89 protein-coding genes, 6 tRNA genes and 2 rRNA genes (2 of these 97 cut by a window edge) are annotated in these 115,343 nt (G+C 27.2%); 72 read left to right on the plus strand and 25 right to left on the minus strand.

The genetic code is table 4. From position 1 onward, the window contains the following. Both AB5V95_RS00480 and AB5V95_RS00485 read left to right on the plus strand, forming a co-directional pair. Positions 1–675, plus strand: partial view of an AAA domain-containing protein gene (locus AB5V95_RS00480; RefSeq protein ID WP_369085958.1) — the end only. 3,492 nt of this gene lie to the left of the window's left edge; only the last 675 of its 4,167 coding nucleotides appear in the window; its start codon lies off the left edge, out of view; the stop codon is at positions 673–675. Beyond that, positions 675–1,718, plus strand: coding sequence for a hypothetical protein (locus AB5V95_RS00485; protein ID WP_369085959.1), 1,044 nt, complete (start codon positions 675–677; stop codon positions 1,716–1,718). The genes AB5V95_RS00480 and AB5V95_RS00485 overlap by 1 nt, the downstream gene beginning before the upstream one ends. Before the next feature lie 73 nt (positions 1,719–1,791). Here AB5V95_RS00485 and def read toward each other — a convergent pair whose 3' ends face one another. Next, complete coding sequence (gene def / locus AB5V95_RS00490; RefSeq protein ID WP_369085960.1) at positions 1,792–2,349, minus strand: peptide deformylase; 558 nt, start codon at positions 2,347–2,349, stop codon at positions 1,792–1,794. Between the two features lie 104 nt (positions 2,350–2,453). On the opposite strand from def, the gene AB5V95_RS00495 reads away from it, so the two are divergent. After that, positions 2,454–3,755, plus strand: coding sequence for a CNNM domain-containing protein (locus AB5V95_RS00495; protein WP_369085961.1), 1,302 nt, complete (start codon positions 2,454–2,456; stop codon positions 3,753–3,755). A 267-nt stretch (positions 3,756–4,022) separates the two neighbouring features. Here AB5V95_RS00495 and AB5V95_RS00500 read toward each other — a convergent pair whose 3' ends face one another. Continuing rightward, on the minus strand, positions 4,023–12,797 hold the full coding sequence (locus AB5V95_RS00500; RefSeq protein WP_369085962.1) for a hypothetical protein: 8,775 nt from the start codon (positions 12,795–12,797) through the stop codon (positions 4,023–4,025). A gap of 706 nt (positions 12,798–13,503) precedes the next feature. Here AB5V95_RS00500 and rpsF point away from each other — a divergent pair. The 30 genes from rpsF (at position 13,504) to AB5V95_RS00650 (ending at position 44,706) form a co-directional block, all read left to right on the plus strand. Then, positions 13,504–13,929: a 30S ribosomal protein S6 gene (gene rpsF, locus AB5V95_RS00505; protein WP_027122754.1), complete on the plus strand. Its 426-nt coding sequence runs from the start codon at positions 13,504–13,506 to the stop codon at positions 13,927–13,929. Positions 13,930–13,947: 18 nt separating this feature from the next. After that, positions 13,948–14,397, plus strand: a complete 450-nt coding sequence (locus AB5V95_RS00510; protein ID WP_027122753.1) for a single-stranded DNA-binding protein — start codon at positions 13,948–13,950, stop codon at positions 14,395–14,397. A 14-nt stretch (positions 14,398–14,411) separates the two neighbouring features. After that, the gene (gene rpsR, locus AB5V95_RS00515; RefSeq protein ID WP_027122752.1) at positions 14,412–14,729 is read left to right on the plus strand and encodes a 30S ribosomal protein S18; all 318 of its coding nucleotides are present in this window, start codon (positions 14,412–14,414) and stop codon (positions 14,727–14,729) included. 75 nt (positions 14,730–14,804) lie between these two features. Beyond that, positions 14,805–15,161 carry a hypothetical protein gene (locus AB5V95_RS00520; protein WP_027122751.1) on the plus strand — a complete coding sequence of 119 codons (357 nt, stop codon included), beginning with the start codon at positions 14,805–14,807 and terminating at the stop codon, positions 15,159–15,161. Then, entirely contained in the window at positions 15,148–15,543 is a 396-nt protein-coding gene (locus AB5V95_RS00525) for a hypothetical protein (RefSeq protein WP_027122750.1), read from the plus strand. Before AB5V95_RS00520 ends, AB5V95_RS00525 begins: the two co-directional genes overlap by 14 nt. 83 nt (positions 15,544–15,626) lie before the next feature. Then, positions 15,627–16,832: a replication-associated recombination protein A gene (locus tag AB5V95_RS00530; protein WP_369085963.1), complete on the plus strand. Its 1,206-nt coding sequence runs from the start codon at positions 15,627–15,629 to the stop codon at positions 16,830–16,832. 8 nt (positions 16,833–16,840) lie between these two features. Beyond that, on the plus strand, positions 16,841–17,782 hold the full coding sequence (gene pheS, locus AB5V95_RS00535) for a phenylalanine--tRNA ligase subunit alpha (protein ID WP_369085964.1): 942 nt from the start codon (positions 16,841–16,843) through the stop codon (positions 17,780–17,782). A 13-nt stretch (positions 17,783–17,795) separates the two neighbouring features. Then, positions 17,796–19,964, plus strand: a complete 2,169-nt coding sequence (locus AB5V95_RS00540) for a phenylalanine--tRNA ligase subunit beta (RefSeq protein WP_369085965.1) — start codon at positions 17,796–17,798, stop codon at positions 19,962–19,964. Between the two features lie 155 nt (positions 19,965–20,119). Further along, complete coding sequence (recA, locus tag AB5V95_RS00545) at positions 20,120–21,118, plus strand: recombinase RecA (RefSeq protein WP_369085966.1); 999 nt, start codon at positions 20,120–20,122, stop codon at positions 21,116–21,118. A gap of 69 nt (positions 21,119–21,187) precedes the next feature. Beyond that, entirely contained in the window at positions 21,188–21,994 is an 807-nt protein-coding gene (locus AB5V95_RS00550) for a TIGR00282 family metallophosphoesterase (RefSeq protein WP_027122745.1), read from the plus strand. 1 nt (position 21,995) lies between these two features. Next, on the plus strand, positions 21,996–22,460 hold the full coding sequence (locus tag AB5V95_RS00555; RefSeq protein ID WP_369085967.1) for a transcription antitermination factor NusB: 465 nt from the start codon (positions 21,996–21,998) through the stop codon (positions 22,458–22,460). Continuing rightward, positions 22,460–23,206 carry a TlyA family RNA methyltransferase gene (locus AB5V95_RS00560; protein WP_369085968.1) on the plus strand — a complete coding sequence of 249 codons (747 nt, stop codon included), beginning with the start codon at positions 22,460–22,462 and terminating at the stop codon, positions 23,204–23,206. The genes AB5V95_RS00555 and AB5V95_RS00560 overlap by 1 nt, the downstream gene beginning before the upstream one ends. Then, complete coding sequence (locus AB5V95_RS00565) at positions 23,193–24,362, plus strand: aminotransferase class V-fold PLP-dependent enzyme (RefSeq protein ID WP_369085969.1); 1,170 nt, start codon at positions 23,193–23,195, stop codon at positions 24,360–24,362. The genes AB5V95_RS00560 and AB5V95_RS00565 overlap by 14 nt, the downstream gene beginning before the upstream one ends. After that, positions 24,340–24,783 carry an iron-sulfur cluster assembly scaffold protein gene (locus AB5V95_RS00570; RefSeq protein ID WP_369085970.1) on the plus strand — a complete coding sequence of 148 codons (444 nt, stop codon included), beginning with the start codon at positions 24,340–24,342 and terminating at the stop codon, positions 24,781–24,783. Before AB5V95_RS00565 ends, AB5V95_RS00570 begins: the two co-directional genes overlap by 23 nt. After that, on the plus strand, positions 24,776–26,056 hold the full coding sequence (locus tag AB5V95_RS00575) for a DNA polymerase IV (RefSeq protein WP_369085971.1): 1,281 nt from the start codon (positions 24,776–24,778) through the stop codon (positions 26,054–26,056). The genes AB5V95_RS00570 and AB5V95_RS00575 overlap by 8 nt, the downstream gene beginning before the upstream one ends. Position 26,057: 1 nt before the next feature. Then, entirely contained in the window at positions 26,058–27,137 is a 1,080-nt protein-coding gene (locus tag AB5V95_RS00580) for a nicotinate-nucleotide adenylyltransferase (RefSeq protein WP_369085972.1), read from the plus strand. A 254-nt stretch (positions 27,138–27,391) separates the two neighbouring features. Continuing rightward, entirely contained in the window at positions 27,392–27,946 is a 555-nt protein-coding gene (infC, locus tag AB5V95_RS00585; RefSeq protein WP_027122738.1) for a translation initiation factor IF-3, read from the plus strand. A 1-nt stretch (position 27,947) separates the two neighbouring features. Continuing rightward, a complete protein-coding gene (gene rpmI / locus AB5V95_RS00590; RefSeq protein WP_027122737.1) occupies positions 27,948–28,136 on the plus strand; it encodes a 50S ribosomal protein L35 in 189 nt (62 codons plus the stop codon). A 29-nt stretch (positions 28,137–28,165) separates the two neighbouring features. Then, complete coding sequence (rplT, locus tag AB5V95_RS00595) at positions 28,166–28,525, plus strand: 50S ribosomal protein L20 (protein ID WP_027122736.1); 360 nt, start codon at positions 28,166–28,168, stop codon at positions 28,523–28,525. A gap of 138 nt (positions 28,526–28,663) precedes the next feature. Further along, entirely contained in the window at positions 28,664–29,776 is a 1,113-nt protein-coding gene (gene mnmA, locus AB5V95_RS00600; RefSeq protein ID WP_027122735.1) for a tRNA 2-thiouridine(34) synthase MnmA, read from the plus strand. Between the two features lie 9 nt (positions 29,777–29,785). Continuing rightward, a complete protein-coding gene (alaS, locus tag AB5V95_RS00605; protein ID WP_369085973.1) occupies positions 29,786–32,446 on the plus strand; it encodes an alanine--tRNA ligase in 2,661 nt (886 codons plus the stop codon). Then, a complete protein-coding gene (gene ruvX, locus AB5V95_RS00610; protein WP_027122733.1) occupies positions 32,439–32,867 on the plus strand; it encodes a Holliday junction resolvase RuvX in 429 nt (142 codons plus the stop codon). Before alaS ends, ruvX begins: the two co-directional genes overlap by 8 nt. Next, positions 32,867–33,190: a hypothetical protein gene (locus tag AB5V95_RS00615; protein ID WP_027122732.1), complete on the plus strand. Its 324-nt coding sequence runs from the start codon at positions 32,867–32,869 to the stop codon at positions 33,188–33,190. The genes ruvX and AB5V95_RS00615 overlap by 1 nt, the downstream gene beginning before the upstream one ends. Next, on the plus strand, positions 33,168–33,899 hold the full coding sequence (locus tag AB5V95_RS00620) for a BC85_0335 family putative methyltransferase (protein WP_369085974.1): 732 nt from the start codon (positions 33,168–33,170) through the stop codon (positions 33,897–33,899). The genes AB5V95_RS00615 and AB5V95_RS00620 overlap by 23 nt, the downstream gene beginning before the upstream one ends. 30 nt (positions 33,900–33,929) lie before the next feature. Beyond that, positions 33,930–34,403: a transcription elongation factor GreA gene (gene greA, locus AB5V95_RS00625; RefSeq protein WP_369085975.1), complete on the plus strand. Its 474-nt coding sequence runs from the start codon at positions 33,930–33,932 to the stop codon at positions 34,401–34,403. A 307-nt stretch (positions 34,404–34,710) separates the two neighbouring features. Continuing rightward, a 16S ribosomal RNA gene (locus AB5V95_RS00630) occupies positions 34,711–36,235 on the plus strand. 190 nt (positions 36,236–36,425) lie between these two features. Beyond that, positions 36,426–39,323, plus strand: a 23S ribosomal RNA gene (locus AB5V95_RS00635). Together the 16S and 23S rRNA genes form the textbook arrangement of a ribosomal RNA operon. A gap of 164 nt (positions 39,324–39,487) precedes the next feature. After that, on the plus strand, positions 39,488–40,690 hold the full coding sequence (locus tag AB5V95_RS00640; protein WP_369085976.1) for a restriction endonuclease subunit S: 1,203 nt from the start codon (positions 39,488–39,490) through the stop codon (positions 40,688–40,690). 16 nt (positions 40,691–40,706) lie between these two features. Next, on the plus strand, positions 40,707–43,937 hold the full coding sequence (locus AB5V95_RS00645) for an HsdR family type I site-specific deoxyribonuclease (protein ID WP_369085977.1): 3,231 nt from the start codon (positions 40,707–40,709) through the stop codon (positions 43,935–43,937). Positions 43,938–44,160: 223 nt separating this feature from the next. Continuing rightward, positions 44,161–44,706 carry a cytidine/deoxycytidylate deaminase family protein gene (locus AB5V95_RS00650; RefSeq protein ID WP_369085978.1) on the plus strand — a complete coding sequence of 182 codons (546 nt, stop codon included), beginning with the start codon at positions 44,161–44,163 and terminating at the stop codon, positions 44,704–44,706. Between the two features lie 94 nt (positions 44,707–44,800). Here AB5V95_RS00650 and AB5V95_RS00655 read toward each other — a convergent pair whose 3' ends face one another. From AB5V95_RS00655 to msrA, 3 genes are all read right to left on the minus strand, one after another. Continuing rightward, the gene (locus AB5V95_RS00655) at positions 44,801–45,664 is read right to left on the minus strand and encodes a hypothetical protein (protein ID WP_369085979.1); all 864 of its coding nucleotides are present in this window, start codon (positions 45,662–45,664) and stop codon (positions 44,801–44,803) included. Between the two features lie 180 nt (positions 45,665–45,844). Continuing rightward, positions 45,845–46,045, minus strand: coding sequence for a hypothetical protein (locus tag AB5V95_RS00660; RefSeq protein ID WP_369085980.1), 201 nt, complete (start codon positions 46,043–46,045; stop codon positions 45,845–45,847). 256 nt (positions 46,046–46,301) lie between these two features. Next, complete coding sequence (gene msrA / locus AB5V95_RS00665; protein ID WP_369086102.1) at positions 46,302–46,775, minus strand: peptide-methionine (S)-S-oxide reductase MsrA; 474 nt, start codon at positions 46,773–46,775, stop codon at positions 46,302–46,304. A 144-nt stretch (positions 46,776–46,919) separates the two neighbouring features. Between msrA and AB5V95_RS00670 the strand changes: the two genes are divergently transcribed. From AB5V95_RS00670 to AB5V95_RS00680, 3 genes are all read left to right on the plus strand, one after another. After that, the gene (locus tag AB5V95_RS00670; protein ID WP_369085981.1) at positions 46,920–47,447 is read left to right on the plus strand and encodes a hypothetical protein; all 528 of its coding nucleotides are present in this window, start codon (positions 46,920–46,922) and stop codon (positions 47,445–47,447) included. A 166-nt stretch (positions 47,448–47,613) separates the two neighbouring features. Then, the gene (locus tag AB5V95_RS00675; protein ID WP_369085982.1) at positions 47,614–47,961 is read left to right on the plus strand and encodes a hypothetical protein; all 348 of its coding nucleotides are present in this window, start codon (positions 47,614–47,616) and stop codon (positions 47,959–47,961) included. Then, complete coding sequence (locus tag AB5V95_RS00680; protein WP_369085983.1) at positions 47,906–48,313, plus strand: hypothetical protein; 408 nt, start codon at positions 47,906–47,908, stop codon at positions 48,311–48,313. The genes AB5V95_RS00675 and AB5V95_RS00680 overlap by 56 nt, the downstream gene beginning before the upstream one ends. Before the next feature lie 324 nt (positions 48,314–48,637). Here AB5V95_RS00680 and AB5V95_RS00685 read toward each other — a convergent pair whose 3' ends face one another. Beyond that, positions 48,638–50,272 (minus strand): M28 family metallopeptidase, encoded by a 1,635-nt coding sequence (locus tag AB5V95_RS00685; protein ID WP_369085984.1) that lies wholly within the window; start codon positions 50,270–50,272, stop codon positions 48,638–48,640. 182 nt (positions 50,273–50,454) lie between these two features. Between AB5V95_RS00685 and AB5V95_RS00690 the strand changes: the two genes are divergently transcribed. The 4 genes from AB5V95_RS00690 (at position 50,455) to recU (ending at position 54,211) form a co-directional block, all read left to right on the plus strand. Continuing rightward, positions 50,455–51,030 carry a hypothetical protein gene (locus AB5V95_RS00690; protein ID WP_369085985.1) on the plus strand — a complete coding sequence of 192 codons (576 nt, stop codon included), beginning with the start codon at positions 50,455–50,457 and terminating at the stop codon, positions 51,028–51,030. Continuing rightward, complete coding sequence (locus AB5V95_RS00695) at positions 51,023–52,858, plus strand: MAG3240 family lipoprotein (protein WP_369085986.1); 1,836 nt, start codon at positions 51,023–51,025, stop codon at positions 52,856–52,858. The genes AB5V95_RS00690 and AB5V95_RS00695 overlap by 8 nt, the downstream gene beginning before the upstream one ends. Next, complete coding sequence (locus AB5V95_RS00700; RefSeq protein WP_369085987.1) at positions 52,848–53,636, plus strand: hypothetical protein; 789 nt, start codon at positions 52,848–52,850, stop codon at positions 53,634–53,636. Before AB5V95_RS00695 ends, AB5V95_RS00700 begins: the two co-directional genes overlap by 11 nt. A 74-nt stretch (positions 53,637–53,710) precedes the next feature. Beyond that, entirely contained in the window at positions 53,711–54,211 is a 501-nt protein-coding gene (recU, locus tag AB5V95_RS00705; RefSeq protein WP_369085988.1) for a Holliday junction resolvase RecU, read from the plus strand. On the opposite strand, the gene AB5V95_RS00710 is transcribed toward recU, so the two are convergent. The 11 genes from AB5V95_RS00710 to AB5V95_RS00760 all read right to left on the minus strand — a co-directional run bounded on the left by AB5V95_RS00710 (position 54,212) and on the right by AB5V95_RS00760 (position 66,256). Then, on the minus strand, positions 54,212–54,499 hold the full coding sequence (locus tag AB5V95_RS00710; RefSeq protein WP_027122671.1) for an HU family DNA-binding protein: 288 nt from the start codon (positions 54,497–54,499) through the stop codon (positions 54,212–54,214). Positions 54,500–54,526: 27 nt separating this feature from the next. After that, positions 54,527–55,516, minus strand: coding sequence for an NAD(P)H-dependent glycerol-3-phosphate dehydrogenase (locus AB5V95_RS00715; protein WP_369085989.1), 990 nt, complete (start codon positions 55,514–55,516; stop codon positions 54,527–54,529). 2 nt (positions 55,517–55,518) lie between these two features. Further along, positions 55,519–56,841, minus strand: a complete 1,323-nt coding sequence (der, locus tag AB5V95_RS00720; protein ID WP_027122669.1) for a ribosome biogenesis GTPase Der — start codon at positions 56,839–56,841, stop codon at positions 55,519–55,521. Position 56,842: 1 nt separating this feature from the next. Then, a complete protein-coding gene (gene cmk, locus AB5V95_RS00725; RefSeq protein ID WP_369085990.1) occupies positions 56,843–57,898 on the minus strand; it encodes a (d)CMP kinase in 1,056 nt (351 codons plus the stop codon). A gap of 15 nt (positions 57,899–57,913) precedes the next feature. Further along, positions 57,914–58,885 carry a hypothetical protein gene (locus AB5V95_RS00730; protein ID WP_369085991.1) on the minus strand — a complete coding sequence of 324 codons (972 nt, stop codon included), beginning with the start codon at positions 58,883–58,885 and terminating at the stop codon, positions 57,914–57,916. Between the two features lie 79 nt (positions 58,886–58,964). Further along, entirely contained in the window at positions 58,965–60,809 is a 1,845-nt protein-coding gene (gene topA, locus AB5V95_RS00735) for a type I DNA topoisomerase (protein WP_369085992.1), read from the minus strand. Positions 60,810–60,874: 65 nt separating this feature from the next. Continuing rightward, a complete protein-coding gene (gene dnaJ / locus AB5V95_RS00740; RefSeq protein WP_369085993.1) occupies positions 60,875–61,987 on the minus strand; it encodes a molecular chaperone DnaJ in 1,113 nt (370 codons plus the stop codon). A 60-nt stretch (positions 61,988–62,047) separates the two neighbouring features. Continuing rightward, positions 62,048–62,755, minus strand: coding sequence for a peptide chain release factor N(5)-glutamine methyltransferase (prmC, locus tag AB5V95_RS00745; RefSeq protein WP_369085994.1), 708 nt, complete (start codon positions 62,753–62,755; stop codon positions 62,048–62,050). After that, a complete protein-coding gene (prfA, locus tag AB5V95_RS00750; RefSeq protein ID WP_369085995.1) occupies positions 62,755–63,834 on the minus strand; it encodes a peptide chain release factor 1 in 1,080 nt (359 codons plus the stop codon). Before prfA ends, prmC begins: the two co-directional genes overlap by 1 nt. Before the next feature lie 138 nt (positions 63,835–63,972). Further along, positions 63,973–64,560, minus strand: coding sequence for a hypothetical protein (locus tag AB5V95_RS00755; protein ID WP_369085996.1), 588 nt, complete (start codon positions 64,558–64,560; stop codon positions 63,973–63,975). A 1-nt stretch (position 64,561) separates the two neighbouring features. Beyond that, positions 64,562–66,256 (minus strand): DUF262 domain-containing protein, encoded by a 1,695-nt coding sequence (locus AB5V95_RS00760; protein ID WP_369085997.1) that lies wholly within the window; start codon positions 66,254–66,256, stop codon positions 64,562–64,564. Positions 66,257–66,837: 581 nt separating this feature from the next. Here AB5V95_RS00760 and AB5V95_RS00765 point away from each other — a divergent pair. The 8 genes from AB5V95_RS00765 (at position 66,838) to AB5V95_RS00800 (ending at position 80,737) form a co-directional block, all read left to right on the plus strand. Further along, a complete protein-coding gene (locus AB5V95_RS00765; protein ID WP_369085998.1) occupies positions 66,838–70,656 on the plus strand; it encodes an AAA domain-containing protein in 3,819 nt (1,272 codons plus the stop codon). Next, positions 70,646–72,661 carry a hypothetical protein gene (locus AB5V95_RS00770; RefSeq protein WP_369085999.1) on the plus strand — a complete coding sequence of 672 codons (2,016 nt, stop codon included), beginning with the start codon at positions 70,646–70,648 and terminating at the stop codon, positions 72,659–72,661. The genes AB5V95_RS00765 and AB5V95_RS00770 overlap by 11 nt, the downstream gene beginning before the upstream one ends. Next, a complete protein-coding gene (locus AB5V95_RS00775) occupies positions 72,661–73,626 on the plus strand; it encodes a hypothetical protein (RefSeq protein ID WP_369086000.1) in 966 nt (321 codons plus the stop codon). The genes AB5V95_RS00770 and AB5V95_RS00775 overlap by 1 nt, the downstream gene beginning before the upstream one ends. A gap of 2 nt (positions 73,627–73,628) precedes the next feature. Next, positions 73,629–75,623: an AAA family ATPase gene (locus AB5V95_RS00780; protein ID WP_369086001.1), complete on the plus strand. Its 1,995-nt coding sequence runs from the start codon at positions 73,629–73,631 to the stop codon at positions 75,621–75,623. A gap of 738 nt (positions 75,624–76,361) precedes the next feature. Further along, positions 76,362–77,465, plus strand: coding sequence for a helix-turn-helix transcriptional regulator (locus tag AB5V95_RS00785; RefSeq protein WP_051520264.1), 1,104 nt, complete (start codon positions 76,362–76,364; stop codon positions 77,463–77,465). Continuing rightward, on the plus strand, positions 77,458–78,300 hold the full coding sequence (locus tag AB5V95_RS00790; RefSeq protein ID WP_369086002.1) for an MAGa7180 family putative nuclease: 843 nt from the start codon (positions 77,458–77,460) through the stop codon (positions 78,298–78,300). Before AB5V95_RS00785 ends, AB5V95_RS00790 begins: the two co-directional genes overlap by 8 nt. Beyond that, the gene (locus AB5V95_RS00795) at positions 78,300–80,381 is read left to right on the plus strand and encodes a UU173 family protein (RefSeq protein WP_369086003.1); all 2,082 of its coding nucleotides are present in this window, start codon (positions 78,300–78,302) and stop codon (positions 80,379–80,381) included. The genes AB5V95_RS00790 and AB5V95_RS00795 overlap by 1 nt, the downstream gene beginning before the upstream one ends. 2 nt (positions 80,382–80,383) lie before the next feature. Continuing rightward, complete coding sequence (locus AB5V95_RS00800; protein ID WP_027122654.1) at positions 80,384–80,737, plus strand: hypothetical protein; 354 nt, start codon at positions 80,384–80,386, stop codon at positions 80,735–80,737. 38 nt (positions 80,738–80,775) lie between these two features. Here the strand turns inward: AB5V95_RS00800 and AB5V95_RS00805 are convergent, their stop codons facing one another. Beyond that, the gene (locus AB5V95_RS00805) at positions 80,776–82,767 is read right to left on the minus strand and encodes an MnuA family membrane nuclease (protein ID WP_369086004.1); all 1,992 of its coding nucleotides are present in this window, start codon (positions 82,765–82,767) and stop codon (positions 80,776–80,778) included. A 247-nt stretch (positions 82,768–83,014) separates the two neighbouring features. Between AB5V95_RS00805 and AB5V95_RS00810 the strand changes: the two genes are divergently transcribed. From AB5V95_RS00810 to AB5V95_RS00845, 8 genes are all read left to right on the plus strand, one after another. Continuing rightward, positions 83,015–85,078, plus strand: coding sequence for a hypothetical protein (locus tag AB5V95_RS00810; RefSeq protein ID WP_369086005.1), 2,064 nt, complete (start codon positions 83,015–83,017; stop codon positions 85,076–85,078). Between the two features lie 233 nt (positions 85,079–85,311). After that, entirely contained in the window at positions 85,312–86,787 is a 1,476-nt protein-coding gene (locus AB5V95_RS00815) for a putative cysteine peptidase (RefSeq protein WP_369086006.1), read from the plus strand. Next, a complete protein-coding gene (locus AB5V95_RS00820; protein WP_369086007.1) occupies positions 86,787–87,626 on the plus strand; it encodes a hypothetical protein in 840 nt (279 codons plus the stop codon). Before AB5V95_RS00815 ends, AB5V95_RS00820 begins: the two co-directional genes overlap by 1 nt. A gap of 220 nt (positions 87,627–87,846) precedes the next feature. After that, the gene (locus AB5V95_RS00825) at positions 87,847–87,993 is read left to right on the plus strand and encodes a hypothetical protein (RefSeq protein ID WP_369086008.1); all 147 of its coding nucleotides are present in this window, start codon (positions 87,847–87,849) and stop codon (positions 87,991–87,993) included. Continuing rightward, complete coding sequence (locus AB5V95_RS00830; RefSeq protein ID WP_369086009.1) at positions 87,993–88,832, plus strand: hypothetical protein; 840 nt, start codon at positions 87,993–87,995, stop codon at positions 88,830–88,832. The genes AB5V95_RS00825 and AB5V95_RS00830 overlap by 1 nt, the downstream gene beginning before the upstream one ends. 368 nt (positions 88,833–89,200) lie before the next feature. Continuing rightward, positions 89,201–90,043, plus strand: a complete 843-nt coding sequence (locus tag AB5V95_RS00835) for a hypothetical protein (RefSeq protein ID WP_369086010.1) — start codon at positions 89,201–89,203, stop codon at positions 90,041–90,043. Positions 90,044–90,262: 219 nt separating this feature from the next. Continuing rightward, complete coding sequence (locus AB5V95_RS00840) at positions 90,263–90,409, plus strand: hypothetical protein (RefSeq protein WP_369086011.1); 147 nt, start codon at positions 90,263–90,265, stop codon at positions 90,407–90,409. Further along, positions 90,409–91,248 carry a hypothetical protein gene (locus AB5V95_RS00845; RefSeq protein WP_369086012.1) on the plus strand — a complete coding sequence of 280 codons (840 nt, stop codon included), beginning with the start codon at positions 90,409–90,411 and terminating at the stop codon, positions 91,246–91,248. Before AB5V95_RS00840 ends, AB5V95_RS00845 begins: the two co-directional genes overlap by 1 nt. A gap of 160 nt (positions 91,249–91,408) precedes the next feature. Here the strand turns inward: AB5V95_RS00845 and AB5V95_RS00850 are convergent. The 3 genes from AB5V95_RS00850 to AB5V95_RS00860 all read right to left on the minus strand — a co-directional run bounded on the left by AB5V95_RS00850 (position 91,409) and on the right by AB5V95_RS00860 (position 91,642). Beyond that, a tRNA-Val gene (locus AB5V95_RS00850) sits at positions 91,409–91,484 on the minus strand. 3 nt (positions 91,485–91,487) lie between these two features. Continuing rightward, positions 91,488–91,563: transfer RNA gene (locus AB5V95_RS00855), tRNA-Glu, on the minus strand. 4 nt (positions 91,564–91,567) lie between these two features. Further along, positions 91,568–91,642: transfer RNA gene (locus tag AB5V95_RS00860), tRNA-Asn, on the minus strand. Positions 91,643–91,860: 218 nt separating this feature from the next. On the opposite strand from AB5V95_RS00860, the gene AB5V95_RS00865 reads away from it, so the two are divergent. Beyond that, the gene (locus tag AB5V95_RS00865; protein ID WP_369086013.1) at positions 91,861–92,292 is read left to right on the plus strand and encodes a leucine-rich repeat domain-containing protein; all 432 of its coding nucleotides are present in this window, start codon (positions 91,861–91,863) and stop codon (positions 92,290–92,292) included. A 606-nt stretch (positions 92,293–92,898) separates the two neighbouring features. On the opposite strand, the gene AB5V95_RS00870 is transcribed toward AB5V95_RS00865, so the two are convergent. Continuing rightward, positions 92,899–92,974, minus strand: a tRNA-Thr gene (locus tag AB5V95_RS00870). A 235-nt stretch (positions 92,975–93,209) separates the two neighbouring features. Between AB5V95_RS00870 and AB5V95_RS00875 the strand changes: the two genes are divergently transcribed. From AB5V95_RS00875 to AB5V95_RS00935, 13 genes are all read left to right on the plus strand, one after another. Beyond that, positions 93,210–93,650, plus strand: coding sequence for a division/cell wall cluster transcriptional repressor MraZ (locus tag AB5V95_RS00875; RefSeq protein WP_027122801.1), 441 nt, complete (start codon positions 93,210–93,212; stop codon positions 93,648–93,650). After that, positions 93,647–94,549: a 16S rRNA (cytosine(1402)-N(4))-methyltransferase RsmH gene (rsmH, locus tag AB5V95_RS00880; protein ID WP_369086103.1), complete on the plus strand. Its 903-nt coding sequence runs from the start codon at positions 93,647–93,649 to the stop codon at positions 94,547–94,549. The genes AB5V95_RS00875 and rsmH overlap by 4 nt, the downstream gene beginning before the upstream one ends. Positions 94,550–94,560: 11 nt before the next feature. Then, on the plus strand, positions 94,561–95,616 hold the full coding sequence (locus AB5V95_RS00885; RefSeq protein WP_369086014.1) for a hypothetical protein: 1,056 nt from the start codon (positions 94,561–94,563) through the stop codon (positions 95,614–95,616). A 19-nt stretch (positions 95,617–95,635) separates the two neighbouring features. Continuing rightward, a complete protein-coding gene (gene ftsZ / locus AB5V95_RS00890) occupies positions 95,636–96,790 on the plus strand; it encodes a cell division protein FtsZ (RefSeq protein WP_027122804.1) in 1,155 nt (384 codons plus the stop codon). Positions 96,791–97,006: 216 nt separating this feature from the next. Then, positions 97,007–97,675, plus strand: coding sequence for a 16S rRNA (uracil(1498)-N(3))-methyltransferase (locus AB5V95_RS00895; RefSeq protein WP_027122805.1), 669 nt, complete (start codon positions 97,007–97,009; stop codon positions 97,673–97,675). 83 nt (positions 97,676–97,758) lie between these two features. Then, positions 97,759–98,193, plus strand: coding sequence for a 50S ribosomal protein L13 (gene rplM / locus AB5V95_RS00900; RefSeq protein WP_027122806.1), 435 nt, complete (start codon positions 97,759–97,761; stop codon positions 98,191–98,193). Positions 98,194–98,195: 2 nt separating this feature from the next. Continuing rightward, positions 98,196–98,594, plus strand: coding sequence for a 30S ribosomal protein S9 (gene rpsI, locus AB5V95_RS00905; RefSeq protein ID WP_027122807.1), 399 nt, complete (start codon positions 98,196–98,198; stop codon positions 98,592–98,594). A gap of 42 nt (positions 98,595–98,636) precedes the next feature. Continuing rightward, positions 98,637–98,713 (plus strand) — tRNA-Ile (locus tag AB5V95_RS00910). A 199-nt stretch (positions 98,714–98,912) separates the two neighbouring features. Further along, positions 98,913–98,989: transfer RNA gene (locus AB5V95_RS00915), tRNA-Ile, on the plus strand. A gap of 52 nt (positions 98,990–99,041) precedes the next feature. After that, a complete protein-coding gene (locus AB5V95_RS00920) occupies positions 99,042–99,479 on the plus strand; it encodes a hypothetical protein (RefSeq protein WP_369086016.1) in 438 nt (145 codons plus the stop codon). Between the two features lie 87 nt (positions 99,480–99,566). Beyond that, the gene (gene rpsO / locus AB5V95_RS00925) at positions 99,567–99,833 is read left to right on the plus strand and encodes a 30S ribosomal protein S15 (RefSeq protein ID WP_027122809.1); all 267 of its coding nucleotides are present in this window, start codon (positions 99,567–99,569) and stop codon (positions 99,831–99,833) included. Between the two features lie 76 nt (positions 99,834–99,909). Further along, positions 99,910–101,133 (plus strand): nicotinamide mononucleotide transporter, encoded by a 1,224-nt coding sequence (locus AB5V95_RS00930; RefSeq protein ID WP_369086017.1) that lies wholly within the window; start codon positions 99,910–99,912, stop codon positions 101,131–101,133. Positions 101,134–101,379: 246 nt separating this feature from the next. Continuing rightward, complete coding sequence (locus AB5V95_RS00935) at positions 101,380–103,323, plus strand: hypothetical protein (RefSeq protein ID WP_369086018.1); 1,944 nt, start codon at positions 101,380–101,382, stop codon at positions 103,321–103,323. 195 nt (positions 103,324–103,518) lie between these two features. Here AB5V95_RS00935 and AB5V95_RS00940 read toward each other — a convergent pair whose 3' ends face one another. Continuing rightward, positions 103,519–105,711, minus strand: a complete 2,193-nt coding sequence (locus AB5V95_RS00940) for an MIP family Ig-specific serine endopeptidase (protein ID WP_369086019.1) — start codon at positions 105,709–105,711, stop codon at positions 103,519–103,521. Positions 105,712–105,922: 211 nt separating this feature from the next. Between AB5V95_RS00940 and AB5V95_RS00945 the strand changes: the two genes are divergently transcribed. Both AB5V95_RS00945 and msrB read left to right on the plus strand, forming a co-directional pair. Then, positions 105,923–108,664 (plus strand): hypothetical protein, encoded by a 2,742-nt coding sequence (locus tag AB5V95_RS00945; protein WP_369086020.1) that lies wholly within the window; start codon positions 105,923–105,925, stop codon positions 108,662–108,664. A 107-nt stretch (positions 108,665–108,771) separates the two neighbouring features. After that, a complete protein-coding gene (gene msrB / locus AB5V95_RS00950) occupies positions 108,772–109,212 on the plus strand; it encodes a peptide-methionine (R)-S-oxide reductase MsrB (RefSeq protein WP_369086021.1) in 441 nt (146 codons plus the stop codon). 118 nt (positions 109,213–109,330) lie between these two features. Here msrB and AB5V95_RS00955 read toward each other — a convergent pair whose 3' ends face one another. Both AB5V95_RS00955 and AB5V95_RS00960 read right to left on the minus strand, forming a co-directional pair. Then, positions 109,331–114,733, minus strand: a complete 5,403-nt coding sequence (locus tag AB5V95_RS00955) for an MGA_1079 family surface serine endopeptidase (protein ID WP_369086022.1) — start codon at positions 114,731–114,733, stop codon at positions 109,331–109,333. A gap of 111 nt (positions 114,734–114,844) precedes the next feature. Beyond that, positions 114,845–115,343: the final stretch of a transglutaminase domain-containing protein gene (locus AB5V95_RS00960; protein WP_369086023.1), read on the minus strand. 1,214 nt of this gene lie beyond the right edge of the window; 499 of the gene's 1,713 nt are visible here — the last part of the coding sequence; its start codon lies beyond the right edge, outside the window; it ends in the stop codon at positions 114,845–114,847.

Below are 115,343 nucleotides of genomic sequence, written 5' to 3' on the forward strand. Positions count from 1 at the left end.
GATATTGATAAAGATTTAGAACTTAACTTTGACGACGAGCCAGGAGATTTTAAAGCACTTGAAGATAATATTGATAATTACGAATTAGAAATTAATCCTCATGTTGATAATGATAACGAAATTCATGAACCAGAACTTGATTATAAAGCTGAAAAAGATATTATTGAAGAATCATATACTTATTCAGATGCTGATATTATGATTGAAGACATAATTTATAATGAATCTGAAAGTGAAGTTATAGAAGTTAATGAGTCAAACGATTTTAATGAAGAAATTGAAGAAAATAACATTGAAATTAATGTAGAAGAATTTGATGTTGATGAAAAAATATTGAATTATCAAGCAGAAAATAACGATGATATTATGTCGGATCCTCAATTACATTTTGAAGAAAGCCAAGAAGTTAAAGATGAAAATTCTGCTGAAATAAATGACTATGATCAAGTTGAATCTGAACAATTAAGCATTGATGATTTATTTGAAAATGATACAAATAGTAATGAATTTATTGGATTTTCAGAACTATTTGGTTCAACTGAAGAAAACGAAACTGGAGAAGATAATATTTCAAAATCAAAGAGTGCTAGCGAATTAATTGATGAGTTTTCTTTAACTAACACTTCTGAAACAACAACTGAGTTTGAAGTGTTTAATGGCGGAGAAGATGAATAATGAAAAATAAAAAAGAAGACAAAATAGATAGAGATGAAAGTTTGGATTATAATCCAAGTACAGATGTTTCTGTAGATGATCAATTAAAATTCAAAAAAACAGCGACTGATGTAACTAAAATCAAAAAAAGAAGAAGAATTGTATTTTGATCATTAGCTGGGGCTTCGGTTGCTGGTATCATTACACTTGCTGTAGTATTGCCAAAGAGCTTAGTCGAATTAAAATTATGAAGTAACTTCGCACCAACATTTATATCTAAAAATGCGCCCGTTGAAATTATTGATTGAAATAAAAATAAAGATCAAAAAATTACTGGTGAGCCGTATAGTTTAATGGCTAAATTATTAGAAAATCCGACATTAAATAACGATGTTTTGCAAACTTTAAACATTAAAGTTAATGATAAATATACAACTCAATTAGTTAATCCAATGTTGGATTTAATTAATAAAAACTCTTTACACTTTGATGTTATTTTAAAAAATAAAGAAAATGAAAAAGAAAAATTGGTTATTAGAAACTTCACCATTTATACAAGCGAAGAGATAACCAAATATAACGATGAAAAAATTAAACAATTTAATCAAAATAATAAAATTGACGATTTAGCTGTAAGAGAATGGCCATTTCATTTCTTTACTAATGTTGAATTTAAACCTTCTGGAGAAAATCAATTAATAATTCCAAAAATTAAAGAAATAATTAACAATGTTAATTCCTTAAACGAACAAGAATTTAATTATATTGACAAGGGTTTGATTTTAACTAAATATAACCAAATAGGCCATAATTACTTTTCACTTTTTGAATCAGAAGAGCAAAGCATATTTGTTCCGTTTAATTTTAATGGTGATATTGAGTTATTTAAAAATGAAGAAACTGGTCATTATTCACTTAAATTTAATGCTTTATTCTATTCATTGGCGAAAGAAAAAATAACAATTGGCAAAAGTAAATATGAATACGGGATTTATATTCCGTCTTCTATTCAAAAAGATTTTGAATCACCTATTATATTTAAAAAAGTCTCGCCTAGAAACTAATAATATCCACATGTTGGATATTATTTTTTATTTTAAAATTTAATAAAAAAAGCGAACATTGTTCGCTATTTGATTAGATGGTTGATGAATTTTTTTTCATATTTCAAGGATTATTTTTATCGATATGATCAATAAATAACTTTCCTTGTAAATGATCATATTCGTGTTGCATTACGATTGCAGGGTAACCCGAAACATCGTATGTTTTTCATTTCTTTTCATAATATGAATATGCTTTAACAACAACACGTGCATATCTGAATACATACCCTTCTTGACCTGGGTCTTTTTCATTAACACTTAAACAACCTTCACCTTCTTTAAGTGAGATTTTATGATCTGAATGACCTAACATTACTGGGTTAATTAAAGCATCTTTAAAAACATAATTACCTTTATCGTCTTGAATCATAATATAAAATATATTTTTTAATATACCATATTGAACGGCCGCAACCCCGACAGCTGGTCTAAACTTCGTCATTGCAGTTTGACTATCATCGACGTGAAAAATCATTTTCTCAATAAGTTGTGTATCTTCTTCTGTTAATGGAATTGGAACATCTTGTGATTTTTGCCTTAAAACTTTTTTGGGTAATTGTACTAATTTAACATCTTCGAATTTAAACATAGTTTATATTATATATTTTTACTCTAATTTTGTTTAGTATTTATAAAAAACAAAAAATAATAATATAATTGATATGTAAATTTATAATAAATGGAGAATATTAAATGGACGTATCGCTCATAAATCTATCTAATTCAGAAAATACTGCCACTTTAGAGCCTTCGGCTAAAACATGACAGTATATTGTTTACTCAGTATTGCTAATAATATTATTAATTTCTAGTGCTATATTTTCAGCATGCGAAACAGCTTATACAACCCTTTCAAGACCTAAGATTGAAATAATGTTAGAAAAGAAAGTTCGTGGAGCGAAATTAATTCAAAAACAACATCACTTTTTTAACCGTACACTAGGTACTATTTTAATTGCTAATAATTTAGTTAATATAGGTTCTTCAACTCTATTAGTCTATGTTTTATCGCTAGCTGCCTTGCCAACGGGAACGGCCACAATTATTTCTACTGTTGTTATGACACCTATAATTGTTTTATTGGCTGAAATAGTTCCTAAATTAGTTGCTAAAGCATATCCTGAAAAAACTGTAAAAAGCTTTTATTGATTTATTGAAATGTTATATTGAATATTTTTACCCTTTACTTATCCAATTTCAAAAATCGGCAAGAAAATTTATATTACGAATACTGAAGAAGAAATGAAAAACTTAATCAACATTGCCCAAGATGAAGGGGTTTTAGAAATCAATGAGTCAGCTATGGCGCAAAATGTTTTGGATTTAGATTCAACTAAGGTTTCACAACATTATATAAAATTGAAAAATGTTGATTATATTTCTTGAAAAGCAACAATGCTAGAAGCATTAGAAATGTTTAAGGAAACAAATTATTCAAGAATACCTGTTGAAAAAGACGGAGATTTAATTGGAATTTTACTTTTAAAAGATATTTTCTTTTTAAAACGTGGCAATATCATGAACTACGTTAAGACAGTTCCTAAAGTTTCAGCAAACTCAATATTATCTGTTGCTTTAGAAAAAATGCGTCAGGCTCGTGCTCAAATGGCTTTTGTTATTGAAAATAATAATAATGATACTCCTATAGGTATTATAACTATCGAGGATATTATTGAAGAAGTTGTCGGAGAAATCTATGACGAATATGATGACGACGAACAAATTTACGAAATTAGCTTAGAGCGTTCAGAAGCGAAAGGTACCGTATTAATGAAGGTCCTTTGAAAACAACTTGAACTAAGTGATTATTTTGATATCGAATTAGATGATGAAGAAAAGAACCTTACTTTATCTCAATGAATGGAGAAAAAAGTAAATCATTCATTAAGAAAAAATACTAAGTTTTCATTAAATGATAAAATTGATTTCAAAGTTTTAGAAACCAAGAGTAAAGATAAAAAATACGATTATTTTGAAATAGATTGAAGTAGATAAGTTATTTAAGTCGATAGTTTGGCAAGTTTGTGTAGATTTATTTCCTATCTACTTTTAGTTAAAAACTTGAGAATATTGATTACAGTACAAAAATAACCAAACTCAGAGAAAAAAAGCTAAAGTTGCCTCTTCTTTGTTTGGTTATTTTTAATTATTTATAGCGTTTCAATTTCTATTTTACTTGCAATATTACATAATAAAAATCTGGAAATTATTATCCAGATTTTTACTTTTTAAATTTTATATTTAATTGGTTTTAGATTGTTATTATGCACCTTGACCATTAATTTTTAATATTTCTTTATCAATTCATTTTATGTGTTCATCTAAATCATCTAATGTTTTAGATAAGTCATTCATCATTTGTTGATGAATTTCATATAGTTGATTTAGTTTTTCATGATTATCTTCAGTTATAGCTTGTTGTAATTGACTTCATTTTGCTCTAACTTCATTTAATTTATCTTCAAATGCTTGGCCATTATTTGTAGAAGAATTTTCTCTCTTAATATTGATTATTAAGTTTTTGATATCTTTTCACATATCTAAATGATCAGGATTAATAGTGTAATCAGGAGAAGATATTTCTGTTTTTAGAGATTGTATAGCGTTCTTTGCGCCATTTCACTTTTCATCATGGAAAGCATTAATGTAATTTGATCATCTTTCGATGTCTTTTCTAAATCTACGAACAACCCCTTTTGGATCGTTATTTGATTCGCTCATCACGTTATTGAAATCATTTACTAAATCAGTATTAACAGGTCTATTACCTATTTTAACCTTAAATGTTTTTATTTCATTAATTGCGTTTTTAACTGTGATTAAAAATTCTGAATAAACTTCTTTTTGGGCATTTGAAGAATATTTAAATGATTTAATTTTTCTAATTGAATATGATAATTCTGAATGTTTATTTTGAATTTCAATATTATTTCCTGAAATTTCATTATTTATTGGTTCACTAACAATATATCCGGTTTCACCACTATTCAACTGTTTTTCAATATTATTAAATGCAATGGTTAATGAATCAGGTATTGTATGAATAGCGTTGACGTCATTTGCTTTAAAGTGTTGCACACCTGATTCGGTAAGAACATAAGGCTTAACTTCTGTTCATGCAGTTACTTTAAGACCTGTAGAATCGCCAGATTTTTCTCTTGGGTCTATAGCGGATAATCAGCTAACTCTAATATATTTTGCTTCAATAGGTGTGAAAGAAGTTCTTATTCTTACTATTGACTCATTTTGTCAATTATTTTTATTCATACTTCCCGTATCTCCTCGAACTTGTGCATCTTGATCGAATGAATTGTTTCTATTGTTTTTTATTGCCGACGGGCTTGTCTTTAATTGTTTAATTGCACCAGTTCTTCTATCTATTGCGCTTTCATTAAATCAGTCATAATCATAAATATGACTTTGGTTTTGAACACTGTTTCATGAAATTCCATCATCAGAATAGGAAATACGAACTTCTCTTGGAACATGCCCATCATATCTTTCTTCATTTTGTTCTCCAAAACCACCAGAAAATCTAATATATAAATCCAATTTAGTGTATCAGGCAGATTCTTCGCCAGCACCATTGCTGTTTTTTTTGTAAATAACAAAATTGTTATCATTTTGTTCTTTATTATAAGAACTTCATAATTCAAATCTTGAAGTAGGACCATAATTATTGTCCACAAGATTATTAATATTATCGTTTGAACCCCGGCCTGTGTAGCCTAAACTTCATTCCGGTTTAACTCCTAATTGATTACTTCCTTGTAATTTAGTTGTCATTCCGTTATTAAAAGTAACTCTAGAACTTCTTGTTCCAAAAATTTTGAATTCTTTTATTTTTGTATCACCTTGATATAGATTATATGTAACTTCTCCTAAAGTACCGACAGTGGTGTTTTTATCAACAGCCGTTTCTACACCTGAAGATAATTTTTTATATGATTGGTTATCTTCTAGTTTTGGTAAAACATTATAAACATTTGTATCTACAGAAGCTCAGAATTTATTATCTGAAATCTCTTCGAAATTAGTTTTTAGTGTAAATTCAGAATTATTAAATTTTGCATTTTCTGGATTTTCATCAAATTCAAGCGCCATTCTTGCTTCATCAACCCTTGGTATTTCCGTGTTTTCTATAGCATTTATTATTTTTGTAATATCAGATTCATTAGAAAGTTCGGTTTGGTCTTTTAAATTAATGTTAGCAATGTTTTCCTTAGCTGTTCTGTATGTATCGTTTGCAGGAAGTTCTTCTAATTTTAATTTTAATGAATTAATTAGAGTTGTCATTTCGTTAAATTCATTATCTATTTGTGCTTTAAATGCATTAATTTCATCAACTTCATCAGCGTCTTCGCCCTTTTCGTTTAATTTAGCTGTTAAATCAGATCTAACTGTATTGTTTGCCGGTAATTTATTTGCTAAGTAATTTGAAATAGTTTCAATAGCACTATCTAAGTTAGTCTTTAATTGTTTTAATTCAGCTTCGATTGCTTCTAATTTACTTATTTCACTTAATTCTTCACCATTATTCTTACTAATATCTGAGCTAACTAATTTATTTACTTCAACACGTTTAGGGTTATTTGTTGGTAATGCTTCTAAAGCTGCTTGAATAAGTTCATATTTAGCAATAAAATTATTAACTTCTGTTGTAGCTACATCTCTAATTTTTTTATTAATTTCAGAAACTTCGTCATGGTCACTATTCATAGAATCTAAAAGATTTTGTAATTGAGCTCTAAGAGCATTTCTAGCTGGTAATTTGTTAATTTCGTCTTGAGCTTGTTTTTTAGCTTCTGCTAAGTCTTTATTTAATTCAACAAGTTCATCTTTTAATGCTTGGAATTCACTTCTTTCTTTTGGATGAGTTTTGCCATTAACATCTGTACCTTCGATTAATTGCTTAATTTCAGATTTTCTAGGGTTAGAATCTTTAAGATTTGCATTATTTAATTGGACATTAATTTCTTGTTTTAATGAATCAATAGCCGTTTTTTCTACTTCTAATTCATTTTTAATAGTTGTTATTTTATCCGTTGTATTAACCAATTCTCCGAAATAAGTATCAGCCATTGAATCTTGATGTTTAACTTTTACTGAATTGCCTTCAGGTAATGATTTGTGAACTTCTCTAGTAGAACTTAATAATTCGGTAATTTTTGTTTTTTCGGCAGTTATTTGTTCTTTTAAAGCAATTATTTCACTTTCTTCATTAACATCTTCTGCTAATTGATTTGTTGAAACATTTAATTTTGCAATTATTCCCATTGCCACTGAATTTTCTGCTTTTGCATTTGTTGGTAATTCTGAATCAATGAATTTTTTAACTTGGTCTATTGCATTTAATAATTTAGTTTTTTCCGATTCTGCACGACTAATTAAAGCATTAACTTTTTCTAAATTATTTATGTTTTCACTTGTTGCTGCTTCGCTAGCTATTCTTACTTTTTCAGCATTATTATTTGGAAGTTCATTTTGAAGTTGTTCTAATGAAGTTTTTGCAGCTTTTCAAGCGATTGCAATTTCTTCGGCATCGTTACCTGATTTTTGGATTTTTGCAACTTCGTTATTATCTGAGTCTTTTTGTTTTACTTTTTCTTTAATTGATTCGTAATCTGCGTGGCCAACAAGTTGTTCAATTTTTTCTAAAGCAGCATCAACTGCTTCTTTTATTAATCTCGCTTCTTCTTCGGCAACTCTTTTAATTTGTTCAATTTTTGAAATTGCATCAGCTTCTGAATTATTAATAGCTTCTAATTCTGTTAATTTTGAAGTTCTGATGTTGTTTCCTTGAGGAAGTGATTCAAGTTTTTCTCTCGCTTCTTTCTTTCTGTCTTCAAAGTTCTTGAATGCTTCAGCAGCATTTTTGATATCTTGAATATCACTTGCTGTTAAATCATCTCTTAAGTCTTCAGTATCTGGTTTTTGTAATAAACTTAGTAATTTTTGTTTTTCTTTACCATCTTGGATTGAATTAATAGCTTCTTTAGCTTGAGTATATGCTTCGTTTCTAGCTCTTTCTTGTTGTTCATTGCTTGATGATATTTCATTTTCAATTTCTTCAAGTTTATTTATTGTTCTGTCTGCATCATTAGAGCTATTCATTAAATTATTTACTTTATTAATTAAGGCTTGTCTTTGAGCAGGGTCTTGTATTTTATTTGCATCTGCTATTAATTTTTCCGCTTTAGCTTCTAATTCGTTTTCTAATGTAACTTTATTTAATAATTCTTTAAGTTCAGAAATATTTTTTGTTTTATCGTTAATAGCTTCTTGAAGTGCTTTTTTCTTATCTGAAAGTTCTTTGCCTTCTGTTTGTCCTAAAGCTTCAATAGCTTTGTTTCTTGCATTAGCAACAGCTGCATCGGCTTTATTTTTTAATTCATTTAGTTTTTCTTCTGTTTGATTTTGTTCGTCATTTAGAGCTTCATTCAATGAATCGTGTGAGTCTGCTTCATCACCATTTGCTTGTAAACCATTGGTTAAGTCTATAGCGGCTTTTGTTGCTTCTTTTAATTCATTAATTTTTTGATCTACTGAAGTAACGATACTTTCTAACGCTGCTAAATCAACAGTTCTATGAGTTTCGTCATCTGAAGGGGCCGCTTCGTCTTTTTTAGCAATTAATGTGTTTTTCAACTCGCTACCATCTTGTAATTTTGCTAAGGCATCATTTACAGCTTTTCTTTTATCTTCGATTTGCTTATCTTCTTTAGCTTTTTCTTTTTGTGCTTCTTCAAGAATTCTTTGAGCTTCTTCTATTGTTGTTGCTCTGTTTAATTCTTCTTGTAGTTTAGCTTTTGCTGCTGAATCTTTCAATCTTAATTTATTAATTTCAGCTTGCGCATCTGATTTTTTAGTTTCAAACGCTTTTTGAGTTTCAACTTTATTATCTAATTTATTAGCTTCTTCAGTCGCTGCTGCTGGATCTGTAATTTTATTGATTCTATCTAGTTCAGCTTCAAATTCAGATTTTTTAGCCGAGTCGTTAATTAGGGCTATTTTTTGTGCTAGTTGTTCTTTTTTAACTGTTAAACTTTCGGTAACTCTTTGCTCTTCGTTAAATGCTGCATCAATGTCAGTTGATAAACTTTCTAAAGCAGCTTTTACAGCTTCAGTATCTTTGTTTGGTTCATCATTTTCGTTTTTTAGGGCTTTATCTAAATTAGCTAATAATTCAGTTTTTTTGCTTTCTGTTTGAAGAGCATTTATTCTTTGTCTTAATTCATCTGCTTTGGCTTTGTTAGCAACTTCTTTATTTTTATAATCTAAAGCATTTGCTCTAATTGCATCAGCTTCTTCTTTTGTTGTTGCTTTGTCTAAAGCTGCTTTTAGTTCAGCTTTCTTAGCTTCGTTTTGGATTTCATCAATTAAATCAGATGCAGCTTTTCTAGTATCTGTAAATTCTTTTTTCTTTATGATTTCATCTTTTTTAGAAATAACTTCATCTGTGTCTGTTGCAGATTCTAGTTCTTGGGCTAATTTAGCTCTTTCTTCTTCAGAAATATTTGTAGCAGAATCTAATTCTTTTTTAGCTTTTTTCTTTTCTTCTTCTTTACTTTCTTCTGCTTGAGCTTCTTTTAATAAATCATTAAATGTTTTGAAGTTAGAAGTTTTATCTTTTTCAGCTTCAGCTATTTTATTTAATAGTTCTGTTTTCTTAGGATTTGTTTCATCTAATTTATTAGCTTCTTCTCTAGCTTCGGCCAATTTATTATTAATTAATTCTTCGGCTTTAGCTTTGATTGCATCTCTTTGTTGTTCGGTAGAAGCATTGACTAATTCAGAATTTAGTTTAGTCATTTCTTCTTCTGCGCCAACTAATCTATTGATTGATCCTTTTGCTTCGTTTAATGCAGTAATTAATTTTTCTTCAGCTTTTTTCTTAGCATCTTGAGCAGCTTTTTTAGCTTCGTCTATATTTTCGATCGTACCACTGTTAATATCGTTTATTAATTTTTGTTTTTCTTCTGAGTCATTTAATCTATTAACCACTGATAGAGCTTCATGTTTAACAGCTTGAAGTTCTAATTCTTTATTAATTTTTGCTTTTTGGCTATCAACTTGTTCAATAGCATTATCTTCTGAGGTGTTAATGTTGTCTAAAGAACTAATTAATTCATTTTTCTTAGATTCTGGAAGATTTGAGTTATTAATGCTATTTTTTAAATCTTCAATTCTTTTGTTAGCCAAACCTTTAGTTCCGATTTGATTTCCTAAAATTGATTGTGCTTGTTTTGAAAGTTCTTCAAGTTTTTTAGCAACTTCTGACGCTTTAGATTTTTTATTTTCATGTTCAATAATTTTATCTATTTTAGCTTTTTCGTCAGCGAATTCTTCAAGTGTTGAAGTTTCCTCGATATTAGATATCATATCTTGTTTTTGAGCATCAGATAAATTAGGGTTAGATTGAATCAAGTTTTTAATAACTTCTTTTTTATCTTTTAATAATGAAGCTTCTGAATTTTCGGCATTTTGTTTTTTAAGTTCTTCATCAATAGCTTTTTCAACTTCTTTTATATCTTTTGCATTTTGCTCTTTTAATACTTTTGTTAATGCATCTTCTTTTTCTTTTAGTGATTCTAAACTATTAATTGATTCAACTTTTTCTTTTTCAGCTGTTTTTTGTTCTGGAGTAAGGTTTGAAGATTCAATTCTAGAGTTAAGAATTTCTTTTTGTTTTTCAATTAACTTGTCTGAACCTTTTTCAGCAATAATAGCCTTTTCAGCTTCTTTTATAAGTTTATCTAATTCAGTTTGTTTTGAAGCTGTATCTAAATCATTATTATTTAAAACTTCTGAAAGTTTTTCTTTTAATTGATTTGATGTAGTTTCTGATAAACCTTCGATTAATTTATTAAGTTCAGAAGCTTTATTTTCTAATTTTTCTTCAGGTGTAACTACAGCATCTGATGCTTTTTGTTTTAATTCTGATGCTTTGTCTGAATTTGAAACTTTGTCTGCTAAATTATTTAAGTAATCTAAAATTTGTTTAGAATTATCATTCAATGTTTCTTCAACATTTTTTAAGGCTTGTGTTAGCTCTTCTTTTTTGTTAGGGTCTTTTACATCATTGATTAATGATTCTAATAATTGTTTTTCATTATTGTTACGAGATAATTGACCTTCCTCTTTAGAATCAAGAATTGCTTCTGCTTCATCAATTATTTTGTTAATTTGACTTAATAATAAATCTTGGTGATTGTTTAATTGATTTAATAATTCTTGCTTTATAGGGTTAGAATCATCTAATTTTGAAACAAGTTTTTCAGCTTTGGTTAGTGCATCTTTTTTATCTTCTGAATTCGCTTCATCTTTTGCTTCTGAAATTATTTTTTGAATTTCGTTATGATCAGAGTTTGAAATTGAGTTTAATTTTTCTTTCAATTCCGATTTTTTGGGTTCTTCAAGTGTATCGATTAATTTATTAGCTTCTGCTTTTGCTTCATTAAAGGCAATTTGTGCATTAACTCTATTTGAAATTTCTTTTAATGATTGTAATGCATTTGCTGCTTCGCGGTTTAAGCTTTCTAATTCTGCTTGAATTTTTTGTTTTTCATCAGCTGATAATGATGATTTATTAATTAGATCAGCAACAATTTCTTTTTTAATATCAAATGCTGATTTTGAAGGGTTTTCATTTTCAGATGTTAATTGGGTATCAATTTCATCTTCGATAGAATTTAATAATTCTGCAACTTGTTTTGAATTTTGTTTTTCTTTTTCTTGATTTAGTTGATCTTCAATTATTTCTTTATTTGTATTAAATTTTGCTAAAGTGTTAGCTGACTCTAAATCTGCTATCATTTTTTCTTTTTCAGATGGTAATAATGTTGATGCATTGATTTTTTCTTTTAATTGTTCTTTTTTAGCTTTTAATATTTCGCTTTCTGATAATGAAGTTTTTAAAGCTTCTTCAATTGCCTTTTCAACAGCCTTAATATCATTTTCTTTTTGGTTAGATAAAACTACTTCTGCCTTTGCTGAAGCTCTTTCAAATTCTTTTTCGCTATCGGTAGCTTTAATTTTTGCGATTTCTGATTTTTTTGCTTCTGTTGAAAGAGTAGAAGAATTTATTCTTTCTTCTAGCATTAGTTTTTTTGCTGCCAATAATTTATCTGCGCCATCTTCTTTTTTAATTTCTTCTTCAATCTTCTTTTGAATTTCAGATAATTTTCTCAAAGAAGCAACTGGGTTTTCACTAGAATTTTCAATAGCTTTATTTAACGAATCAATTAAGTTTTTTAATTCTGCGTTATCTGCTTGTAAATTGGACTTAGCGAATTCTTCTAATTCAGCCTTTTTAGCTAAAGCTTCTTCTTCAGGTGTTAAAATTGCTTTTGAAATTTGTTCTTTTAGAGATTTTTTTGTTGACTCATCTTTTACTAAATCTGCTAATTTGTTTAAGCCATTTTCTCTGTTTTTATATACAGATGTATCATCTTCTAAAGCGTCAAGTTTTTCTTTGAAAAGATCTGATTTTTCTTTATTGTTAACTTTAGTAATTAATAAGTTAATAAAGTTTTTTGTTTGTTTATTTTCAGAAACTCTTCTTGAACGATCAGCTTGGTATTCTTTTTCAGCTTCTTTTTCTATTTTATAAATTTCAACAATTTTAATATCACCTTTATTTAAGTCGTTTAACAACTTAGCTTTTAGTTTATTGTTAACTTCTAAACGGTTGATTGCTAAGCTTGCTTTTAATTTTGCTTCTCTGACTTTTTCAGGGTCTTCTTTACCGGCTTTTGCTTCTTCTATAGCAATTCTTGCTTCTGCACTAATTGCAATATAGTCTTCGTAAGTTTTTGCCTGTAATAATTTTTCTAATAAACCAGGTTTTTTATAAAAATTATCAGGAATTGCATTAACTAATTCTGTGGCTTCTTTTTTTGAAGCTTCAAACTTAGCTTTTTTGGTTAAAATAAGACCAGCCGCAGTTCCTCCGGCTGCTGCACCTAGTAATAAAAGGGCGGCCGTTGTAGCTATGGCTATCTTTTTATTTTTCTTCTTCTTATTATTATCTTTCATGGTTTCCTTCCTTTATAATAATTAAAAATTATATGAGTTTTTGGTAAATTTACATTATTTTTATAAAATAATGTTGGCACTCAATAAATTTTAAATCATGAAGCAAGAAATGCCACAGAGAAGTAAATAGCTAATTTAAGGAAAATTTTAAATTTAAAGTTGTTAAATTAAAAATAAAAATGAATATAAATATTGCCGTTTGCAATTAAAGTACAACCTATATTTTTATAATTACTCTATGTTAAATTTTATGAATATCGTATAGTATTTTTTTGTCATTTTCATAACGAAAAAAATGATAATTAGTTATGGTTAATACGATTTATTTTAATGTTTTTTAAGAATCGAAATTTATAATTTTTTATTTATTTTTTTTGTTACTTTCTTAGTCTAAAAAACATAAAAAGTTTATTAAAATTGAATATAAAATGCAAACTATTTATGAAATTTTTAATTTTATTAAATAATGTTATTTGTTGTTTAAAAATTTAAATAAAGAGACTTTAATCTTGATTCTAATGTATCGTTTTTTTAATAAATAAAATATCGTTCAACATCGCAAAAGACAATAATTCTTAAATATTTAATACTATATTATTATTATTTATATATAATATTATCGTTAAAATATTTTAAACATTTATATTTAACAAGGGTGAGACTCCTTGACCTAACATGGTCCAAATGTCCAGAAGGAGAAGAAATAATGTCAAATTATGAAATTATGATTCTAGTAAACCCTCAATCTACCGAAGAAGAAGTTAAATCATTACTTTTAACTGTGTTACCAGAAGACACAAAATTCGAAAGATTGGAAAGAACTGAATTAGCTTATCCAATTAAAAAACTTTCTCGTGCAACTTACTATCTAGTTTCTACAAAAGCTGCTCCTGAATTAATGTCAGAATTAACAAGAAAATTAAATATCGATAAAAGAATTTTAAGATCTTTAATTATTAACTTAGATTCTGAAAAAGGTTTAAAACCATCTAAAGCAAAAAGAAACCACAGAAGACCAGTAAACAGAGACAATAAAAAACCATTTGTAAGACCAAACAAAGAACAAAAAACAAATGACGAAGTTAAAAGCGAAAGAAAACCAAGAGCTAAAAAACCAGTTGACGCTGAATAATAAATTTGAGGAGGAATAATGAATAAAGTAATTTTAGTAGGTCGTTTAAGTAGCGCACCATATAAAGGCGAAACAGCTTCTAAAGTCGAATATTCAAGATTTACGATAGCAGTAGGAAGACAATACAACAGTATTAATGGGGAATCAGTTACTGATTTTATTCCATGTATTGCTTGAAGATTCCAGGCAGCTTTTGTAAATAAATATTTAGACAAAGGATCACATGTTTTGGTTGAAGGTTCATTTCAATCATCTCGTGTAATCGGCCAAGATGGCCCTACAAATGTTTACGTTGTAAACGTTGAAAGAGTTCAATCATTGGAATCAAGAGGCGTATCTGAAGAACGCAGAAAAAATTCTAGTTCAACAGAATATTCAATTCCTCAATCATCTGAAGAAAAAAATCAATCATTTGATAATGAAGAAGTTGCTAATATTTCAAGCGATGACCTTCAATTAGAATGATAATTTAAGGAGTTAATATGGCAAGAATTGTTCGTAAAAAACCTTTCATTCGTAAACGTCCATGTCAATTTTGTTTAAGTAAATCACCAGTTACATATGTTGATTACAAAAACGAAGAAGTTCTTTCAAAATTAGTTAACTTACAAGGAAAAATTTTATCATCACGTATTACCGGTACATGTGCTAAACACCAAAGAGCAGTTTCATTAGCTATTAAAAGAGCAAGATTTGTTGCTATTTTACCTTACTTAGGAACAGTAAAAAGAGAAAAGAAAGTACAAGAAGTTAAAGAAGAAGCTAAAAAAGTAGAATCAGTTCAATCAACAAATAACTAGAAAATCTGCAGATTATAACCCCATATTTGGGGTTTTTCTTTTTAATTTTTTTTAAAAATAAGTAAAATTTTAATCATGACTAGAAAATTTTCAAATTTATTAATTATTTCAACTATTGTTGCCTTGATTAGTTCAATAATGTTATTATCAATAGCAATTTTGTATGAACAAAATAAACCTTGAGAACTAAAAATATTGGCTTATGTATTTCTAGGATTTTATTTATTACATTTACTATTAGTAACTTTGATTTATATAAAAGTAAATGTTAGAAGCATATCTTTTGAATATTTTATCTTCGTACTTTTTGGCTTTTTAATTCCAATTGTTCAACTGTTTTATAACCTGATTTTAAAATTAAAAGGCATTGATTATTATCGAGATAATTATTCAACAACAAATATAAAAGGAAAAAAATATGAAAACAACTAAAAACTGATACAAAACACTTTTTATAATGCAACTAATTTTTTCTATATTAGGATTAATGGCTTTTGCTTTTTTTGTTTATGCTATAGTAATAAATGCTCAAGCTACTATAAAGTTTCAAAACACTAGTTATGATAAATTAAGTGAAGAAGAAAATGCATATATTAAAAAATACGGATTGATTTTTTTATCTGCCCTATCTTTATTTTTAATTTCATTAACTGCAAATATTGTTATTAACATTTTTGCTGGGATTGCAAATTATAAAAATAAAAAAATGAAACTGATGTTTTTATCACTTGCTGGCGCATTAGTATCTAGAGTTTTCTCACTAACTTCAGCGATTATTTCACTTAAATATTTAAAAAATTATGGCGAAATATAATAATTTATTTTAAGTGGCTTTTTGGCCACTTTTTCTTTAAAAAAATCGAGTTATTTATACTGTTTATTTTATAATTATTAAATATGAAAGCAAACCTCGCGAATTTAATTAGACCTAATAATCTTGATGACTTTGTCTGCGATAAAAATAAAAAGTTTTTATTCAAAAGTATTATCGATAATCATGATTTTAGATCATTTATATTTTATGGTAAACCAGGAACCGGGAAAACCACAATATCTTATATTTTGGCTTATGCATTAAATGCAACATTTGATTATTTTAATGCAGCGATAGATAAAAAAGAAGATTTAATGGTCAAATTAAAAAATAATGATATTTTGATTATTGATGAAATCCACCGTCTGAATAAGGATAAGCAAGACATTTTATTGCCCTATTTAGAAAATGACATGATTACAATTTATGCAACAACAACCGAAAATCCTTATTTCAAAATAAATCCAGCTTTGCGATCGCGATGTTCAATTATTGAAATAAACAAACCTTCTAATCATGATTTAGAAATAGTTTTGAGTAAAATTGTAAAAAAAGACAATATCGAAAATAAAATTAGCCAAGAAATTATTGAATATCTTGCAATTCAAGCTAATGGAGATTTCAGAAATGCAATTAATAATCTTGAATTGGTTATGCTTTTATATAAAAATAAAGATTTAACGCTTGAAGAAATTAAGACTGTTATTCCTTCACTGCAATTTGCATCAGATGAAAAGAATGATAATCATTATGATTATTTAAGTGCTTTTCACAAATCATTACGTGGTTCAGATTGTGATGCGGCTTTATATTGGGCCACCATAATAATAAAATCTGGCGACTTTGATGGCTTATTTAGAAGAATGATCTGTGCAACTTATGAAGATGTCGGGATTGCCAATCCCAACTTAGCTCAGCAAGTTATGTTAGCCATTGAAGCTTATGAAAGACTTGGCTTGCCTGAAGGGTATTTGCCAATTTCGAATGCAATTATTAATATTTGTTTAAGTCCAAAATCTAACTCAGCTTATCTAGCGATATCGAAAGCAAGAACATTAATTGAACAAGGTAAAATTTATGATGTTCCAATTCATTTAAAAGATGCACATTATGCGTCAGCATCTAAATTGGGTCATGGCATTGATTATAAATATCCTCATGATTATTTAAATCATTATGTTAAACAAAATTATTTACCCGAACAATTGCTTAATGAAAAAATCTATACTTCTCAAAATATAGGTTATGAAGCAAAGTTAAAAGAGTATTGAGAAAAAATTAAAAAATAGGAGTTTTTATGAAATTTGAATTAGAAAAAATAAATAGTATTGAAGATTTAAAATTAGTCAAAAATCAATTTAATAATTCAGAAGAATTACTGAATTTGATGCAATTACTAAAAAGTGCGCCAAAAGAAGAAAAAGCTGAATTAGGTAAAAAAATCCAATCACTTAAAGCTGAGGCTGAAGAGTTTTTTGAAGCTGCTAAGAAACGTTTGAATGATTTAGAAATTGCTAAAAAATTATCTGAAGATTTTGAAGATTATGCTTATCCAGTTGCTTTTGATGGTTCACTTCATCCGATTAATTTGGTTAGTCAAAGATTTAGAGAATGATTAATTTCAAACGGATATTTTGAAGAACAATTTAGCGAAATTGAAACTGATGAATATAATTTTGAAAGACTAAATATTCCTTCATCTCACCCAGCTAGAGATATGCAAGATTCGCTTTATTTAAATTCAAATGAATTGCTAAGAACACACAATACTGGTATTTCAGCTCGTATGCTTGAAAAGTATGCAAATCAAGAGTTTTCTCAATTTGCAATTGGAAAAGTTTATCGTAATGACGAAGAGGATCGTACACACACTCACCAGTTTACCCAGCTTGATTTAGTCAGTGTTGGAAATCATTCATTTGGAACTTTAATTTATACACTAACCGAGTTGCTTTCTTATGTCTTAGAAGAAAAAGTAAAGATACGTTTAAGACCTTCATATTTCCCATTTACCGAACCTAGCGTTGAAGTTGATGTATTTTTTAAAAACAAATGAATCGAAGTTTTGGGTGCGGGAATGTTGCATGAAAATGTTTTAAAAGCAGCAGGATATACTAATGATATGAATGCAATAGCTGCCGGGATTGGTATTGAAAGAATTGCCATGATTAAATATGGTATTGAAGATATTCGTGAACTTTATACAAATGATCAAAGATTTTTAAAACAATTTAATTAATTAGGAGGATAAAATGATTTTTTCATATAAACAACTATGCCGTATGGCTAATTTAAAAAATGTATCAGTTGAAGAAATGGTTAATGCTATTAATTCAATTGGTTTTGAAGTAGAAGAATATCATAAATTTGCCGATGTTGAAGGTATTAAATTCTGTCATGTTTTAAACGTTTATAAAAACCCAAATGCAGATAAATTAACAGTGTGTGATGTTGAATATGCCGATGGAACAAAATCGACTATTCAAACAAATGCAAAAAACATGCATGTGGATGATTATGTTATGGCATTTGTTCCTGGCTCAAGATCTAAAAAATTGGTTTTACAATCAAGAATGATGCAAGGAATTATTTCAGAAGGTATGTTTGTGGGTCTTCATGAAATAGGTATTGATGAAAGTATTGCTGCTGAAGATTCTTTTGATGGCATTTTTCAAGTTGGTAAGGTTGATCTAAATCTTGACCCTATTGAATATTTTGATTTAGATGATTATATAATTGATGTGTCAATATTATCTAATCGTGCTGATGCATCTTCATATTTAGTTTTTGCAAAAGAATTAGCAGCTTATTTTGATACAGAGGTAGCACCACTTCCTAAAGCAACACCAACATTGTCAAGTAATTTAAAAGTCGGTCATTTAAAAGATACACATTCGTTTAGTTTGATCGAAGCAAACAACACAGATTTGAAATTAACAATACAAGAAGAATTTTTATTATGAAAACACGGGATTAAAACATTTAGAAACGCAGTTGATATTACTAATTTAGTTTTAATCTACACTGGCGTTCCTTGCCACGTTTATGACAAAAATCAATTAAAATCAGAAGAGTTTACTGTTGAGTTTAGTTCAGACAAAGTAAATATTTTTGGTAATAAAGAAGTTCAACTTGATAAAAATTTAGTAGTTAAAAATGCTGATGAACCAGTTTCATTAGCGGCTACTATTGGACTTGAAAATTATCAGTATACAAACAATGCTAAGCAAGCTGTTTTTGAATTAGCTTCGTTTAATTTAAAAGAAGTAAGAAGAAGCGCTAAACAAATTAAATTTGATACAAATTCTTCAAGTCGTGCTAATAAAGAAATTTCAAATGGTGAAATTGTTATGGCCTATAACTTTTTAGCTCAACATCTAAAAGAATATTCTCCTCAAATTAACGCTCCGAAAGTTAATAAAAAAACTATTTTATTAGACACTCGTTACATCACTAAATTTGCTGGTTTTAATATAACCAAGACAAAGAGATATCAACAAGTATTAGAAAAATTAACAAAACTTGGATTTAAATTTAAATCTGATTATTCAGCGGTTTCGTTTCCGACATATCGTTATGATTTAAAAAATATGCAGGATTTTGTTGAAGAAGTATTTAGATTTTATGGATACGATAATTTTCCATCAAAACAACCAAAGATTACAAGATTAAATTTAAATAAAAGCATTGAAGATAAATTCAATAATATTTTTAAAGATAAAGGTTATATCAATGTTAGAACCTACACATTAATTAAACCAGAAGATAATATCTTTAATCCATTTGAATTTTTAGAAACTTTTAATGCTGAAGCTTCTAAAAATTATGATCATTCACAAATTAGAAAATCAATGATACATTCTTTATCAAACGTTTTAATTCATAATGAAAAACAAGGTATTGAAAAAGGTTCTTATTTTGAAATTGGTATGATTTCAAAACAAATGAATGTTTTGGGAATTGTTTCTAATCAAAAAACATTTAACGAAATTAAAACCGACATTATTTCATTAACAAATAAAAAATTAACTTTTAAACCTTCTAACAAATCATGTTTTAATCCTAATGCATCATTTGATATATATCTTGGTGAAACTTATGTAGGATATATTGCTAAAATTCACCCTTCATTATTAAATACGCAAGCTATATTTTCAGAAATTAAGTTAGATGAACTAACTGATAATAAAGTTATTTTTAAAGACTACAAACATGCTCCTTTAAAAACTAGAGATATTACAATTTCATTAAAAACTAATGAGTCATTAAATGAAGTTATTGAAAAAATAAATAAAATTATGGGTGTATTTAAAGTATCAGTAAAAGATGTTTATGTAAAGGATGAAAATACAACTAATGTTACTTTATCAGTAATTTTAGAAGAATGAGCAATCAAAAGATTTGAACAAACTTTTAAATAATTAATGTCACGCATTTTTTGCGTGATTTTTAAATTAGTTTATAATCTAATAAGTTAGCAAAAACATAGATTTTCTTTAATTTTTCGCTCTTATTTCGCGTTTGTTTAAATTTTGTTAATCTAGTTTGTAAACTTTGATTATATGAAAGGAAAAAAATGAAAGATTTAGAAGAAGAAAGAAAAATATTAAAAGAAACACTTAAAGAAATTGAAAAGAAATTTGGTAAAGAATCAATTATGATTTTAGGAGAAAAACCAGATATTGTATGCGAAACATTTAGTAGTGGTTCAATTGCCATTGATAAAGCTTTAGGCATAAAAGGATGACCAAAAGGCAGAATTGTAGAAATTTTTGGTCCTGAAAGTTCTGGTAAAACCACAATTGCTTTACATGCAATCGCTGAAATTCAAAAGGCCGGAGGTATTGCTGCCTTTATTGACGTTGAACATTCAATTGACCCTAATTATGCTAAAAATTTAGGTGTTGATATTGATAATTTATTACTATCTCAACCAGATTCTGGAGAGCAGGCATTAGAAATTGTAAATACTTTAACACATACGGGAGTTATTGATTTAATCGTGGTAGATTCTGTTGCCGCATTAGTGCCTGAAGCTGAATTAAAAGGCGATATTCGCGATCAAGTAATTGGTGGACAGGCTCGTTTAATGTCTCGCGAACTTAGAAAAATTACGGCAAGCTTATACAAAAATAAAACTACAATAATTTTTATTAATCAAATTAGAGACAAAATCGGAGTTGTGTTTGGCAATCCTGAAACAACACCGGGAGGCAGAGCTTTAAAATTCTATTCTTCAATAAGAATGGAAGTTAGAAAAGTTCAAAATATTACTCAAAATGGAGATGTTACCGGCAATCAAATTAGATGCAAGGTAGTTAAAAATAAGTTAGCTTCTCCGTATAAAAATGCTCAAATTGAGATAGTTTTTTCAAAAGGTATTTCAAAATCAGCGGAATTAATTAATTTGGCTGAAGAGTATGAAATTATTAATAAAAAAGGTTCATGATATAGCTATAATGGCGAAAATATTTCACAAGGTCAAACCAATTTACAAATTCTATTAGAAAATAACCTTGATTTATATCAAGAAATTAAAGCTAAAGTTATTGAAAAAATTGAAAATCAAGGCTAAAAAATAAGCTTTATTTTTAAATAAAGTTACTTTATTTAATTAGTTTTTGTTTAGAGTATAATTTACTTTATGAAAAAAGACGATCTTAATATTTTATTTTTAGGTGATGTGTTTGGTTTGCCAGGCATTAGAATGGTTGAATCACATCTACCAGCATTAATCGAAAAATACGACATTGATTTTATTATAGCTCAAGCAGAAAATGTTTCAGGTAGAAAAGGGTTTGAACCTGTTGATTATCGCCGTTTGAAAAGAGCTAATATTAATGCCTTTACTTTAGGAAATCACGTTTGAGCAAAAGATAAAATTTCTGAAATTATTAATAATGAAGATTTAATTAGACCTGCAAATATTGAAAATAAATATCCAGGCAAGGGAGTTAGAGTTTTTGAAGTTAAAGGCAGTAAAATTGCAATTATATCTTTAATGGGAATTACATTTAACCCTCTTTTAGAACCTTGAGAAGAGCAATCTGCAAATAACTTTTTTGATGAATTTGACAAAATTTATGAAGAAATTGATGCCGATTATTACATAGTCGATTTCCACGGTGAAACAACATCGGAAAAATCAGTATTTTCATTATATGCTGATGGGAAAGCATCTGCTGTGTTTGGAACACATACACACGTTCAAACAAACGATGCGAGAATTTTACCTAAAGGAACATATTTTGTAACCGATGCCGGAATGTGCGGACCAATGAATTGCGCAATAGGATCTAATTTTCAAGAAGTTTATGAAAAAATGAGATATGGAGCTTTTTCAGCTTTTAAAGTGTCAAAAAATAAATGCCAACTTAATGGAATACTATTTACATTAACAAAAAATGATAAAAATAAAAAAATTGAATTAATCAATATTCAGGAGCAATAGTATGGAAGAAATTAAAAATAACAGTGAACAAAATTCTGAATTAAAAACTAATAAAAAAGAAGATCAAAAAATCAAATTTTTATTACAAAAATATTACAGTCGTGTAAGAATAATTACCTATATTTATCAAAGCGAACTTTTTGATACAAAACTTTCATTAAAGGAAATTTTTCAAGATAATGACTTAGATAATTGAGAAGTTAAAATTCTTTCAACTATTGAAAGCAAGTATGATTTATTTATTAATATTGCTAAAAGATTTATTAGTGAAGAATGAGAATGAAGTCGTATTAATCCATTAACAAGAGCAATTATTATTTATGGTGAATATGAACTCTTATTAAATGATCCTAAAGTTGTAATTAATGAAATGATAAATATATCAAAAATTTTTAGTCCAAACAATGATTATAAATTTGTCAATAAAGTTTTAGATTTGGCTTCTAAAAAAGTTTTCAATAAATAATGAAAAAAACACTTAAACAATTAGTTTCAAGTTTACATAATATTGATGAAAAGATGGCAGAGGCTTTAATTCGTGAAGGCAAGGTTATTGCTAACGGCGAAAAAGTTTTCTTGCCATCTTTAAAATATGATGAAGAAAAAAGCAAAATCGAATTAATTATTGAAAAAAAAGAATATGTGTCGAGAGGCGCATACAAATTACTTGGGGCAATAGAAAAATTTAACCTAGACTTATCTAATTTAGTCTGCATTGATATTGGCTCTTCAACTGGTGGTTTTGTTCAGGTTCTTTTAGAAAACAATGCTAAAAAAGTTTATGCTATTGATTCAGGAACAAATCAATTAGATTATTCACTTAGAATAAATGATAAAGTTGTCGTTTATGAAAAAACGAATTTAAAAAATTTGAATAGAGAAATGCTTAAAGAAAATCTTCAATTTGCCACATGCGATGTTTCTTTTATATCGCTTAGACATGTTTTTAAAATTTGCAACGAGATTTTAGATGAAGGCGTTAGAATAATGGCTTTAATTAAACCACAATTTGAGGCAATTAGTAAGTATGTAGAAGAGGGCGGATATGTCGATATTCAACATCATGAATACATTATTAATAAAGTTTTAAACTTTGCAAAAGAGAATAATTTTGTTTTAGAAAAAATAGATAAAAGCCCAATCACTGGAGAAAAATCTAAAAATATCGAGTATATTTCATTATTTAGAAAGGTTAAAAATGAACAAATATAAAGAACTTTTTCCGATGTATAAGAACAATAAAGACATCATTTATTTGGATAATGCAGCTCTTGCGTTTAAACCTTATGATGTTGTAAATGCCGGGAATGATTTTTATGAAAAATATTCAATATCAACTAGAACGGCTGATTCATTATTAGGTATTGAAGTTGCAAAGCGCATTAATGAAACAAGAAAAGAAATCGCCAATTTCGTCGAAGCTGATGAAAATGAAATGATATTTACTTCAGGAACTACTGATGGCTTAAATCAAATTGCTAAAATGCTATCGTCAATTATTGACGAAGGTGAAATAATTTTTACTTATTTCAATCACAGTTCGAATATTGTTCCATTTTTAGAAAACTTTAAAAATAAAAATATCTCATTTAAATATGTTGATTCAAACGAAGAACTATTAAACTCAATTAATCAAAATACTAAAATTGTCGCAATGCCAGAAGTTACAAATAATTTTCAAATCGAATATGATATTGAGGCAATTTATAATAAATGTAAGAAATTTGGAACTATTTTAATAAATGACGCAGCTCAGGCTGTAGTTCATAAGCCTGTTTCTATAAAAAACTCTGATGTTATTGTATTTTCCGCTAATAAAATGTTTGGGCCTACCGGAATTGGTGCATTAATTATTAAAGAAGAATTGATAAGAAAATTATTGCCTAGTAAATGGGGCGGGGGTCAAGTTCAAGCAATTGGAAATAATTGTGATTGAACATCAAGAACAACTATGGTTCGTTTCGAGCCTGGTACACCTAATTTAGCTGGTATATTTCAATTTAGAGCTGCAATTAATTTTTTAAAAAAAATTGGCTTTGAGAAAATTAATGAAATTGAAAATAGAGTAGCAAATTACTTTTATGATGAATTAATTAAGTTAGATAATATTGAACTAGCTTCAAAACGAGGAGATAGGGTTTTATTATTTAATTTAAAAAACATACCTTCACAAGATGTTGCCTCTTATTTAGGTCATAGAAATGTTTATGTGAGATCAGGAACATTTTGCGCTCATAAATTTAAAAATTTAGATCGTTATTCATCTTCATATATTCGGGCTTCAATTTCTTTTTATAATGATGAAAATGATGTTGATGTTATTATTAAATTATTAAAAGAGGGAGGTGATTTTCTTGACTTCTTATAGTAACCAAGAAAAGCAAAAAATTATTTTTGAAGCTTATTCTAGCAATAAATATTTTAATGAAAATTTAAATATTACTGAAAGTAGTGTATCAGATCATTCAGCAGTTTGTGTGGACGATATAGTAATAAATTTTTCTTTTGAAAATGATATTTTAAAGTCTGCTGAATATAAAGGGGTTGGCTGTTCAATTTTTAAATCAAGCATTGTTTTAATGTTAGATATGTTTATAAATAAATCCAAAGAAGAAATTAATAGTATTCTAGATACTTATTTTAATGTTATTAATAAAAGTGAATCAACCGAAGAAGAAGAAATTAAGTTAGAAAAGTTAGTTGTATTTAAAAACGTTAAAGTACATTTAAATCGTTTAGAATGTGCTTCAATAATGTACCGTGCCGTGAAAAAAGGTATAAATGGATAAAGTTATATTTCATATTGATATGGACGCGTTTTTTGTTAGTTGCGAAAGAAAAATGAATCCAGAACTTAATAATAAACCTGTGGTTATTGCTCAAAATCATAAAAGAGCAATCATTTCAGCCATGTCGTATGAACTTAAAAAAATAGGTTTCCGTGTAGGAGATCCTTTTTTTAAAATCAAAGAAAAAGTTAAAGACGTAATAATTGTTGAACCGCATTATGAACTTTATTCACTTATATCTAAAAATGTTTTTGAATATATACAAAAAAATTTTACAGATAAGATTGAAATATATTCAATTGATGAATACTATTTAGATGTTAGTGATCTAGTAAACGAATATAGAACGAAATTAGATTTAGCTAAGGAAATTCAAAGAAAAATATTAAAAGATTTGAATTTACCTTGCTCAATTGGCATATCTTATTCAAAATTTTTAGCTAAAATGAGCACTAATAAAGCAAAACCTTTTGGTATTTTAGAAACAAAACAAGAAGATATTGAAAAACATTTTTATGATTTACCGGTTGAAAAAATATTCGGTATTGGAAGAAAAATGGCGCCCGTGTTAAAAGCTAATAACATTCATACATATCGAGATTTAGTTAATTTTAAAAACGAGTTACTTTTAAGGAAAATTCTTACTAAAAACTATTATATTTTTATCGAAAGATTAAAAGGAAATAAAGAAATAACTGACCATGTTTTTAAAGAAGAAGTCAAAGGTATTGGCAATTCAATTACATTTTTAAATGATTTAAAAACTCAAACAGAGGCATTGGAACAACTGCGTAATTTAGTTAATAATGTTTCAGCTAGGGCTATTGATCAAAATCAAGAAGGGTGCAATATTTCAATAAGCATTAGAAACACATCAAGAATATGAAGCTCAAAACAAAAAAAGTTTAATTTTTATACAAACGACCCGCAAAAAATTTATAGTTGAGTATTATATTTATTTGAAGATTTTTGAGATGAAAAACCAATAAGAGGTCTTGGTGTAAAATTAAATAACTTACGTTCAGTTTTTTATAATAATGAACAAATTGACTTATTAGAAGATAAAAAATTATCAGAAGTAAATAAGTTAATTTATGAATTAAATTTCAAAATGGGTAAAAATTTATTAAAAACTGGAGCACAATTAGCAAAAGAAAAAAATAAAGATAAACATAATATTCGTTTTTTAAGAAGAGATATCCATAATCAAAATATAATATTTGATATTGAAAATGAGAAAACCGATTCTAAAATAGACAAAAATAAGGAGTAATATGAAAATAGCAATATTTGGCGGAAGTTTTAATCCTATTCATAAGGGTCATATTTTAATTGCTAAAGATGCAATTGAAATGCTTAACTTGGATAAATTATATTTTGTTCCAGCTAATAAAAATCCATTTAAAAAAGAGTCTAACTATGTCTCAAACGAACATAGAGTAAATATGATAAACATGGTATTAGAAGATAAAATGGAACTTTCAGAATTTGAAATAAAAAGAGGTGGACTGTCTTATACAATTGATACAGTTAAGTACTTTAGGCAAAAATTTCCAAATGATGAAATATTTTTATTAATCGGGTCTGACAATGTTAACAAATTAAACAAATGAAAAGATATAGATGAGATTTCTGAGTTAGTAAAAATTGTTGTGTTTAACCGTGGTAATAAATATTCAAAAATTAATATAAAAAAATATAATTGCTTACGTTTAAATAATCAATTCCATGACTTTAGTTCAACTCAATATCGTGCTGGTGCTCTTAATATGGTTGAACAAAAAGTTCAAGATTATATCGGTGATAACTTTTTATATTTTGAAGATATTGCAAAATCATTTTTATCAATTGAACGTTTTAAACATTTAAGGTTTACCGCTGAATTTGCTGCTGAACTTGCTAAAAGTAATAACTTTTCAATTAAGCTGGCATATCAAGCGGGTTATATGCATGACATTACTAAAGAGTGAAGCAAAGAAAAAGCTTATTCATTTTTAAAAAAATATGGTTATAATGAAGAAAATTTAGCTCCATATAAATTGCATCAAACTACTGCATATTATTGATTAAGAGATAAATATAAATATAGTAATCAACAAGTTTTAGAAGCGATAAAAATCCATACATCAATGTCTTTAGAAATGGATTTAATTTCTAAAATATTGTATATTGCAGATAAAATCTGTCAAGGTAGAAATTGAAAAGGCGTTCAAAATATGCGAAAAATTGCCCTTGAAAATATTGATGAAGGGTTAAAAGTCGTTGTTCAAGCCTGCGGAATTGATTGAAATATTGAAAAAGGGATTGTATTTAGCGAAGAACAAGCTAAAATATATGAAAAATGATCAAAATAGTTAAAAATAAATAATTATTTTAAAAAGTGTTATAATACATATGCTTTTATTAGCGCAAGTAGATTCATTTCTCACCTAAGTGATTTTTTGCTGGGTTGCTACAAAAAAGAATATTTGTAGTTTTTGGGAAGTGGATTAAACCACTTTTTATTTATTTTAAGGAGGGAGTTATTATTAATAATAACAATTCAAATAGCGGAAATTTTTCTGAAAATAGCAATAACGGAAATCGTAAACCGAAATCAGAGCATGTAATTAACAATGCCATTCCATATAAAAAAGTTTTCGTATTAGGTCCAGAAGGCGAAAAGATTGGTGTTTTAACTAAAGATGAAGCTTTAGAAAAGGCTTCTGATTACAATATGGATTTAGTTTTAATCGCCATAGAAAACAACAAACCTATTGCAAAAATTTTAGATTACGGTAAATTTAAATACGAGAAAAAGAAAAAACAAAAAGCCGTTAAAGAAAAACAAACTGTTACAACAAATCGTGAAATTAGATTAACACCTTTAATCGGAGATCATGATTTAGAAACCAAATCAAGAAAAGCTCGTGAATTTATTTTAGAAGGAAGCAGAGTTAAAGTATCTGTAAAATTCAGAGGTAGAGAAAGAGCTAGAGTTGAGTTGGGAGAAGAAATTCTTACTAAGTTTTTTGCTCTTTTAGAAGATGTAGCAAGAATATCAAAAGAAGCAACATTAGTTAATGAACGTTTCTTAGATATGTATATCGAAAAAGATAAAAGAAAAGTAGAAGCTTTAAACAATAAACAAAATAACGAACCTTCAGAGTCAAAAGGAGAATAACATGCCAAAAATGAAAACCAAAAGCGGTTTAAAGAAAAGAATTTCTATTACCGCATCAGGTAAAGTTAAACGTGGAAATGCATACAGATCACATTTAGCACAAAACAAAACAACAAAACAAAAACGTCAATCTCGTAAATCTTCAACATTATCAAGTTCAGACTTCAAGAGATACAAAGAATTAATCTAATAATTTAATTAAATTTAGAAGGAGATAACATGCGTACAAGAGGCGGAATCGTTACAAGAAGAAGACGTGCAAAATGAATAAAATTAGCAAAAGGTTACTGAGGACACAAATCAATCGGTTACAGAGTTGCTAAACAAGCTGTTGTTAAATCATGAACATATGCATTCAGAGACAGAAAACAAGTTAAACGTGAATTCAGAAAATTATGAATAGCTCGTATTAACGCTGCTGCTAGACCAATGGGAATTACATACTCAAGATTAATCGAAGGTCTAAAACAAGCTAACATTCAAGTTAATAGAAAAATGCTTTCAGAATTAGCAATCAACTACCCAGCATCATTTGCTAAAATTGTTGAAAAAGCTAAAGCTGCATTAGCTACAAAATAATTAATTTATAATTAGTGCCAATATGGCACTTTTTATATTGCAAAAAACTATTTTAAGTATTAAATGCTGCTTTTTATATCTTTTTTTAATAAAAAATATACAATTTTATTATTAATAATAAAAAAATAGGGAGGCAAAATGGCAAAAAGAGTAGTTTTAGGAATGAGCGGCGGAGTTGATTCTAGCGTCTGCGCTCATTTATTAAAAGAACAAGGCTATGAAGTTATTGGCCTTTTTATGAGAAACTGAGATTCTTTTTTAAATAATGATTTTTTAGGTAACGAAGATATTAATCAAAATGTTTGCACCCAAGAATTAGATTATCAAGATGCCAAAAGAGTTGCGGAGCAATTAAATATACCTTTATATCGAGTTGACTTTGTAAAAGAATACTGAGATAATGTTTTTAATTATTTAATTGAAGAATATAAAATTGGTCGTACGCCAAACCCTGATATTTTCTGTAACAAATATATAAAATTTAAATCATTTGCAGATTATGCATTCGAAGATTTAAAAGCAGATTATATCGCCATGGGTCATTATGCCGACGCTAGAAATGGCGAATTATATCGAGGGCTTGATCCTAATAAAGACCAATCTTATTTTCTGGCCCAATTATCAAATGAGCAATTATCAAAAGTGATTTTCCCATTGGCAAACTTACACAAAACCGAGATTAGAAAAATAGCGGAAGATATTAATTTAGCAACTGCCAAGAAAAAAGACTCAACTGGTATTTGTTTTATTGGCGAAAGACGCTTTACTAAATTTTTAGAAAATTATATTCCTGCGCAACCCGGAAATATTATTGACATAGCTAATAAAAAAGTTGTAGGAAAGCATGTTGGAGCAATGTATTACACTATTGGTCAAAGAAAGGGCTTGAACTTAGGCGGCTATGAAAAACCTTATTTTGTAGTAGGGCATAATTTAGACAAAAAAGAGATATATGTCGCCAATGAAGATTATAAGGAATATCTATTGTCAAACAAAATGATTGCAATTAATTTTAATAAGATTGCATATGAATATGATGAAAATAATTTAACTGCAAAGTTTAGGTATCGTCAAAGTGACATACCGGTTAAATTGAAATTGTTAGATAATGACCAAATTGAAGTTCAATATCCAGATACAGAAGCCGTTACACCAGGACAAGAAATTGTAATTTACGATGGAGAAAAAGTTGTTGGTGGCGCAATCATTGATAAAATTTATTATAATGACGAATTAAAAACTTATTTATAGGAGAAAAAAATGTTAAGTTCAAAAAAAATTAGACAAATGTGATTAGACTTTTTTAAGTCTAAAGGACATTTAGTTGTTGAATCAAAATCTTTAATACCGCAAAATGACCCTTCTTTATTATGAATAAACTCTGGGGTTGCAACTTTAAAAGACTATTTTAGCGGTAAAAAAGTACCACCTGCAAAAAGAATTACCAACTCACAAAAATCAATTAGAACTAATGATATTGAAAATGTTGGTGTAACCGCAAGACACCATACGTTTTTTGAAATGTTAGGTAACTTTTCAATCGGCGATTATTTTAAAAAAGAAGCAATCGAATTTGGTGCTGAATTTGTTTTTAATGTTTTAAAATTACCAAAAGAAAGAATTTATATTACTTATTTTGACGAAGATCAAGATACATATAATTACTGAATTGAAAATGGTGTTGATAAATCTCATTTAATTAAAGGAACAAGAGATACAAACTTCTGAGACGTGGGTCAGGGGCCTTGTGGACCAGACACTGAGATATTTTTCGATCGTGGAGAAAAATATGATTCTCGTGGTTTAGAACTTTTAATTAATGATATTGAAAACGATCGTTATATCGAAATTTGAAATATCGTATTTTCACAATTCAATAATGATGGTGAAAATAATTACACAGAATTAGCTACAAAAAATATCGATACTGGTGCTGGTTTGGAAAGAATTGTTTCAATTTTGCAAGATGCGCCAACTAACTTTGATACAGATTTATTTTTACCAATTATAAGAGCTGTTGAAAAATTAACTGACTATCGTTACGATATTAATAATTACTTTACCAAAGATAAAGAACAAACAAGAATTAATACTTATTTCAAAATCATTGCCGATCATATTAGAGCATCGGTTAATGCTATAAATGATGGTGTTAGCCCTTCAAATGTTGGACGTGGTTATATTATAAGAAGATTAATCAGACGTTCATATCGTGCTGGTTTATCGCTAGGTATTGAAGCAAAATCATTTTTATATAACTTAGTAAAAGTTGTTAAAGATTCATTAATTTATGACATTGATGTTGACGAAGTTGCACAAATTATTAAAAATGAAGAAGAATTATTTGCTAAAACAATTAAAGATGGTGAAAAATTATTAGAAGCTGAACTTCAAAAAAATGGCACAGTTGATGTTAAGGTTGCCTTTAAAATGTTTGATACTTATGGATTCCCAATTGAATTAACAGCTGAAATCTTAGCTGAAAAGGGAATTAAAATCGATATGAACGAGTTCAATAAGTTTTTAAAAGAACATCAAGAAAAATCACGTGGTAATATTGAAGCAGGTATGCAAAAGGTTATTAATTCACTTGCTAAAATACCTGAAAAAGTATCTGAATTTATTGGATATGACTTTACAGAATCAACTTCAAAAGTTTTATATTTATTAGACGATGAAAATGAAATTAAGGCTAATAAAGACCCTGAAGCAATCAGTTATTTAGTCTTAGATAAAACTCCATTTTATGCAACAAGTGGTGGTCAAAATCATGACCATGGATATATGATTCAAGATGGTAATAAAATCGAAGTCTTGGATGTTTTTAAAGATAAATATTGAAACCATATTCACGTTGTTAAAGGTATGGTTAACAGCAAATCACCAGTTGAATGTTTTGTTGACAAAGCGAAAAGAATTAACTTTGCTCGTGGTCACTCAGCAACACATATTATGTTCCACGCTTTAAGAAAAACATATCCTCATGAAATTATTCAACAATTAGGTTCAAACATTACTCATGAACATTTCACTTTTGACTTTGGTTTAGATCATAGACCAACTAAAGCTGAAATTAAAGAAATTGAAAAAGCAATGCGTGAATACATTGCAATGCAAGCAAAACGTAACTACATTATTACTTCAATTAAAAAAGCACAAGAAATGGGCGCATTCATGACTATTGAAGAATCAGAATATCATGATGCAAACGAAGTTAGAATAGTTGAATTTGAAGGTATTACTAAAGATTTATGTGGTGGAACACACGTTAATAATTCAGGCGATATTCAAGATTTCAAAATTGTTGGAGTTGATTCAAAAGGTACAGGAGTATATCGTTTAAGAGTCGTTGTATCATTTGCTTATGTTGAAGATTATCTATTAGCAGAAATTAAAGAAAAACAAAAATTACTAGATACTTTAATTAAAAATAACCAACAATTTAAAGAAGATTATTCATATCAATATCCTTTAGAAATTCCAGAAGGAACTTTTGGAAAAGAAAAATTATTAGAACAATATGATATTTGTGAAGAATCAATTAGAGAAGATTATAAAAAATTCTTAAAAGAAAAACAAAATGAATCAGTCGATGTTTCTAAATATCAAGCTGAAAAGATTAATTTAATTGATGTATTTTTCGTATCAGATTTAGATGCAAATCAATTAAGAAAAGCAATAGTTCAATTAAGAGAAGATAATCCTGACGCTCTAGTAATTGGATTAAGTCAAAATAAAGAAAATAATTTCTTTTTAATGGTAGCTTCTAAAAAATATGATTCAACTAACTTTTTTAGAGCAATAACTTCGAAATATAATGGTAAAGGTGGGGGAAACGCTATTGTTTGCCAAGGTTCATTAAATACAGAAATTACTTTAGATAATTTAGTAAGTGAAATTAAAAAGGACTTAAATGCGTAAACTTTGTTTAGATTTAGGCACTAAAACATGTGGATTTGCAATATCAGATCCAATTGGAATAATTGCAACAGGCCTAGAAAACTTTTATTTTGAAGAAAATAATTTTAAACAAGTTATTAATAAAGTTTTGTCATATCTAAATGAAGGCGAATATAAAAATCAAATTGATGCAATTATTTTAGGATATCCATTAAGAATGGATTTATCTAAAAGTGAGCGCACGCTAATGGTTGAGCGTTTTGCTAAAAGATTGGGCGAACAAATTGACTTGCCGATTATTTTTCAAGACGAAAGACAAAGCACAATGGGGGCTGAACAAATTTTAATTGAAGCGGGTTTTAGCAGAAAAAAACGCAAAACCAAAAAAGATTCATTGGCGGCACAGCTAATATTAGAAGATTATTTAAGGAGAATAGGATAATGGAAAAGAAAAAAATAAATATTTTTGTCCCAGAACGTGAAATTATATTAGATGATAATGAAAAGTTATATGTAATTTTTCAAATTGAAGAAAATGGCGAAACATACTTTTCATTAACCGATAGCAAAGGTGAAGGTTTACTTTTTGCTAAAGATGTTAACGGAGAACTAACCGAAGTTGATGATGAGGGCGAAATTGATATATTAGTTGACTTATTATTTGAATATGCCGAAAATAATTATGTGCTTGATCGTGATGGTAAAAGCGATTTATTAGAAAAATTAATTGGTGAAGATACAGATGATAGCTCAATCGATAATTAATAATACAGAATCAAAAATTTCATCAAATGCTCGTTTGGCATTAATAATTAGTATTATTGTTGTAATGCTAATAGCTATTTCAATCGTAATTGCGTCTTTTTTATTAAGACGTAAATATATGAAAGAAATTATTAGTCCAGAAGAAAAAATTCGCTTAGAGCAATTAAAAATCCAAAATCCAAATTATGGCCAAGTTTTAACCGGCATTAAAGACTTTTATAATCAAAAACAAATATTACCTGACTTTTTAGTTACTTATTTAGTTAATAGTGTTTATTTAAATTCATATGAAAATGTTTTAGTCGATGCTGATAGTGATTATTTATCAATTTCTTTAGCATCATTAACTTATAAAAATACATATGCAATAGATCAAAATATAAATAAACAAGATAAAAATGCTCAGAATAAATATCCTAACCTTGATTTATCTAAACTAAATTATATTAATGATACAAATGCTAATCAAAAGTTTAATATGTTAGTTTTATTAGATAACGATAAATCTCATGAATATTATTTAAATAAATATATTGATTTGGTTGATAATGAGAAAAATCCCGGTATGATAATCTTAAATTACACAAACAAAAAAGATTATCTTAATTCAATAAAACTATTTCAGTCTTATAATTTAAAATATGAAGTAGCACACTTTAAACATAAAAATGTTATACTTTTAGCCAAGATAGAACAAAATAGTAATTAAAACTTTAATTTTAAAAATAAGGAGCAAATTATGCAAGAAGAAAAAATTTATCTTACTAAAGAAGGTTTTAAACAATACGAAGAAAGATTAGTGTACTTACAAGAAGTCGCTAGACCACAAGTTATTGAAGAAATTAAAGAAGCCAGAAACCAAGGTGACTTATCAGAAAACGCCGAATATGATGCCGCTCGTGATAAACAAGCTGCTATTGAGGCAGAAATTTTAGAAATTCAACATATTTTAGAAAATTGCATCGTTATCGAATCATCAACATCAGCAGCTAATAGTACAGTTAGAATCGGATCAACAGTTAAATTCTATAATTTATTAACCAAAGATATTAATGAAGTTACTATTGTTGGTGCATTAGATGCCGATCCATTTAATAATAAAATATCAAACTCTTCAGCCTTAGCAAAAGCTTTAATCGGTAAAAAAAGTGGTGAAGAAGTTGAAGTTGAAGCTCCTAAAAAATACAAAGTTAGAGTTGAAACCATTTTATAGTATTAATAATAAAGCGACAGAATTGTCGTTTTTTTATTACCTTTTTTATAACTTGTAAAAATATTTATAAAAAAATAGATATTACATAAAAATGTGTTATTATTTATATCGCATATTATTCAATTATCTGCAAAGAATTTATGACATAAAAATAAAAATTATAAATTTTGAAATTAATTGTAAAAATATGTATAATATATTCATGCGCTTTTCTGAAAGTTAATGCGCGAGATAGTTCTTTGAAAACTGGATACGAATACCATAACGTCAATTTTAATAATTTACAAAAAATCATAAACCAATCAACTTATTTAAGAGTTTGATCCTGGCTCAGGATGAACGCTGGCTGTGTGCCTAATACATGCATGTCGAGCGAGGTTTCTTTCGGGAAACCTAGCGGCGAATGGGTGAGTAACACGTACTTAATCTGCCCTTCAGATTGGAATACCCAATGGAAACATTGGCTAATGCCGGATACGCATGGAATCGCATGATTCCGTTGTGAAAGGGGCCTTTAAAGCCCCGCTGAAGGATGAGGGTGCGGAACATTAGTTAGTTGGTAGGGTAATGGCCTACCAAGACTATGATGTTTAGCCGGGTCGAGAGACTGAACGGCCACATTGGGACTGAGATACGGCCCAAACTCCTACGGGAGGCAGCAGTAGGGAATATTCCACAATGAGCGAAAGCTTGATGGAGCGACACAGCGTGCACGATGAAGGTCTTCGGATTGTAAAGTGCTGTTATAAGGGAAGAACACTCAGAGGAGGAAATGCCTTTGAGCTGACGGTACCTTGTCAGAAAGCGATGGCTAACTATGTGCCAGCAGCCGCGGTAATACATAGGTCGCAAGCGTTATCCGGAATTATTGGGCGTAAAGCGTTCGTAGGCTGTTTATTAAGTCTGGAGTCAAATCCCGGGCTCAACCCCGGCTCGCTTTGGATACTGATAAACTAGAGTTAGATAGAGGTAAGCGGAATTCCATGTGAAGCGGTGAAATGCGTAGATATATGGAAGAACACCAAAGGCGAAGGCAGCTTACTGGGTCTATACTGACGCTGAGGGACGAAAGCGTGGGGAGCAAACAGGATTAGATACCCTGGTAGTCCACGCCGTAAACGATGATCATTAGTCGGTGGAGAGTTCACTGACGCAGCTAACGCATTAAATGATCCGCCTGAGTAGTATGCTCGCAAGAGTGAAACTTAAAGGAATTGACGGGACCCGCACAAGCGGTGGAGCATGTGGTTTAATTTGAAGATACACGGAGAACCTTACCCACTCTTGACATCTTCCGCAAAGCTATAGAGATATAGTAGAGGTTAACGGAATGACAGATGGTGCATGGTTGTCGTCAGCTCGTGTCGTGAGATGTTTGGTCAAGTCCTGCAACGAGCGCAACCCCTATCTTTAGTTACTAACGAGTCATGTCGAGGACTCTAGAGATACTGCCCGGGTAACCGGGAGGAAGGTGGGGATGACGTCAAATCATCATGCCTCTTACGAGTGGGGCTACACACGTGCTACAATGGTCGGTACAAAGAGAAGCAATATGGCGACATGGAGCAAATCTCAAAAAGCCGATCTCAGTTCGGATTGGAGTCTGCAATTCGACTCCATGAAGTCGGAATCGCTAGTAATCGCAGATCAGCTATGCCTGCGGTGAATACGTTCTCGGGTCTTGTACACACCGCCCGTCACACCATGGGAGCTGGTAATACCCAAAGTCGGTTTGCTAACCTCGGAGGCGACCGCCTAAGGTAGGACTGGTGACTGGGGTGAAGTCGTAACAAGGTATCCCTACGAGAACGTGGGGATGGATCACCTCCTTTCTACGGAGTACACTTAGTTATGGAATAATATTTGTATCCAGTTTTGAGAGATTTATCTCTCTACTTGTTCTTTGAAAACTGAATATCGACATTGATATATTAATTAATATTTCAAAGTTTAGATCAACCTATAGAATATTTATAAAAGACAACAATAGGTCATACAACAAATCAAATATAACGAAACAACTATTAAACAAGATAAGAGTTTTTGGTGGATGCCTTGGGTCTGGAAGTCGATGAAGGACGTGATTACCTGCGATAAGCCTCGGTTAGCTGGAAATAAGCTGTTATCCGGGGATTTCCGAATGGGGAAACCTAATTGAGCTAATCCTCAATTATCATATCGATGAATTCATAGTCGAATGAAGAGACACGCTGTGAATTGAAACATCTCAGTAGCAGCAGGAAGAGAAAATAAAGAATGATTCCCTCAGTAGTGGCGAGCGAACGGGGAAAAGCCTAAACCAACACATGTTGTTGGGGTTGTAGGACTACTTACATGAAGTTAAAAAATTTACGTATAGCAGAATAAGTTGGAACGCTTAAACATAGAGGGTGAAATTCCCGTAAGCGAAATGCGTAAATCTTCAAGTAGCATCCTGAGTAGGGCGGGGCACGTGAAACCCTGTCTGAATCCGCCGGGACCACCCGGTAAGGCTAAATACTAACCAGACACCGATAGTGAACTAGTACCGTGAGGGAAAGGTGAAAAGAACCCCGGGAGGGGAGTGAAATAGATTCTGAAACCAATTACTTACAGTTAGTCAGAGCCCGTTAATGGGTGATGGCGTACATCTTGCAGAATGGACCGGCGAGTTATGTCAGCATGCGAGGTTAAGTGGATTAAAGCGAAGCCGTAGAGAAATCGAGTCTGAATAGGGCGCTTTAGTATGTTGATATAGACCCGAAACCAGGTGATCTACCCATGAGCAGGTTGAAACTTAGGTAACACTAAGTGGAGGACCGAACCGTAGTACGCTAAAAAGTGCCCGGATGACTTGTGGGTAGGGGTGAAATTCCAATCGAACTTGGAGATAGCTGGTTCTCTCCGAAATAGCTTTAGGGCTAGCGTGTAGTGTTAAGTGATGGGGGTAGAGCACTGAATATGGAATGGCGGCGCCTAGCCGTACTGACTATAATCAAACTCCGAATACTATCATGTATTACTATGCAGTCGGTACATCGGTGATAACGTCGATGCACGCGAGGGGAACAACCCAGATTGTCAGCTAAGGTCCCAAAATTGTGTTAAGTCAGAAAGGTTGTGGAGTTTCTTAAACAGCTAGGATGTTGGCTTAGAAGCAGCTCACCGTTTAAAGAGTGCGTAATAGCTCACTAGTCGAGAGACTCTGTGCCGATAATTCAACGGGAGTAAAACACAATACCGAAGCTACGGGCATGAAAATGCGTTAGGAGAGCGTTGTAAGGGCGTTGAAGCTAGACCGTGAGGACTGGTGGAGCGCTTACAAGTGAGAATGCCGGTATGAGTAACGATTCAGAGTGAGAATCTCTGACGCCTATTGGGGAAGGTTTCCTGGGCAAGGTTCGTCCACCCAGGGTTAGTCGGGTCCTAAGACGAGGCCGAAAGGCGTAGCCGATGGACAACAGGTTAATATTCCTGTACTTTCTATGAATGTGATGGAGTGACGGGGAGGATAGTACTACCACTTATTGGATTGTGGGGTAAATAATGACTGGGTCGTGCAGGCAAATCCACACGGCGTAACCGGGAGTTATGATGCATAGTGAAATGGCGACAAAGTAGCGAATTGGATGATTCCATACCTCTTAAAAAAGCTTCTAACTTAAGTTCATGGAAACCCGTACCGAGAACGGACACACGTCCCCAAGATGAGTATTCTAAGGCGAGCGAGAAAACTATTGTCAAGGAACTCTGCAAATTCATCCCGTAAGTTCGCAAGAAGGGATGCCCACCCTAAAAAGTGGGCCGCAGTGAATAGTAAGGGGAACTGTTTATCAAAAACACAGCTCTATGCTAAATCGTAAGATGATGTATATGGGGTGACTCCTGCCCAGTGCCCGAAGGTTAAGCAAAGGTGTTAGCTTATGCGAAGCATTGATGTGAAGCCCGGGTGAACGGCTGCCGTAACTATAACGGTCCTAAGGTAGCGAAATTCCTTGTCGGCTAAATACTGACCTGCACGAAAGGAGTAATTATCTCTTAACTGTCTCGACAATAGACTCGGTGAAATTATGGTTCCGGCGAAGACGCCGGAGACCCGCATCTAGACGAAAAGACCCCGTGGAGCTTTACTATAACTTCATATTGGAGTTTGATTTAACATGTGTAGGATAGGTGGGAGACTGTGATGCTTGGACGCTAGTCTAAGTGGAGTCGCCGTTGAAATACCACCCTTGTTACGTTGAACTTCTAACTTGTACCCGTCATCCGGGTAGAGGACAGTGTGTGGTGGGTAGTTTGACTGGGCGGTCGCCTCCTAAAGGGTAACGGAGGCGTTCAAAGTTACACTCAATACGGTCAGAAACCGTATCTTAGAGCATAAAGGTAGAAGTGTGATTGACTGCGAGACCTACAAGTCGAGCAGGTGCGAAAGCAGGACTTAGTGATCCGGCGGTTCTTCGTGGAAAGGCCGTCGCTCAACGGATAAAAGCTACCCCGGGGATAACAGGCTTATCTTTCCCAAGAGATTACATCGACGGGAAGGTTTGGCACCTCGATGTCGGCTCATCGCATCCTGGAGCTGGAGTCGGTTCCAAGGGTTGGGCTGTTCGCCCATTAAAGCGGTACGCGAGCTGGGTTCAAAACGTCGTGAGACAGTTTGGTTCCTATCTGATGTGGGCGTTGGAATATTGATGAGAGCTACTCTTAGTACGAGAGGACCGGAGTGGACGCACCGATGGTGTGCCAGTTGTTTCGCCAGAAGCATAGCTGGGTAGCCAAGTGCGGCAGGGATAACCGCTGAAAGCATCTAAGCGGGAAGCCCCCTCAAAGATGAGTATTCCCTTTTAAATTCCTTATAGACTATGAGGTTGATAGGCTGGAGGTGTAAGTGCAGTAATGCATTCAGCTGACCAGTACTAATAAATTGATAGGTTTAATAGTGAATTCTATAGATAAAGTTAATCTAAATTAAAGTTGTATTCAGTTTTCAGAGAACAAAATATAGCCATTTGGCTATTTTTTTTATACCTTTTTAAACTCTTTAATAAACGCCTTTTAATGTATAATTTTTAATAGTTATTAAAGAATAAAAGGGAGGCGAATATATGAATAAAAAGAATATACCAGAAATTCGCTTTTCTGGGTTTGATGATGAGTGAAAAAATAAAGAATTAGGTCAGATTTATGCAATTAAAGCTGGCGACTTTCTTAGTAAAATGGATAGCTCTGATAAAAATAAAATCCCGATAATTAGTGGCGGTGTCGAACCATTAGGATATACAAATAAATCTAATTTTGAAGCTAATTCTATAACTATCGCAAGAGCCGGAAGCGCTGGCTATGTAAGTTTTCAAGACAAACCTTTTTGACTTAATGATAAGTGTTTTGGCTTGACTGCCATTATTTCTGATATTCATAATTATTTTATGTATTCGTCGCTTTTGAAAAATAAGAATAATTTAGATAGCTACGTAACTTTAGGGACACTTCCTACTATAAAATCAACATCATTAAAAAAAGTAAGTTTTAATATTTGCAATATATCAGAGCAAAATAAAATTGGTGTTTTATTTAAAAATATTGACGATTTGATTAGTAAAACTGAAAAACAATACAATTACTTTAAAAATATTAAAGAATCTCTTTTAAATAAAATGTTTCCTAGTAATTATTCTAATGAACCTGAGATTAGATTCAAAGAGTTCGAGGATGAGTGAAGTACTAATAGATTAGGAAATATTGGGACATTTAGGTCTGCGGGTGTGGACAAAATATATAGAGAACACGATAACAGAGTATACATGATAAATTTTATGGATGTTTATAATAGAAAAATAATAAATGAACATACGTATAAATATTTAATGAAAACAACTGCCACTGTTCAAGAATGTTATAATTGCAATTTAATTAAAGGTGATATCTTAATAACTCCATCTTCTGAAACTATCGGTGATATTGGTATGCCCTTGACAATAAAAGAAACGTTTACAAATGTTGTATATTCATACCATTTAATAAGATTTAGACCGAATAAAGAATTATTCAATATATATTTTTCCGATTATGTTTTAACTTCTGAATTTGTTAGAAGTCAAATGTTATATAAGGCTCAAGGTGTTCAAAGAATTGTTTTGAGTAAGTCTGATTTCGAAGACTTAAATATCAAGTTACCATCATCAGCATCAGAACAAACTAAAATCGGAACATTCTTAAAAAATCTTGATGATCTTATAGAACTTATCAAACAGAAGCATGAAAAGCTTAAGAATATTAAAAATGCATTATTAGATAAAATGTTTTGTTAACTAGAAAGGAATTATAATGAGTTTTAATAGTGAAAAAGAATTTGCTAATAATTTAATACAAGCTTTGCAAGATGTTGGTGGTTGACCTAACGATATTTTAGAATACAAAAGCGAAAAAGACTTGATAAAAAACTGAGCAAATATTATCTATGAAAACAATAGATCAATAGATAGATTAGATAAATATCCTTTAACCGATACCGAAATGGATCAAATAATAAACCAAATTGAAGATAAAAAACCTTTCCATTTAAATAAGGTTGTTAATAATAAGGTTATTAAAATTGTTAGAGATAATAAAGATGATGAAGCTCATTATGGACAAGAAATATCTTTATTTATTTTTGATAAAAAAGAAATAACATCTGGCAAAACTAGATATCAAATTGCTAAAGAAACTTGACATCATAATAGCGATCAAGGATTTAAAAAGAGACGTGGAGATATAACCTTATTAATTAATGGTATGCCACTTATTCATATTGAATTAAAGAAAAGTGGCGTGCCAATATCTGAAGCTTGTAATCAAATACAAAAATATTCAGACGAAGGTGCATTTGGTGGAATATTTAAATTAATACAAATTTTTGTTTGTATGACACCTGAGAATATGTTATATTTTGCTAACCCAGGACAAGGTAATGTTTTTAATAAAGATTACTTTTTTAAATGAGCTAATTTTTATAATGAACCAATAAATAATTGAAAAGAAATTGCAAGAGAATTTTTATCTATTAAAAATGCGCATGAATTAATTGGATATTACACAATATCAGATAAGAATGATGAAACTTTAAAAGTGTTAAGAAGTTATCAATGTTACGCTGTGCAAAAAATTAAAGCTAAGTTTATTGAAAGTCAAAATAATTTCAGTCAAAAAGGTGGCTATATTGCTCATACGACCGGTTCGGGCAAAACTATGACAAGTTTTAAAGCTGCGCAAATTATTGCGGATTTATCTAATAGTTTGATTGAAGAAGATAAATATAAATATCTGCATAAGAAAGTTGTATTCTTAACCGATAGAATAGATTTGGGTGTTCAATCTGTTGGTCAATATAAAAATTTTGCCGAAGATAATGAAACTGTTAACGATACTGCAAATACAACAAAATTATTTAATTTATTAATGAGTAATAATATCCAAGAAACTCTGATAGTTACATCTATTCAAAAAATGAGTAAAATCAATAAAGAAACTTACAGTTTATTTGATTTAGAAAAAATAAATGAAAAGCGCATAGTCTTTATTGTTGATGAATGTCACCGCTCAACATTTGGAAATATGCTTTTAACAATTAAAGAGACTTTTCCAGGGGGTTTATTTTTCGGATTTACTGGGACCCCGATTAAAGAAATTAACAAGAAAAATGATGCAACTACAAGAGAAATATTTGGAGAAGTATTACATACATACTCAATAGTAGATGGTATTAGAGATCATAACGTGTTAGGTTTTGCTAAATATCCAGTGGAAACGTTTACTAATTTACGTCAACAAGTTGCTTTAGATATGGCTGATGCTATCGATTTAGAAGACGCTAAGTTAGATGATGAAAAATGAAGAATATATCAAAAATATTTAGATGCAAATCTTGTGCCGATGGCTTCAGAATATGATGAAGATGGCAAACTGATAAGAAAAGGAATTGAAGAACTAGCAGGCAATGACATTTATGGACCTGATTATAAATTTAAAAAAGATGGTAGTTTAAGCCTTGATTATCATAAAGTAAAAGTAGTTGAAGATATTTTTAAATGTTGAGACACACTAAGTAATAGAAGTAAATTTCATGCTATTTTTGCGACAGCTTCTATTAAAGATGCAATTGAGTATTACACATTATTAAAAGATAAGAATCAAGAAACTAATAAAGGTTTAAAATTTGCTTTTGTTTTTGATAATTCTGATGATAATTCCGATAGCTCATTTGAAAAAAATAAAGCAACTATGGAAATGCTTAACGATTATAATAAAAACTTTAATAAAAGTTTCACTTTAGAAAACTTTGATTTATTTAAAAAAGACTTAGCCTCTAGATTATCTCATAAAGATTCTTATAAAAATATTCATAAAGATCGTTCGGGAGTCCTAGATTTAGTAATTGTTGTTAGACAAATGCTAACTGGCTATGATTCAAAATGAGTTAACACTTTATATCTTGATAAGGTTTTAGAATATGAAGAATTAATTCAAGCATTCTCTAGAACAAACCGTTTATTTGGACGCATATCTGAAAGCGATGATGAAAAACCATGAGGTAATATTAGATACTATCGTAAACCTTACACAATGAATGTAAATATTGATAATGCTTTTAGACTATATTCAAATAGTCAGGAAAGCATAGTCTTTGCAGATAAAATTGAATCTAATATTAAAAAAATTAACGATATAGCTAATCAGATTATTGAAACATTTGAACAAGAGGGAATTGAAAACTTTTCAAAATTACCAGACGATCAAAAAGTTGCTCATGATTTGGTTTCTAAAATTAATAATTTGGCCAAATTAATAACAGCAGTTAAGTTACAAGGTTTTGTGTGACCTGAAGATCAAGAAAACGACTATAATGAAATACTAGGCGAAACTATTGAATATGATATAAATATCGATAAAGATGCCTTTGAGACTTTAATGATAAGGGCATCTGAATATGTTTACGAAAAAGAAGTTGATAAAGAACTTCCAAATAGATATCATCATTTATATGAACTTGAAGGCGGATTAAAAGCAGCTGAAGTTAGTTATGTTGACTATAATTATTTAGAAAAGTTCTTTAGCAAGCTTATTATTGTTAAAAATGACCCGAAATTAAGTGAAGATATAATAAAAGAACTTAATAAAAGCTTTGCTAAATTAAGTCCTAGCGAACAAAACTGCGCTGATAGAATTATTATTGATGTTTTATCTGATAAATTAAAAGTAGAAGAAGGTAAGACTTTTAAATATTATTTAACTTACTATATGGAAAATACTCGTGAAAGTAAAATAAAAGACGTTGCTGATAATACTGGTATAGACATAAATAAGTTTAATGAATTTATTAATACAGTTCGCATTGATTCATTTAATGAATATGGCAAATTAGACAATTTATTACTTAACCTTGATAAAACAAAACTAAAAGAATTTTTAGAAAGTAAACTAAATATAAAAATTGAAAAAATGCGTGATGTTAATAGATTATTTGAAAACTTTATAAAAGATTTTGTTATTAGTATAATTAAAGATTATCGTCACTAAAATTTAAGCGAATTAGTTAAAATTCGCTTTTTTTATTTTAAAAATCGATCAATTTATCTTAAAATTTACATCATTATAAAAAAATATGTTAAAATATTATCAGTTCAATTCGATGAATTGGATTAACATAGTTAATATCTTATCCGAGCGTATGCTTATTTCTCTGAATAATAGAATTGGAGACCTGCGGGGCTCCTTTTCGTTTTTATGGTAGAATATTACTATGAACTTACAAACTAAAAAAATTATTTTTGATCAAAATAAAGACAATATCAAATGAGATATTTATTTTATGTCATTGGCTAAATTATCAGCGATGCGTTCAAAAGATCCAACCACCAAAGTTGGTGCTTGCATCGTTAGCCCAACTAATTATGTTATTTCATTAGGATACAATGGTATGCCGACTTCATATAACAATTTTGAAGTTAATAACGATGAATTATTTACCTGAGATAGACCACATTCATCAGGCGACATTATAAATTCAAAATATACCTATGTTGTTCATGCTGAAGCTAATGCAATAATTAATGCTAACCTAACCAGTTCAAAAATTGAACCAAACTCAACTATTTATGTAACTCATTCACCTTGCTATAACTGTGCTAAAATGATTGTTCAATCAAAAATATCACGGGTATATTATGCAATTGGATACAAACCTGATTCTGAAGATTTTTTAGCTTCTGAAAAGATCTTCAAAGCTTATGGTATTGAATGTAAACAAATTGAAAACGATTTTGATATTGATTTTAAAATTAAATAAAGGACTCTATATTTAAAAATATATTCAGAAGAAAAATCTCTGAATATATTTTTTACTGTTTAAAATATATCTTAATAAAAGCTAAACTGTGATTTTAGTATTCTAATTTAAAAAAAGGAAAAACATTTCTTTGGAAGCCGTCAATATTATATTCTTTTATATATCATTCAAGTTCTTCACCAAGAGAAACGGGATAATATCTATATGCAAATAGTTTTATTTCTGCACTATCTTTGTCGTTAAAAATTCTAATCATGATATTATCAATAACATCAACATCAATACCATCTTTATTTTTGATTTTATTAGTTTTATATTCATAAATAATCGGTGATGACACAACGTGCTCATTCATAAGTTGGAAAATGTTTTCATAGTCATTTTTTAAACTAATATAATCAACATTAGAAAATGGTATTTTGAAGTTTTCAATTTCTTTAAATGGTGTTATAAAAAACTTTTTAAAATTAAAATCCTTAATATTTATTGCAAATTCTTTATCTATATACATAAGAGTAAGATCTTTTCTATCTTTTAAAAAAATAGGAAGCTCTTTTATCAATTGTTGTTCTGTTAAATTGTTATAGTTAGTAAATGTAAAATGTATTGGAATAATGTAATAATCTTCGTTTTTTATAGTTTTTAAAAAGTTTAAAAGTTCATCTGATTTATTCTCTGTTTTGAAAACCAATTTTACAAATGGTTTTTCAATGACTATTTTATTTTCTTTTTGAGCGTTTTTATACAAAGAAGGATCGACTAAATATTCACGTTTAAGCAAAGCTCCAGGCCCCAGTTCTTGTTTTTCTTCTTGTTTGTTATTTTTGTCATTTTCTTCTTTTTTGATGTTTTTATCATCATTTATATTCTGAATTGGTTTATTTATACAACTTTGTAATAAAATTGGTGAAAATGCACATACACTGCAAAATAATATCTTTGATAAATGTTTTTTCATTATTTAATAAAACCTCGTTTTCTATTTTTTTTAATTTTGTTTCTATTTATATATCCATAACAAGTTCAAAATAAATCATTTAAGGGCGTTTCTTTTCTTGTTTTAAATAAGCTTCGTAATTTACATAATGAGTATTTATATTATCATTAAATATTGAGCATTCACCACCCTTATATGTAACTATATAATGTCATTATTAGCATCTTCATAATTTTTACTGACGATGCTTATATTTTCATCTAACCTTACTGTTAGTTTGGTGAAATTGCACGCGCCTATTTTTTTGTAAAGATCTTCTTTATCGATATTTATGTTTTCATTGTTTGTATTTAAATTAGTAGATAAAACAATCATTGGCAACAAAGAAATAGAAGGTGTCATTATATACTTCATTATTTTCTTAAATATAATTTATCTTTTCTCCCGACCATTTACATCCATATACTTATTTTATAACTTTTAAACTTTGAACCTATAAATTTGAATAATTAATTGAAAAAAAATACTAAAACTACACATATTTGTAAATAAATAATGCTATTGTGTTCAATAATATAACTATTTATATTCAAATCCTTGATTTTTAAAATAAAAAACCTGTTCGATTTTTTACGAACAGGTATTGAAGAATTTGTTTTTAATGACCTTTAATGTGGCAATATCCATTAGGGTTTTTGTCTAAATAATCTTGGTGATATTCTTCTGCTAAAAAGAAATTTTGTAAAGCTAAATTTTCAGTTACGATTGGTTTATCATAGTTTTTAGCAACCTCTGATAAAGATTTCTCGATAGCTTGATAATCTTCATTATCTGTGTAATAAATACCATTACGATATTGCGATCCAAAATCTTCTGCTTGGAAATTTAATGATGTTGGATCAACTACTTTAAATAGCATTTTAATTAAATAATCTAATGAAACAATGTCGGCATCATATTTAACATATACAGTTTCAACGGCGTTTGTTAAAGAAGTTTTAACTTGTTCATAGCTTGGGTTTTCAATATTTGAGTTAGCATAACCAACTTTTGTATCTAAAACACCATTAATTTTTTTTAGATATCATTGAACGCCTCAGAAGCATCCACCAGCAATATATATATCTTTAATTTTCATAATCTCTCCTTTGAATTTGTATTTTACTTATTAATTATATAAATAATTGATTTTTATTAATAAATCAAATAAATTTTTATTATTAAGAGCTAATAATTTGCTTTATTTTTATACTTATTAATTTATAATTAATTAATCATGAATGATAATAAAAAAGTAGATAAAAGACATCAAGTAAATGAAAATCTGATTTCATATTTTGATCAAGAAATTAATAAAATAAAGAAACGTAATTCAACAATTACATTTTTCCAAATAATATTTGGAATCCTAATTATTATTTTCAACTTAGCAATCATTGCCTTGGCGGGTTATGCGCTATATTTAGGCAAAATTAAATATGATTCAGAAATTAATAGTAATCCAAATAGTAAGCTAGCCAGATCGATTGTAATTTCAATTATAGTGGCATTTTTTACTATATTTTTATTCATGATGGTTATCACACAGTCTATTTATAAAATTTTTGCTAAAACATCTATTTACAAGCGAATTTATAAGTCAATAGATTATTTAGAAAAGATTTATGTAAATGATGATAAGTTTACGACTAAGGATTATATAAAAAATGTTGAACAAGTTGAATTAATGAAAAACTATAAGCCAAAGCAGAAGCTTAAAGATGTTATACTAAAATCACTAAAAGGTGAAAAAGATGACAACTAAACCTGTTAATAAAAAAACCTTAACTAAACATAAATCTGAGGATTCTAGTTTAGTTAAGGTTGTAAAAAGCTATTATAAAAATTTGATTATAAAAACTCGACTTTGAGTCTGAATTTATGTAACTTTAAATTTATTAATATTTATCGTTACTGTTATTCTGTCAATAATGAGCTCAATTCAACTTTATTATAACTTTAAAGCATTTGGCGAAGATTCGTGACAAACTTATTTATTAATAACGACAGCCATCACTGCCGGAACAACATTTTTTACTAGTGTGATTTCATTTTTCACAATGAGAAAACGAATTTTAAAATATCAATCAAGAATTCAAAAAATTGCCATAGAACTATTTTTACACAATGAAAAATTAGGTGTTTATCACTATAAAACCAGAGATTTACAACTTTATAAAAAAGTATCCGTGATATCAAATTTAGATTACAGAGGAATTGTTTATGCCGAGAAAAAAAACAAACAAAAAAGATCTACAATTAGTAGCAAAGCATCGTAAAATTTGCAAAAACTATTGAAAAAAACACATAATCTCTCGTCTTATTTATATTGTCATTGGTCTAATTATCATGGTGGTTTCATCACTTCAAATTATCTTAAACTTATTTGCGATTAGATGAAATGAAGACAAAACTTTAAAAACAATTTTTTTAATGATTGCTATTTTATCTTCAGTTATCGTATTTATTGAATCAATTTTAATATTCTTTGACTTTAAAACGAATAAAGAAGAAAATAATCTTAAATTAAATAACTTACAGAATTTAAAAGAATCTTATTTAGCCGACCCTAAATCAATTAAAATTCAAAAGTTAGCTGAAGAAATTTACGACATCAGTAAAGACAAATAGTCAACAAAATATATTGTTTTATATATTGAAAAATCTGGATATTAAGCTCCAGATTTTTTATTAGCATTGTTTATACTATACTAGCTTTAAATTTTCATATGTAGGTAAATTGACAAAATTATAATTACATATTAAATTTGTATGAGTATTTATTAATATTATTGATATTCTTTATTGTTGATTTAATCTTGATATTTTTTAATTTATCGCTTAATTTAAGTTAAAAATTTAAATATGGATAGTTATTAAGCCGTAATGGAATTTGTAATTCTATACCATTTTGATATTAAAAAAATTGGCGTATTATAGCCAATTTTTTGTTTATTAAATAAAGTATTTAAATTCATTTTTTTCAATTTGATACATTGATGTAAAGTAAGCTTTTAATGTTTCGAATACTGTGTCTAATTGTCTATAGAAAGTAGTTCCTACATTTTCGTTTACTCATTTAGGAGTATCTAAATCTGAGTGTCAAATATCTCCACCAATAGCGTATGTTTTTCTTTCTCCAGGGAAATCTTTTAATGTGATTACTCCGCCATTTAGTTGTCTTGGTATTAATTCAACTGTGCTACCGTCTTTTAAAACTCAAGCTTTAGGGTTATCGGTTTGTGCATATCCATCGTATTTACCACTGTGTGATTTTAATGAGAAGTTAGTTGATTCAATATATGCTGCAGGGATTTTAGCTTTTAAATAGAATGGAGCGTGGTCTGATCAATCTCCTGTTTCTCCTGGCTTAAATTCATCGTGAGAGAACATTGGGTGAATTTCTAATTCTTGTGTGATGTCATTTAAATTAATACTTCTGATTCTTGAAACTGCATTAATTTGGTCACGAATAATTGTTGAAACATTTCCTTTTGCTGCATTTGATGAATCTGGTGAGTGAATGTACATTCTGTCTCCACCGGCAACTGTATCCATGTTAATCATACCGATTGAATTTTTTAACATTTCATTTGTTTCGTTACTATTTTCTTGTTTTGATGTTAAGAATTGTTTAACGAATGCTTCAGAACCTAATTTTCCTAATTCTTCACCATCAACAAACATAACGTGTAATCTAACACCAAGTGTTTCTCTGTTTTCTGGTTTTGCATAGTGTTCTAATATTCTTAAACTTACAGAAACACCACTTGCGTTATCTGTTACACCTCATGATAATCCTTTAGGACCTGTTGTATTTGTTGAGTCATAGTGTGATACAAGATAAAAATCTTTAGCTGTTGATTTAGCGGCATTTGTTGGGTTAATTGTAACAATTAAGTTATTTCCAATATTGTTTGCGTTTGTTTTAGATGTACTGAATAGAAAACCTTGTGTAATGAAACCATCTTTTTTAAGATTTTCTGTCATTTGTTTAACTGTTGGTTCAAATTCACCAGCTTCTTTAAATGTGGTTATTGATTTTTTACCAAGTTTGGTAATTTCTGTATCTGTAGCTTCTGAAAATTCTCCATCAGTTGTTGATCTAATATTTTGTGTAGGATATGTTATAAATTGTGGATCGTTGTTTTCGTATCCTAAGTCTTTAACTTTTTGTTTGATTACTTCGTATGCTCTATAGCTTCCTAAAATTAAATCTTCATCTTTTAAATCTTCATTATCTGATAATGGGTATTTAGGTTGTAGAACTTCGCTTGTTAATTTTTTGCCTTCTGGTAGTTTAATACCATAGTAATATGTAACTGGTACATCTTGATTTTTTCTATTTTTTACTGTTGTTTTTTCAGTAACTAATGATTCTTCTTTGAAACTGAATGAGTTAGATGCTAGTCTTGCACGTGTTTTTTGAATAAAGTCATTGAATACTTTATATGATTCCATGCTTTCATATTCGGCTGGTTTAGGTGATGCTGTAGCATAACCAACACCAATACCAACGGCTAATGCAGTTGGAATTACTAAGGCTCCAGCTGTAATTAGACTAACTTTTAATATGCTTTTTTTGTCCATTTATTCTCCTATTTTGTTTAATTTAAATCTTTGTATAAAATGTATACTTATTATTATTTTAATGTAATTTTTCTAATTATTTATTTTTTGATGCAGATACTTAATTTTTTTGCAATAAATTTAATAATTAAAAAATAAATATTAAAATTATTAATATAGGTTTATATATTGGAGAGAGAAATATGAAAATCAAAAAAAATATATTAGTTGCTTTGTCTTCTATATCAATTACTATGCCAATTATTGCTATTAGTTGCTCAGTTAAAGAAAAACAAGATAGTGATAAAAATATAGTTTCCGAAAATTCATTGCCAACTATAAATTCAATTGATCGAGGTTTAATAGGAGAAGAATTGAAAGCTCGTGTTGCAGAGGTTATTCAAGAATCAACTTTTAGTCTTACTGACAAAGCTAAAAAAGAATATGAATCACTTTCTAAAATAGAAAGAGATGAATATATTTTGAAATTGTGAGAAAAAATTCAAAACGATTGATTTAATGATAATCGTGATCATTTAGAACGTCCTGCATTTGATGCTTATACAGTTAATAAAGATGGTTTTAGTGAGTATTTGAATATTCATATTCCAAATTTATTCTATTTTGAAAATAACCATGAATTTCATTGTTATTTTGGATACAATGCCGAAACTAGAAACCTTTTTTATTATTTTAAAATTAAATGTCTTGATGGCAAACAAACCGAAGGAGATAAGTTTGTTTATTTAGATCTTCCTGGAAGTGATAGTAATGACTAAAAAAATCTTATGGCTTGCGCCATTAGTTTTTTCTATTCCCGCAACCGCTATATCGTGCATTCAAAATCAAGAGTCTGAAGCCAATATTGATGAAAGTATTGTTAGAAAAAGTTATTTATCAAAATTAAATTTGCAGCAAATTGCTTCGCTTAACAATATTGACAATTTTATTTATTATGTTGATAAGTCTAATCAAAAAATATATTTAAAAAATGCCATTGCAACTAGTGATGGATATTTAATATTTGAAAATAGCGAAAAAAAATACAAACCAGATTTTAAATTTAAATCATCTTGAGAACAAGTGATTAGTCAATATGATAATATCAAAATTCAAAACCTAAAAGAAGATAATAATATTGAAACTTTGTTTACAGAATATGATTTTGACGTTATTAAAAAAGTAGGTCACTATAGCGATGGTTGATTTTATTATTTATCGAATTTAAAAAATATCGATAAGGACTTTTATCGCATTAACAACCCTTATTTTTTTGATTTTCAAACAATTATTTTTAGATTCGTTGAAGATATGAAAAATAATAGTGGTTTAATGAATTTAAGGAATTCTAAATCAAATACTGACTATTCAATTTTAGAAAAATTGTTTAAAAATAATTATATTCAAGCTTCAACTTGATTGTCAGAAAAGTATGAAAATTATCGTGATATTTTTATAAAGTTTTTAATTGTTTATTTGAATAAGTTTAATTTAAATATTAAAAATATTGAAATAGATTGAGCTAATTCTAAACAATTACTTAACCAAGACGGAGCTTATCACTTTATTTCGTTTAAAATAAAATCTATTGAATTAAATAATCATAAATTTGTTGATAAAAAATATTTTGAAAATAAGAACTTTTATATAAATAATTTTAGAAATTACCAAACAAATTTAAAATTTGGAGTTGGTATTGATGGACTTGATGAAAAACATCCTTTATATAGTGATTATGTAGAAAATCCATTTCTATTTTTCAACGATTTAAAATATTTAAAAATAACTCAAGGTATTAATCACTTTATTAAAGGTTATGATTCAATTGATTATTGAAATTCTCGCGGATTAGTTTATTTAATAAATAAGTTTAAGAATAACTTATTGCATCTTAATATTCCGAATAATAATCAGCAATCAGATTTAAGATATGAAATTGACCGTGCTTTGTTTAGCAATTATTATCAAACTTCTCAATTAATAAAGCTATATGTAAATGTTATTAAAAAAGATAATTCAAAACATAAATATGTTTTATTAAGTTCAAATTTTGATGATCATGGTCATTTTTTAAAGGGCATAGCTTTAAAAAATAAACCTGCTGATACTTTGCAAAGTCAAGATTACTATGTTTTTAGAGAAGGCCAAAAACAGGAACTAACTTCAATCGATTTCTTTGATTTTATTGACATGGATAATAATAAACCATTCAAAAATCTTGTTAAAAGAGCGCTTAAAAATGTTTATAAGCTATGAGAAGATAGAATGAATATTGATGTTAAGAATTTAGATATTGAAAATGAAGCTTTATTAACAATATCAGCATATTTAAATAATTATTTATTAGCTTATGCTTTAGAAGTTAAAGATAAAATAAATACTGGTGTTAAGAAAATTGAATTATCAAGTATCACAGATAATCAAGATGGAACGGCTACATTGAAATTTGATTTTTATAAGTTTATAGATGATAATGACATTGAATTTTATACCGAAAATGAAAAACCTTCTTTTTATATGGAAATTAAAATAAAGGGATTTAAAAATTATCAAGGCAATGACATAGATGAATTTGAATTAATTAAAAGAGGTAAATATGAAAATTAAAGTAAAACTTTTATATTCATTAAGTTCTTTATTTTTATCTACATTACCAGTTATTGCATTGTCATGCGAAAAGAATGATAACAATATTAATAAAACTGAAAATAGTTTAACAACTTTAAATCAAGATGCTGAATATGTAAACTATTTTAATTCTAAATTCGCTAATAAAGCAATTGAAATAAAAAAAATATACCGCTTATTTAATGCTGATTATTACTTTTTTTATAAAGAATATAATAATTTATCAACTTGATTGTTCGAATTAACAAAAGAACAAAGTATTGAAGCATTAAAAAATAATTTAGAGCTTTATTTTAATGAAAATTTTAGTATTGAATCAAAAACAATAAAGGATTTTTCACTTAAATTAGCAAAGTTAAACTGAATTTTAAAAGAACTATATTCAAGTTTATCTAATCTTAATTTTGTTTTAGAAAATTATGAAATTAAAACAACGAACCTTGATGAATTCAAAAAAGAAGTTGATAAAAATTATAATAAATATATTTATGACAAAAACTTTGAGTTTAATTTTTTTAAAAGTTATAATATCCCAATACTTAATTTGAATACCGAATTAGATGCATTGATTAAATCTATTAATCAAGATATAAAAAATAATAAATTAGATGAATTTTTAGCTTCATATAATAAAGCTAAAGAAAATATTTATGATAATGCAAACCACATTAATTTAGATATTAATTTTTTAGTGATTTATAAAACATTAACAGATTATAAAGACAAAGATTATCACATGTCTTCTTTACTTGAATAATAACGAGCAGTGCTCGTTTTATTTTGCGAAAAAATAGCGAAATCAAAGTCACATTTTAGTGTTTAAATATAAATATGGAAAATAAAAATAAAGGAATGTTATTAGAGTCAATTATTAATGCAACTAATCATTTTTATTTATTAAACAAAATTGCATTAATTCATAAAAAAAATCTTGATGTTAAATTTAAAGGAGTTGATCTAAAAAATAATAAACTAGTTTTAAAAGATGCTTCAATTAAGTCTAAAAGCACGGTTGATTATTATGGAATTTATCAAGGGAAGTTCATTGCCTTTGAAGCAAAAAGTACTGAAGAAAAGAACTTTGTTTTAAAAAATATTAAACAGCATCAAATTGAATATTTGAATCAGGTTGAATATTTTGGGGGTTTTGCTTTTTGAATAATTTATTTTAAAATTCAAAACGAATTTATTATGATTGGACATAGAAGACTTATTGAAATTATTAAAAATAAAAAAACGCTCTCGCATGATCTTTGCAAGCGAAACGGCGTTATTTTATCTTTAACATTTCCTGGTATATTAGATTTTATTGATTATTGTTTTAAAATCTAATTACTTAGAAAAATTTTTATTTAAATTATTTTTATATGTGGCAGAAAATTTAAATCTTGGGTCTAATTTTTCTGAAACATCAATGGTTTCTTTAGTAATGTTATTTGTTTTGGTTCTGGCTTTGACGATTTTTGAAGAAAACGTCCCTAATCCAGTAATCATAACATTTTCACCGTTGCTGATTTGTTGCGATATTACATTTATGATTTCTTCAAATGTAGATTCTACTGAAGCTTGTGGAAATCCCGTGTTTTCACTTACTTGGGCGATTAATTCTTTTTTATTCATATTTATACCTCTCGTTTTTTATTCTTATTATTCTGATTTTAAAGGACGAGCCATTAAATTATTAATAACTTGCTTAGCGTCGTTTTTTAAATAAATAATTTTATATAAAGATTCAATAATAGGTAATTCCAATATTTGATCTTTAATATATAAATTATAAATTATGTCGATAGATTTTAAACCTTCAATTGTCATTCTTTCTGAATCAAAGTCTTTATTGAAATAATTTTTTCCAAAAGTATAATTGCGCGATTTGTCAGACAAAGCAGTAAGTATTAAATCTCCTAAACCTGTTAAACCGTAAATGGTTTCTTTATTACCACCAATATATTCTGTATATTGTTTAATTTCGTTCATTGCTTTTGTTAATAAGGCGGCTTGAGTATTTGATGAGTAACCCAGACCTTCAAGCATTCCCGAAGCTATTGCAATCATATTTTTAAAAATTGAACCTGCTTCAGCGCCCTTAACATCATTTTGAGTATAAACTCTAAAATATTCATTAGAAAATAGATATTGAACTTTTTTAGCTAGTTCAATATTATTAGATACTGCATCAACTAGTGTGATATTTCTTTTGACCATATCGATAGCAAATGATGGGCCAATAATTGAAACAATACCTTCAATATTTTTATTAAGTTTTGTAAGTTCTTCCATTTTTTCATGAACTGATAAATTACTATCAGGTCAGAAACCTTTAGACACATTAATAATAATTACCTTATTTTTTACTTTAGATGTGACTAATTCAAATACTGATGGAATAAATTTAGTTGGAATGGCAAATAAAATGTATTTAACATCATCTATTGCCTCATCCAAGTCGGTTGTTGTTTTAAGTTTGGGAATGATTAATTCTTCTGAAAAATATTTAACATTTTTGCCTTGCTCTAAGTCACTTAATTCAATTAAATCAATGCCATAAACTTTTAAATTATGTTGATTATCTGCTAAAACTGTTGCGCAGGCCGTTCCCATTGCTCCGCTTCCCAAAATTGCGATTTTTTCAGACATATCTACTCCTCGTTTTTCTTATTCTTATTACGCAATATTAATTCAATTGGTGTTCCAGAAAAGTCGTAGTTTTCTCTAATTTGATTTTCAATATATCTTAAATATGTAAAGTGAGCCAAATCGGTATTGTTAACAAATAAAACAAATGTTGGTATCTTTGCTTCAACCTGCTTACCAAATGTAATTGATAATCTACGGCCATTGATAGAGCTAGCTGGCCTGATCATCTGAGCAGTCATTAAAACGTTATTTAATTGATTTGTGTTTATTTTTCTTGAAATATTATCTTTAACACGGATAATTTCGTCTCTTAATTTATTAATACGGTTATTGTTTTTAGCAGAAATGAATACAATAGGAGCTCAATCTACGAATTTTAATTTTTTAGCTAAATTCTTTTTGAATTCGTGCATTGTATTTGTATCTTTTTCAATAAGATCTCATTTATTAACAATAACTATCATTGGTTTTTTTAATTCGTAAGCAATTCCAATGATATTTTGATGGAAGTGACTAACTTCGTCGGTGGCATCTAGTAATAATAAACATAAGTCAGCATCTTCAATTGACTGAGTCGCTCTCATCAATGCATAATGTTCAATGCTGTCTGTTAGTTTGCTTTTTCTTTTTATACCAGCTGTATCAACCACTTCAAACTCTGTACCATTTACTTTTATAATCGATGAAACTGAGTCACGAGTTGTACCTGCTACATCACTAACTATTGAACGATTTTCATTAGCTAATGTATTTAATAAAGTGCTTTTTCCAACGTTTGCCTTTCCTAATAATGCCAATTTAAAATGTTTGTCATCTTTTGTAGATGAAAAATCTAAGTGCGATAATATTCCATCTAGTAAATTACCAACTCCATCACCATGAATGGCACTGATTGGAAAAATTTCAGAAAATCCTAGTGAATAAATTGAATTATCGAAATAATCAACTTTATTTCCTTCTAATTTGTTAATAGCTAATAGAACTGGTTTATTTGTTTTTCTTAATAATTGAGCAACAAAATAATCTTCAGAAGTTAAACTATCACGTCCATCAATTATAAAAACGATAACATTAGCTTCATCGATAGCGATTTGCGCTTGAATTTTAATTTGTTCTTTGAAGTCTTCATTTTCGATTGTTATTCCGCCGGTATCAACAATTCTAAATTCTTTACCAGCTCAGGTTGCATCTTCGTATAATCTATCTCTAGTAACTCCTGGTGTGTCATAAACGATAGATTTTCTTTTATTGATAATTTTATTAAATAGTGTACTTTTACCAACGTTTGGCTTTCCTACGACTGCAACAATATTTTTTAGTGCCATATTATAACCTCTTTAAAACTTCATTATACATAACTTCAAAATTTTCTTCAATGCTCATATCGGTTGTATCAATTTCGATACTTCCTTCGCTTACTTTAAGAGGGTCGATTTTACGATTCATATCGTTATAATCTCTAATTTTCATAGATTCTAAAACTTCTTCATAATTTGAAATGATTCCCATTTCTTTGTCTTGTCTAACTCTTCTTAATGCTCTAATTTCAGGAGTAGCTCATAAAAAGAATTTAACTTCAGCTTGAGGTAAGATTCGATAAGTTGCATCACGACCATCGACAATAATTCCTTTATATTTTGCTCCGAATGTTTGAATAAAGTGGTTAACTTTTTCCCGTACCGACGCAAATTTAGCAATACTTGAAGCTCCTCTTGAAACGTTATCTTCACGTATTTTAGTTGAAACATCTTCATCTTTAAAAATGATACGATCGTCTTCAGTGACGTGTAGATCTTCGATGTTTCATGCTTCATTAACTGCTTTTTCATCTTCTAAATTGATATTGTTAATAATGGCATTATATGCGACAACACGATAAAAGCTTCCGCTACTTAAAAATTTATAGCCAAGTTTTTTAGCCAACATATTTGACATTACTGTTTTACCAACGCCAGAAGGTCCGTCGATTGCGATGTTTATTCGTTTACTCATTTGCTTCTCCTTGTTTTTAGTTAGTTTTAAATCTATTTTTTTTAAATTGTTTAGTAATTTAGTTTCATCTTCGTTTTTTAAAAAATAATTAATATCAAATTCTGAATCAAAATTACCATTTGTTTTATCTAATGAATTAATTAATTTAATTATTTCACTTTTGTCAAAATTTTCTAACAATTCAACAGCATCGATTTTTTTATTTTCGATTGAAATTAATAATTGTTCAATATTTATATTAAGGTCGATATATGGATTTTGATTTAAATCATCTTTAATATTAAAATACTGATATATTTTAGCAAAAAGCTCAGCATGTTTTTTGTAATTTTTAAAACTTTTATTTAGTTCTTCAGATAAGTTTTTTTTATGTTTTTTTAAATCATTCATATTAACTTATTTTTATTATACATTTGTTATTGTGAATATTTTTTTACGACCTTCTGAACTAATGTTTCTATTTTCTTTATTAACATATTGATATGTAAAGCTTAATGTGTTTAAGCTTTTTGAAGGGTTTCAAACTACTGCTGGTTGATTATCTTCGATATATGGCTCGATACTAAACTTGTCTGCGGGATAAATATCGGGATAGGCATTTTCTTTAGTTATTGAATTTCTAAACCATTCAAACATTTCATTTCTAAATAACTCTGATTCAAAATTATTTTTATATTTATGGATAATATTACCAGCCTCTTTTAATAAAGCTTCCTGATTTGAATAAAATTGAGTGCCTTGATTTCATTTTTCTTCATTGGTTAGAATTGTAATGGTTTGCGTATTTTTAAAATAATATTTTGATTTTGAACTACCTTTTATTTTTTGGCTTTCAAAATCGCCACGAGCATAATCATAATTTAAAGTAATTTCAAAAGTAATATCAACTTTATTAGGTTCATCTGATAATTTAATGTCTGAATATTTTAATTTAAGAAATTTAATCCCATTAAAATTGCGGTCATTTTCAAGTCTAGGCGCTAAAAATTCATTAGGGTCAAATTGTTTAGGCATATTTTCCTTTAATTTTTCTAATTGTTTTTTAGTTAATTTAGCTTCAGGATCTGATAATTCAGGATGGGAGTCTAAGTAAGCTTTAACAGCGGTATCGGCTTGATATTTTTGTTTGTTAAAGTTTTGAACTAATAATTGAGCACTTAATGGTCTAATTAGAACATCGTTAATTTTAATTTTCTTAGCTGTTTCTAAAAAAGCATCTTTGCTTCAGTATTCTTTTTGAACTTTTTGACTGTTTTTAATTACAAAATAAATTGCGCCACCAATTGAAGCAGCAATTAGCGTTGGTCCTAGCGTTCAACTTAATGCGCTGATAACTCTGCGCTTATTAGTTTTTTTAGCAGTTTTAGTTTTTTCCATAATAGTCAATTGTATAGTAAAAATTCCATTAGCGCCCTAAAATAGCTTATTTTTTATTTAAAAAATAAAAAGCCGGATATTATTCGGCTTTTTTAGTGCTTTTTCTAAAATATTTACGTTTAGGTGTTTCGATATTTCTGATGTATCTGCAATTTGGGAAATTTGAACAACCAATAAATTTTTGATGTTTAGCTTTGGTATAACGATATATTAATGTTGAACCACATTCTGAACATTTTTCATCAAGTGATTCTTGTGGTAGAACTGTAATTTCAATGCTTTGACTTGCATCGTCTAAATTTTCATTAAACTTATGTCAAAAATCTTCCATTAAAATTTTGTAATCTTCTTTGCCTTCTGAAATTAAATCAAGTTCACTTTCAACTTTAGCTGTATATTCTTCATTAATTGTATTTGGGAAACCTGTTACTAATTTTTCTAAAACAACTTTTCCAAAATCAGTAGGATGTAAAACATTATTTTTAGTTTCAACGAATAAACGATTTTTAATTATATTAACAGTTGAAGCAAAAGTTGAAGGTCTGCCGACTTTAATGTCATCAAGTGTTTTAATTAACGAACCTTCGTTATATCTTGCTGGAGGGTTGGTTTCTTTATCTGATTTAAAGAAATTTTCTACATATAAATCATCACCAATATTATACTTAGGTAATGGTTTAGCAACTTCATAGCCACTTATTTTGTAATAACCGTCAAAAATAACTGTACTATATGACATTCTGAAATAATGATTTTTGTTTTTTAATTCGTATTGGTGAACTTCTCTTTTTGGAGAATTCATTATTGCCATAATAGCCTTATCATAAATTAATTTATAAATATAGCTATCTACATCATTTAAATCATGCTCAACTTTAGCTTTTTCAGGAGTTAAATAAATATCGGTAGGTCTGATGGCTTCGTGGGCATCTTGAGCCCCTGAAAATCCTTTAATTTCATGAGCTACATATTCATTACCAAAGCGATTGGCAATATATTCTTTTGCTTTTTTAACAAATGCATCACTCATTCTTGTTGAGTCAGTTCTTGGATAAGAAATTAACCCTGCTTCGAATAATTTTTGTGCGCTGATTTGGACAACTGAAGATGAATATTTAGCCTCTTTATATAACACAGATTGCTTAAATGGGGTAATCATAGATTCTGATCTTTGAGATATTTTATAATCAGAAACAATTAGATGTGGGTCTAAATTTAACTCGTTAACTATTTCAATTGCGTGATCACGATTTATTCAAGTATTTTCACCTTTAAAATCAGGGTTTTCTTTAAAAAAGAAATTAGCCGATATTTCTTTTGTGATAATTGCTTCAATTTTTGAATATAAAACAGGATTGAATGCTTCGATTTCTTTTTCTCTATCAACTACTAATTTTAAAGCAATTGATTGAACTCTTCCGGCTGAAGGGGTGGTTGGTGTATTTTTAACCTTACGTTGCATTAGTTGAGATAATTTAAAACCAATGATTCTATCTAACATTCTTCTAGCTTTTTGAGCGTTAACTAAACTTTTATCGATTTCTAAAGGATTTTCAATAGCATTTTCAATTGCTTCTTTGGTAATTTCATTATATTTAATTCTCTTATATTTATTTTCAACTTTTAATGTTGAAACTAAATTGGCCGCAATTGCTTCACCTTCGCGGTCAGGGTCAGTTGCAATTAAAACTTCGTCAGCATCTTTGGTTGCGGCTTTAAGCTCTGAAATAATTTTTTTCTTAGCTGGATCAGCGACCATATTTGGCTCTCAGTTTTTAAAATCTATTCCTAAATTTCCTTCGCCCCTTGTTGATAATTTTAAAATATGACCGATACTTGAAAGTACGGTTACATTCTCGCCAACATACTTTTGAATTGTCTTAACTTTGTTTGGTGATTCGACTATCATTATCTTGTTACTCATCTTAACCTCCGTGCCGTTTGATGATAATATAATAGCATAAAGCCATAACTTCAATAAAAAAATGACTAGAATTTATCTAATCACTTCTTGTAAACTTCATCTTTTGAGTTTTCGAATATTTCTTTTATTTTTTCACTATCAGAGTTTTTAAATTCTGGAATATAAGGTTTAATAGTAATGATTAAGTCACCTTTTTTATTAGTGTTTATTATTGGAAAACCGAAACCTTTTAGTGTAATAATGCCATCTAGTTTCATATTTTTGTTAAGTTTAATTTTTTGATTTCCATAAGGTGTTGGAATCGTGATTTCTTCTTCTAAAATAATAGATTTAATAGAAATAGGGACATTTAAAATTAAATCGTTATTGATTCTTTCGAAATTAGGATCAGCTTTAACATTGATATTTATATATAAATCGCCGTTTGGTCCACCATTAGGTGAAGGTTCACCAAAGCCTGATAGCATAATATTTTGTCCGCTAACAACTCCAGCTGGGATTTCAATTTCTTGAATGACTTGTTTTTCTTCGTATTTTTTGCCCTTGCAAACTTTACATTTATTTTTAGCAATTTTTCCTTCACCTTGACATTTTGAACAAATGGCAACAGTTGAGAAAAATCCCATGCTTTGTTGAACTTGCCCCGCTCCACGACAATTATCACAAGTTACTAAATCATTAGGATCTTCAGAACCAGTTCCTTTACAATGTGAACATTGTTCTGCCTTGTTTAATTTTACTTGAAGTTTTTTGCCGAAGATTGCGTCTTTAAAATCAATTGTTAAACGAGTTTGTTGATCATCGCCCTTTTGTTTATAGTTTCTTTTTGATTTTTTATTAAATCCGAAAATGTCTTCAAACGGATTTGATCCACCGAATCCGCCAAATGCACCTTTAAAATTATCAAAAAATGAGCTAAAAATATCTTCATTATAGTGAAATGAATTTTGATCAAATGCTCCATGTCCGAATTGATCATATTTATTTCTTTTTTCAGGATCTGATAAAACTTCATAAGCTTCTGTTGCTTCCTTGAATTTTTCTTCAGCTCCAGCTTCTTTATTTCTATCAGGATGATATTGCATTGCTAATTTTCGATAAGCTGATTTAATCTCTTTTTCAGTCGCATTTTTAGAAATGCCTAAAACTTCATAATAGTCTCTTTTTTTATTTTCCATAATTTACAATTTTAGCACAAAAATTAAAAGAGTGCTAAATAATTAAAAAAAGCCAGAATCTTAAAGATCCTCAGCTTTAATGATGGCTATTCTTCATTTATTATTTATATCTTTTAAACAAAGTGCTTTATATTGATATCTTTGCTTTAAATAATTATATGAGTTATCATCTATTTCAAATATTAAATAACCCTCATCGTTTAAATATTTTTTAGCATTATCACATATCTTTTTATAAAAGTAAATACCCTTATTTTTAGCAAAAAGTGCTTTTTTAGGTTCGTGTCTTAGTGATGAGTTAAATTTATCTTTTTTATTTAAATAAGGTGGGTTAGAAACTATTAAATCAAATTTACAATTTACATTTTTAAATAAATTTGATTTATAAATTTTTACGTTATCAATTTCATTTAATTTAGCATTGAATGAAGTTTGTTTTAATGCTTGCTTGCTGATGTCAACTAATTCGACATTGCAATTAATATTTTTAGCAATTGCCAGACCAATAAAACCTGAACCGCATCCAATATCCAAAACTCTGCTGTTTTTATTTAAATAAGGATAACATGCAATAATAACTTCTTCGGTTTCATATCTAGGGATTAAAACTTTATATCTTAAATCAAGCTTGACATTTTGCATTTCTTGCATTCCAATAATTTTTTGAACTGGAATGTCTTTTTTTAACATTTTAAGCTCTTTTTTAGATATAAAAAGAGGTAATCCATAACGCATTTTTTCGCGTAATAAGACCTCTTTTTCAATCATTATAAACCAGCCTCTTGAATTTTTTTAGCTTTTTCATCAGCAATCATTGCTTCGATAATTTTATCTAATTCACCTTCCATAACCACTTTTAATGAAGTTGAAAAACCAATTCTATGGTCAGTAACTCGGTCTTGAGGGTAGTTATATGTACGGATTTTTTCACTTCTATCCCCAGTACCTGCTAATTTTCTTAAACCACTTTCTTCAGCTTCTCTTTTATTTACTTCAATTTCATATAGACGTGATTTTAAAACTTTCATTGCAGTTTCTCTGTTTTGGATTTGACTTCTTTCATCTTGTGATGTAACAACAATCCCTGATGGTTTGTGTGTTATTCTAACAGCTGAATCTGTTGTATTAACTGATTGTCCACCGGCACCTGAAGATCTAAATACGTCAATTTCAATATCTTCTGGCTTAACTTCGATTTTAATATCATCATCAACTTCAGGCAATACTGTAACAGTTGCAGTAGAGGTGTGCACACGACCTTGAGTTTCTGTTTGAGGAACTCTTTGAACACGGTGAACTCCTCTTTCGAATTTTAGTTGTGAGAAAACTTTTTCACCCTTAACACTAAATACTATTTGACTAAATCCACCAGCTGAACCATAAGTTGAGTCAATAACTTTAACTTTAAAGCCTTTACTTTCGCAGTATTTTTGATACATTTTAAATAAATCGCCAGAGAAAATATTGGCTTCATCTCCACCGGCTGCGCCACGGATTTCCATGATAACATCACGCTTGTCATTTTCATCTTGAGGTAATAAAAGTTCTTTAATTTTTTCTTCAAGTTCTTCCATTTGAGAAATTTGATTATCAATATCAGCTTTTGCTAATTCTATTAATTCTTCATCTTTTTCATTTGCTAATATATCTTTAGACATGATGTGTAAATCTTCAATATCTAAATACTTTTTAAAAGCTTCATAAATTTCTTCTATATTAGAACGTTCTTTGCTTATTTTTGTATATTGTTTTATATCGCTATAAACTTCTGGATCATTTAGTTTATTGCTTAATTCTTCATATTGCTTCTTAATTGAAAGCAGTGATTCGTACATATTCTTTTCCATAATGTCAATATTATAACAAATAAGATTAATTTATAGAAGTTAAAATTACGATACTTTATAGTTCTAAATTATTCATAATTTATTAATTCTTTAATGAAAAAATTACACCAGTTAAACCGATGTAATTTTTTGACTATACTATCAAACGTTATTGCTTTGTCTTCTTAATTCTTCATCAACTTTTTTCTCGATAACTTTTAATTCTTGCTTCATTTTTGTTTTATTAAATATATTAGATCCATAAGATTTTGTTGCATCTTTTTCTAGTTTTTTTCTTAAAGACTCGTTTTTTACTGATCTAATTTTTTCCATTAATGGTTTTAAATTTTCTTTGGCTAATTTGGTGTGATTTTTACTTAATAAAAATATAACAAAAGCAATAAAAGCAAATATAATTATTGCCAATCATATTGATAAAAAAACTGTGATGAATACAAATATTTTTGAGAGAATATATTTGTTTCTTATCTTTATCGAATCAATTTTCTTTAATTCTAAAGTTAATAAAATAGCCAAACTAAATGAACTAATATTAAATAAAATTGCAAATATGAATAATGCGATTCCTGCTCCGCCTGGGTATACTTTTGGTATCGTCATTGATAAAAAAGAAATATCTACTTGCTTTGCTACATGATAATATCCGGTCGAAAAAGGATGCAATAAAAATGCTAATAGGGCAAAGGAATATGATAAACCGAAATAAAGTTTTATTTTATTATTCATATTAATCCTTTGTTATTTCTTTAAATCTTTGAACTAATTCATTATTTCTATTCTTGATATCATTTATTGTTCAATAATCATTTTTAAGTTGTGAGATTTTTATTGCAGATCTAAATTTTGTTGCTTTTTTGTATTCTTCTTTTTTTAACTTAAATCAATTATCAGAAGCCTTAATATTACTTCTTTTGTCTAGAGGAATTTTGTTTCCGATTTGTTCATATAATTCTTTATTTTCTTCATCGAATTGTGCATGAGATTTAGGCAAAATATGTTCTATTTCTCATTTGGCTGGCAATATATCAATCTCTTCTTGATCACTTTGTGAATATTCAAACATTTTTATAATCATGCTTATGATTTTTACATTTGGACTTTTGATTTTTTCCATCACATCATTCGAATCTTTTTTTTCTAATTTAGAAAAATCAAACTCATGGCCTTTTATTATGCTTTTATTTAGTAATAAAATACCGTGTTTAATATCGTTTATTGAAGGAATTAATAAATATCTTGTAACGATTCTATTTCTTAATTTTATTAATAAATCAAGATATTCACTCGTATCATCATTATAAATTTTTTCTTTATTTTGTAAATAGTATATTAAAGCTGGGTATTTACCAAAATCATTAGAGAAAGAAAAAATAATATCCAGTTGTTGTCTGATCTTCAAGTTTAAGTCTTTTTCTTCATTTAAGTTATTTAACATTTTTAGAAATGAAATAATATTTTTGATATTTTCCATCATTTTGTCAAAAATATCTTCAATGTTATTTTGTTCTAGGTATTTTAATATGTATTTTCTTAATCCTGGCGTGGTGGTGTCGGTATCTCCGGCTTGTGCTCTTAAATAGAACATATAGTATGAAAAAACATCATTTAATGTCTTATTCATTGAAACACAATCGGATTCTAATTCTTTTCATTTTTCAATGAATATATCTTTTTTCTCTTTATCCTTTAATAAGTTATATATTTTTGCTTTAAAAATATCTGCATCAGAAAGAGGAATTCCTCTATTGTTAAGAGTTTCAAAAACCGTCATAGCAGATTCTTGGGATTGCGAAGATACATTAAAGATAAGTGTTTTTTCTAATATGGTATTAAAAAAGTTAAATATCCCCTCGATTTCATTTTTTGCTTTTTCTTCAATCAACTCTATTAATTTTGCATAGTTTTTCGAATAATTACTTTTACTCTTTTTGTTATATTCACCACTTTTGATGATATTTTCAAAATCTTCTAAATTACTTTGCATTACTGAAAAATTTTGAATAGACATTGAATTTTTATCAATTTCTTTTGTATAATCATTTGAAATATTTCAAATACATTTTTCAATGTCCATTGCTAAATTTTTAGTATTTGCACTATTAGTGTTCTCGCATTTTTTAAGAATTGCTCTTAAAAGTAGAAAAATGGTCGTTATACGTTGTTGTCCATCGATAATTTCTCATTTTCCATCTTCATTTTCAAAAAAAACAATCGAACCTAAGAAATACTTCTCCTTTGAATTTGGATCTTCAATTATTTTTTTGTAAAATTCCCATAAATCAGTAAATAATTGTTCGGTTTGTTCTTCTCCTCATGAATATGGTCTTTGATATTCAGGTATTAAAAAATTATGCTCTTTAGAAGCTTTTTGAAATAAATCTATAATTGTTTCACTTTTTACATCTATTTTGTTTTGTGTCATATATTTCCCTTCTCCATGAAAATATGCCAAAAAACACCTAGTTGTTAGGTGTTAATTTATTGTTAAATTATCTATTAAGAGTCTACTCTCTCTGTCTCTCTCTCTCTCTCTCTCTCTCTCTCTCTCTCAATCTTATTAAAAGAGGATTAGGGAAAGAGAATGTATTTAAAGTTCCCTTTGCATCATTCATGGTAATATAATTATAATAAATTTCTTTAGATATTGACATATCGAAAACGTGTTTTGGTCATTTTTTTATAATATTTTTTTGTTTATAGATTTTTTTATTTAAAAAAAGAGTTTAAAATTTATTTTTTGGATATCTGTATTTTTTTATTTATAATTAAATTACTATGAATTTTAGAATTCTCTCTCTCTCTCTCTCTCTTATAATCTATTTAAGAAAAAAAGAAAGTCAATGAATAATATTGCCACAAATATAGTGGCTTTTTTGCTATTGAATAGAAATGTTATTTTCTAAAATCTATTTATTTAATGATAAATATTTTAAACAATTAGAAACGATTAAAGAATTCTGATAACTTAACTATGTAAATGAAATTAATAAACAAAGGGGCGTTATGAAACTTATATTAAACATTTTAAATAAATGCGATATATCTCATGCAGAATTAATTAATGCTAACGACGCATTGAGAAAACAGGATTTTCAATTAACTTTTGGCAAAAGAGAAGTTCGCGGTAAAAAAATAACAATTTTAAACCAATTAGAAAAAGAATTAGAAAGTAAGAAATTAAATACAAAAGAAAAATTAGATTATAAAAAACTATTTAAATTTCTTAATGAAGGTAAAAATTTAGATTTTTATACGTGTGGTCTTTCTAGAGTATATTTAAAAGAAGATAATGATGTATATGACGAACTTATTAGAATCTTGAAAGACCCTGCATTGAAACACAAAGAGTATGACAATTTTTTAGTTGCAGTCCAAACTGAAGATTTGTCAAATTTAAAAATTGGAGGTATAGAAGTTGATGGCAACGCTATTAATCTATTTTTCAAGTTAACAATAACTAGAGAAATGAATAATATAAATAACGCTTATTACAGTAATACTAATAATATTGAGAATACAATTATAAATTTCGAGTTACAAAGAATAAATATTTCTAGTTATAATTTAGAAATTAAAAAAATTAATAGCAAATTTTATAAAATTGATGGAATTCAATTTGTATGTGATAGTGATAGTAAATGTAACTCGACAACTTGTAATAATTCAAAATCAATATCAAGACAAATAATAAAAAGTGTTTTACAAAATACTGAATCGATTTTTAAGAAAAATGAAGATTCTTTAAAATTGAATGATATTGAGAGATATTTTAGATTATTTTCAGAATTTTATAACGATATGAAAAATTCTGACGCTGCATTTTTCTTAAATTTGTCAGATAAGGATATTATTTTAGAGAAAAAACAAAACGAAAAAGACAATATTATTAATTTTGATAATAATTATTTATATTTATTTCAAAAAGATAATTTTAATGTTTCAGGACATAAAAAAGATTGAAATCTTTCAGATATTCATTCAAAGGGAAGTTTGTTTGATTCGCTTAAAATAACATTTAAGTTTTATGAAGAAAAAACAGAAGATAAAAATGAGCTGAAAAATTGACAAAAAAGAGATATAAAAAGCTACAACTTCGATAAAAATGTAGAAAAAATTGATGAAAATATCAATGCTATAAATGAAGAAATACAAGAAATTAATATCAACGTAGATAACCTTGACAAAGATATTAAAACATTTAATGGCATAATAGAAGATATTCAAAATTTAATCAAGGAATATGAAATCTCAATTAACAAAAAAACATTTATATTATCTGATGATTTATTAGATAAACAAAATCGTAAAACTATTGAAAAAGAAATAGAAGAAATTGAAAGTAAAATCAAAGAAAAAGAGAAAATAATTTATGAATATAGAAATGAAAAAAATAAATTAATAAATGAACAAAATGAATTAAATAAGAAAATTAATTCTAAGAATGAAGAAATAAGTAAACAAAAATTACTTAAAAAAGAATATCAAAATTTGATACACAAAATTAATAATGAAAACTATCTTGTTAAAAGAGTAAAATCGATAAAAATAGATCCTAAAACCAAAGATGATTTATCAATTGAAATAGAACCTTATTTTAAAAATAATAATTGAAAAAGATATCAATTATCAACTATTAATATTGGTGAAAAGACAATAATAACCAGATCACATAATTCTATTAAAAATTTATTTAAAGGTTATATAAAAGAGCCTTCATTTTTAGCATCGTTAATTGAACCTTTAACAGTAAAAATAGATGAAAATAGCAAAGCCATTGATGATATCAATAATTTTATCTCTAAATATAATTTGAACGAAAAACAAGCTTTAGCCTTTAAAAAAGCAATTTTTTCTGATGCATTATTTTTATTGCAAGGTCCTCCAGGAACTGGAAAAACTCAAGTGATATCAGCTTTAATTGATTACTATCAATATAAAAATCAGAATATTATGCTAACTTCTTCAACACATGAGGCTATTGATAATGTTTTTGATAGATTTGCTAAATTAAATCCAATAAATCCTAATGTTTTTGCAATAAAAGTTTCAAGTGGAAATAGGGCAAATAATATAAATCCTTACTCAAAAGAAAATCTATCTAATCGTTATATAAAAGCATTAATATCCGAAGAGAATTTATTGAATCAAGCTAACTCAACTAATAATAAAGTGCTTGAATTATGCAATGATATTAATAAAGATGTTAAAGAAAATAATATTAGAATCTGAAATCTATTTATTAGAAAAATAATAGTAGATGGAAAGAAAATTGAAGAATTGGAAGAATTATTAGAAGATATTTTCTCTATGTCAGAAGATGGCGGTGTTTCTGATAAAGAAAACTCTAGAAAAATTATTAATATTTTAGAAAAATATGATTATTTAAAAATTGGAAAAGAACTAAAAAAACTAGGAATAGATTCGCTGGAAAAAATATCTAACTATATAAAAGAAGGGGCGAATAAAAATACTAATAATTTTTGTAATTCTGAAGTTTTAAATAAAATAAAAAGCAAGTTAAACATTGCGATTGAACTTAATGACTTAAAAGACCAATATGAAGATATTTATTGAAATGAAAAATTAGTGGATGTTTTATTTGATAATGAATTAGTTAACTTATTTGGTTTGACAACTACATCAAGCAGTGAAATTGAACATAATGGTAAGTTTATTGACTTGACAGTTGATTATAAAATTGATTTGACAATCATGGATGAAACTTCGAAATCAAACTTATTTGAAATAATAAATAGATGCTTACAATCGGCTAAATCAATTTTATGTGGTGATGCTTATCAATTGCCTCCTACTGTTGATTTTTCAGAAGAATTATACAATTGAGTGATAGAAAAAGAGCTTGGTCCCGATAATGCTGACAAAACAATGCAAAATGATATTGTTAATAAAATTAATGATGCATTGGCATATCCTTATTTTAATGAGAAAATAAAAGAATTAACGAAAATGATGAATGGTAATTCATTGTCTTATGAATTTTTAGATATGCAACATAGATTCCCAGATGAAATTTGTCATTTTATAAATGTTTTATATGAACAAAAAAATCAGAAGCTTAAAACATTTAACAATGATGCCAATTTTAAAAAATATGGCAATATAACTAGTAAGCTAAATTTAATAGATACTAACACTCTTCCAATAAAATACATTAATGATATAAAACAATTTGACAATAAATTTAACCTTGTTAATAATTTTGATCACAATATGCTAATTGAAGATGGCTTTATACCAAGTTCATTTATTAAAAAATTTAATCAGAGCACACTAGACACTAGAATGAATCAATATAATGCGATTGTAATAGTCAAAATAATTCAAAAATTATTAAATGACTTGGAGCATGATGGAATAAACATTGAAAATGAAAAATCAAAAATCGGAGTTATTGCTTTGACTAGAAATCAGGCAATTGTTATTAGAGGAATTATTCAATCTAAATATCCAGATTTATATACTAAATATATTGCAACGAGATCAATAGTAATTGATACGATTGATAACTTTCAAGGTAGAGAATGCGAATTTATTATTGTTGACTTAGTGAGATCGGAAAATAAAGGAACAGAGGAAACTCCTAATAAACGTAATACCAACTTTTTAAACGATGAAGCTAGACTGAACGTTGCTTTTAGTCGAACGAAAAATGTTTTAATTGTTGTCGGCGATTTTTCATATTATAAAAATACTAGCCAAGGCTTAACTGTATTGAAAAAATATATAAATCATTATTTGAAAAACAAAGATAATTTTGTAACCCCAGAAGAATTTATAGAAGAGGAATATAATGAATGATAAGATAAAAATTAAACTTAATTTTCCTGTTATTCAAAAGCAGGTTGAATTTACGTATCGTGAAATAGAAAAAATGGAAACTTATTATAAGTTGATATTGATTCCGCTTATTGAATTTAAAAAGTTAAATAAGTATATTATTGTAAATGATATATTTAAGAAGTTTTATAACATTAATAGTGATGTCTTGATTCGTAAATTTTGACTATTGATTTTAAGGGATATGCATAGAAAAAATATAATAACTATAAATTTTAATTCTTCTGAAAGCATGATTGAGGATTCTGATTTATTAGAAATGGATATTAAAAACATTGACATAAATAAAAAAATTGAAAAATATGTTGAAGTGAATAAGTTTTACAGTTTAACTGACAAAATAATGAAAAAAACTTTTACTTTTTATATCAAAACTGACCTCTTATCAGAGAATTATGATAAATACTTTGACACTAAAAATATAGGTAAATCTTGAAATGACAATTCTTTTGAAGGCTTTGATAAAAATGAATCGAAAGAAATTGATCAAAAGGTTTCGGAACTTGAATATCTTTTTGAAAAAGATGACTCAAAATTAATATTGGAAAAAATTGTTGAAAATAGTAATGATATTAAAGTAGCATTTTTCGAATCTGATTATGCCTTTGATATTGATAATTCATCAACTATTATTTCTATTAATATGAGACCAATGAATATCGCACAAAATAACTTTATGGAAGATTTTATAAAGAGTAATTTAATTAATGAACTGCATAATCGTGAATTGTTATATGATTCTATATTCCCAAATAATAATTTTTTAAGTGATTTTCGAATTAAAGATAGCTATGAAAAATTAGATATAAAAGAATTTGATATCAAAAAATGAATGATAAAAAAATCATTCGATCAAAATAATATTGTTGAAGGAAAATATAATGAAAAGTTTTTGCTATTAGATAAAAAAATATTTGACATAAACAAAATAGAAGTTAATGTAAAAATTGATGATAATAAAGTTGAAGAAAATGCAGTAGACTTTTTTATTCCAACTGAAATATCCGAATCAAAATATCTCGAGTTACTGGAAGATATTTATGAGAAAAAAATATCAGACACTGATAGTATGACTTCTGCTTTAGAAAAATATCTAGACAAATTTTTAAAAGATACTAAAGAAAAATCTAACTTTAATTTTGAATTAATTTCAAAAATTTGAACATTTTTAAGTAATTTTAAAACTAAAGATAGATTCAAAGAAATTACTCAACTATTTTCTAATAATGTGTTTTTAGATGTTTTAAATACTATTAAAACTAGCGATGATTTAGACAAATTCATGAGCATTTTAAATAATAGCGAACTTATTTTTAAAAATATTATTAGTAAATACAATATCAATTCAGACAATTTAGATGTTTTTAACTTTGTATCTTCATGAAATAATAATATGCTTAGAGAAATTTTTAAAAAACACGTAAATGACCATCATTTAGTTAATTTATATAAAGACAATAAATTTAATGAAACACTATTTTATAGCGATCTAAAAAATCATATTTCTAGCGATTTTGAAGATTTAATTGAACAAATTGATTCGGACATTGACGCTTCAGTTAAATTAAATCATTTAGAAAAATTTAAGAAAAAAGAAGTATATAAAGGTTTATTGGCTATTGACTGTTTAGATTACATTAATGAATATATTTTTAAAAAAGAAGAAGAAATAAAAAACTCTTTAGAATATATTAGAAATAATTTAATTCTTAAAGCTGTATCAATCAGACAAACACTTGAAAAATTTAAAAAAAATAGTAAAACAACATTTACAAAGTCATTAGAAAAAATAGATTTAAAACTCGTTGATTATTACAAATATTTATCTAATAACTATGCCCATTCTTTTAAAAAAGACGCAACTACGGCTGAGTATATTTTTAAAATGAGTGATGAAAAAGTAATAGCTGAAAATAATTATTTAGATGAAATTATCGAATATATAAAACAATTTGAGGTTAATAAATAATGAGTCACATAGCAACCGTAACATTGAATTTAAGTCAATTAGAAAAACGAGAATTAGAAAATATTTGTGATAAAAATACTGAACTGCTAAATAATATGCTTTTATCTAATGGATATCAAAATAATGGATTAATAAAAGAAGCTATTGAACAAATTGAAAATGTTAAATCAAATATTAATCAAAAAGTTGAGCTGGATTTAAATTCATACAAAGGATTAAGTTTATACGAATTAGAATATGACAAAATCAATAAATTATTATTAAATATAATTGATACAGTTGATTACAGAAAAATTGATAACTCAATTTCGATAGAAAATTTCAATCATTATGTATATGAATTTGGTAAATTAGCTTATAAAGCAAGAGATTTGGTCATAAATAGTAATTTAGAGTTAACTGAAGATAACCTTAATTTAAAAATTAATGAACTAATGAATGCTAAAGCTTCTATTGAAGAATTAAGAATCTTCAAGAATAGTATTTATACAAAAATAAGCAAAATTAAAAATAACGAATTAAAACGCTACTTTGAAGATAAGGTAAAGATAATTACAACAAAAAAAGATATTGATGATTTTAAAATCTGATTTAAAGAAAAAAATAATTCAATATTGAAAGCAGATAAAATAGCAAAACCATTTATTGAGTTTTTAATGACTGAAGAAAAGTATAAATTAGCCGGAAAGCAAATAAAAGTTGTTAATGAAAAGCTTGGCGTAATTTATCTTTTAGAAAACGATTTAGAAGAGCAAGTGATATTTAATGTTTCTCCAGATGGAACGGTTGAATATCAAATTGGCGATTATAAAAGGCATGTATGCTCAAAAACGGCTAATCAGATGCTTGAATATATAACTAAAAATTCGAATATGAATATTGTTAAATATACCGTGAATAGAACTTTTGTTGCAACCAAACCTAAATATAGCGCAAAAGAAAAAGTAAAAAGATGAGGTAATTAATTATGAATTTAAAAGAAGCAATTACAACGCAATTAAAATTTAAGTTATTAAACAAAAATATAGTAATTTTGAAGGGGAATACTTCTGAGTTTTTATCGCCAAAAGTATTGAATTTACCGATTAAAAAACCTTCTTTAGATAATATAAATAAAAATCTTGTAAAAAGTGAATATTTAGAATTACTTACTGAATTTTCTAATTTGGATTTTTTAACTTTTAATCAATATCTATTACACTATTTATACCAAGATAAAAATCTTTGTATTGATAATATATATCTTTACAATTCTAATTGAGAAATGGAAAGTGAAATTGTTCATGGTAATATAAAAATTTTTGAAAATAAAGATAATAAAAACGATTTTCAAGAAACTTTTGATGATATTGAAAAATCAGAAATATTTGATTTTGTAAATATTGAGAATAATGATAATGGCAAAAATGAAGATATTAATTCAAAATTAAAAAACTTAATAATTGAAAAAATCAATAATGATGGTATTGCATCACAAAATTTATTTATCTTAGATTTAGCCGAATCTATTTATAGTGATAAAAACACTCAATTAGATATCGCTAAATTAAATTCATTGATTGATATGTTTACTAATGAAATTAACCAGATAACGCATAAAATTAAACCTTCAAATTTTAAATTAATAATTTTGATAAAAAACGATCAGATATTTAATTCGATACTTTTTAATAATAATCAAGAAATAACTTCTTTAACAATTCCTAATCCTTCATTAGAGGAAAGAAAATCATTTTTCAACATAAGAGGATCTTCATTTAGAAAACTTGAAAATAAATTAATAACTAAAAAAGAAATTAATGACGCAAGTGCAATAACTAATGGACTAACTTTTAGAGAATTATTTCAACTTGAAGTATTTTCTAACAAACTTGATAATATAAAAGATTTTAAAGAATTATACAGATTATGTTTCTTTGAAAAGAAAGAATCTGAATGAGAAAAAATTAATGCTGAAAATTTGAACAAATTCTTAGAGGATTTTGACAATAAAGTCAAAGGCCAATCTCATGTTGGTATTAAAATAAAAGACACACTAATTAGAAGCCAGGTGGGATTACAAGGTATTTTACAAAGCTCTGACATTCAGAAAAATTCAAAACCAAGAGGAATTTTATTTTTTGCAGGACCTACGGGTGTTGGAAAAACCGAATCAGCCAAAGCTTTATCTGAATTTATTTTTAATGACCCAAATCAAATAATTAGATTTGATATGTCAGAATATAATCATGAAGAATCTGATCAAAAACTTTTAGGAGCGGCTCCAGGTTATATAGGTTATGAAGCTGGTGGGACTCTTACTAATGCTGTTTTACAAAAGCCGTTTTCTATTTTATTATTTGATGAAATAGAAAAAGCTAATTCAAAAATTTTTGATAAATTCTTACAAATTTTAGAAGATGGAAGATTGACTTCTTCTAAAGGAGAATTAGTTGATTTTTCAGAAACATTTATTATTTTTACTTCAAATATAGGTGCGTCTACAATGCCTAAAGATGGAGACAGTAAAAAAATTCAAGAACATTTTATTTCAGAAGTTAAAAAATATTTTAGCGATGAACTAAAAAGACCAGAGATTTTGAATAGAATTGGTATACCAAACATAGTTCCTTTTAATAAAATTAGCTCATTAGAAATAAAAATTGACATTATAAGATCTAAAATCAAGAAAATAAAAGAATTTTTATTAAAAGAAAAAAACATAAAATTAATATTCGATAATTCAATTGAAGAATATTATTTATTAGTAGCTAACAATGTTGATGATTCAATGGGCGCTCGTTCACTTATTTTATTTTTAGAAACTGATTTAGTAAAAGCAATATCAAATATTATTTTTAAAAATAGAGAACTAATTGAAAAGAAAATATCAGAATCTGCAGACGAAGACGGTTTAGTGAATATAAAACTAAAATATGTATCTTCAAATAATAGTCACGGTTTTAAAGAAGAAATACTCTAAAATAAAGTCAATTAAAACAAAAAATATTTAGGCACAGTGTCTAAATATTTTTGTTATTTATTAAATTTGCTAAGAAGCAATTGATTTATATATTTTAATTGACGATAATAACATATCAATACTAAAAAAAGTAATTAACATTTTTAATAATAATATTACTATTCGGCTTTATTTAAAAACACCTATAATAAAAAATAATATTAAAAGTAATACGCTAAATACTAACATTGTTAATAGCATCGGCGTGAATATGATAGTGATGATGTATATTGAGCATAATATTTTGCGATTAGAGCGGGAGGCTATAATAATAGCAAAAATCAATGAAGCGACACTTAATATAATTGCATAAGTTAGTATTGCTGTTGTAATGAAATTTCAAGATGACAATATAGGGATGAAAAATAAACATCAATATGAAAAATTTCTTTTATCGATGTAAACAGAATATAACGGTAAAAGTATATAAGTTAGTAATGAAAATATTCAAAAAGTAAATGACATTCAAAAATACATCTTTTTCATTGCTAATACCTTTCGCTAATTTTATTGTTTATAAAAATAATATTTTAATTTAAATTATAGCTCAATATAATTTTGATTTTTAAGCATTATATTGAGATGATTTTTATTGTAAATAAAAATGCTTTTATTTTATCTTGAAAAAATATCTAATATGTTGAATTAACTATATTATAATTTATAATAATTAAACGACAAGAAACATAAGGAGGTTATATGGAGGCAAGAAGTTTATGTGATTTTAAAAATAAAGTAAAACTTCATGGCAATAGTTTCAGCGAGGAATTACAATATTATTTAAAAAAATTCAAGATGACACAAAGGGAGTTGTCATTAAGAATAAACGTTAGCACAAAATACCTTAACCAAATATTAAATAATGAATTTCAGGATTTGAGTGCTTCATTAATCGAAGCAATAGAATATGCATTTGATTTAGATGCGGGAACATTAATTCAAATTTATAATATTTATTCAACTAATACTGAAATAGAAAATAATAATAGTGATTTTATAAAAACATCAAAACGTTATGGAGTTGATTTCCTAATTCAAAATCCTAATTTAGCTAAAGTTGCAAATATTAATGTTAGTGAGCATATGAGTAATACTTGTAAAATGATTATGCTTAAAAAGTTTTACGGTGTTAAAAATTTAAGTGATTACGATTCATATTTAAAAGAACATATTATGGCAGAATATGGAATTTATTCAGATAATCCGCATAGTTTAGTATGAATTAGATATTGTGAACTTTCTTTAGCGCGTTTTATTGAACATGACGAAGAAGGCGCATTTAGAATTAACTTCTTTGAAATAGTTATGAAAAAAATTATGACTATTATTTCAAATAAGAAAATGAGTTTTTACAAAAAAGTTGATACTGTTAAAGATTATTTATTTAAAAAAGGTATTGTTTTGATTACTAAACCTCATATTAAAGATTGTAATATTAGGGCTATTTCTCTTAAAAAAAGAGGAACAAGATACATCTTTTTATCAGATATGTATAATGCCGAACCACTAATATTCTTTGCATTACTTCACGAAATCGTTCATTGTTTTCACCCAGAAAAATTAGAAAAAGAAATTGATGCGATTTTAAAAGAAATATTGCAATCATGAACAATTGAAAAAAACAAAAAATTAGCAATTGTGATGGATGCAATTGATGCTCACGAACAAGCTCATTTATTTAGAGATGTAGATCCTAAAGCTGATATATCAGCAATATTAGATGTTATTTATTCTAAATATCCACGTGTTTCATTTACTGATACTGAACTTTTAAAATTAGAAAAAGAGGGAATTAATGAGTAATAAAATATTGATACCAAAAAGACAATATTTTAATAAAACACACTATACACTTGACTTTGAAAATAAAGTCTTTATAGTTAATGAAGATTTATTAAAAATCCGCCAATCAAATAAACCGGGTACATTTAATGGTTTTAGAAAAATGACCGGTTCTGCACTTGGTGATATTATGGGTTTGGGATCATTTAAAAGTCAGTTCGCAGCTTACGCAAGACTTTGCGGCTTTGGAATGCCTGTGTTAGATACTAAATATATTGACGCCGGTGTTATATTAGAACCTAAAATATTGGATATAGTTAAGAAATCTCTTAAACGTGATTTGCAAACATATCCCGCTAAAAAGTATAATTATGACTATTTTAAAAATAATGAACTATTTGGTGGATTACCTGATGGTTATTGCTCAGATTTAAATTTAGTAATTGAAATAAAGACAGCTGGTAGAAAAAAATATGACCAATGACTTGAATATGGTGTGGACCCATCATATATTAAACAAGCACAACTTTATACATATTTAATGGGAAGCGAAAAATTTTCAATTGTTGCTTGTTTTTTAGAAGAAGACGACTATGCAAACCCGGAAGCAGTTGACATTACTAAACGTATTATAAAAAATTGAAATTTTACAATAAATCAAGAGCAAGTTTTGGATGATATTAAATTTTGCACTGAATGATTTGAAAAGTATACAAACTTAGGCATTAGCCCAGTTTGAAATGATTTGATTGACGGAGATTTGATTGAATTTTTAAAATGCGAAAATCAAGATCAATGAGAAAAATTATATTTAAAATGAGTTGAAGATAAAAAAGCTGTACCTAAGGTTTCATAATGGAAAGAAAAAAATATTATAAGGCAAAAGATTTTATAATTGCTAACAATCACAGGGCATTTTTTGCCTTTAATGATGTTAGTGATTATTTTATTAAAAATTTAGATAAACTTTATGACACTGAAGAAAGCGAAAGTGAATTTAACTTGCTAGATTTTTCGTTAGATTACATTGATAAAGAATTTGACAAAAACTTTTTAGAATTTGTTGAAGAAAGTAAAAAAGAAGAAATTTTGTATTCAAACCCGATTGAAAAATTAAGTTATTTAGAAGAAAAAATAAAAAATGACCCAGATTTTTTTAATCTGTTAGATAAAAATGGGAAGCTATCATTATTTAATGAAATTACAGCAAAATTTTCGCAATTTGAAAGTTCGGCCGAAGCTATTCCTTTTATTGTTCAAGGCGCCAAAGAATTTGTTTTAAATTATTATAAAGAGTCAAATAAAGATATTTTTGATAAGTTAAAAATTATACCGCTTAAGGTTGCTACTGACACTAAAATTCAAGACACAATAACCGCTATAAAAGATGGCTATGAGCTCTTATTATCGCCGGTTTTTGAGTATAAAAAATGTTTAGCAACACCATTTTATTATGATGTTAAACAAAAAACCATCGGGATATTATTATATTCTTCAAAAAGCTCACTAAAAGATATTGTTAAAGCCTATTTTGAAGTTAAGGTAATGAGAGAAGCTGGATTTGAAGTTGAAAATGTAAAAATTATTCCAATGATTAAAGAACTTAGGAAAAATGTTAAAAAGAATGAAATTAAATTTCAGTTTTCTGAATATGCAAATCATGCAAAATCAAAAGCTAGCACTAAAGATGAAGATTTTGATGATCAAGACGAACTAAACCACATAATTCATAAGAACCCTAATTATGACTTTTCAAGAAGAGTATTATTTAAATCTAAAGCAAAAAAAATCATTGAACATATAAATGAAGAACTCGAAAGTATATTGTCATTTTCAGAAAGCGAAGAAGAACAGCGACCTTTTATTTGTCCATTTGAACGTTTTGTTAGAATGGCAAATAGTCCTGAAGATTTTCCTGAAATTAACAAATTAGAAGAAATTATTACTGAAGATGATTTAACTTGCCCAGTACAGCTTAATGATGTTTATTTGAGAATTATGTTAGACAATTTATTGCCTGATTATGCTATAGCTTCTAAAAAGGCTATTAAATTAAAGATAGCCAACACTTGACCGCAAAAATTTTCAGATAACATCAAACCAAAGATTTTGGAATTTTTTGATAAAAACTTAATTTGAATAAATCCTTCGATTTTAAAAAATAAGATCTATGAGGCTATCAATGAAAAAGACGTTAAAATTGTGTGATTTGACTTTGAAGGGGTAACTTCGACTAAGCCAATTATTGATTTTTCACCACAATGAACACAATTGATATGCCAGAATTCAATTATTAAAACAATAAATAATAATATTATTGAATCAGAATCTTTTGATTATGTTTATGACCCGCAAAAATATAGCTATGAAACATTAATTAAAGTTATTGAAGATTTATATGACGAAGAAGCAAAATATTATGTCGTGTTTAATGAAAGTTATGAAAAATCAAGAATTAAGGAGGCTTTTGAAATCCTTGAATTAAATTTACAAAAATATAAAAATATTTCTCAAAAAAAATTAGAAGAATTAAGATACAAAAAAGACCAAATTATTAATAACTTGGTTGATATAGCGAAATTGTTTAGTGGTTCAAAAGCAACTTTTAGCGATACAATAATTTTAATTGGGGCAATTAAGGGTAGATATTCAATTAAAAAAATTGAGCATTTTGTTACTGAAAATAATTTAGAATTGGAACATAAAGTTTTCCCATATCATGAACTTAAAGTTAAAAATGGTGGAATGGCTTTACAAATTGCTACAGCAAGATTATTGGGCGCTATTAAAGATAATGAATGAAATTCTAAAGTTGAAGATTTAAAACGTTATTGTCATAATGATGTTTTAGCCATGATAATGGTGGCTGATTTGGTAAATTATTTGATGAAAAATTTTGACGAATACAAAGAAAATTATGATTTATATAAAGGATAATCATGAAATATATATTTAAAAACAAATATTTAAGAAAATGAGAAGCTAATAAAATTGATGATTTTAGTTTACTTCCTGAAAAAGCAATTACAGAGAGTTTTTTAGAAGAGTTAATTTCAAAACTGCCCTCTTCTTTATATGATTTAAAAAATCATTATCAAAAAATTCGTTCAATCATTACTGATGATCAAATAGATAGCATTCAAGGAGAATACAAGCTTTATATTTTTATTCCCATTGATTATTTAACCAAAACAGAAATTCTAAAATCAATTTATACTTGAAAAGAAAATCTTGAAATTTTTAAAAACGATAATGTTTTTAGTGAAGAAGAGCTCTCTAAAATATTCGGTTAATATACAAAAAAGCATTGATTATTCAATGCTTTTTTGTATTAGTTTTTTGGTTTGAAATCTATCATAACCGGCGCATGATCAGAAACGGTATTAGCTAATTTTTGTTCTGAGGTTTCGCCGTTGCCATATTCTTGGTTTACTCTTCTTGATTCTTCAAGGTCTCAGATTTTATCTTTAAAAGCGCCAACTGTATCAAGTTTAAATGGAACATTTTTAAAGTTCTCGATTTGTTCTTTTTCGCTAGCATCTATGAAATTAACATCTTTGTTTTCTTTAAATAATATTTTGTCATATGGTTCTGAATATTTTTTAGTTTTTCCTAAAGATGTTCTATACCTATCGCTATTTTCTAAATCATAATAATAGTTTTTTAAATCATAATTGTCTTCTAGTTTTCTAAATAATGTATGGTTTTCAAATTTGATATTAGTATCACCGCCAAAAACAATTGCAGCCTCTTTATTTTTAGATATTGAAGCAAAGAAATTGAATACTTCTGGCAATGCCATAGTTTCATATACTTCATAACTTCCTTGTTGCTTTTTGATTCTGATATCTTCAAAATTTGAAATGCCTGGTTCGCCATTTTTTGCTGCTCCAGGAGCATCAAAGTGAGCAAAGATTGTGATTATTGGTTTCTGATATCCTCTTATTCTAAACATTGCGCCAAAAGGTGGTCTTGCATATTTTCTTTTGTTAAATGAAATTTCTTTGGTAAATGAAGCGCCAATTTCGTTATTATCAAAAGCAATTGGCTCTGCTATGCTTTTCTTGTATATTATTGCCACGTCTTCATTTTGATTACTATTTTCATTAACTCCAGGAACATTGGTTACACCAATATAAGCAAAATCTTCGGAGTTTGATAGTTCATTTAATTTATCAACAATTATTTTAACTTTGTCTAATCTATTATAGTTTACTTCTGTTATTCCAATAATGTCCATTTCGGTTGCTAAAATTGCCTTAGCAATATTAAGCACCTTAAGCCCCTTTGGATTTGAAGAACCTTTTTTGTCATCTGATCCATAATTTTTAATATTTCAATGTGCTACACGTGTATGGTTAGACGGTTTATAGAATAATTCTGATGCAAATGGATTTGGTTTTCTATCAGGTATAGATTCGTCAGTATTTTCTGTATTACCTTCAGAATTGTTATTTTCATTTTCTATTGGTTTTGATTCATGATTTTCGTCTTGATTTTTATTTGAATCATCAGCTGGTTGATCATTTTCTGGATGGATTACATTATTGTTTTCTTCATTTTCAATTTCTGATTTGTCATTTTTGTGTGACTCTAATTTTTTAATAATTTGTTTTATGGCTTTTTTGATCTTTTCTTTAGTAACGGTTGATTCTTCAATCTTTATTGACTCAACGTTATTTTCATTGCTTCTAAAGTAATTATGTGCTTTAATGATTTTTCTAATTATAGTTATGTTTATTATTCTCTGCCCTTCGAGAGATTTTAAGGCAAATTTAATAATTCTTCGCTTGTTAATTAATAAATTTATAAGTCCTTCGAGAGATAAATTTTCAATCTCTTCATCAGAAAAATATTGTTTTAGTTTTTCAATTACAACTTCAATATCTAATTCTGATTTAGGCAATTTAATCATTGGTAGTGCTTTTGAAACATTTTCATATAAATCATAAATATCGTAATTGTAATTATTAATTTTGATAATTTTGAAATTATCTTCAGGAATATTGCTGTCTAAAATATGTAAAATATTCTCTCAAGCAAGTTGAGTTTCATAATCATCTTCGTCAATTTTTACTATATTTTTATATTTGCGAATATTATCTTTTTCTTTTTTTAATCTATAAGATATTTCATTAAATTCTGATTTACTAACATCACCAATGTTTGCTTCGATTTTAGCTTCTAAATCACTTTGTGATTCTATACTAATATTAGCAACTACTTCGGTATTTTTATTAGAACATGAAATTGCTAATGCAAATGGTGAAGACATAGCTACCAAAGTAGCCAACGAAAATATAGTAATCTTTTTACTTTTCATTTTGAAACTCCTATATTATTATTTTATTTATTTATTTATTAACTTATATATATAATAAAATATATCAAAATCTCGACTTCAAAAATTAAAATAGCAATAAATAAACTTATTAACCTATAACTTTTTATTCCAATAGATAAATTTGCTGTTTGTATTGTATAAAAAGCTAGTTTTTTAATTAATTAAATAAGTTTTAACTAAATAAAATAATTCAAATATAATATATAGACTTTGCAAAGGAGGAGATATGAATAAGATTAAATTAAAGCTATTGTTGCCTTTATTTTTATCTACTACTTCAATTATTGCTATTTCATGTCAAAGCAATAATATTAATCAAGAACTTAGTAAAAGTGAAAATAATAAACCTGGCGAAAATATTAATAATAATCATAATGAAAATGATAAAAATACAGAAAACAAACAGCTTGAAAATCCAAAAAACGAAGTAAATAATCAAGGTTACGAACATGAAAATTCTTCACAAAAATATGAATTATTTTCATTTCCTAAGCCGAAATATTTGGACAAAAATATTGCATTAAGTCATGAAGGTGAAATTAAAGACATTAAATCAGTTTTTGATTATAAAACATTTCCTGATAATGTTGTTTTATTGGCCAATGAAAATAATGAAAATCTAATAAAAAGGTATTTTAATGAAGAATATAGAAAAGTTATTAAAACATTTTATGCTCAAAATTTAGAAAATAATTTACCTAAATGGGCGAATATTAATTTTGAATCAGCTCAAAAACCTGATTCAAAAATTATTCCTGATTTATTTGCAAGAATTAAAGATGAAAACAATTTATATAAACTTAATCAAAGAATTATGTTAAGTTACGCAGAAAACAACGAAATAGATTTAATCAATAATAAAGAGTTGATTTATAAAAAAGATATTACTAATTATTTAAATAAACCATTTTTAGATCGTAAGTTAAACATTAACATTCTTTTTGCACAAAATCAAAGCAATTATGGTTTTAATTTTGTGCAAAAAAATATTATGAGATTTGAAGTTGATATTGAAAAATTGTTATTAGAAAAAGGCAAAGAAAGTTCAAACTATTTGAGATTAACTAATTATGATCTCCCAATTTTATATCAAGTGTATATTAATAATGATGACGAACTAATTTTAAAAACCAAATTAGATGCTGATTTTAATAAAGATTTTACTTTTGATTATACAAATATTAAGCAAAATATTGTTATTAATAAATATTCGACTATTATTGATATTTTTTATAAAACCATTGAAGAAAATGACGAAATTTTTTCTTTAGAAAAGATTACATATAAAAATCAAACCGAGCCAAAACTAACATCAAATGGCTTATTTTATTCAAATGATCAAAATTTATCATTTACTAATGGCAAAAGAATAATTGAATATGAAAATCAATCTTTATTTAACGATATAAGAAAAAGAGTATTTGTAGTTGGCGGTGGGACATCAACAATGTTAGCCAAGGTTAAACCAAGCGATGAAAATGACCAAAGATATTATTTTATAACCAACCGTCATGTTAGCGATAATTTAAAAAATCATTGAGAAAATAGCCAAGTAATGAAGAAATTTTTAATTTATGATTTTGATGATAATAAAGTTAGAAATGCATCTGATGATATTTCAGTTGATGTTGAAAAAGATTATTTTAATTTTAACTTTTGAGAAGTCAAAGATCAAACAAGAAGAGATGGCAGAATCGAAAATGACAATAGAAAAGATGCCGATATTTCAATATCGATTATTGATATTAAGCCAATTTTAGCAAAAGCTAAAGCTGAAAATAAAACTAAGATTATTAATTATTTAGAAAATTGAAAAAATCTAAAAGCTCTTAAATTAAGCAAGAAAACTAAATATTTAAATGAAAATGATTATGTCAAATTATATCTTTCATCATTTCCAGTCGATAGTCATGCTGGATTTTCAGGTAGAAGATATCGCGAACATATTATAAATAGAATTGAAAATATTCAACTAAGTGATCAAGATCAAAGATTTTTAACATATGGTCATTTTAGAACTTTTATTCAAAGTGATGATTTATCTAAAAATCAAAAATATGACCTAATTTCAGGTGGATCTGGCAGTGTTGTATATGATGAAAATGGCGATATGGTCGCTTTATTTATGCAAAATATCGGTGACGATTCATATGGATTTGGTTTATTAAGCAATTTTGAATATGACTATTTTGGATATGAAACTTCAAATAACCCTAAATCATTTAAAAATAAATTACAAAAAGCTATGGCAGAACAACCTGATAAATTTGAATATTTTGAAATATGGTAGTAAATAATTAAATGGATGCTTATCCATTTTTTTTATTGCTTTTAGTTTGGATATAGAAATTGGATTGTTAGAATTAATAAATTTCTTATACAAAAAAGCATTCATTTTATAAATTGCAGTAAAAAAATATGATTATGGTAATTTTTGTGAAAATTTATTGATTTTTTCTTTAAATATTAAACATTTATTTTTACAGTATTACAATAAGGTTATAAAAGGGAAAAGAAGGAAATATGAAAAGAAAATTTTTAAATATTAGTTTAGGTGCAATAGCACTTATTACACCTGTTACAATGGTATCTTTAAGAATACCATACGAAAGTACCGAAGAGGATATAATAAGAATAGAAAAACAATACCGCGATAAGTTATCCTCATATTGTTTGTATGATTTTATAAAATTAACTGGAAGAGTGGATACTAAAATAAAATTCGTAAGTAGAAACTATCTAAATCCTGAAACGAATAAATATTTATATATAGTAGGATACGAAAAAAGTGGTTTTTCAGTATTTGATCAAGAAAAAGAGAAAATAATAGAGGTTATTCCTAATTGAAACATATCTGATTTAAGTTCAGAAATCATGTCTAATGATGATTTGGTATATTATAGAGAATCAAATGTTGAAATATCAATAATAAATAAAAACGATCGAGATAAATTAATGATAGGGGATCATAGAAGACCCAAAAAGAAAACTGATGATAAAAATATAAATGATGATTGAAAAAATAACAAAGACAATAGCAGAAAAAAAGTTGATTTTTCTAATTTTAACTACAATGATTTATTAGAGTTGCAAAACGCAAAAAAATCGGAATATTCTAAATTTGGTATAAGAGAAGAATTAAATGGGTTTTTGTATGCGGATAATGAAATAGATCATTCATGAATATTTAAAACAAAACCAACTGATACATTTGGTAAGAATGATAGTTATAAATATATATCAAAGGATTCTGATGGCATATGCGGATATATTGTTGTTAATCAAATGATGCTATACAATGAGTATTTTATAAATTCTGGTTATATGAATATGGCAAAATCTAATAAATATATAAATAAAGAAGAAAAATACCATGTTGATATAACTAAGCCAGATCCAGAAGAGTGAAGCCCAAGACATAGAAAATCACCATCAATAAAATTAAAAGAAAATATGGAAAGATACTCTGCAGAAACAAAAAAACATTACCTATACAATAATTATTTCTCTCCAAAAATAAATGACATTTACATGGAAGATATTTTAAATAAACACTTTTATGAAGAAGGAACAGTTTATGAAGAAAGAAAAATTATATTAGACGATTTTGTTAAGGACAATGGCGGTACAACTAACTATAATTTCGCAAAATTAAAAATTACCAAAAATAGTATAAATGAATTTATTAAAAATCAAAAAAAACCTATTTTTTTAAAATCAAAAACAAAAGATTTTGAAAACGGAAAATATTATAATCGTGATGGTAATCACATATATGTTGCTTATGGTTCATATAATGACGGAAGAGTTTTAATTAATTATAATTGGCTAGATGAACATACACAAGTAATTTTGGACATTGATCATATATATGGCGCAGAATATCTTGAAGACACAAATAGTAATAAAAATTTAAAAAAATATTTTTGAAATGGTGTTGAACATGTTACAGGCCCAGAGATGACAAATTATTTAAAACTATGGGGGTTTATTAAATAATGACAAAAAAAATTAATTTATGCTTATTGGCTTTATCGTCAATATCAATTCCAGCAATGGCTGCGATTAGTTGTGCAAAAAATGAACCAATTGATAAAATATATGATGATGAAGGCGAAGAGATATTAGAAGGAGGACTATACAAAAGACGTTATTCAAAGAATAATCTTTTATATTCTAGACTTCGCTATAAAAATAATAATCAAGTAATTAATAAACCATTTAGATTACTGACTTTCAAAACTTCAAATAAAGAACAAGAAATAATAGATTTTGTTAAAGAAAATGCAATTTCTAATCATTTCATGATTGCTCATAAGTTTGAATTTGAGAATAAAGACAAAAGTTCCGAACCGGATTTTAATAAAGAATTTAAAAAATGACTTGAATCAGCTAAAGAAATTATGTTTTTATACTTACCAAATAAAATAAAAATAGTTAAACCTGATCAATTTGTTGATATACATGATTTTTTTGAATCACCAATAAAAGAAGTTCCTGAATTTAAAATACCGGCTTCGAATACTCACTTTTTCATTGATAATGAAGTTAAATTTATAAATCCAATGCGTTTTAAAACATGACCAGCACCAATTGTAATTTATCCGCTTCTAAGAATATATAGAAAAAACAATATAAAATATAAAAAAGATAAAAATGTTGATGTTGTTGATACATTTTCTATTTGAGTTCATCATAACAGAGAAGAAGCTGTTGCTAACCTTGTTTTAGAAAGGCTTTATCCAAACGGCGATTATAGTGATGAATATATTGAAAAGTATGAAATCGATGTTAAAGGATTATCTTTAAAATATCGAATTTTTATGTTGGATTATTAAAAACTTTTTAATTGTAAATTAAAATTTAAAAATATAGTATAAATGAATTTATTAAAAATCAAAAAAACCTATTTTTTTAAAATCAAAAACAAAAGATTTTGAAAAAGGAGTATATAAATTAGACAAAGAAGCAGGACATATATATGTTGCTTATGGTTCATATAATGACGGAAGAGTTCTAATTAATTATAATTGGCTAGATGAACATACACAAGTAATTTTGGACATTGATCATATATATGGCGCAGAATATCTTGAAGACACAAATAATAATAAAAACTTAAAAAAATATTTTTGAAACGGTGTTGAACATGTTACAGGTCCAGAGATGACAAATTATTTAAAACTATGGGGGTTTATTAAATAATGGCAAAAAAAATTAATTTATGCTTATTGGCTTTATCTTCAATATCAATTCCAGCAATGGCTGCGATTAGTTGCGCAAAGAATGAACCAATTGATAAAATATATGACGACGAAGGTGAAGAGATATTAGATGGAGGACTATACAAAAGACGGTATTCAGAGAATAATCTTTTATATTCTAGACTTCGCTATAAAAATAATAATCAAGTAATTAATAAACCATTTAGATTATTGACTTTCAAAACTTCAAATAAAGAACAAGAAATAATAGATTTTGTTAAAAAAAATGCAATTTCTAATCATTTCATGATTGCTCATAAGTTTGAATTTGAGAATAAAGAGAAAAGTTCCGAACCGGATTTTAATAAAGAATTTAAAAAATGACTTGAATCAGCTAAAGAAATTATGTTTTTATACTTACCAAATAAAATAAAAATAGTTAAACCTGATCAATTTGTTGATATACATGATTTTTTTGAATCACCAATAAAAGAAGTTCCTGAATTTAAAATACCGGCTTCGAATACTCACTTTTTCATTGATAATGAAGTTAAATTTATAAATCCAATGCGTCATAAAACGTGACCAGCACCAACTGTAATTTATCCGCTTCTAAGAATATATAGAAAAAACAATATAAAATATAAAAAAGATAAAAATGTTGATGTTGTTGATACATTTTCTATTTGAGTTGAGCATGACGGAGAAGAAGCTGTTGCTAGCCTTGTTTTAGAAAGGCTTTATCCAAAGGGTGATTATAGTAATGAATATATTGAAAAGTATGAAATCGATGTTAAAGGATTATCTTTAAAATATCTAATTTTTATGTTGGATTATTAAAAACTTTTTAATTGTAATATTAAAATTTAAAAATATAGTATAAATGAATTTATTAAAAATCAAGAAAGACCTATTTTTTTAAGGTGATTAACGAAACAATTTAAAAATGGAATATATGAATTAGATAAAGAAGCGGGACACATATATGTTGCTTATGGTTCATATAATGACGGAAGAGTTCTAATTAATTATAATTGGCTAGATGAACATACACAAGTAATTTTGGACACTGATCATATATATGGGGCAGAATATCTTGAAGACACAAATAGTAATAAAAATTTAAAAAAATATTTTTGAAATGGTGTTGAACATGTTGCGGGTCCTGAAATGACAAATTATTTAAAACTATGGGGGTTTATTAAATAATGACAAAAAAAATTAATTTATGCTTATTGGCTTTATCGTCAATATCAATTCCAACAATGGCTGCGATTAGTTGCGCAAAAAATGAACCAATTAATAAAGGATATTATGATAATGGTGAAGAAATATTAGATGGAGGGATGTACAATAGAAAATATTTGAAAAACTATCTTTTATATTCTAAACTTCGCTATAAAAATAATAATCAAGTAATTGATAAACCATTTAGATTATTAACTTTCAAAACTTCAAATAAAGAACAAGAAATAATAGATTTTGTAAAAGAAAATTCAATTTCTAATCATTTCATGATTGCTATAAAGTTTGAAATTGAGATTAAAAATAAAAGTTCCGAATTAGATATTAATAAAGAATTTAAAAAATGACTTGAATCAGCTAAAGAAATGATGTTTTTATACTTACCAAATAAAATAAAAATAGTTAAACCTGACCAATTTGTTGATATACATGATTTTTTTGAATCGCCAATAAAAGAAGTTCCTGAATTTAAAATACCGGCTTCTAATACTCACTTTTTCTTTGATAATGAAGTTAAATTTATAGATCCATTATATTTTAAAACATGACGAGAAGTAACTGTTAAACATCAGCTTCTAAGAATATATAGAAAGAACAATATAAAATATAAAAAAGATAAAAATGTAGATGTTATTGATACATTTTCAATTTCACTTCAGCACTATAAACAAGAAGCTGTTGCTAGCCTTGTTTTAGAAAGGCTTTATCCAAATTACGATTATAAAGATGAAAAATATATTGAAGAATACGAAATCGATGTAAATAGATTAACTCTAAAATATCCTATCTTTATGTTGGATTATTAAAAACTTTTTAATTGTAATATTAAAATTTAAAAATATAGTATAAATGAATTTATTAAAAATCAAAAAACACATTTTTTAAGGTCATTAACGAAACAATTTAAAAATGGAATATATGAATTAGATAAAGAAGCGAATCATATTTATGTTGCTTATGGTTCATATAATGACGGAAGAGTTCTAATTAATTATAATTGGCTAGATGAACATACACAAGTAATTTTGGACATTGATCATATATATGGCGCAGAATATCTTGAAGACACAAATAATAATAAAAACTTAAAAAAATATTTTTGAAACGGTGTTGAACATGTTACAGGTCCAGAGATGACAAATTGCTTAAAACTATGGGGGTTTATTAAATAATGGCAAAAAAAATTAATTTATGCTTATTGGCTTTATCGTCAATATCAATTCCAGCAATGGCTGCGATTAGTTGCGCAAAGAATGAACCAATTGATAAAATATATGATGATGAAGGCGAAGAGATATTAGAAGGTGGACTTTACAAAAGACGATATAAGGAGAATAATCTTTTATATTCTAGACTTCGTTATGAAAATAATAATCAAGTAATTAATAAACCATTTAGATTACTGACTTTCAAGAGTTCAAACAAAGAACAAGAAATAATAGATTTTGTTAGAGAAAATGCAATTTCTAATCATTTTATGATTGCTTATAAGTTTGAATTTGAGAATAAAGATAAATGTTCCGAACCAGATTTTAATAAAGAATTTAAAAAATGACTTGAATCAGCCAAAGAAATTACATTTTTATACTTACCAAATAAAATAAAAATAGTTAAACCTGATCAATTTGTTGATATATCTGATTTTTTTCAATCACCAATAAAAGAAGTTTCTGAATTTAAAATACCGGCTTCTAATACTCACTTTTTCATTGATAATGAAGTTAAATTTATAAATCCGTTATATTTTAAAACTTGACCAACAGTAACTGTACATTATCCGCTTCTAAGAATATATAGAAAGAACAATATAAAATATAAAAAAGATAAAAATGTTGAAGTTGTTGATACATTTTCTATTTGAGTTGAACATAACAAAAAAGAAGCTGTCGCTCATCTTGTTTTAGAAAGGCTTTATCCAGACGGAGACTATGAGAATGAATATATTGAAAAGTATGAAATTGATGTAGATAGATTATCCTTAAAATATCTAATTTTTATGCTGGATTATTAAAAACTTAAAAATATAAATAAAATCATAAATCTGCCTTAAATTCAGATAGATTTATGATTTTTATACTGCGAAACTGCAAAAAATTAGTTATCAAATATTACTTTTGCTTAAGGATAAAAAAATATAAAAAAACACCGAAGTGTCGGCGTATTTAAACAAATGGTGGAGAATGAGGGGCTCGAACCCACGACCCTCGCCTTGTAAGGGCGATGCTCTCCCAGCTGAGCTAATTCTCCGATTGGTGACCCTAGCGGGATTCGAACCCACGCATGTATGGATGAAAACCATATGTGTTAACCGCTTCACCATAGGGCCATAATGGCGCCGACTATTGGGATTGAACCAACGACCAACTGGTTAACAGCCAGCTGCTCTACCGCTGAGCTAAGTCGGCAATCTCGGCACTTATTAATTGATGCTTAATTATTATAACCGAAAAAAAATTATTTTTCAAAAAAAATATTTTTTTTATTTTTTATCAATTTTTATACTGATTTATTTGGTTATGCCTAATATAATAACATTTTTTTAGCACTTTGATGAAAATTTATGTATTTTTTATTTATTATCTTTTTTCACTTTAAATGTCCACCTTGGCAAATAATACATTTTTTGATTTTATTATATCGTTTAAGATTTAAAAACGCAGATTCCAATCAAATTGATATACTAAAAAGCGCATATCAGAACATAACCTATTTTAATATTGGCAGTTCTTCATTTAGCAATGCCATTAAATTATCTGATGTTCATATCCCATTAGTAACACAAATCCCAGATAATACTTTTTATGCAAATAGATCATTAACATCTGTTTTTGCACCGAAAGTAAAGAATATAGGATCATACGCATTTTTTGGTGCTTCATCACTTAGTTCTATAGAATTACCCGAAGTAACAAACATAGAAAATTATGCATTTGCAAATGCAATTAATCTATCTTCTGTAACAGCTCCTAAATTAGAACGAATTGGAACAGAAGTGTTTAAAAACACAAATATTCCAAATGATTATGTAATTGGCAAAGTGACAATAAGAAATTAATATACATAAAAAAGTCTCTAAAAAACTTAAGTAAATAGGTATAGAATTAAACACATTTTAATTTTATTTAGGGTGCACAAATGTGCACTCTTTTAAATTCATTATATAAAAAAGCCATAATCTAAAGATAAGGAAATGATTTATGGAAGTAAATGTAAAGCAATTAAAGAAAAATAAAATGCAATATTATTTTGAAAATTTTAAAAAAACAAGATAAGTTCATGTTTGTTTATTATGATAAATTATTAGATTTGAGAAAATGCAAATGGTTTAAAAAAGAAGCTGCAAAATTTAATTAGATAATTAAAAAATAAAAAAGATCAAGAAAATAAAATAATTTTATTTGATTGATACTTCTTTAAAACTTAGAAAATGTTCGATACAAGTTACATAAAGAGAAGATTATAATAGAATAAAAAACATTTTATCAATTTATGATGATATTAGAGAAATGCTGCTAAGCTATAGTTAAAAAATAACAAATCTACCTTAAATTTAGGCAGATTTGTTATTTTTACATAATAAAACTGAGTAACTTAGGAAAATCGATTTTGCATAATAAAAAAATTCGCATTTTTGCGAACTTATTTGCCTATATTTAGGATATGGTGCTAGTTAGAGGGATCGAACCCCCGACCCACTGATTACGAATCAGTTGCTCTGCCAACTGAGCTAAACTAGCATTAACTTCTTAATTTTACCAAAATTTAAACCAATTATATTAATCCTTTTTTTAAAAATTGTTGACGTTAAAAAACGACTAAAAATAAGGTGTTTTTTTAAATTTTTACCTTTTTATTTACTTTTTGGACGTTAAAAAAATGTTTTTAATACAAATTTGCTAAAAAAACAAAAAATTTATTAATAGATTTACAAGTTATTTGTTAAAATATAGTTGATAGTGGAAGGAAGTGGAAATGTTTGGAAAATATTATCGCCAAATTGATGATAAAAATCGTGTAGTTGTTCCCGCTAAATTGTTGCAAGAATTAGGACATGAATTTTACATCACCAAAGGTTTTGATAAATCATTAGTTTTTAGAACTCCAGCTGAGTTTGAAAAATTAAAAAATAAACTAGAAGAAAATAATAGTTTGAATAAAGATTTTAGAAACCTATCAAGATATATTTTCGGTAACACTGAATTAGTTTCTCCTGATAAATTAGGAAGAATAAACTTACCAAAACATTTAACTGAAAAAATCGCTATCAAAAAAGAAGTTGTTTTTGTCGGAACTGGAAACACATGCGAACTTTTTGCTAAAGAAGAATATGATTTAGCCGAAAGTTTTTATGACGATGAAAATAATATTGATGATCTTGCTCAAAAACTTTTTGAACAAGGAGTTAAGTTATAAATAAACATATTCCGGTTTTATTAAACGAAGTAATTGAATCTTTAGATATTAAAACCGATGGAATTTATGTGGATTTAACTTTAGGTAGAGCAGGACATAGTCAAGAAATTTTAAAACGATTAACTCAAGGTAAACTTATTTGTTTTGATAAAGACATTGAAGCAATTAAAGAAAGTGATGAAAAACTTGCAAAGATTAGTTCTAACTATATATTAATAAAAAGTGACTTTAGATACGTTTCTAAAGAACTTAAAAAAATAGGTATAGAACATGTGGATGGAATTTTAGCCGATTTAGGTGTAAGTAGTCCACAACTAGATGATATAAAAAGAGGATTTAGTTATTCTCAAAACTCAGAGTTAGATATGAGAATGGACTTAGACAATCCTTTAATGGCAAAAGATATAGTAAATAATTTTGAAGAAGAAGAAATTGCGAAAATCTTATACGAAAACGCTGATGTAAAATTAGCCAAACTAATTGCGAAAGCCATCGTTTCGAATCGCCCAATTAATACTTCTTTTGAGTTAAATGAATTGCTAAAAAAAGTGTTGCCAGCTAAAATAGTTCGTGAAAAAAATCCATCTAAAGCAGTATTTCAGGCATTAAGAATTGCCGTTAATGATGAATTTGGTTCTTTAAAAGAACTTTTAGAACAAATTCCTTCATTATTAAATAAAAATGGAAAGTGTGCTTTTATTACATTTCATAGTAAAGAAGACGCAATTGTTAAACAATACTTTCAAAAATTAAACTATCATGATCCTAAATTAAATAAATTACCAGTACAAATCGATAAAGACTGAAAACAAAAGATTATCTTTCCTCAAGAATCTGAGGCTGAAGAAAATCGACGGGCACGAAGTGCAAAATTAAGAGTGATTACAAAACTAAATTAACAGGAATTAAAATGAAAAGAGTTATTATTACAGCTTTTAAAATACTTAATAATAAATATGAAGTAGAAGTCGTTGAAAGAATCGGCTTTGAATCTTTTCCTATTTATAAAAATAGCTTAAATAATAATTCTTTAAGTAATTTATCTAACTTTATAGCGAAAAGCAAAGAAACAATTGAAAAGATTATTGAAGGTCAATTAAAAGATGTATTGCTTTTTGTTGAAAATAATCAATCATTCAAAATTAAAAATAAATTTATATCGTCTAATAAATGTTTAGATGCATCTGATTATCAACTAAACCAAGCTTTAATTAATGAACACAAAAAAAATAATGAATATTTAATTGATTGTGATTATATTTTAAAAGCTAAAAATAAAAATTACTATTCAATTAACAGCATGGATTTAAATAAGGCTAAAAGTATTTTTGAAGTTATGAAATTAAATCACTTAAACATAGCTAAAATTTACGTGATAGATAACTTAAAAAATCATAGTTTATTATTAAAAAATAACTCACGACTAGCTATCGTAAGTTCATTTAAAAATGATAAAACAATTCTAAACTTAGTCAATAATTCAACTAATATGATTAGCGAAGTATTAGAAATCGGATTAGATGACTTGGTTAAAAAAATTAGCCAAAAAAAACAAATTTCTATTGCTGATGCCAATGCATTATTAATTTCATTAAATGAACAAAACGATTTTGAATCTGATTTTGATGTTTATCAAATTCTAAATGAATATGCACATAAATTAATAACTAAAATTGTTAAACTAAGCGAAATTAATAATTTTAGTGATAAATTAGATTTAATTTTTGATAGCAATTTCTCAATTTTAAATAATTTTATTAACTTAATTAATTGAAAACTACTAGCGAAAAGTTTTAAAATTAATATGCCAAATCATTTTATAAGCGAAGAAATGCAAGGTGTAATAAAATTGTTAGAAAATATTGAAATTATTGATCAAAATATTACTCTTACTATCGAATTATTCACCATTAGAACATTTGATAACATTGAAACTAGACCAAGTTATTTATTTAATCAATATTAAATAAAACAGGAGAGCAAATATGGATGAAAAAGAAGTTTTGAATTACAATCCAGTAGCTAAAATTAAAGTTATTGGTGTTGGTGGTGGTGGTAACAATAGTATTCAAGCACTGTTAGACACAAAATTAGACGGTTTAGATTTTATAGTTGTAAACACAGATAAACAAGCTTTAGCAAGATTTAATCAAAATCAAATCTTACACATCGGTGATAAAAGAGGTATTGGTGCTGGTGCTAATCCAGAAATCGGAAGAAGTGCAGCTGAAGGCAATGCCGATGAAATTAAAAGTCGCTTAAAAGGCGCTGATTTAGTTTTAATTACTGCCGGAATGGGAGGGGGCACCGGAACTGGAGCATCTCCAGTTATTGCTAAAATTGCAAAAGAGCAAGGTTCATTAGTAATGGCCATTGTCACCACTCCATTTATGTTTGAGGGTAGAATTAGATCAGAAGTTGCTAAAAAAGGTATTGAAGAAATTAAAAAATACGTTGACGCATTTATTATTGTTTCAAATGATAAATTAACCGAACAATATGGAGAAGTTTCATTCAATGACGCTTTTAAATGCGCTAATAACGTTTTAAAACAAACAATAAGAACAATTATTGACGTTATTGCTGTACCTAGCTTTATTAATTTAGATTTTGCTGATTTAGAAACTGTAATCAAAAATAAAGGCGAGGCTGTTGTTGGTATTGGTCAAGCTAGCGGAGAAGATAGAACTGTAAAAGCAATCACATCTGCTATATCAAGCCCAATTTTAGAATCAAGCATCGTCGGCGCAACAGACGCCATAGTTCATTTTTCGGTTTCATCGAAAGTAACGTTAAATGAGATAAAAAAAGCCATCTTAACGATGAGAGAAATCGTTGGTAAAGACATAAATATTATTTTTGGAATTAATAACTCAATCTCTGACGAAAGTAACAAATTAGGCGAAGTTTTTGTATCGGTTATTGCAACCGGTTTAAAAGATGGAGCACCAAAAGCTGCCGAAGATATTCAAGCTGAAGTTATCACTAATATCGAAAGTAGCTCATCAATGTTTGTAAATAGCGAAACATCGGAAATGCTAATTGAAAACATTAAAAACGGAAGCAGATATCCAATTATTGAAGAAGATAAAGACTTTCGTTTGGTAAATGATGATATGCAGGACGTATTTAAAAGTTAAGATGAAGTAAGAAATTTTATTTTTAAACTTGTATATATTATTTAAAGGCGTTCATCGCCTTTTTATTTTTTTAAAAGACAAATATTTATTATTAAATAGGTAATCAAAAATAATTAACGCTAGTTATATTTTATTAAGATGACATTAAAAAAAGCAAAACCTTGGCTCAATTAATTAATGTTATACATGACTGATAAATTTGTATAATAATATATTATGTATAAATTTTTTAGTTTTAAAAGAGATGGCGATTATTTTATTTTAGATGATGAGACTCAAAAACATATTAGAGTTTTAAGAATAAAAAATGAACCCTTTTTAGTTAATTATGAAAACGAATTTTATGAATGTTTTTATAATTTCCCTAATTTAGCAAAGATTAATAAAAAGTTAAATATTAATAATGAATATGGGTATGAAATTGTTGTTGCTATTCCTTTAATTAAACAAAATCATTTTGAAATAGCCTTACAAAAATCTGTGGAGTTAGGAGCAACTAAAATAATACCTTTTATTTCTGAATATTGTGATAAGAGCAATTTGAATGTTGAAAATAAATATGATAGATTTAATAAAATAATTAAAGAAGCTGCGCAACAGTCGTTTCGAAATATCATTCCAGAGTTAAGTTTAGTTCATTCATTTGATCAAATTTTAGATTATCAAATTGATCAGAAAATAATGGCATATGAAAAAGAAGAAACAGAAACAAATCATAATTTTAAAGGTAATATTATGTTTATTGTCGGACCTGAGGGCGGACTTACTTTATCAGAAGTAAAAAAATCTGAAGATAAAGGCGTTAAAATTGTCGGGCTAACTAAAACAATATTAAGAGCTGAAACAGCACTAATTTATTTATTATGTAAACTTTCAAATTTCTAGGAAAATAAATTAATGCTATTTTTCAAAAAAGTGTTATAATGTAAAAGCATTTTATTATTAAATTAAAGAAAGGACGAGAAAGTATGCGTCAAACAACAATTATTAGAAAAGAATTAGTTGACAAAAAATGATACATCGTAGATGCAGCCAACGTACCACTAGGTAGACTTTCAACTCTTGTAGCTTCAATCCTTAGAGGAAAAAATAAACCAACATTTACACCAAATGTTGACATGGGCGACAATGTAGTTGTTATCAATGCAAAACATGTACTTCTAACAGCTAAAAAAGAAGAAAACAAAATTTACTACCACCACACAGGATACCCTGGTGGTTTAAAACAAATTAATGCAGCAGATTTACGTGCTAAAAAACCAGAAGCACTAGTAGAAAAAGCTGTAAGAGGAATGTTACCACACACAAAATTAGGCCGTAAACAATTTAAAAACTTATTTGTTTATGCAGGAGCTGAACACAAACAAGAAGCTCAAAAACCAGAAAAAATCGAGGTTAAATAATTATGGCAGATAAAATTAGATACTATGGTCTAGGAAGACGTAAATCTTCAGTTGCTAGAGTTTATTTAATTCCAGGTAAAGGTAACTTCATTATTAACGGTAAACCAGCTAAAGAACACTTAAACTCAGACATTTTATTAAAAGATGCTCTAAGTCCATTTACAGTTACTGAAACATCAGGACAATTTGATGTTTTTGCAAATGTTAACGGTGGTGGTTTAACAGGTCAAGCTGGAGCTATTAGATTAGGTATTGCACGTGCTTTATTAGAAGCTTCAAACAACGAATACCGTAACAAATTAAAAGATGCTGGATTCTTAACTCGTGATGCACGTGTTAAAGAACGTAAAAAATTCGGTTTGAGAAAAGCAAGAAGAGCAAGACAATTCTCAAAACGTTAATTACCGCATTATATATCAAAAGAGTCGCTTTGACTCTTTTCTGCGAGCGTAGCTCAGCTGGTTAGAGCACACGACTGATAATCGTGAGGTCGATGGTTCAAGTCCATTCGTTCGCACCATATCATTTTATGAACATTAAAAAACATGATCGAGTTAAAGATCATGTTTTTTAATGCTTAATAATAAACTTAATTGCAAAATAGTGTGCTAACCTAATTATTTTTTTATTTTTAATCGTAATTTATTAAAAAAATCAATCAATATGTCGCATTTTAATGTATAAATTTTTTTTTATGTTATAATAATTTAGCAACATATGCGAGCGTAGCTCAGCTGGTTAGAGCACACGACTGATAATCGTGAGGTCGATGGTTCAAGTCCATTCGTTCGCACCATATCAAAAAATTGAACATAAGCCCGTTTTGGGCTTTTTATTTAAGGAAATTTATGACTGGAACTGAATTGTGAAATTTGTACTGCGATGAAAATAATATCGAGAAATGATCTGATCACTATACTTGAAAATTAAATAAAAAAGATATTAAAAAAATTTTAAATTTCAAATTAAAAGGTAGGGTTAACACTTACGATTTTTTTATCAAAACATATAATCGCATTCCTAAAGCTAATGATCATTTAATATTAAAAGATTTTAAAAATAATCCATATGCGATACTAAAAGTTTCGTGAGTATCAATTACATATTTAGAGAATATTCAGTCAGATTTTATTTCGTTAATAAATACAAAAAACGAAGAAACAACCTTTTTTAAAGCATCACTAGAAAGCAAATTAAAAAAACAAATGAGAAATGCAGAAGAAAATGATATTGCGATAATATGCGAAGAATTTTTCGTTGTAAAATTAAATGAAAATATAAAATAAATTTATATGTTATAATAAAGCAGTTATAAAAATTATTTATTCCTTGGTAATAATTAAGATTATTGCTAGGTTATGAAAGGAAAACACATGGTATCAAAAGCTAGAAAAGCTGAATTAGTAGCTCAATACGGAAGAAATGCAAAAGACACAGGTTATTTACCAGTTCAAATTGCAATCTTAACAGAAGACATTGAAAGTTTAAAAAAACACTTCCAAGTAAATAAAAAAGATTTACACTCAATGCGTGGATTTATGGCTAAAGTTAACCACCGTAAAGCTCTACTAAGCCACCTAAAAGATGAAAACTACGATCTATATTTAGCAACCATTAAAGCTCTAAATATTAGAAAATAGTTTAAAAACAGCACATAATGCTGTTTTTATTTTTTTCGTGTAAAATTTATTAATTATATTTATATAAAGGAAAAAAATGAAGGTAGAAAAGAAAAGATTTATATTTGAATTAACTAGTTTCATAATAATATCAATATCATTATTTATTTTGTCAATATATAATGTGGATAATGGAAGCTGAATATGAAATTCGAATAATTCAATTTGACAAAAAATGATTAATATATTTGTATCATTATCTGGATTTGTTGGCATTTTGGCATTGTATTTCTTTGCAAAAAAGAAAAATATAGCATATCTTTATGGAATATTAAACGCTATATTGTACAGTCTTTTTGCTTTTACAAATGGTCTTGTCATTGATGCTTTATTACAAATAATTTATATATTAATCTTAGTATCTGTTTTAATTAAGCAAAAAATAAAGAAAAATGCTCGCATACAATTTTTACGCAGTTCTGCTTATTCTACTATAATATTTTTCTTCTATTTTGTTATATTCTGTATAGCATTTTATTTCTTAAATCCATACACAAATGATATATTGGGAAAAATATTAAATATAAATTATTTTCCATTTGGATCTAATTTTAAATACAAATTATCTGCATCAATATTGCTATCAGTATTTAATGCATTATCAATTGTTGCTCTTACAATGATGTCGTTAGGCTTTAAAGAAAGCTGATTATTATGAGGACTTAAAAATATATTATGTTTTATTTTCTTTTCTGGCATCGCATTTCTAAATGTAACTTTAATATTGATTAATTTAATCTTTTTATTAATGGGAATATATCTATTTTATCTTGAATCAAAACACAAAACCTTGCGTATTGCAATATTGGGCAATGATCAAGAACTAAAAGCTAATTTAATTAATAAACTAAAACCATACTTGGATAGTAATGAAATTTTTATTGCTAATAAAGAAATTAAATATACTCTTGACGAATATAAAAAATTATTAATAGAAGATCTGGATATTATTAAAATGACTAACGAACATCATAAATCGATAATAATCCATCATCTAATTGATGACATTTATAATATTGATAAAAAGATGAAAAATAATTCAGAAAAAAATAAATGAAATTGATTTTACAAACTAAAATATAAATTTATTTTATCAATTCAACCTAAGCTAGATTTAGTTTTCATATTAGAAAATGATATAAATCAAAACCCAAATTCATTTATTAAAAATAAATATTCAATTAACAGCAAACATTTTGCTAAAAAATATTTATTTGTATCGAATTTTAATATTGATGAAGCAATAAATAAAATGGCTTAATTTGCTTTTTTTGATACCTAAAAATATTTATAAATATAGATAAATCGCAACATTCCGAAAAGCGGAATGTTTTTTATATTAAAAAAGATTTAAAAATATAAATAAACATATAAAAACTCAATAAAATACAGTTATTTTTTTGTTTCTTATAAATATTTTGAAATGCCTTTTGAGTTAAAGTATTAAAATTTAACTATAAATTATTTTTTATTTTATTTAAAATAAAAAACTAATAATAGGAGACGTATGAAAAAGAGAATTAAAAACCTTATTTTAATGATGGCTTTATCACCAGTTGCATTTATGCCTATTTCTTGTTCTGAATTAAATAAAAAAGAGGATATTAATAAAACGGATAAAACTGAAGATGTCGATAAAGAAAATGATAATTCAAACAACACAAATAGTGGCTTAAAAGAAAATGATAAAAAACCCGATTCAGAGCCTAAGGCTGATAAAAATACTGAATCTGAATCTAAAAATGAAGATGAAAGTAAGCCAAATAGTATCGAATCCGAGCTTAAAAATAATAATGATTTGTTAGTTGCTCAAGATAAGTTTAATCAAATTAAAAATAGAATGTTATATTTTGAAGAAAAGAAATTAACTATGCCTTACTTTTTTTATTTCCAAAAAGGTAATAATTTTTTAGGCGGTCCAATCGAAGAAAACCAAGGCACCAAAATAGATGATTTAAATTCTTATATTAATAAATTAGTAACAATTAATAAAGATAATTATAATAGTCAAGATTATATTGAGTTAGTCAAACTATTTGATGATTTGGATGAAAAAGTTACTAAATATGATGATTCAAATAACAAACCTACTGTTGTTTTTGAATCAATGCCAGACGATCAAAAAATTAAAGAGGAATTAATTTTAGAATTTGAATCTTTAAGAAATAAAGACTATTTTATTGCTAAGTATGATACGAATAATAACTATATTAGTATTGATAAAATGTATCCTATGTATCTAGATTTAATTTCGCATGAGTATTACAAGTATCCATTTTTATCAGTTGGTTCAGCAGCAACTACCAATTTTAGAGTAAGAAATGGTAATGTGTTTACTTTTTCAGCTTCTTCTAATAAATTAAACTCAGATGCTAAAAAAGCAATGGCAAAATATGTTGATGAAGCAATTAATTTATTAAATGAAAATATGTCGGTTTATGAAAAAGTATTTACTTTAACTAGGTATGTAGATGATAATTTAAATTACATGTATCATTCAGAAGGAATAAATGATGCGTATTTAAAACATTGAGGTGTATGTAAAGAATATGTTGAACAAGCTGCAATTTTATACTCAATTGCTGGTCTTGAATTTAGAATAATAACAGGTGAGCAACATATTTGATTTACATTTAAAAACGAAGCAGGAAAATGATTTATAACAGATCCTACTCATCTAGATCCGGGAGCAGTTGATTTAGATTATCCTGCAGTTTATCAAGGTTCTGCTAAATTAATTTCAAAATATACCGATATGTTTAAATATCAAAAACACTTAACTTGAGATTCAACTATAAATGGAGTTGATAATAAAAAATTAGATGAAGTTAATAATAATATTTCTGAAAATGAATCAAAAAATATTTTTAACAATTTTATTGATTCTAAAACTGAATCTGATTATCATTTCTTTAATTCAAAAGTCTATTTGGTTAAAAATGGTAATTTAAGTTATTTTGATTCAAAAGAAAATAATAAGAGCTTATCTACTATAAATTCAAATGGCTTTGAAAATAATAATTTATTAAACTTGATGATAAGTTATAAAAATCATCTTTATGTAATTAAAAATGATAATAATCAACAAAAGCTATATGATTACAATATTAATGACAATACCTTTACTTTTGTTTTAGATTTAAATAAAAACATTAACGATTTAGAATACTATTTTGAAAATAATCAACTGAAAATTAAATCTAATAATGAAATTGTTGCCTCAATAGAGTTGGCAGAAAATGACAATAAAACTAATTATGAATTATCGCTTGAGTTAAAATCATATTTTGTTAAATTTGGATTATTTTATAAATTAGATGATCCCGATTATAAATCATTGAAAGAAAAATTGAATAATTTAGAGTCTCAAAGCGATTTAAATCTAGCTGAAAATAAACAAAAAATGGCTGAAATTGCAAACATTATTAATAATAAAATACAAAACTCTTAATGACATAAATTTAAACTTATTATAAAAAAATAACCAAACAACAACGATATCAAAATTTTACGTTTGTTGTTTGGTTATTTTAATACATTATTTTTATCGAAATTGTTAAATCTATTTTTTATATATTAAAAATCTTCATGCTAATATTTACTATTAAAGATTTAAACAAAATGATTTAAGGTGTCAGAATATTAATTAATTTGAAGGTTTGAATCCATTAGGGAATAAAGCAGTTGAGTAACTATTATCCTCAAAACCATTTTCATATAATTTTATTAAGTTTTCTCTAAATGAAGCAGTTTGTGCTGGATATAGCTTTTTATTAGTTCCGTCGATTAAGTTAAATGCTTTCATTGTTCTGTTACCAAATTTATAATCTTTTGATAAAAGTAGAGTTGCAAATCTTCCTTCTCTTAAAAGATCATCAATGCTTACGTCTGCACTAACTGAATTATATATGCCAATAATTTGTCCAAACTCATTATAGACAACTGAACCCGAAGCGCCATAACTCAATGAAGAAAATCTCATTGTGATGTTAAAGCCATAAAAGTCCATTAGTGGACGACCGAATACATTTGTATATAATTGCAAGTCATTTGTTGTAACTCTATTTCATTGTGAATTTGTTGGATAGGCAAAATTAGTTGAATTTTTATCGGTGGCTTTATAATATGAATTTTCTGTTTCAGATTTACGTTCGGTAGGATTATTCCTTGTTCAAACGGCCAACCCTTTGCCTATTGAAGGATATCCTCCAGTATAAACATCTTTTGCATTATAAAGATTTGATTCATTGCCTTGATTATTTATAGCAGTGATGTAATCTGTTGTTTGCATATAACTCAATATACTTTTATCAGTATTTGGTAATATTGAAGCTTCGTTGTTTCTTTGAATATATTGATTAACTGATTTAATTGCATTTTTAAATCATTCTTTTAATTTTTCATCTTGAATTTCAGCTAAGTTTATGTCAATTTCAAAAACACCGAAATCAGTGTATGCTGGTATAAACTCATTATTATTTAAAGCTCTTTTTAGACCTAAATATTCATCATGATCTTCAATATTTTCTTCAGACTCTATTTCTCTAATTTTATTTCTAATTTTTTCTTTCATTTGTTCTTGAAATTCTTGTAAATATTGTTTATCAATAAAATCAAAACCAGCGAAAACTATTTTTGGAGCGCTTATACCATTTGTAAATTTAGTTTCAAATGCAGATGAATCTGTATTTGAATAATTTGTAAATTCATTAGCGTTTGCATAATAAGTCGTTTTTAAGTTATTTTGCATTGAATATGGATATCTATTTTCTTTTTCAGGAAAAGTGGTTTGTGTTTCTCTTGTTTTTCCAAGTGATATACTTTCCACTTTTCATCCACGATAATCTTCGTAGTTTAGCAATTTATTTTTTTCTTCTGTCAATGAATTAGAAAATTCTCCCATGACGTGTAAGTTTGTTGCAAAAAATAACTTATACTTATTTTCATTGAATCTATGATAATCTAATAACCATGTTGTGCCTTGACTGCTTGATAAAAATGATTTTTTATTGGGATCTTTAGAAATGTTAATTCCAAATTTTACTGCAAATGTTCTATCATATATTTCTTTATATAAAATATTCTCATCAATTTTCTTAAATTTAGAAGCTCATTCGGGATATGAGTTTTCTGCTGTTCTATCAACTTTAGGAGGCAAATTAGGTGGAAATATCGGAAAATTTTGCTCATCATCGCCAAAGCCAGGAAGCACAGGCGGCTCATCTTTTTGGTTAGTATTTGACGTATCGGAATTTTGGTTATTTTGATCTGAATCCGGTTTAGGCGTTTCTTCTGTTTTTGTATCTTCTTTAGAGGGTTTTACTTGATTTGGATTTTCATCATCTTTTGACGGTTTGTCTTGATTTGATTCTGATGATGTTGAAGAATTTGTTGAGCCTTGGTCAGAAATAATCGGCTTATTCTCTTCTTCGCTTTTGTCTTCTTTTTCTTTCTTTTTATCTACTAGTGAAAAACTATTTGTTAAATTCTCTTTAAACAAAATTGCCTTTCCATCTATATAAATATTTTTTATAAAATATGTAGCTGGTGAAGATAAATTTGAAATATCAAAAAATGCTTGTATATCGCCATTTCCTATATTTAAGATTTTAGTCGATGTAAATTTATTATTCTCGTTAACTAAATGCATTTCTACTTTTTTATTGCTTACATTAATATTGTTGGCATTTGAAATTTTTATTATCAAATTATTCTGACTTATTGATATAGATGAAACTTCTTCAGAAGAAGAATGATTCATCGGTGAGCAGGCCATAACAATGCTAGTAATTGAAAATAATGGACTCAATTTTAGTATATTTAATATTCTTTTTTTCATACCCTAATTATAAATCCAGGTCGCTTAAAAAATTAAAAACAATATTGCATTTTTTAAGAATTCTATTTAAAAATTAATTGCTGAGAAATTTATTTATTTTTTAAATAACTATTTATAAATAAATAGTTTAAATATTTGATATTATTTTCAAACTTCGCAAAATAAAGAAAAAAGCAATTATAATTTTTAACATAAACAAAAAGGAGCATTTATGAAAAATAATAAGTTATGAAAGAATATTTTATTGGCAATGGGTTCAATGTCAATCGTTCCAATTGCAATAAGCTGTTCTTATAAAAAACCAGGTACAAATGATTCAACAGATCCTAAACCAATTCAGCCTGACGATAACACAGTAAAGCCTAATCCTGATAATTCAAATAACAATAGCAATAACGGTAATACTGGTGGTTCATCAGGAAATACAAATAATGGACAAAATAATAAAGATCAAGATTCTAAAGATAAAGAAGACGAAAAAACTGATGATTTTGCAATCCAAAATATTACTTTTGAAAATATTTCAAGCAACTTTGCAACAATGAATATCACTTTCTCAAAAAATGAGTTAGCAAATAATGACAATAAAGATTTTGAAATTATTTATACTAATGGTGAAGAAAAATCAATATCAACAAATGAATATGAAGCAAAAAGCAAGTCATTTAAAATAAATTTACAAAATTTAGAGGCTAATTCTAAAGTTAAAATATCAAAAATATTATTAAACGGAAAAGAATTATCATTAAGCAATTTAACATTAGAATTTCAAACATTAGAAAAAGAAAAGATTGTTCCTAAAATATCAAAAATGGATTATGCTTTAGAATATAACGGAACATCTAAAAATATAATATTTAGCTTTAATGTTGAAGATTTTGAAGTTGAAAAAGGATACAATGCATTTTTAAAAATAAATGATAAACAACAAAATAAAGATATATACGTGTCATTTATCGTTTCTAAAGAATCATCAAGCGACTTTAAAAACATTAGAATGGAAGTGGTTGAGGAATTTGAAGACGAAGAAATGGGAACTACTGAAGAAAACTTTGCAGAAGGGCCTTTAGTAAATAAAATATATGAAGTTAAACAAATAATATTGGTAAATCAACAAGATCAAAATGATAGAGTTGAAATTAATGCAAAAGAAAATTCAAATTTTGAATTTGATACAACAAATAACTCATTAACATATCAAAATTTAACCTTATCAGATGCTGGAAACAATAATTTAAATGTATCGGTTGAGTTTTCAGAAGAAATCGAAAATAAATCTGTAAAAGCTAACGTTGTTGGCTCAAATGGCTGAAAATCATCTGTAATACTAACCAAGAATAATTCATTGTGATCTGGTAGTGTTAACAATATAGTTCCAGGCGCAACATATACAGTATCTTCAATAGTTGTCGATGATAAAATTATTTTTTCATACGAAAATAACAATAATCCAAGTACTGCTATAGAAAGCAATTTAGATGATGAAAAAGTTTTAGTAGAAAGCTCTGATATTCAAGATATTGCCAATAAAAACATTAAAAAAATTATTGTTAAATTAAATAATAATGAAAACTCTAAATTCTTATTAAATCACCAAAAAGCCACATTAATAATTGAAGATAATAAATCTCAAACTACTGAATTGACTGCAATTGCTTCTAATAAAGATAATTTAACCTATGAATTTAATTTCGATGATTATTCGGAAAATAATAATTACACAATTAAAAAACTTTTATTTAATGGATTTTATCTAAATATTGATAAAGAATTTAATACAAACGTATCTGCTCCTAAAAAACAATTAAATCAACAACAATTAGATCAATTAGTTGACTCAATTTCTTCAATTACTTTAAATAAAAAATGATGAGCAACTAAATTTATTGAAAAAATTACTGATTTAAACACTTTACTAAATTTAACAGATTTAGATTTTAAAACATTCAATATTAAAGAATATGACATTGCATTAATTTTAAATGACACTTCATGATTTAATATTGATGAATTAAATGGTCAACTTTCATTTAAATTGCAATTATCTTCAGGTAATGCTACATCAAAAATTAAAGACGTAACTATAAATAATCTATATTCAAAGCAATGAATATCAAATAATTTGAACAATACAAAACTATTTAGCCAATATATCAATATATCTGAAACTGGAAAAACTAAATCAACTCACGATTTTGATAATACTTATAAAGATGATCAATCAAAATCTAATGCAGGCGATTTAGATAGCTCATTGGGTGGAAAATCTTCATATATTATTGAATTATCAGATCCTTCATTAAAAGAATTTATTGATATTGATGAGAGTTTGATGAATAGTTCAAAATCATCATTTAAAGTATATTTTGTTAAATATGCTGACGAAGAACATGGTTTTGGAACACCACGTACAACACCATATGCAATGTTAGGATATATGCAATATAAAATTCTATATTGATTCGACACAAACAATTTCGAAAACAAATTTAGAAATCAAGTAAGATGATTATGATTGGGCGGATTCAATACTAAAGGAAAAGGTCTATATGATGTATTGAAAAAAGAATTAGATAATCAATCTGAAAATATTGATTCATTTAACGATCATTTTGGCTTTAATAAAGAGCTTAAAACTCCTATTGATAATTTAGTTGCTGAATTTAACTCTTTATCAAGCGACAGACAAAGATGAAATAAATTAGTTGAACTAACAAATATTAATCGTTTAATTTATTCAGTAGTTTTAATTGCTAAAAATTCATATAACCCTGAAATTAAAAATGATTCATATAATTTCAATATAGAAAGTGTCTCAAAAGTTGTTCTGGGAGATAATCAATTTATTCAATTCAGATTATACATTACACCATCATATCCACAAAACTCAGCAAACCAAGATAAAAGTGTTGCAGGCAATAATTTTATTGATTTTAAATTTTTATATAAATAACTAAAATTAATTTTTAAGCATAGTCTTTACTATGCTTTTCTTTTTTATAATTTAGATAATCATGCTATTTTTAGTTTCGTTATTCATAATTTTATATAATTTTCGTTATGGAAAAAAATAATAAATTAGATCATTTAACAGAATTACAATACAAAGTAACACAGGAGGCTTATACGGAGGAGCCTTTTACAAACGAATATGATAACCACTTTGAAAAAGGGATTTATGTTGATATAGTTGACAATAAACCTTTATTTTTATCGACTGATAAATTTAATTCGGGATGTGGTTGACCAGCATTTAGCAAGCCTATTGACAATGATTTATTAGTTGAATTAGAAGATTTATCTCACAATATGGTTAGAACAGAAGTTAAAAGTTCTAATGCTAACTCGCATTTGGGTCACGTTTTTAATGACGGACCTAAAGAGCTTGGTGGTTTGAGATACTGCATTAACTCAGCATCATTAAAATTCATCGCTTATGACGATTTAGAAAAAAATGGTTTTGGAGCATATAAAAAAATGTTAGATAAAGAAAATAAATAAGGATTATAAAAGCTTAAATATTTTTATATTGGCCTGTTCCCTAATTTATTTTTAATAACTTTATACTTTTAAAATTAAAAAATGTGAGCTTAGTATTATACTAATTCACATTTTTTAATTATTTATTTTCTATATCTTTATAAAATCAAGGCAATTTTATATTTAAAGGGTCTTTTAGATTTCATCTTAAAATTTGTGCTCCAACAGAATTGGTATTATTTATTTCTAATGGACTTTGTTTATTAACGTTAACTCCTAAGAAATTATAAAAGCCAGTTTCATAATTTCATGATTGTAAAAATGTTAGCGGAGCTCCGGAGTTAATTGTAGAAACATAAGTATTGTTTTGCCCTAGAACACCAGTTCCTGAATTACCAGCATTGTAAAATGTTTGTACATAGCCATTTTGTCTTGCTAAAGCGATATTGCCACTATTTGAAGATGCTCTATTAATTAAATAACCAGCTTGTTTTCCATAAGGGAAACCACTCATTGCAATTTTTTTAAGATTTGGTCCAAAGTGAACTCCATCTTTTGAACCATAATAATCCATTTTAATGTTTTCTAATTTAAATCAGTTTTCAAATCATTGAGCTAACTCAAATTTTCCTTCTAATTTTGCATTGGCAATTAATGGATTAATATCAACTGCAAAAACAGTTATATCAACAGTTAAACCAGCTTTTTTCTCTCCTTTTTCGCTAATTTGATCAACACCTGATCAAATTACTTCAATTGGAACAGAATTTGCTACATCTAACCCACCTCAATATGAAAATCCGTTATCAACATTATTTCCGAAGTTATTTGAGGTTTTTGTAATGTATTTTCTCTTTCCGGCTTTAGGTAGATTTTCACCTTGAACTTCCGAAATATTAGAAATATGTTCAACGTGGTTGTTTGTAATTATATAGAATCTTCCATCATTTGGATTGTCATTAACTTTGGCTAACATAGTAGCAGTTCCTTGATTAAATGCGAAGCTTCTTGCTCTAACGTTTTTAACAATATCAATATTTTCTCATGCATTGTGCATATATTCTTGATCTTGTAAATACCCATTGTGAAGTTCGTAAGAAACATTTTGATTTGGATTATATTCTTGTGAATTTATGGTTGATTCTGGTGTATAAAATAGAATTGGTTGATTTTCTTGAGAATAATCTAATTTTTTGTAATCAAATAAATTAGTTTCTTGATCAAAACTTTCGTGTTCGATGCTATTGGTGTATTCAATAGTTATTGAAGCTCCAGAGTTATTGATTAAAAAGGCTTTATTTTTGTCGAATGTTCCATATTTATCAGCCTTATTTACTTCAGCAAAAGGCAATGCTTCATTAAATGGATTACCAACAAATAGTTTATATTGCTTATCTGTTAACTCGACCTCGAATTTAATTCCTTCACCAGCTTGATATCTTGCTTTTAATGTGAAATTAATTCTTGGATATTCTCCACCATTTAAATTATTATATGTTTTAGTTATTTCATTTTTAGTTACTTCTTGACCATTAGCCAATTCATCAAAATTAAACCCAAATAAATAGTTTTTATTTGGGTCGCTAATTCTTTTTAGCCTATCATCATCTTGAATTAATTGATTTGCAAATAATCTTAATTTAAATTTACGGTTAGTTGCATTATTTTTTAAGAAAGTATTTTTGATATATTTTTCTTTTAAAGTTCATTTTGCAACTTGATTTTCTTTATCTAAATCTCACAATAAATCTTCATAATATGGCTCTAATTCTCTTGTTCTTTTAATTTCGCTAGAAGATTCAAAAACAGTGTTTAATGAGCTATATTTGAAGTCTAAATTCTCTTTAGAAGACGATGTATCCCTAAATCCAGAAACTTTATATCAAATATTTCCTATATAGGTTTTATTTGTGGTTGGGTTCGTTACTTTAAATTTTATGTATACAGAATTTCCTTCTCCAGCTTTGGCATCAGCAACTTCGAAATTCGACTTATCAATTGTGAAATTTTTGTAAGTGATGCTATTTTTCAATGAAATATATGATTGTTTAGCGTTTTTATCACTACCTTTCATAATATTTGAAAATTCATTAATAGTTTTATTTGAAATATTGTTGATAGATATATCGCTATATTTAATTGAGTTTAGCATTATTTCAGGATAAAGATTTTCTTTGTAGTCATTTCTTAGATTATTTAATGTTATTGTTTGGTTATTTGAATATCTTTTTGTTGTGTCTGCTTTATTAATAAAACCTAATTTAAAACTTAGTTGATTGTCCGCATTGCTTTGAACATCATAATAGTAAATAAAGTAATTTTTTTCTATAGATGATAAATCAACATTATTAGCAGTGTCTGAAGGATTTATAATAGATGCGCTTGATACTCAGAAATCTCCTGTTTTTGAAGCGTTATTTGTAATTGGTTGATCATCTTTATTCCCTGACGACGGAGCAGTATTGGTAAATTTTGAATTATCTGATGTGTCTTCTGAGTTACTTGTTTTTAATTTTAATAAATAATTTAGCATATCGCCCGCATTTTGAGCAACAATATCTTTAGGATCAATTACCGTATATTCAAATGATTTAGGGCCAACAATTGCTCCCGTTGCCTTTCTAACATCAAAATTATGGCTATTTATTTTATTTATTTTTAATTTATCATCGTTATTAATATTTGAACTTGAAAAATCAGATTGTTTAAATCATTCATTTGGATTAGCTGGTTTTATATCTCTATATGATAACGGTCTGAAATATTGAATTGTTTTTGCGTAAGTTGTAAATGAACGCTCTAGCATTAAGTATTTATTGCTTTTCTTGTCAATAATTTGACCGTTTTCTTTAAATCAGAAAAATACTTTTGCAGTTCCCCCTACAGTTGAATTTTCGAAATTATTGTAAGAAACTAATGAATCAGCATATATTTCGAATTTACCTTTCTTTGGCAACTCGTATAAATCGTTTAATGCTGAAACCGCATCTTTTGAATTATATTGATTGTGTGTTTTGCCAGGTTCTTTAACTTTAACTAACTCAAGAATTTTTGAAGCATCATCTTTTTTATCGGTCATTATTAATGATTTTAAATAATTTAAATCTTTTGTATCTTGATCTTCAACATTATCAATTTTAGGCATTAACGAGATTGAGATTTCTTTTGAAACACCATTTTTTGTGACTAAGAATTTGAATGTTCCTTCATTTGATTTTAATCTTTCGCTTTTAAATATATGTGTATCATCAAAATTTAATAATTGTCAAGTTGCATCGTTTGATACTTGAATGTTAAATAATTTAGAAATTCATTCGCTTTTAATAACATTTATTACACGTTTAATTTCCTCTGGTGTTAAGGCATTTTGAACTTGAGATTGAGGAGGATTAATTAAATTAACTTGAGATTCTAGTGTTTTATTAGCTAATTCTGGAATGCTATTTTTAACTTCATTAAACACTTCAATAGTAAATCAAGTATTGAATCCTGTATTTTGCTTTCCTCAAATTGGAAAAACAACAGTGGCTGTGTCACTTCTTGTGAACAAATAGTTTGAATCGTCATAAAATTGACTATTTTTAAATCAATCACCCATTGTTATTGAAATGCCTTCTCAAAATTCATCTTTAAATTCAAAAGTTTGATTTGTTTGCAATGATAAAGTTTTTATTACTTTATTGTTAACTAAAAATTCAACTTCTGACGAAAGTTTTGAATTTGCATAGGCAAATGATGAAAGTTTAAGTCTGTATGTAAAAAATCCGTGTAAATTTTGATGCTTAACAACAAAGTATTTGTTTTTTAACTCTTCTGATGAAAGGAATGTATTTTGATAATTATTTTTTAGTTCATCATAATTTATTTCAAATAAGGCGTCTAAATTTTCATATTGAAGTTTATCAATTTCATTATTAAAGTTAGTTTTGAATGTAAATATTTTTGAAACATCACTAATTAATGAAGAATCGGTTTTATCTTTTGCTAAATAAGTTAATTTTAATTGGTTAACATCTCCGTCAACTAATTCCATATTTTTATATGTTAATTCAACACCTTCAATAATAGGGTCTGATAAAAATAATTTACGGTTACTTTCATTAATGTTAACAGCATATATTGAATTTTCTAAATTGTATGCGCTAACTCTTGCATTAAATGAAGGTGTTAATCTTTCTTCAACACTTCTTTTGAAAGCTTCAACTTTATCATCAGGTTGGTCTTGTTGTTGTCCGTTTAAATTTTCAGAATAATGTCTAAGTTCGGTAATTAATGAATTAATTTCAGTAATTTTATTTGAACTTTCAACGTAATCTGAATTATTTAGAAGTTTGTCGTTTTCAATTAGAGCATTTAATTCTGCTAATTTTTGATCAAATTCAGCGTTGTTTGTTGCATTAATATATTTTGGTTGATTTTTAATGTCATTAGCTTCATTAATTGCTGATTTAACATCATTTACTAAGTTATTAAATTGTTCTGCTCTTTGTTTAACTTCATCAATTAAATTTTCAAGTGATAAACTATTGATTTTGCTTTTATAAGAATTTTTTAAATCATCGCTAAGATTTGCTAATGAATTAATAAAAGTATTAGCTTGCTCTCTTAAATTATTTATTTTATTTCTTTCACCTTCATCTGCTTGTTGAAGTTGATTTGCCTTATTGATTAAATTTTGAATTTTAGAAATGATATTTTCATTGTTCAATTCTTCATCTTTAATTTTATTTTCATTAAACAACTGTTTAATTTCAGTAGCTAATTCAGTTTGTTTCTCATTTTTATTTTCTTTATTTTCTAATGAGTTTTTAATTTCTAATAATTGATTAGCTTTTGTATTTATTGATTGATATTTATTAAATATTTCAATTAAGCTTCCATCTTTTTTATATGCTTGAACACTTTGATTATTAATAATCTGATCTTTAATGTTATCTGAAAAAACCGAATTACTATTGTTAAATAAATTTAATAGATTTTCAAAATCAGACTTGTTTAATGAAGCTACATTGTTATATTCTTTTATCAAATTAGAAGTGTTATTAATTTTTTGAATATTTTCATTTATATAAGAAATTGAACTATCACTGTTTACATTGATTTTAGCAATATATTCATTTTCTTTTAAAATTTCAGCGTCAATATTTGTGTTTGTAATTTTATTTAAAAAACTTTTATATGTTGCGTTTAAATTGCTCTTTTCAAAAGTGTTCTTTTCTTTTAATAATGTAGAAATGATATTGATGTTCTCTTTTAATAGATTCGTATCAATATTGTTTAACAATTCATCGTTATTTTTTAAAGATATTAAATATAGCCTTAAATTTGAAGGGATGGTTAAATTGCCATTATTTAAAATTAATTCTATGTCACTTATTTTTTGTTTATTTGTATTTTTATTTTGATCGTCATCTTTTTCGATATCTTTATTAGGTTTTGGCCTTGCACAGCTTTGCAATATAACTGGAATAGAAAATAAAGCTGTTAATAATGCAATGCCACTGCCTTTGATAGCTAATTTATTTTTATTATTTTTTTTCATGTGTCCTCTTTTTAGTAATGTTTAACTAATTTTTAAATATTATAATTCTATATTAATTGCTAATATAAGTTGCAATTTTAAAATTTGATTTTTATTTGGGTTTATAAATATTTATTCACTTAAAATTTCATACTTAATTTTTAATTTTTCTATTGTTTTCAAAACGCTATCGCTAACTTTATTTTTAAAAACTAAATTAATATTATTTGGCTCAATATTAACAAATGCATTAGCCGAAAAAGAATCTATTTCCCCGTTAAATATTATTGTTTTCAATTTGGTTAGATTATTAAAAGCAAATTCAGGGATATCTCTAACATTTTTAGATAATACTATAACTTCAATATTATTGTTAAATGAAAAGTCATGCGCTTTTAATTTTAAGTTATCTGATGTTATAACTATTTTAGGGCTTTTATTAGGAATATAAATTATTTCACTCAAATCGTTATTGTATAATATGTTTCCATATTCTCTAAATTTATAATTACCAGCTTCAACTTCGATTTTGGCCAGTGATTTGGCGTTTAAAGATAGTTTTTCATCTTCAATTTCTCTCACTGTTTTTGGAATCGGTAATTCAGTTGATTCATATTTTTCAGGGACTTTT

The sequence above is a fragment of the Metamycoplasma spumans genome (assembly GCF_041026625.1).
GTDB classification, from domain to species: Bacteria; Bacillota_I; Bacilli_A; order Mycoplasmatales; family Metamycoplasmataceae; genus Metamycoplasma; species Metamycoplasma spumans.